The 106,272-nt window shown below is 58.3% G+C and carries 120 protein-coding genes, 9 pseudogenes and 1 riboswitch; of the genes and pseudogenes, 79 read left to right on the top strand and 50 right to left on the bottom strand.

Translation table 11 applies throughout. The annotated features are described in order from the left end of the window. On the top strand, positions 1–302 hold a 302-nt coding region (locus BM216_RS29670; RefSeq protein WP_143102904.1), incomplete at its 5' end, for a transposase. A 411-nt stretch (positions 303–713) separates the two neighbouring features. On the opposite strand, the gene BM216_RS29675 is transcribed toward BM216_RS29670, so the two are convergent. Continuing rightward, a complete protein-coding gene (locus BM216_RS29675) occupies positions 714–1,127 on the bottom strand; it encodes a response regulator (protein WP_093003416.1) in 414 nt (137 codons plus the stop codon). A 3-nt stretch (positions 1,128–1,130) separates the two neighbouring features. Further along, positions 1,131–2,246, bottom strand: a complete 1,116-nt coding sequence (locus BM216_RS29680; RefSeq protein ID WP_093003418.1) for a PAS domain-containing protein — start codon at positions 2,244–2,246, stop codon at positions 1,131–1,133. A 106-nt stretch (positions 2,247–2,352) separates the two neighbouring features. Between BM216_RS29680 and BM216_RS29685 the strand changes: the two genes are divergently transcribed. From BM216_RS29685 to BM216_RS29695, 4 genes are all read left to right on the top strand, one after another. Beyond that, positions 2,353–4,575: a histidine kinase dimerization/phosphoacceptor domain -containing protein gene (locus BM216_RS29685; RefSeq protein WP_244530395.1), complete on the top strand. Its 2,223-nt coding sequence runs from the start codon at positions 2,353–2,355 to the stop codon at positions 4,573–4,575. A 669-nt stretch (positions 4,576–5,244) separates the two neighbouring features. Then, positions 5,245–5,454 (top strand): hypothetical protein, encoded by a 210-nt coding sequence (locus tag BM216_RS34330; protein WP_177230975.1) that lies wholly within the window; start codon positions 5,245–5,247, stop codon positions 5,452–5,454. Positions 5,455–5,571: 117 nt separating this feature from the next. Then, positions 5,572–6,042, top strand: coding sequence for an Hsp20 family protein (locus tag BM216_RS29690; RefSeq protein ID WP_093003422.1), 471 nt, complete (start codon positions 5,572–5,574; stop codon positions 6,040–6,042). A gap of 98 nt (positions 6,043–6,140) precedes the next feature. After that, positions 6,141–6,437, top strand: a complete 297-nt coding sequence (locus BM216_RS29695; RefSeq protein WP_093003424.1) for a DUF982 domain-containing protein — start codon at positions 6,141–6,143, stop codon at positions 6,435–6,437. 24 nt (positions 6,438–6,461) lie between these two features. On the opposite strand, the gene BM216_RS29700 is transcribed toward BM216_RS29695, so the two are convergent. Beyond that, positions 6,462–6,680, bottom strand: a complete 219-nt coding sequence (locus tag BM216_RS29700) for a hypothetical protein (RefSeq protein WP_093003426.1) — start codon at positions 6,678–6,680, stop codon at positions 6,462–6,464. Between the two features lie 211 nt (positions 6,681–6,891). On the opposite strand from BM216_RS29700, the gene BM216_RS29705 reads away from it, so the two are divergent. Next, complete coding sequence (locus BM216_RS29705; protein WP_093003428.1) at positions 6,892–7,113, top strand: PAS domain-containing protein; 222 nt, start codon at positions 6,892–6,894, stop codon at positions 7,111–7,113. A gap of 215 nt (positions 7,114–7,328) precedes the next feature. Next, positions 7,329–8,165, top strand: coding sequence for a GGDEF domain-containing protein (locus tag BM216_RS29710; RefSeq protein ID WP_177230976.1), 837 nt, complete (start codon positions 7,329–7,331; stop codon positions 8,163–8,165). Between the two features lie 193 nt (positions 8,166–8,358). Here BM216_RS29710 and BM216_RS29715 read toward each other — a convergent pair whose 3' ends face one another. Then, positions 8,359–8,664, bottom strand: a complete 306-nt coding sequence (locus BM216_RS29715; RefSeq protein WP_244530396.1) for a hypothetical protein — start codon at positions 8,662–8,664, stop codon at positions 8,359–8,361. A 70-nt stretch (positions 8,665–8,734) separates the two neighbouring features. After that, positions 8,735–8,896: pseudogene (locus BM216_RS29720) on the bottom strand (30S ribosomal protein S21); the annotation flags it as partial. Between BM216_RS29720 and BM216_RS29725 the strand changes: the two are divergent. From BM216_RS29725 to BM216_RS29735, 3 genes are all read left to right on the top strand, one after another. Further along, positions 8,826–9,167: a type II toxin-antitoxin system RelB/DinJ family antitoxin gene (locus BM216_RS29725; protein WP_244530397.1), complete on the top strand. Its 342-nt coding sequence runs from the start codon at positions 8,826–8,828 to the stop codon at positions 9,165–9,167. The pseudogene BM216_RS29720 and the gene BM216_RS29725 overlap by 71 nt on opposite strands. Further along, positions 9,161–9,457, top strand: coding sequence for a type II toxin-antitoxin system RelE/ParE family toxin (locus tag BM216_RS29730; protein WP_093003432.1), 297 nt, complete (start codon positions 9,161–9,163; stop codon positions 9,455–9,457). The genes BM216_RS29725 and BM216_RS29730 overlap by 7 nt, the downstream gene beginning before the upstream one ends. 172 nt (positions 9,458–9,629) lie before the next feature. After that, positions 9,630–10,280, top strand: coding sequence for a DUF2461 family protein (locus tag BM216_RS29735; RefSeq protein ID WP_093003434.1), 651 nt, complete (start codon positions 9,630–9,632; stop codon positions 10,278–10,280). 219 nt (positions 10,281–10,499) lie between these two features. Here the strand turns inward: BM216_RS29735 and BM216_RS29740 are convergent, their stop codons facing one another. Further along, on the bottom strand, positions 10,500–10,757 hold the full coding sequence (locus BM216_RS29740; protein ID WP_093003435.1) for a DUF3253 domain-containing protein: 258 nt from the start codon (positions 10,755–10,757) through the stop codon (positions 10,500–10,502). Between the two features lie 264 nt (positions 10,758–11,021). Between BM216_RS29740 and BM216_RS29745 the strand changes: the two genes are divergently transcribed. From BM216_RS29745 to BM216_RS34340, 8 genes are all read left to right on the top strand, one after another. Beyond that, on the top strand, positions 11,022–11,471 hold the full coding sequence (locus BM216_RS29745) for a DUF2383 domain-containing protein (RefSeq protein ID WP_093003437.1): 450 nt from the start codon (positions 11,022–11,024) through the stop codon (positions 11,469–11,471). A gap of 222 nt (positions 11,472–11,693) precedes the next feature. After that, complete coding sequence (locus BM216_RS29750) at positions 11,694–12,152, top strand: alpha/beta hydrolase (protein ID WP_244530398.1); 459 nt, start codon at positions 11,694–11,696, stop codon at positions 12,150–12,152. A gap of 229 nt (positions 12,153–12,381) precedes the next feature. Next, positions 12,382–12,891 carry a hypothetical protein gene (locus BM216_RS29755; protein ID WP_143102905.1) on the top strand — a complete coding sequence of 170 codons (510 nt, stop codon included), beginning with the start codon at positions 12,382–12,384 and terminating at the stop codon, positions 12,889–12,891. 147 nt (positions 12,892–13,038) lie between these two features. Then, positions 13,039–13,251, top strand: coding sequence for a hypervirulence associated TUDOR domain-containing protein (locus BM216_RS29760; protein ID WP_093003441.1), 213 nt, complete (start codon positions 13,039–13,041; stop codon positions 13,249–13,251). Between the two features lie 30 nt (positions 13,252–13,281). After that, positions 13,282–13,680 (top strand): GFA family protein, encoded by a 399-nt coding sequence (locus BM216_RS29765; protein WP_093003443.1) that lies wholly within the window; start codon positions 13,282–13,284, stop codon positions 13,678–13,680. A 419-nt stretch (positions 13,681–14,099) separates the two neighbouring features. After that, a complete protein-coding gene (locus BM216_RS33780; protein WP_143102906.1) occupies positions 14,100–14,288 on the top strand; it encodes a hypothetical protein in 189 nt (62 codons plus the stop codon). Between the two features lie 767 nt (positions 14,289–15,055). Then, positions 15,056–15,901 (top strand): sensor histidine kinase, encoded by an 846-nt coding sequence (locus tag BM216_RS29775; protein ID WP_093003447.1) that lies wholly within the window; start codon positions 15,056–15,058, stop codon positions 15,899–15,901. A gap of 290 nt (positions 15,902–16,191) precedes the next feature. After that, positions 16,192–16,650, top strand: coding sequence for a hypothetical protein (locus BM216_RS34340; protein ID WP_177230977.1), 459 nt, complete (start codon positions 16,192–16,194; stop codon positions 16,648–16,650). A gap of 62 nt (positions 16,651–16,712) precedes the next feature. On the opposite strand, the pseudogene BM216_RS29785 reads toward BM216_RS34340, so the two are convergent. Next, positions 16,713–17,249 (bottom strand): annotated as a pseudogene (locus BM216_RS29785) (mechanosensitive ion channel domain-containing protein); the annotation flags it as partial. A gap of 1 nt (position 17,250) precedes the next feature. Between BM216_RS29785 and BM216_RS29790 the strand changes: the two are divergent. The 4 genes and pseudogenes from BM216_RS29790 to BM216_RS29795 all read left to right on the top strand — a co-directional run bounded on the left by BM216_RS29790 (position 17,251) and on the right by BM216_RS29795 (position 18,771). Next, positions 17,251–17,502: a YetF domain-containing protein gene (locus BM216_RS29790; RefSeq protein WP_244530407.1), complete on the top strand. Its 252-nt coding sequence runs from the start codon at positions 17,251–17,253 to the stop codon at positions 17,500–17,502. A gap of 132 nt (positions 17,503–17,634) precedes the next feature. Next, complete coding sequence (locus BM216_RS34510) at positions 17,635–17,808, top strand: hypothetical protein (protein WP_210217085.1); 174 nt, start codon at positions 17,635–17,637, stop codon at positions 17,806–17,808. A gap of 15 nt (positions 17,809–17,823) precedes the next feature. Then, a pseudogene (locus BM216_RS35135) lies at positions 17,824–18,009 on the top strand (Gfo/Idh/MocA family oxidoreductase); the annotation flags it as partial. After that, positions 18,010–18,771: a Gfo/Idh/MocA family protein gene (locus BM216_RS29795; protein ID WP_280141718.1), complete on the top strand. Its 762-nt coding sequence runs from the start codon at positions 18,010–18,012 to the stop codon at positions 18,769–18,771. 478 nt (positions 18,772–19,249) lie between these two features. Here the strand turns inward: BM216_RS29795 and BM216_RS29805 are convergent, their stop codons facing one another. From BM216_RS29805 to BM216_RS29815, 3 genes are all read right to left on the bottom strand, one after another. Then, positions 19,250–19,498, bottom strand: coding sequence for a SemiSWEET family sugar transporter (locus BM216_RS29805; protein WP_093003452.1), 249 nt, complete (start codon positions 19,496–19,498; stop codon positions 19,250–19,252). A 180-nt stretch (positions 19,499–19,678) separates the two neighbouring features. Beyond that, a complete protein-coding gene (locus BM216_RS29810) occupies positions 19,679–19,936 on the bottom strand; it encodes a hypothetical protein (RefSeq protein WP_093003454.1) in 258 nt (85 codons plus the stop codon). Between the two features lie 205 nt (positions 19,937–20,141). Continuing rightward, on the bottom strand, positions 20,142–20,960 hold the full coding sequence (locus BM216_RS29815; protein ID WP_093003609.1) for an alpha/beta fold hydrolase: 819 nt from the start codon (positions 20,958–20,960) through the stop codon (positions 20,142–20,144). 999 nt (positions 20,961–21,959) lie between these two features. Between BM216_RS29815 and BM216_RS29825 the strand changes: the two genes are divergently transcribed. Together BM216_RS29825 and BM216_RS29830 are read left to right on the top strand one after the other, a co-directional pair. Continuing rightward, the gene (locus BM216_RS29825) at positions 21,960–22,412 is read left to right on the top strand and encodes a hypothetical protein (RefSeq protein ID WP_177230979.1); all 453 of its coding nucleotides are present in this window, start codon (positions 21,960–21,962) and stop codon (positions 22,410–22,412) included. 11 nt (positions 22,413–22,423) lie between these two features. Further along, positions 22,424–23,308 carry an SDR family NAD(P)-dependent oxidoreductase gene (locus tag BM216_RS29830; RefSeq protein WP_244530408.1) on the top strand — a complete coding sequence of 295 codons (885 nt, stop codon included), beginning with the start codon at positions 22,424–22,426 and terminating at the stop codon, positions 23,306–23,308. A 36-nt stretch (positions 23,309–23,344) separates the two neighbouring features. Here BM216_RS29830 and BM216_RS29835 read toward each other — a convergent pair whose 3' ends face one another. Next, the gene (locus BM216_RS29835) at positions 23,345–23,545 is read right to left on the bottom strand and encodes a hypothetical protein (protein ID WP_093003456.1); all 201 of its coding nucleotides are present in this window, start codon (positions 23,543–23,545) and stop codon (positions 23,345–23,347) included. Between the two features lie 804 nt (positions 23,546–24,349). On the opposite strand from BM216_RS29835, the gene BM216_RS29850 reads away from it, so the two are divergent. From BM216_RS29850 to BM216_RS29880, 7 genes are all read left to right on the top strand, one after another. Next, positions 24,350–25,126 carry an SDR family oxidoreductase gene (locus BM216_RS29850; RefSeq protein ID WP_093003462.1) on the top strand — a complete coding sequence of 259 codons (777 nt, stop codon included), beginning with the start codon at positions 24,350–24,352 and terminating at the stop codon, positions 25,124–25,126. Further along, on the top strand, positions 25,126–26,943 hold the full coding sequence (gene treZ / locus BM216_RS29855) for a malto-oligosyltrehalose trehalohydrolase (protein ID WP_093003464.1): 1,818 nt from the start codon (positions 25,126–25,128) through the stop codon (positions 26,941–26,943). The genes BM216_RS29850 and treZ overlap by 1 nt, the downstream gene beginning before the upstream one ends. A gap of 12 nt (positions 26,944–26,955) precedes the next feature. Further along, the gene (malQ, locus tag BM216_RS29860) at positions 26,956–28,809 is read left to right on the top strand and encodes a 4-alpha-glucanotransferase (RefSeq protein ID WP_177230986.1); all 1,854 of its coding nucleotides are present in this window, start codon (positions 26,956–26,958) and stop codon (positions 28,807–28,809) included. Between the two features lie 548 nt (positions 28,810–29,357). Then, on the top strand, positions 29,358–29,981 hold the full coding sequence (locus BM216_RS29865) for a hypothetical protein (protein WP_093003468.1): 624 nt from the start codon (positions 29,358–29,360) through the stop codon (positions 29,979–29,981). Beyond that, positions 29,974–30,390, top strand: coding sequence for a phage holin family protein (locus BM216_RS29870; protein WP_093003470.1), 417 nt, complete (start codon positions 29,974–29,976; stop codon positions 30,388–30,390). The genes BM216_RS29865 and BM216_RS29870 overlap by 8 nt, the downstream gene beginning before the upstream one ends. Further along, positions 30,390–31,361, top strand: coding sequence for a DUF3618 domain-containing protein (locus tag BM216_RS29875; protein ID WP_093003472.1), 972 nt, complete (start codon positions 30,390–30,392; stop codon positions 31,359–31,361). The genes BM216_RS29870 and BM216_RS29875 overlap by 1 nt, the downstream gene beginning before the upstream one ends. A 731-nt stretch (positions 31,362–32,092) precedes the next feature. Then, positions 32,093–32,383, top strand: a complete 291-nt coding sequence (locus BM216_RS29880) for a TRCF domain-containing protein (protein WP_244530399.1) — start codon at positions 32,093–32,095, stop codon at positions 32,381–32,383. A 115-nt stretch (positions 32,384–32,498) separates the two neighbouring features. On the opposite strand, the gene BM216_RS33785 is transcribed toward BM216_RS29880, so the two are convergent. Both BM216_RS33785 and BM216_RS34345 read right to left on the bottom strand, forming a co-directional pair. After that, positions 32,499–32,690: a hypothetical protein gene (locus BM216_RS33785; RefSeq protein WP_143102907.1), complete on the bottom strand. Its 192-nt coding sequence runs from the start codon at positions 32,688–32,690 to the stop codon at positions 32,499–32,501. Between the two features lie 56 nt (positions 32,691–32,746). Continuing rightward, positions 32,747–32,917: a hypothetical protein gene (locus tag BM216_RS34345; RefSeq protein WP_177230980.1), complete on the bottom strand. Its 171-nt coding sequence runs from the start codon at positions 32,915–32,917 to the stop codon at positions 32,747–32,749. 182 nt (positions 32,918–33,099) lie between these two features. On the opposite strand from BM216_RS34345, the gene BM216_RS29885 reads away from it, so the two are divergent. The 4 genes from BM216_RS29885 (at position 33,100) to BM216_RS29895 (ending at position 35,588) form a co-directional block, all read left to right on the top strand. Beyond that, a complete protein-coding gene (locus tag BM216_RS29885; RefSeq protein WP_093003474.1) occupies positions 33,100–33,957 on the top strand; it encodes a manganese catalase family protein in 858 nt (285 codons plus the stop codon). 118 nt (positions 33,958–34,075) lie between these two features. Further along, complete coding sequence (locus tag BM216_RS29890) at positions 34,076–35,059, top strand: NAD(P)/FAD-dependent oxidoreductase (RefSeq protein WP_244530400.1); 984 nt, start codon at positions 34,076–34,078, stop codon at positions 35,057–35,059. 23 nt (positions 35,060–35,082) lie between these two features. Then, a complete protein-coding gene (locus tag BM216_RS34875; protein WP_244530401.1) occupies positions 35,083–35,388 on the top strand; it encodes a hypothetical protein in 306 nt (101 codons plus the stop codon). Next, a complete protein-coding gene (locus tag BM216_RS29895; RefSeq protein WP_093003476.1) occupies positions 35,385–35,588 on the top strand; it encodes a hypothetical protein in 204 nt (67 codons plus the stop codon). The genes BM216_RS34875 and BM216_RS29895 overlap by 4 nt, the downstream gene beginning before the upstream one ends. Before the next feature lie 280 nt (positions 35,589–35,868). On the opposite strand, the gene BM216_RS29900 is transcribed toward BM216_RS29895, so the two are convergent. Further along, positions 35,869–36,078: a hypothetical protein gene (locus tag BM216_RS29900; protein WP_093003478.1), complete on the bottom strand. Its 210-nt coding sequence runs from the start codon at positions 36,076–36,078 to the stop codon at positions 35,869–35,871. 174 nt (positions 36,079–36,252) lie between these two features. Between BM216_RS29900 and BM216_RS29905 the strand changes: the two genes are divergently transcribed. Both BM216_RS29905 and BM216_RS29910 read left to right on the top strand, forming a co-directional pair. Continuing rightward, positions 36,253–36,765: a ferritin-like domain-containing protein gene (locus tag BM216_RS29905; RefSeq protein WP_093003480.1), complete on the top strand. Its 513-nt coding sequence runs from the start codon at positions 36,253–36,255 to the stop codon at positions 36,763–36,765. A gap of 30 nt (positions 36,766–36,795) precedes the next feature. Then, positions 36,796–37,377 (top strand): cysteine hydrolase family protein, encoded by a 582-nt coding sequence (locus tag BM216_RS29910; protein WP_093003482.1) that lies wholly within the window; start codon positions 36,796–36,798, stop codon positions 37,375–37,377. A 30-nt stretch (positions 37,378–37,407) separates the two neighbouring features. On the opposite strand, the gene BM216_RS29915 is transcribed toward BM216_RS29910, so the two are convergent. Together BM216_RS29915 and BM216_RS29920 are read right to left on the bottom strand one after the other, a co-directional pair. Next, complete coding sequence (locus BM216_RS29915) at positions 37,408–37,587, bottom strand: DUF2934 domain-containing protein (RefSeq protein ID WP_093003484.1); 180 nt, start codon at positions 37,585–37,587, stop codon at positions 37,408–37,410. 64 nt (positions 37,588–37,651) lie between these two features. Continuing rightward, a pseudogene (locus tag BM216_RS29920) lies at positions 37,652–38,152 on the bottom strand (ferritin-like domain-containing protein). A gap of 70 nt (positions 38,153–38,222) precedes the next feature. On the opposite strand from BM216_RS29920, the gene BM216_RS29925 reads away from it, so the two are divergent. Beyond that, complete coding sequence (locus tag BM216_RS29925) at positions 38,223–38,660, top strand: hypothetical protein (protein WP_143102908.1); 438 nt, start codon at positions 38,223–38,225, stop codon at positions 38,658–38,660. A 43-nt stretch (positions 38,661–38,703) separates the two neighbouring features. Then, positions 38,704–39,054: a response regulator gene (locus BM216_RS29930; protein ID WP_244530409.1), complete on the top strand. Its 351-nt coding sequence runs from the start codon at positions 38,704–38,706 to the stop codon at positions 39,052–39,054. Between the two features lie 2 nt (positions 39,055–39,056). Here BM216_RS29930 and BM216_RS29935 read toward each other — a convergent pair whose 3' ends face one another. Continuing rightward, positions 39,057–39,557, bottom strand: a complete 501-nt coding sequence (locus BM216_RS29935; protein ID WP_093003490.1) for a sigma-70 family RNA polymerase sigma factor — start codon at positions 39,555–39,557, stop codon at positions 39,057–39,059. Between the two features lie 300 nt (positions 39,558–39,857). Between BM216_RS29935 and BM216_RS35235 the strand changes: the two are divergent. The 3 genes and pseudogenes from BM216_RS35235 to BM216_RS29945 form a co-directional block, all read left to right on the top strand. Next, positions 39,858–40,103: pseudogene (locus tag BM216_RS35235) on the top strand (PAS domain-containing protein); the annotation flags it as partial. 118 nt (positions 40,104–40,221) lie between these two features. Beyond that, complete coding sequence (locus BM216_RS35240) at positions 40,222–40,752, top strand: sensor histidine kinase (RefSeq protein WP_348272030.1); 531 nt, start codon at positions 40,222–40,224, stop codon at positions 40,750–40,752. Between the two features lie 20 nt (positions 40,753–40,772). Further along, entirely contained in the window at positions 40,773–41,144 is a 372-nt protein-coding gene (locus BM216_RS29945) for a response regulator (protein ID WP_093003492.1), read from the top strand. 394 nt (positions 41,145–41,538) lie between these two features. Here BM216_RS29945 and BM216_RS29950 read toward each other — a convergent pair whose 3' ends face one another. Genes BM216_RS29950 through BM216_RS29960 form a run of 3 tightly spaced genes read right to left on the bottom strand, consistent with a single transcriptional unit; the run spans position 41,539 to position 43,600 of the window. Continuing rightward, on the bottom strand, positions 41,539–41,868 hold the full coding sequence (locus BM216_RS29950) for a hypothetical protein (RefSeq protein WP_093003494.1): 330 nt from the start codon (positions 41,866–41,868) through the stop codon (positions 41,539–41,541). A gap of 1 nt (position 41,869) precedes the next feature. After that, positions 41,870–42,682, bottom strand: a complete 813-nt coding sequence (locus BM216_RS29955; RefSeq protein ID WP_093003496.1) for a non-homologous end joining protein Ku — start codon at positions 42,680–42,682, stop codon at positions 41,870–41,872. A 12-nt stretch (positions 42,683–42,694) separates the two neighbouring features. Beyond that, positions 42,695–43,600 carry a non-homologous end joining protein Ku gene (locus BM216_RS29960; RefSeq protein WP_093003498.1) on the bottom strand — a complete coding sequence of 302 codons (906 nt, stop codon included), beginning with the start codon at positions 43,598–43,600 and terminating at the stop codon, positions 42,695–42,697. Positions 43,601–43,803: 203 nt separating this feature from the next. Here BM216_RS29960 and BM216_RS29965 point away from each other — a divergent pair, with 203 nt between their 5' ends. After that, complete coding sequence (locus tag BM216_RS29965; RefSeq protein WP_093003500.1) at positions 43,804–43,989, top strand: hypothetical protein; 186 nt, start codon at positions 43,804–43,806, stop codon at positions 43,987–43,989. A gap of 62 nt (positions 43,990–44,051) precedes the next feature. Here the strand turns inward: BM216_RS29965 and BM216_RS29970 are convergent, their stop codons facing one another. The 7 genes from BM216_RS29970 to BM216_RS30000 all read right to left on the bottom strand — a co-directional run bounded on the left by BM216_RS29970 (position 44,052) and on the right by BM216_RS30000 (position 50,940). After that, positions 44,052–44,672 (bottom strand): 2-dehydro-3-deoxy-6-phosphogalactonate aldolase, encoded by a 621-nt coding sequence (locus BM216_RS29970; protein ID WP_244530403.1) that lies wholly within the window; start codon positions 44,670–44,672, stop codon positions 44,052–44,054. Between the two features lie 11 nt (positions 44,673–44,683). Beyond that, the gene (locus BM216_RS29975) at positions 44,684–45,619 is read right to left on the bottom strand and encodes a 2-dehydro-3-deoxygalactonokinase (RefSeq protein ID WP_093003504.1); all 936 of its coding nucleotides are present in this window, start codon (positions 45,617–45,619) and stop codon (positions 44,684–44,686) included. 24 nt (positions 45,620–45,643) lie between these two features. Next, positions 45,644–46,543, bottom strand: coding sequence for an SMP-30/gluconolactonase/LRE family protein (locus tag BM216_RS29980; RefSeq protein WP_177230981.1), 900 nt, complete (start codon positions 46,541–46,543; stop codon positions 45,644–45,646). Further along, positions 46,536–47,489, bottom strand: coding sequence for an L-arabinose ABC transporter permease AraH (gene araH / locus BM216_RS29985; protein WP_093003508.1), 954 nt, complete (start codon positions 47,487–47,489; stop codon positions 46,536–46,538). The genes BM216_RS29980 and araH overlap by 8 nt, the downstream gene beginning before the upstream one ends. A gap of 17 nt (positions 47,490–47,506) precedes the next feature. Continuing rightward, positions 47,507–49,012 (bottom strand): L-arabinose ABC transporter ATP-binding protein AraG, encoded by a 1,506-nt coding sequence (gene araG, locus BM216_RS29990; protein ID WP_093003615.1) that lies wholly within the window; start codon positions 49,010–49,012, stop codon positions 47,507–47,509. Between the two features lie 73 nt (positions 49,013–49,085). Beyond that, on the bottom strand, positions 49,086–50,066 hold the full coding sequence (locus tag BM216_RS29995) for an arabinose ABC transporter substrate-binding protein (protein WP_093003510.1): 981 nt from the start codon (positions 50,064–50,066) through the stop codon (positions 49,086–49,088). Positions 50,067–50,169: 103 nt separating this feature from the next. Continuing rightward, complete coding sequence (locus tag BM216_RS30000; RefSeq protein WP_093003512.1) at positions 50,170–50,940, bottom strand: FadR/GntR family transcriptional regulator; 771 nt, start codon at positions 50,938–50,940, stop codon at positions 50,170–50,172. Positions 50,941–51,188: 248 nt separating this feature from the next. On the opposite strand from BM216_RS30000, the gene BM216_RS30005 reads away from it, so the two are divergent. From BM216_RS30005 to BM216_RS30045, 9 genes and pseudogenes are all read left to right on the top strand, one after another. After that, positions 51,189–52,160, top strand: a complete 972-nt coding sequence (locus tag BM216_RS30005; RefSeq protein WP_093003514.1) for a substrate-binding domain-containing protein — start codon at positions 51,189–51,191, stop codon at positions 52,158–52,160. A 115-nt stretch (positions 52,161–52,275) separates the two neighbouring features. Then, a complete protein-coding gene (locus BM216_RS30010; protein WP_093003516.1) occupies positions 52,276–53,802 on the top strand; it encodes a sugar ABC transporter ATP-binding protein in 1,527 nt (508 codons plus the stop codon). A gap of 12 nt (positions 53,803–53,814) precedes the next feature. Then, positions 53,815–54,822, top strand: coding sequence for an ABC transporter permease (locus BM216_RS30015; RefSeq protein ID WP_093003518.1), 1,008 nt, complete (start codon positions 53,815–53,817; stop codon positions 54,820–54,822). Between the two features lie 5 nt (positions 54,823–54,827). Next, positions 54,828–55,718: an aldose 1-epimerase gene (locus BM216_RS30020; RefSeq protein WP_093003520.1), complete on the top strand. Its 891-nt coding sequence runs from the start codon at positions 54,828–54,830 to the stop codon at positions 55,716–55,718. A gap of 24 nt (positions 55,719–55,742) precedes the next feature. Further along, on the top strand, positions 55,743–57,371 hold the full coding sequence (locus tag BM216_RS30025; RefSeq protein WP_093003522.1) for a GMC family oxidoreductase: 1,629 nt from the start codon (positions 55,743–55,745) through the stop codon (positions 57,369–57,371). 12 nt (positions 57,372–57,383) lie between these two features. Next, complete coding sequence (gene dgoD, locus BM216_RS30030; protein WP_093003524.1) at positions 57,384–58,532, top strand: galactonate dehydratase; 1,149 nt, start codon at positions 57,384–57,386, stop codon at positions 58,530–58,532. A gap of 13 nt (positions 58,533–58,545) precedes the next feature. Beyond that, the gene (locus BM216_RS30035; RefSeq protein WP_093003526.1) at positions 58,546–59,325 is read left to right on the top strand and encodes an SDR family oxidoreductase; all 780 of its coding nucleotides are present in this window, start codon (positions 58,546–58,548) and stop codon (positions 59,323–59,325) included. A 353-nt stretch (positions 59,326–59,678) separates the two neighbouring features. Continuing rightward, positions 59,679–60,296, top strand: coding sequence for a hypothetical protein (locus BM216_RS30040; RefSeq protein WP_093003528.1), 618 nt, complete (start codon positions 59,679–59,681; stop codon positions 60,294–60,296). Positions 60,297–60,425: 129 nt separating this feature from the next. After that, positions 60,426–60,575, top strand: a pseudogene (locus tag BM216_RS30045) (hypothetical protein); the annotation flags it as partial. Between the two features lie 422 nt (positions 60,576–60,997). Here the strand turns inward: BM216_RS30045 and BM216_RS34880 are convergent. The 3 genes and pseudogenes from BM216_RS34880 to BM216_RS30065 form a co-directional block, all read right to left on the bottom strand. Continuing rightward, positions 60,998–61,271, bottom strand: a pseudogene (locus BM216_RS34880) (type II toxin-antitoxin system prevent-host-death family antitoxin). Positions 61,272–61,443: 172 nt separating this feature from the next. Next, entirely contained in the window at positions 61,444–62,220 is a 777-nt protein-coding gene (locus BM216_RS30060) for an MOSC domain-containing protein (protein WP_093003530.1), read from the bottom strand. A gap of 39 nt (positions 62,221–62,259) precedes the next feature. Continuing rightward, entirely contained in the window at positions 62,260–63,942 is a 1,683-nt protein-coding gene (locus BM216_RS30065; protein ID WP_093003532.1) for an FAD/NAD(P)-binding protein, read from the bottom strand. Between the two features lie 205 nt (positions 63,943–64,147). Between BM216_RS30065 and BM216_RS30070 the strand changes: the two genes are divergently transcribed. Further along, the gene (locus BM216_RS30070) at positions 64,148–64,543 is read left to right on the top strand and encodes an NUDIX hydrolase (protein WP_093003534.1); all 396 of its coding nucleotides are present in this window, start codon (positions 64,148–64,150) and stop codon (positions 64,541–64,543) included. A 469-nt stretch (positions 64,544–65,012) separates the two neighbouring features. Here BM216_RS30070 and BM216_RS34885 read toward each other — a convergent pair whose 3' ends face one another. Together BM216_RS34885 and BM216_RS30080 are read right to left on the bottom strand one after the other, a co-directional pair. Next, positions 65,013–65,174, bottom strand: coding sequence for a DUF982 domain-containing protein (locus BM216_RS34885; RefSeq protein ID WP_244530404.1), 162 nt, complete (start codon positions 65,172–65,174; stop codon positions 65,013–65,015). Between the two features lie 217 nt (positions 65,175–65,391). Continuing rightward, complete coding sequence (locus tag BM216_RS30080) at positions 65,392–65,658, bottom strand: hypothetical protein (RefSeq protein ID WP_093003536.1); 267 nt, start codon at positions 65,656–65,658, stop codon at positions 65,392–65,394. 112 nt (positions 65,659–65,770) lie between these two features. Between BM216_RS30080 and BM216_RS30085 the strand changes: the two genes are divergently transcribed. The 6 genes from BM216_RS30085 (at position 65,771) to BM216_RS30100 (ending at position 70,318) form a co-directional block, all read left to right on the top strand. Continuing rightward, entirely contained in the window at positions 65,771–66,082 is a 312-nt protein-coding gene (locus tag BM216_RS30085; protein ID WP_093003538.1) for a hypothetical protein, read from the top strand. Positions 66,083–66,143: 61 nt separating this feature from the next. Further along, positions 66,144–68,780 (top strand): DNA ligase D, encoded by a 2,637-nt coding sequence (ligD, locus tag BM216_RS30090; RefSeq protein ID WP_093003540.1) that lies wholly within the window; start codon positions 66,144–66,146, stop codon positions 68,778–68,780. A gap of 94 nt (positions 68,781–68,874) precedes the next feature. After that, on the top strand, positions 68,875–69,216 hold the full coding sequence (locus BM216_RS33790) for a hypothetical protein (protein ID WP_143102909.1): 342 nt from the start codon (positions 68,875–68,877) through the stop codon (positions 69,214–69,216). 94 nt (positions 69,217–69,310) lie between these two features. Beyond that, positions 69,311–69,481 (top strand): hypothetical protein, encoded by a 171-nt coding sequence (locus BM216_RS34350; protein ID WP_177230982.1) that lies wholly within the window; start codon positions 69,311–69,313, stop codon positions 69,479–69,481. Between the two features lie 377 nt (positions 69,482–69,858). Further along, a complete protein-coding gene (locus BM216_RS30095) occupies positions 69,859–70,116 on the top strand; it encodes a hypothetical protein (RefSeq protein WP_093003542.1) in 258 nt (85 codons plus the stop codon). 82 nt (positions 70,117–70,198) lie between these two features. Beyond that, positions 70,199–70,318, top strand: coding sequence for an entericidin domain-containing protein (locus BM216_RS30100; RefSeq protein ID WP_244530410.1), 120 nt, complete (start codon positions 70,199–70,201; stop codon positions 70,316–70,318). 682 nt (positions 70,319–71,000) lie between these two features. On the opposite strand, the gene BM216_RS30105 is transcribed toward BM216_RS30100, so the two are convergent. The 4 genes from BM216_RS30105 to BM216_RS30120 form a co-directional block, all read right to left on the bottom strand. Further along, positions 71,001–71,222 (bottom strand): hypothetical protein, encoded by a 222-nt coding sequence (locus BM216_RS30105; RefSeq protein ID WP_093003544.1) that lies wholly within the window; start codon positions 71,220–71,222, stop codon positions 71,001–71,003. 9 nt (positions 71,223–71,231) lie between these two features. Then, complete coding sequence (locus BM216_RS30110; protein WP_093003546.1) at positions 71,232–71,474, bottom strand: DUF982 domain-containing protein; 243 nt, start codon at positions 71,472–71,474, stop codon at positions 71,232–71,234. Between the two features lie 626 nt (positions 71,475–72,100). Continuing rightward, a complete protein-coding gene (locus tag BM216_RS30115) occupies positions 72,101–73,702 on the bottom strand; it encodes an alpha/beta fold hydrolase (RefSeq protein WP_210217087.1) in 1,602 nt (533 codons plus the stop codon). A gap of 342 nt (positions 73,703–74,044) precedes the next feature. After that, a complete protein-coding gene (locus BM216_RS30120; RefSeq protein ID WP_093003548.1) occupies positions 74,045–74,248 on the bottom strand; it encodes a cold-shock protein in 204 nt (67 codons plus the stop codon). 238 nt (positions 74,249–74,486) lie between these two features. Then, a riboswitch (TPP riboswitch) is annotated at positions 74,487–74,598 on the top strand. A gap of 94 nt (positions 74,599–74,692) precedes the next feature. On the opposite strand from BM216_RS30120, the gene thiC reads away from it, so the two are divergent. The 5 genes from thiC to BM216_RS30145 are packed head-to-tail and all read left to right on the top strand — an operon-like array spanning position 74,693 to position 79,092. Then, positions 74,693–76,516: a phosphomethylpyrimidine synthase ThiC gene (thiC, locus tag BM216_RS30125; protein WP_093003550.1), complete on the top strand. Its 1,824-nt coding sequence runs from the start codon at positions 74,693–74,695 to the stop codon at positions 76,514–76,516. Then, positions 76,516–77,493 carry a glycine oxidase ThiO gene (gene thiO, locus BM216_RS30130; RefSeq protein ID WP_093003552.1) on the top strand — a complete coding sequence of 326 codons (978 nt, stop codon included), beginning with the start codon at positions 76,516–76,518 and terminating at the stop codon, positions 77,491–77,493. Before thiC ends, thiO begins: the two co-directional genes overlap by 1 nt. Positions 77,494–77,497: 4 nt before the next feature. Further along, complete coding sequence (gene thiS / locus BM216_RS30135; protein ID WP_093003554.1) at positions 77,498–77,695, top strand: sulfur carrier protein ThiS; 198 nt, start codon at positions 77,498–77,500, stop codon at positions 77,693–77,695. Positions 77,696–77,698: 3 nt separating this feature from the next. Then, positions 77,699–78,472, top strand: a complete 774-nt coding sequence (locus tag BM216_RS30140) for a thiazole synthase (RefSeq protein ID WP_093003556.1) — start codon at positions 77,699–77,701, stop codon at positions 78,470–78,472. After that, positions 78,469–79,092 carry a thiamine phosphate synthase gene (locus BM216_RS30145; protein WP_093003558.1) on the top strand — a complete coding sequence of 208 codons (624 nt, stop codon included), beginning with the start codon at positions 78,469–78,471 and terminating at the stop codon, positions 79,090–79,092. Before BM216_RS30140 ends, BM216_RS30145 begins: the two co-directional genes overlap by 4 nt. Before the next feature lie 127 nt (positions 79,093–79,219). Here the strand turns inward: BM216_RS30145 and BM216_RS34355 are convergent, their stop codons facing one another. Further along, entirely contained in the window at positions 79,220–79,384 is a 165-nt protein-coding gene (locus tag BM216_RS34355) for a hypothetical protein (RefSeq protein ID WP_177230983.1), read from the bottom strand. Between the two features lie 478 nt (positions 79,385–79,862). On the opposite strand from BM216_RS34355, the gene BM216_RS30155 reads away from it, so the two are divergent. Both BM216_RS30155 and BM216_RS30165 read left to right on the top strand, forming a co-directional pair. Beyond that, positions 79,863–80,210 (top strand): hypothetical protein, encoded by a 348-nt coding sequence (locus BM216_RS30155; RefSeq protein WP_093003562.1) that lies wholly within the window; start codon positions 79,863–79,865, stop codon positions 80,208–80,210. A 739-nt stretch (positions 80,211–80,949) separates the two neighbouring features. Beyond that, a pseudogene (locus BM216_RS30165) lies at positions 80,950–81,449 on the top strand (cupin domain-containing protein). A gap of 177 nt (positions 81,450–81,626) precedes the next feature. Here BM216_RS30165 and BM216_RS30170 read toward each other — a convergent pair. The 4 genes from BM216_RS30170 to traA form a co-directional block, all read right to left on the bottom strand. Next, a complete protein-coding gene (locus tag BM216_RS30170) occupies positions 81,627–82,262 on the bottom strand; it encodes a lysozyme family protein (protein ID WP_093003566.1) in 636 nt (211 codons plus the stop codon). Positions 82,263–82,276: 14 nt separating this feature from the next. Next, positions 82,277–83,443, bottom strand: coding sequence for a conjugal transfer protein TraB (locus BM216_RS30175; protein WP_093003568.1), 1,167 nt, complete (start codon positions 83,441–83,443; stop codon positions 82,277–82,279). Then, positions 83,433–83,888, bottom strand: coding sequence for a conjugative transfer signal peptidase TraF (gene traF, locus BM216_RS30180; protein WP_244530405.1), 456 nt, complete (start codon positions 83,886–83,888; stop codon positions 83,433–83,435). The genes BM216_RS30175 and traF overlap by 11 nt, the downstream gene beginning before the upstream one ends. Before the next feature lie 104 nt (positions 83,889–83,992). Continuing rightward, positions 83,993–87,304 (bottom strand): Ti-type conjugative transfer relaxase TraA, encoded by a 3,312-nt coding sequence (gene traA, locus BM216_RS30185; RefSeq protein WP_093003571.1) that lies wholly within the window; start codon positions 87,302–87,304, stop codon positions 83,993–83,995. A gap of 250 nt (positions 87,305–87,554) precedes the next feature. On the opposite strand from traA, the gene BM216_RS30190 reads away from it, so the two are divergent. From BM216_RS30190 to traG, 3 genes are read left to right on the top strand one after another with little or no spacing between them, the layout of a single operon-like run. After that, positions 87,555–87,845 (top strand): TraC family protein, encoded by a 291-nt coding sequence (locus BM216_RS30190; protein ID WP_093003573.1) that lies wholly within the window; start codon positions 87,555–87,557, stop codon positions 87,843–87,845. Positions 87,846–87,849: 4 nt separating this feature from the next. Further along, positions 87,850–88,065: a conjugal transfer protein TraD gene (gene traD, locus BM216_RS30195; protein WP_093003575.1), complete on the top strand. Its 216-nt coding sequence runs from the start codon at positions 87,850–87,852 to the stop codon at positions 88,063–88,065. Next, positions 88,058–89,974, top strand: coding sequence for a Ti-type conjugative transfer system protein TraG (traG, locus tag BM216_RS30200; protein ID WP_093003577.1), 1,917 nt, complete (start codon positions 88,058–88,060; stop codon positions 89,972–89,974). The genes traD and traG overlap by 8 nt, the downstream gene beginning before the upstream one ends. Before the next feature lie 218 nt (positions 89,975–90,192). Here traG and BM216_RS30205 read toward each other — a convergent pair whose 3' ends face one another. Further along, positions 90,193–90,435, bottom strand: coding sequence for a hypothetical protein (locus BM216_RS30205; RefSeq protein ID WP_093003579.1), 243 nt, complete (start codon positions 90,433–90,435; stop codon positions 90,193–90,195). 163 nt (positions 90,436–90,598) lie between these two features. Here BM216_RS30205 and BM216_RS30210 point away from each other — a divergent pair, with 163 nt between their 5' ends. Further along, complete coding sequence (locus tag BM216_RS30210) at positions 90,599–90,859, top strand: WGR domain-containing protein (protein WP_093003581.1); 261 nt, start codon at positions 90,599–90,601, stop codon at positions 90,857–90,859. A 91-nt stretch (positions 90,860–90,950) separates the two neighbouring features. Here the strand turns inward: BM216_RS30210 and BM216_RS34360 are convergent, their stop codons facing one another. Continuing rightward, positions 90,951–91,121, bottom strand: coding sequence for a hypothetical protein (locus BM216_RS34360; protein WP_177230984.1), 171 nt, complete (start codon positions 91,119–91,121; stop codon positions 90,951–90,953). A gap of 951 nt (positions 91,122–92,072) precedes the next feature. On the opposite strand from BM216_RS34360, the gene BM216_RS30215 reads away from it, so the two are divergent. Continuing rightward, on the top strand, positions 92,073–92,489 hold the full coding sequence (locus tag BM216_RS30215; RefSeq protein WP_093003621.1) for a hypothetical protein: 417 nt from the start codon (positions 92,073–92,075) through the stop codon (positions 92,487–92,489). Positions 92,490–92,647: 158 nt separating this feature from the next. Next, positions 92,648–93,226 carry a hypothetical protein gene (locus BM216_RS30220; protein WP_093003583.1) on the top strand — a complete coding sequence of 193 codons (579 nt, stop codon included), beginning with the start codon at positions 92,648–92,650 and terminating at the stop codon, positions 93,224–93,226. Positions 93,227–93,292: 66 nt separating this feature from the next. On the opposite strand, the gene BM216_RS30225 is transcribed toward BM216_RS30220, so the two are convergent. Then, positions 93,293–93,601, bottom strand: coding sequence for a DUF736 domain-containing protein (locus tag BM216_RS30225; RefSeq protein WP_093003585.1), 309 nt, complete (start codon positions 93,599–93,601; stop codon positions 93,293–93,295). A gap of 470 nt (positions 93,602–94,071) precedes the next feature. Here BM216_RS30225 and BM216_RS34365 point away from each other — a divergent pair, with 470 nt between their 5' ends. Continuing rightward, entirely contained in the window at positions 94,072–94,227 is a 156-nt protein-coding gene (locus BM216_RS34365; protein WP_177230985.1) for a hypothetical protein, read from the top strand. A 10-nt stretch (positions 94,228–94,237) separates the two neighbouring features. Here BM216_RS34365 and BM216_RS30230 read toward each other — a convergent pair whose 3' ends face one another. From BM216_RS30230 to BM216_RS30245, 4 genes are all read right to left on the bottom strand, one after another. Next, positions 94,238–95,161, bottom strand: coding sequence for an ArdC family protein (locus tag BM216_RS30230; protein ID WP_093003587.1), 924 nt, complete (start codon positions 95,159–95,161; stop codon positions 94,238–94,240). Positions 95,162–95,472: 311 nt separating this feature from the next. After that, positions 95,473–96,060 (bottom strand): hypothetical protein, encoded by a 588-nt coding sequence (locus BM216_RS30240; protein ID WP_093003591.1) that lies wholly within the window; start codon positions 96,058–96,060, stop codon positions 95,473–95,475. A gap of 520 nt (positions 96,061–96,580) precedes the next feature. Then, entirely contained in the window at positions 96,581–96,706 is a 126-nt protein-coding gene (locus BM216_RS35140; protein ID WP_280141717.1) for a hypothetical protein, read from the bottom strand. A gap of 617 nt (positions 96,707–97,323) precedes the next feature. Then, positions 97,324–97,620, bottom strand: a complete 297-nt coding sequence (locus BM216_RS30245) for a hypothetical protein (RefSeq protein ID WP_093003593.1) — start codon at positions 97,618–97,620, stop codon at positions 97,324–97,326. A gap of 135 nt (positions 97,621–97,755) precedes the next feature. Between BM216_RS30245 and BM216_RS30250 the strand changes: the two genes are divergently transcribed. The 6 genes from BM216_RS30250 to panB all read left to right on the top strand — a co-directional run bounded on the left by BM216_RS30250 (position 97,756) and on the right by panB (position 103,843). Continuing rightward, positions 97,756–98,652 (top strand): NUDIX hydrolase, encoded by an 897-nt coding sequence (locus tag BM216_RS30250; protein ID WP_093003623.1) that lies wholly within the window; start codon positions 97,756–97,758, stop codon positions 98,650–98,652. 68 nt (positions 98,653–98,720) lie between these two features. Continuing rightward, positions 98,721–99,692 carry a quinolinate synthase NadA gene (gene nadA, locus BM216_RS30255; RefSeq protein ID WP_093003595.1) on the top strand — a complete coding sequence of 324 codons (972 nt, stop codon included), beginning with the start codon at positions 98,721–98,723 and terminating at the stop codon, positions 99,690–99,692. Then, on the top strand, positions 99,689–101,242 hold the full coding sequence (locus tag BM216_RS30260; protein WP_093003597.1) for an L-aspartate oxidase: 1,554 nt from the start codon (positions 99,689–99,691) through the stop codon (positions 101,240–101,242). The genes nadA and BM216_RS30260 overlap by 4 nt, the downstream gene beginning before the upstream one ends. Positions 101,243–101,257: 15 nt before the next feature. After that, positions 101,258–102,103 (top strand): carboxylating nicotinate-nucleotide diphosphorylase, encoded by an 846-nt coding sequence (nadC, locus tag BM216_RS30265; protein ID WP_093003599.1) that lies wholly within the window; start codon positions 101,258–101,260, stop codon positions 102,101–102,103. 61 nt (positions 102,104–102,164) lie between these two features. Further along, positions 102,165–103,025, top strand: coding sequence for a pantoate--beta-alanine ligase (gene panC / locus BM216_RS30270; protein WP_093003601.1), 861 nt, complete (start codon positions 102,165–102,167; stop codon positions 103,023–103,025). After that, entirely contained in the window at positions 103,022–103,843 is an 822-nt protein-coding gene (gene panB / locus BM216_RS30275) for a 3-methyl-2-oxobutanoate hydroxymethyltransferase (protein WP_093003603.1), read from the top strand. Before panC ends, panB begins: the two co-directional genes overlap by 4 nt. Before the next feature lie 536 nt (positions 103,844–104,379). Here panB and BM216_RS30280 read toward each other — a convergent pair. Together BM216_RS30280 and BM216_RS30285 are read right to left on the bottom strand one after the other, a co-directional pair. Then, on the bottom strand, positions 104,380–105,489 hold the full coding sequence (locus BM216_RS30280) for a DUF3991 and TOPRIM domain-containing protein (protein WP_244530406.1): 1,110 nt from the start codon (positions 105,487–105,489) through the stop codon (positions 104,380–104,382). A gap of 324 nt (positions 105,490–105,813) precedes the next feature. Next, a pseudogene (locus BM216_RS30285) lies at positions 105,814–106,272 on the bottom strand (ISNCY family transposase); the annotation flags it as partial.

Genomic DNA, 106,272 nt, shown 5'->3' on the forward strand with positions numbered 1-106,272 from the left:
CGCAACTTGCGCCGACACTGTCGCCTGGTGACGTCGTCATCCTCGACAATGTCGGCTTCCATAAAAGCGAAAGAGCCGAACAACTCGTCAAGCAGAAGGGAGCGTGGATTCTATTCCTGCCACCCTATTCGCCAGATTTGAACCCCATCGAGATGGCGTTCTCAAAGCTCAAGGCGTTGCTGCGAAAACGAGCCGCACGCAGCTTCGATGCGATAACCCAAGCGCTTGGTGATATCATCAGCCTCTTCTCAGTCGCTGAATGCCGAAATTTCTTCAAAGCAGCAGGTTATGAGGCGGAATAAATGCGACACGCTTTAGGATGAATCGGGGTAACCAAAGACGCTTGCTCTAAGACTTCAAATGCGGGCAGAGCACGTTCGGACAGCAAATTCGCGCTTGGACACGATTTCTGCCTTCCGTGCATTTCGATGGCCTCGCTTCAAAAGGGCTGCTTCTGCTGATGGCTGAGAGGTCATGGCAGACGACTTAGCGTATGTCCCAGCGCCGGCACACTTGCTCTTCTTTCGAATACCGGACGCAAATTCGCGGTATGACGTTGAAAGTGACGGCATCCCAAAGAAAAGATGACGTCAATGAGCTACGGGTGCTGGAAAACCTCGAATGCGTGAGGAGAAGTCTTTGTGTTAACGCAGACGGTTCGCGTCATGGTCAAAGCCTGAATCGCTACCCTGGAGGCCCATAAGCAATAGAATTCATGCCGCCTGAGCGGAGCTCGCGAGGACGAGGCTCGGGGGCACTTGTGCGCCACGCATCCCACCGACATAGGCTACCAGATAGGTGAGAGCATTCTGGAACCCGTTGACAGTGTAGGGCTTCTCGATGCCGCCGATCGCGCCCGCGTAGTCGTCGGGTATTCGCTTGAGGTTTCCCGACACGAACACATAGGGCACGCCTTGTGATGCCAGCTCCCTGCCGACATCAATGCCTGTCGGGCCATCCAGTAGCTGGATGTCGACGAACGCAAACTCTGGAGCCGCGGCTCCGATCAGTTCTTTCGCAGTTTTGCTCTCAGCGGCAAGGCCAACCACTTCGTGGCCAGCGGCCTCGAGTTCGCTTTCCATTTCCAGCGCCAACAGCGCCTCGTCTTCCACGATCATGATACGCATTCTTCAGTCCTTATGTTCGTCAACGAGAAGGGTGACGCGGACGTCCGTCCGATGGCCTTCGACGGTCTTCTCGATCTTGGCACCCAGCTGTCGTGCGGAAGTTTCAAGCATCATGGCGCTGAACGCTTGTTCTTCCCTATCTGCTTCTACTGGGGATACCGTATCGGAGACCCTGATCAGGAAGTGCCCGTTCAGCCGCCGGACCTCGAGATGTATTTCGCCGCCACCGTCACCCAGTCCGCGCCGCACGGCATCCCCGATCAGTTCGTTGACCACCAACGCGATGGGAGAGGCCTTAGCGGCGGGAACGACGACTTCGTGCAAATCCGTGGTTACGCGGATATCGCTCCGCCTTAGTGCGCTAACTAGGTCGTGGACCAGCTCCTGCGCGAAGTCGGCGACGTCGAAATGGCCAACGTCATCGTCGTTTAGTAGCTTGCGCTGCACGGTACTCAGCGCCTCAACGCGGTTGAGAACCGACCGGAGTGTCTTTCGGGCAGTGTCATCCTCCGACATGCGCGCTTGGAGCTTGACGATGGACGCGATGGTTAAGAGGTTGTTCTTGACCCGATGATCAACCTCGTGAACCAGGAGGGTTTTGGCCTTAAGTGCGTTCGTCAGGTCGGCGGTGCGATCAGCAACCTCTTCTTCTGCAATATGGCGGGCGCGCGCCAACTCCGCCTCCTTGCTCTTAATGTTTGTAAAGTCGAGCTGAGAGGCGAAAAAGTAAATGACCTCGCCCGCCTCGTTTCGGACCGGACTGACGAAGAGTGCGTTCCAGAACGGCGAGCCATCCTTGCGGTAGTTCAGGATGTCGATAGAAAGGTCTGCCTTTGCAGCAATGGCCTGCCTGATTTTCGCAATGGCTTCAGGGTCCGTGTCTGTGCCTTGCAGCAGGCGGCAGTTGCGGCCGATCAGCTCTTCTTCGCTATATCCCGAAAGCTGACAAAAGGCGTTGTTGCAGAAGATGATCGGATTGTCGTCTTGGCGGGGATCCGTGATCAGCATCGGCATACGGGTTGCCTTGAACGCTGCCGCGAACGGGTCTTCCGACATGTGTTCGGCGAGAAGTCGTTGGCCTGCCTCGCGTGCAAGACGGGTCTGTTGCGTATCGTTCATTCGGGTGTCCGATCGAATGCAGGGTCGACGGGTAACTAATGATGCCGCCGATAACGTCAATACAAGCGTTTCGGTAATAAGTGCTTCAGCCGCAACCCGTGGTTTTTTGATCGTCATTCCAGCTCGTGCTAATCAACGGAGGAAACGCCGGTGTCCTGCAGGCGTCGTCGGCATTGCCGGCTTTAAAGACGACGCGCAAAGGCCGGCTATGCTTCAACAAAACGTCACGGCCTGCGATGTCGAGCCGATCCATGTTCCAGGCTCGATCCAGCCGCACTGCATCATGCTGATCGCAGACGCCCACTCACTTGTTTGCGTAGGTGAGGCCGGAGACGTTGAGGGCATCCTTGGACGAGCCGCCGTCGGCCGCCAGCTCGGTGATATCCTCGGAGCATCCGCTTTTGGACGGATGTCAGCCATCACCACCGGGCATCTCGCCGTCCTTGGTCGGATCGTGGGAAGGGTTCACCCCCTGAATGCCGTCGCCTACCGCTCGGGTGAATTTGCCGTCGTCGAAATGGACCTGGCCGAGGAAATGGCCGTCGAGGCCGTTCCCTACTTGGTCGACCTCGACGCTGCCAGCGCCCGATTCGAACGCTCTGCCAGCGTTTCCGAACTTTGTCGCAGCGCCGCGACGGTGTTCCGCGAGCTGACGGGCTACGACCGGGTGATGGTCTACCAATTCCTCGACGACGACGCGGGTGTCGTGGTGGGCGAAAGCGTCGCACCCGGCAACTACAACTTCATGAATCATCACTTCCCGGCTTCTGACATCCCGAAGCAGGCAAGAGCGCTTTACCTTCGAAACAAGGTCAGGGTCATCCCGGACGTGGACTACGTGCCGCAGCCACTCACCTCGGATAGGGACCTGCGGGACATCGACCTCAGCGACTCCACGCTCCGCAGTGTCTCGCCGATCCATATCCAGTATCTGCAGAACATGGGCGTGAAGGCCTCGGCGTCCTTCTCCATTATCAAGGACAATGTCCTGTGGGGCCTGATCGCCTGTCATCACCATCAGCCGCGGACGATTCCGCTCACCGCTCGAATGGGTTGCCAGACGCTCGCGAACTCGCTGGCCCGCAAGATCAAGGCCAAGGAGGACGCCCAGCTTCACCGCGAACGCATTCGCCTGCGCTCTCTGGAGGACGGCATCCTCGCTCTCCTAGGACCGGAGAGTTCCTTGGACGAGCTGTTCGCCAAGTCTGGCGAAAGGATCGCCAGGATGCTGTATGCCGATGGGTTTGCGGCGGTGCAGGGAGACGAACTCTACGTCCATGGCAAGACGCCTGATCCGATCGACATCCGCAAACTCGCCGACCACCTCAAGGTCCCGGCATCCCAGCAGACCTATGCGACGGCAAGTCTCTCTTCCAAATGGGACGAGGCGTCGGCCTATATGGACGTGGCTAGCGGCGTGCTGGCGGTCACCATGTCGACCGAGGTGCCGACCATCCTGATGTGGTTCCGCGCAGAGCACGTCGAAGTTCTTAAATGGGCGGGCAACCCGCACAAGGACACGGCGCACGACCCCGCCGCGGTCCTGACACCACGCTCGTCGTTCGAGGCGTGGAGCGAAAGCGTCCGTGGGAAGGCTCGGCCCTGGACACATGCTGAGGTCGAGTCTGCTGGACGTGCCGTGCGTCTGATGCTCGAATACCGCAACAACCAGCGCCTTCGCGAGCTCAACCGCGAGTTGACCATTAGCCTACGTGAGAACCAGGGTCTTGTCTCCCAGAAGGACTACCTTCTGAAGGAGGTCAACCACCGTGTCCAGAACTCGCTCCAACTCGTCTCCGCGTTCCTGCGCCTGCAAGCCCGTCACGCGACAAACGACGAGGTAAAGCAGAACCTTGACGAAGCGCAAAAGCGGCTGAACGCCGTGGCGCTCGTCCATCGGCGTCTCTATCAGGACGAAAGCGTAGAGGTCATCGACCTCTCGCGCTACATCGAGAGCCTGATCGAGGAAATGACGACCACGATGGACGCTAACTGGCGTGACAATCTGACGCTCGATCTAGCGCCAATCCTGATCGCCACCGACAAGGCCGTCAATGTCGGTCTGATCCTTACCGAGCTGGTCATCAACGCTCAGAAATACGCCTACGATGGCGCACCGGGGCCGCTTGCCGTCAAGCTCGAGCAGCACCGCAACTCGTTGCGCTTGATCGTCTCCGATGTTGGCCGTGGCAAGTCCAAGTCGGCAAAGCCGACAAGTGGTTTCGGATCGCGCATTCTCGCGGCCATCATGGACCGTCTGAAGGGGAATATCGACGAGGAGGACGACGCGCCGGGACTGCGGGTCATCGTCACCGCACCCATCCAATGATAAGGTGATGCACCTTATCAAAATCGGTATCCTTTATGACCGCGGATGTACTGGGGCAGACGGATCCGAGTGTTACTAGGCCGGGCATTTGCGCGGCCCTCATATCGACCGGGCTACTGCGCGCTGCAGCCGAAGGGCTTGCGGTTGAGCCTGCGTTTGGCAACCTTCCCTTCACCTACGGGTGCACCCGATTACCCGACCTTTTATCGCATGTCGTGCGGTTTTCCCATCTGACTCAGAGTCTTTAAGCGTTTTGCTGCATGCTGGGAATCTCCTGTTAGAGGTTGAGCGCACACGGCGGTTCGATATGGTTCAAGAGCCTAACTGATCCGATCTTCCCATCAAGAGGCTTTAACGCAGACAGGTGACAGCGAGCCGCTTCTCTCTCGGTTTCCTAGCCTGCCGTCCGCTGAGAAGGACACTGCCATCAGTCCCAATGACCGACATCGTGCTAAATGAACGATTGGGCCGTGCGCCTTGTGGTAAGCCAAGTCCCCGATTCAGACGTAGTTTGAGACAAAGGTTTGAGGCATCCATCTTCATGTTCCTTTCGGCCAATGCTTCAGTTTGCTGCCGGAGTGCAGCACTCATTTTCCTTAATATGGGTCAAGGTGCCAAGCATTCGTCACATATGCCGCAGCCGTCTTCGTCCATGGTGAAGTTAGGACGATGGCGACAGCAGCAAAGGCAAATGGCCATGTCGTGTTGAGTGGCGTGCTGCGGAGGCAAAATCTCAATGTCAGCATCCGAAAACATCTCGGTTATTCCATCTTCCATCCCGATGCTCCCAAAGCGAAGATCGCGACTCGAAATAGGACCGGATTTTCAGCGAACAAGATGATTTCAGAGAGCTGGAAAAATTTTCGAGCGGGGTCTTGAACGACAAAATCCCAAAAACCAAATCGGTCAGCGCCGACGGCCCAATCAGGGGGGGCGGCTAACCGAGGAGGCGGATTTAAACGCTTCCTTCCATGTTGCTTTACGGAGGATATGGGTATGAGAACTGAATTTGATTTTGCCCCGCTCTATCGTTCGAGCATCGGCTTCGATCGCGTGTTCAAGCTGCTCAGCAATACGCAGCGTCTCAACGCAACCGAGACCTGGCCGGCCTATGACATCGTCAAGACTGGTGAAGACGACTACCGCATCACGATGGCGGTGGCAGGCTTTGGCGAAGGCGATCTCGATATCACTCAGGAGCGCAATGTTCTGGTGATCAAAGGCAGGAAAGCCGACGAGCTCCGAGGCGAGTATCTCCACCGCGGCATCGCCGGTCGTTCACTTGAGCGCAAGTTTGAGCTTGCCGATCATGTGAGGGTGGAAGGGGCCGATCTGAAAAATGGCCTGCTGACAATTGCCTTGAAGCGCGAGGTGCCCGAAGCCATGAAGCCGCGCAAGGTCGAAATCGGCGTCACTCCGGCCACCAGCGAGCCGCTCCGGCTCGAAGCTGACCGCAAGGTCGCCTGACCCGAACACCCAAGAAGAATTGGCGCTTGCTATCAGCCGGCCCGACCTAGGGCCGGCTTCAGTCATCAGTCGGTACCGAGCAAACAAAGGAGGTTGCCATGTTGCTCGCTCAATTTGACAAGCCCGTCTTTGCACAGCGCCGGTATTTTGTGCAGGAGATCACCGGACTGGATGACGTATTCGATTTTCTTGACGAGTGGCCTAAGGAGAGGCGCAATCTCGCTTACGAGACCCTTGTTCGATACTGTCGTGAAGCGGCAAACGGGCATTGGCCGATCGACGCAGTCAGAGAGAACTTTCGAATTTTTCTGAAGCAGAATGGCAAGCTTGCTGAGCTGGAAGACGTCCCGCCTCATCTACGGCGTGATACGAGCGCGAAGATCGGCGGAGCGTAACAGCCAGTTGCGACAGTTTCAAAGCTAGCGGCCGGCGTAGATCCGGTGCATTGTCTCTGCGGCTGCCTTTTCGACCGGGATTTCGAAGAAAATCTCCGGATTGCTCGCTAAAGCCTGAAACGTTCGCTCGATCAAGTCGTCTTTCTCTGGCCCCGCGAGATGGTAGCGTGCCGCGTAGCGGCCCAGCAGCTTTCTGAGTATCCGTATGTCGCTCGTGGAAAGACCCCGGCTCCTGCTATTCATGTCTTCCTCCCTGATCTTATCGGTCTCGAAGGTCGACCCTTATCGGAGCCTTCGATTATTCCGATAAGGCCCGAGATAATTTCGAAGGTGTCTGACATCAAGGAGCCGGCGCAGATGTAGCCTGCCGTTGGGCGACAATGCTGACCGCCACCTTGATTATCATCCTCTAAAACACACCTAACGCCGTGAAGCTCTTGTCTTTGGAGGAAAGATGGTAACGGAGCCGTATACGGCCGATGACCCCGAAACCCGCCTAGCGTTGTTCGACTTTGCCTTCGAGAATGCTCCGATTGGGATCGCTCTAGTCGATCTTGAGGGACGCATCATTCGTGGCAATGCTGCCTTTGCCAAGCTGCTGTCGCTTCCGCTCGAAAAGGTGCTGGAAACGCATTTCAGGGACTTTACCCTCCAGACGATATCGAGGCCGACCTGATCCTGTTCCAGCAAGTGCTGCAGGGAAGGCGGGACGGCTACACGATAGAGAAGCGCTACCTACGCCCTTTCGGAGAGATCGTTCACGTCCTGATCCAAGTCGCCGCGATGCGTGATGCTGCGGGCAAGGTTGTCCGCTTTATATCGCAGATCGAGGATATCACCCGCCACAAGGAGCATGAGCGTCAGCTTGCCGAGCGGGCGGCGCAGCTCGAGTTGGCGCTTGAAGCCGTCCGTGGCGGCTTCTGGCAGATGGACATCTTGACAGGCAAGTTCGAGACATCGGATCGACTGGCTCAGTTCATCGGTGGGCCAACGGCGGCGCGGCTCGATCTTGAGCGCTACGTCAACAGGGTCAACGTCAACGACAGCGCCCAGGCCGATCTTACACCGCTAATTGCTGGTGAGCTCGATCAGAATGTCGCCGAGTATCGCCTCAATACCGTGCATGGCGAACGCTGGATGCGTTGCGATCGGCGGCTTTTGCGCGACAGCGACGGCCGACCGGTCAAGATTGTCGGCATGGCAATCGACTTCACCGAAGAACGACGCCGGATCGAGATGCTGGAGGAGACAGCGCGCACCGACGCGTTAACTGGATTGCTGAACAGGCGTGGTCTGTCGATGGAATTTGCAGGATTACAGTCTGCTGACGGTTTTGCTGTCCTTGCACTCGACCTCGATGGCTTCAAGGAGGTCAATGATGCTCATGGCCATGCAATGGGAGATATCGTCCTGCAAACCACAGCCGCGCGCCTGACCTCAGCCGTCAGAGCAAGCGATCTTGTGGCACGCACGGGCGGGGATGAATTCGTTGTGGTTGTAGCGGGCGATCGGTCCACAGGCGAAGCGGCCGCTGAGCGGATACTTGCACGGATGAGGGAGCCTATCCCAATTCCCAATGAGATCGCCGACGTTCGCACGAGCATAGGCGGGATCTGGACAGGCGAGAAGCGTGATGTGTCCGAGCTCCTGAATGAGGCCGACGCGCTTCTTTACGATGCAAAGGCTGCCGGAAAAGACGCCGTCAGGTTCAGTCGGTATTCCGGATAGCAGCTGCGGAAGGAACGGATTCCAGAGCGCCAGCGATAGATTTTGATCGCGGGGTTCGACGTGCCACGAGATCGTTGTATCGAGACCTAAGGTCGGACATCTCGTACTCGCCACTGATCCACAGCTCTAGCCAAGCCAGGAACTCGGGGTCATTGTCGATACGCGTGCCCCGTGACATCGACTTGGTGCGGACCTATCGAAGATCATTCGCCGTCTGCCGCTGTCGATCGCCAATCTCAGTTCCTCGATAAGACCGGGAGACGCTAAAGGAAACCGCGATCCCCTCCGTATTGACGACATAGATGAACTCTTCCCAAGCCTCATGGGCGGATGCAAACGGTTCATTCCAGTCGGTGAGCTGGTCTTCTAGGCTTGTCACTTCCATCCGCCAATCATTCGCGCCTGAAGGGCGGAAGATTTCCACAATGACGGTGATGCCGTTTTCAGTGTAATGGCCGGCGAGTTCTGAGCCTTCGGAGTGCGGCTGATGCGAGTTCATTGACTACCACCGGACGTATATGGCGATGCTTCTGTTGGCCGGGTGACCGTCTTGCGAAATCACGCGACGACTACTTAGATCGTGACGGTTTCGACCTCTTCGCGGGGCCGATACCTAACTCCCTGTTCAGCTTTTTCTGAGCGAGTTTACGGGCACGGCGGATGCCTTCGGCCCATTCTCTCGCGCGCTTCTCCGAGGGCTTTTCGAAGTGCTCGCGCAACCGCATCTCCCTTGAAGTCCGGGATCGTGCTTCTGCCGTCCTTGAAAGCATGGGCCTTACGGTATCTGATGCGGTTCGTATCATGCTCATCCGGACTGCTAACGAGGGCGCTTTACCTCTTGAACTTCTATCCGGCAGTGAGGCGCATGACGCTTGGTTTCGGACCAAGATGCTCGAAGCGTTGAGCGATACTCGACCGGATCTATCGGACGACGAGGTCGAGGCACAATTTGCCAAATGTCGGGCGGCGGCCCGCCTTAAAGCTGGTGTGCCAGAATCGTAAAACTTACTTGGTCTGCTTTTGCGTTATCGGATCGTGACGCCATCTTCACATACATCGAGGCTGATAATCGCGCAGTTGCCGTCTTGATCGATGAACGGATAGCCGCTGCCGCCCGTCGCTTGCTCGATTTTCCTGCCAGTGGGCGCGTGCGTCGAATTGCCGGGACACGCGAACTCGTCATCAATGGCACGCTGTATATCGCCGCCTACGCTATAGCCGAGACGACAGTTCGAATTCTTCGCGTACTCCATGGCGCGCAAGAGTGGCCAGAAAATCTGGCGCTAAGCTGATCGACCACGTTCTTGTGGGGGCCGGCGGTTCGACCCTCATCAAGACCAGAGTAAAATCTCATCCAACCATCGCGGGGGAGCGTGACCACTCGCGTTGGACATATTTTCGTTCCCTTTATGTTTTCATTCCTTTCGAGTCCGAAACATCGGTTTGGAAGGTATTGAACTAAGAATGATTGACCAATCGACTATCAAATTTCTGGCGGAAGCTTCCCGCGATAACGGCGCCGAGTGGCTTAGCGACAACAAAGCCGCACTCAAGTGCGCGCGGCTCAACCTGATTGAGTTCACATCGCAGCTGATCGCAAGCGCCGGATTGGTCGACCCTCGTATCGCGGAAGCCAACTCCGACCCGCGAAAATGTCTGGCAAAAGCGCCGATCTCAAAGGGAGCGGGGTTGATCGCTGTACGTGTTTCCTTATCGAAGAACGCTGCCGCAACGTACTTCATGCAGATTTCACCCAGCTGTTCTTACAGTGGAGGCGGCGCGCTGTTGCCGCCACCACGCCTCGCTCGCATCTTGAAACAAACGATCGCAAGCCACACTGGCAAGTGGCGAGGTATCGTTGAAGGTCCGCTGTTTCAGAAGTATTTCCCGAACGGCCTGACCGGCGGACATGATGTCAGTGCCAAAGGGTATGTCAAAAACCATGATGCGCTCGACTTTTTCGATCTGAAGAACTTTGGCGCGTGTCGTTGCGTTTCAGACGAGCTGTTGGTGTCCACCACTCTGATTGAGGAAACGGTAAAATCCTTTGCAGCCGCCCGTGCCTTGGTCGATTACATCAATCGTGCCACGACGAGGCTTCCTGAGGCTGGATAATCTTAGGGTTCTTCCACGCATCCCCATCGATCCGAAGCTTAACCACGTGGAGTCGCTCGTTCGCGACTATCCTCGTGGTCGCGAGGAACCTGTGCGTTCCCTGGCAAGAGCTCGCTATAGAACGCCTCACCGTGGAGGAGTGCCTCGTCTTGACCATGGGATCAGGATCTCCTGGAAGGTCGGCGCGCAAGGGCCTGTCGGCTACGATCGGTCAAAGCCTCAGCCCTTTTGCTTACCATCGCTTATTCGGTAAGGGCCCGCTCGCTCGCTCATTACGACAGATTTCCATGTAAGGGTAATTTCGCCGCGCGCAATCAAGACATCTACCGCTTCATGGACGACCGGCATGAATTTGCGCCATTCGAGCGGGGCGTTGTGATCCTTCGCAAGGCTGCGCGCCACTTCGCTCGGACACGTTGTTCCACCAGGCCGGCTTGCGACGAACTTCAAAATCGTCGTTTCAATATTCTCGATCATAGCGCGGCTTCGTGCTCCCAAGCTTTGCAACACTCAACAGGTATAGGGCTTGCGGCTGAAAGACGCACCAATCTCTTGGCGCAGACTAAGTGGGGAAAGCCCGCTTAGGTCCGCGCAACACTATAAGGCGCATATTTCGTCATTTACCGAGGTCCAGTTGCGCTCGCCGATCCCGGCGTACGATATCGTACGATGTTGGATGTTCTGGAACGTCCGCTACCGACAAGCCTTTCTTCTGCACCAAAAAACCTAAGGGAGATAGCAATGGTGACGATGGTCGGCAACGAAAGTGATTTCGGTAAGCTCGTAAAGGATCTCATTTATCTCGAACATGATGCGATTGCAGCTTATCAGTCCACGATCGAACGACTTGATGACAAGGCGCTGAGCGCGAAGGTCGCTGAATTTCATCAGGATCATCTTCAGCACCTGTCGACACTCAACGAGATCGCGACGGAAGCTGGCGTTGTGGCTCCAACTGATGGCGACATGAAACAAATGCTGACGACTGGCAAGATCGCGCTCGCGGACATGTTCGGCGACAAGACCATCCTCAAGGCTATGAAGAGCAACGAGGAAGACACTGTCACCGCGTATGAGCGTGCCTCGCAGCACGCTGACGCTCGGCCGGAAACGAAGGCCTTTTTCATGAAGGCTCACCAGGATGAGGTCCGCCACAGAGCCTGGTTCGAAACGACCGCCGCACAGCTCTGATCTTGTAATCGAGAGCGGAAGCCATCGCCTAGGGCCCAAGCGCGTGGTTGATAACGCGACACGTTGGCGAATTTCACATAGCCTATGTCTGGGTCAAGAGGGCGCTCGCCTTAAAGGGTTGAGCGCTCTCTGTCTTTGATCTCACACTGAAAGTCTGCGAGCTTGGCACCGACGACCAGACTTATCATTCTCTTACATGGCATTGGTGCGTCAGGCGCGCAGATGATGCCAATCGCCTGGTCCTGGAAGACGAGCCTACCTGCTGCGCGGTTCGCCACGCCGGCCGCGTCGTTTCGCAAGGTGCCCGGACCTGGTCATCTCTGGTTTCAAGTCGACGGCAATCAACTCCGGCCTGATCGCCTTGCCGAAATACGCAATGCATTCGATCGCGCGTTCGATCAGATCTTCAGGCGCGAGCGGTTTGAAGAAGCACTCGATCGGGTCGCCTTTGTCGGTGTCTCACAGGGGGCGATTGTGGCTCCGGACGCGGTCGCGCCTAGCAGATGGATAGTCGGCGCGCTCATTGGCTATTCCGGCCTTCTCCTACTCATCCCGGTTTCTTCCGACGGCCGCGGCACACCGGTTCTTCTGGTTCACGGACAGAATGATCGAACCATACCGCCATTCGCATCGACCCTTGCCGCGTCCCAATCCAAGCGGCTGGTTTCAATTTTGATCTGAAGGTCGAGCCAAATGTTGGTCATACAATCTCGATGACGGGCGCAGGTCTTGGCCTGGACTTCCTTCGCACACACCTAGCCTGAAAATCAGAGACAGAGAATTTCGAATGCTAGAGTTAATGCAAGCAAACGCTCCGATCGTCTCCGCTGCGGCCAGCCTTGGAACCCTTTGTATATGGGCCGTTTACCTCCAGATCTTCGTTGGAGGGCATCGAAGGCAAGTCAAGCCGATGCTCGTGATCAACCACGGAGAGGGGCGGGCACTCAACGCTCATTGTCTCGTTACGAACATGAGCCGGGAACCCGTCCATATTCAAAGTGTCGTTGCCAAGGTAATGGCTGGAGGGACCACCTATACAGCCTACATCACTGACGCTGAAGATATACGACGATCTGGCGTCGACACTGGCTGGCAGCGCATGACGCGCCAGGGCCCTCTCCAGCCCGGCACGATGGCGGATATGGGCACCTTCGACTGCATTATTGAGTATGCCGAGGTGAACGCGATTGAAGCAGGTGAACATCTCGCGGAGAAGCTCGATAGCATTGCAGAAAGTATAGAGATTACGATCCTCGGTATCTACGGCTCCGAAGATCTGCTGATCGGCGCGACGCGCAAATTCGAGGTCACGAAGTCTGCCAGCGGATCGGGAATACGAGCTTCGGAAGCATTGACGCGTCAGATCACTCAAAGGCGGGAACGCAAGAGGTTGCTCAAGGAAATGAACGAGCAGCTGTAAGCCTCAATCCAAGCGATCGAAGATCGATGAACGGTGTGTCTGCCGTACACAACACCATCGTAGCTCTCTGCCGTCAGGGGGATCCATTGAGCGGAACCATAAACCACCTCACATGTTCTGCTGGCGTAGTAGTAAGGGAGAGAGCATGTGGCCAAGGAGTTGAAGAAGGGTGACACCGTCGCTTGGAAAACAAGCCAGGGTGAGACCACGGGAAAGGTCGTCCAAAAGCAAACAAGCCCGACAAAAATCAAAGGGCATGAGGTAAAGGCTTCCAAGGCAGACCCTCAGCTTATCGTCGAAAGTTCCAAGACTGGGGCCAAAGCCGCGCACAAGCCGAGCGCACTCAGAAAGAAGTCGTAATTGCCGGCTCTCATGCCATCGAGGTCCAATATGAAATTGCGAGTGGCGGGATGTAGGTGTGGAAAGCTGCTGGTAAAGTGTGGTGAAGAACCGCAGAAGGTCTCGGTTTGTCACTGCCTAGAATGCCAGCGTCGAACAGGTAGCGCCTTTGCAGTTCAGGCCCGCTACGCAAAGACCGATGTGACTATCGAAGGGCGTTCGCGGCTCTACGAAAGGACTGGTGATAGCGGCATGTGGGCTCGCTACCATTTTTGCCCGAATTGCGGCTCGACCGTCTTTTATGAGAATGAAGATACACCCGGGGTCTATGCGATCCCAGTAGGCGCATTTGCTGATCCTACATTTCCTGCACCCCAACGCTCGACTTATGAAGTTCGCAAGCATCCCTGGACTGGTGTCGCAGGGGAGGCGGTTGATCACGAGAAGTGACCTCACTCGGGGACGCTACCTCATGCTCTGGTAACTCTTCGATCGGTAGGGTTGCTTCGGGGCACAGTCCAATTTCCCCCGCAATCCTGTCGACCAATGGCCCAATTCATCTGGTTGCGCGGCGACAGGTTGAAGCGCGCCACGCTTGCGAGTTTTCCCGCTCATTTGCATGAGCACTGCGGCTACCTGCAATAAACTGGCAAGCTCGAAGAGACGGCGGAATCGAATAGGCGCCTCAAGGACACAATCAAAGGCGAGTGAGCAATCCGTAGAGCTCGCTCACGAGCGACGCCGTCCCAGACCTGACCGTCTTAATATCTGCTTCGCAGGAACGCACCGTCCGATTCATTACAGGAACCTAATGTCTCCGATCACGTTGCTGCCGCAATCACACCACCGTGAGCAACGAGGTAATAAACATGACCGAACCAGTCACCGTCGCACCACTTCATACACGCAACGCGGATCCGTATATCAACGCGGCCTATAACAAGGTTTCTTGGGGCGCGATCTTCGCCGGCGTAGCTATCACGCTCACCACACATATTTTACTGACCCTGCTGGGGTGTCGGCCTTGGTGCTGCCGCCATCGACCCGGCATCCAATGATATCCCCGCCGCAAGCACCATGTCGATCAGCTCCGCCATCTGGTTCGTTGTCACGGGCCTTATCGCATTCTTCGTTTTCGACCCAAATGAGACCTGCACAATGAGAGAGCCTGTCACATGGGATGAGGCTGAGCGGTCGGCCGCGCTTCAGTCGTACGAAGCGTTGGATACGCCCCGCGAAGCGGATTTCGATGATCTCGCCAGGGTCGGGTCGGAGACCTGAGGCGCTCCGATTGCTGTCGTCAACCTGATCGACACCACGCGCCAATTCTTTAAGGCTGAGGTGGGTTTGGGCGTGCGATCAACCCCGCTCGAGACTGCTACCTGCCGCCATGCGCTGCTCCTCGAAGACACTATGATTGTTCCGGACGCAACGAAAGACCCGCGCTTTGACTGAAATCCGCTGGTAACGGAGGCGCCGCACATTCGCGCTTATGCGGGTGCGCTCCTCAATACACCCGAAGTCCTCCCTATCGGGATCGTATGCGTTCTCGATTGAGACCCGCGACTTCACTGACGAACAGATTAAGATGCTGCAGTTTCTTGCCAAACAGACGATGGCGCAACTCGAATTGCGCAAGCGGATTGTCCTTCAGCGACGCCTTTTGCTGCGGCGCGCAAGGCCGAACAGGAGAAGGCGAATTATGAACGCGTGGTTCGCCAGGCATCGGACTTCATCGGCATCGCCGACGAGCGCGGTGAGGTATTCTTCCTGATCAGGCGGCACGCGAATTGGTAGGGCTGACATCCGACGGCGTCCTAAGGCCGTGATCGATTATATCGCAGAGGGCGACCGTCTTGTGTTTCAGACCGAGATCAAGCCGTTGATCAAGTCGGGCCAGACCTGTGAGCGCGAACTGCGTCTTCGCGCTTTTGCGACAAGGGATGAGGTACCTGCCCTGTTCACAATGTTTCCTGTGCGCGACGGCGAGGGCGACCTGATCGGTTACGGCGTAGTGACGAAGGACATCACGCTCCAAAAAGAAGAGGAAGAGCGCAATGCCCAGATCATGGCTAAAGCTGCTCACCGGATAAAGAACACACTTGCGATCGTGCAGGCGATCGTCGTCCAGACGTTGAAGAGCGCCAGGACGATGGAAGAAAGCCGTGATGCTATCACCAAGCGCGTGAGTGCGCTGGCGGCTGCTCAAGACATACTCACCGGCGCGCAAGGTTCGGCTGCCGACATCATGTCGGTCGTCGCGGGTGCACTTGCGCCTCATGATGGAGGCAATGGTCGCATGGGTTGGGACGGGCCAAATCACCGGCTCGATTCACCGCAAGCTGTCGGTTTATCTCTGGCACTGCACGAACTGGCGACCAATGCCGCCAAATACGGCGCGCTCTCGGGGGAGGCTGGCCGCGTCGACATCAAGTGGCACGTTGCCACGAATGGAGAGTTTCGATTGGAATGGACTGAGCGGGGTGGTCCGGCAGTGACGCCACCGTCGACTACAGGGTTCGGATCGGGTCTCATTCAGCGTATGATCGGTCCATATTTCCATGGCAAGACCACCCTGGAGTTTCTCCCGGAAGGCGTTCGCTTCCGTCTCGAAGGAACATTGCCGGTTTTGACCGCTACAACCATGCCAGCTGGCGGAGAGCTCCAATGACGGTTATTTAACGGTAGGGCTTCTCGAAAACACCGTCCGGGCGGGCAAACTGGCTTGGGGCGGCCGCGCCAGCCCCGATGCAATGACCGCGCCAATCAGCGGCCACTCATCTTGAATCTTGTGCGTGAGAGCCAGTCCATACAAGGAGCCGGGCATAAGGTGCCGCCATCTCCTGAGCCGAGCCCGCCACTCCTCCCAGTTTGACAATGGAAACGGTCGGTCGCCGCTTTTCTTCCGTCCTTGGAACTGACGTTTGGTCTGAAGTGTTGGGGAGAAAATTGGAGGACGTCATGCCACAAGAACCCAAGTCACCAGCGGTCATCGCTTTCGAAAACGAAAAAGCCAAAACCGTTTCTGAAGAACACAACGAATTTCAGGAAGGGTTGGAAGACACTTTCCCGGCTTCAGACTCTGTTTCGATGTCCACCACGGTGATAAGCCCGGGATCGCCAGCGGCGCACCCGAGTGCCGCGTCGACCGTTCCTGCGCCGTTGGTGGATCAGGCTTTACAAACCGTCCGCATTCGCGAGCGCCAGACCACCTTTGCCGAGGACGAGCTTGCCGCGTTGAAGGAAGAATTGCTCAGCCTTCAGGCTAGAGTTGAGACCGCTGGTATTGACCTGAAAGACAAAGCGGTAAACCAACTCCAGGACGGGGTGGAGAGAAGTCGGTCGATCATTCGGCAAAGACCCTGGCAAGCGATGGCCGCTGCGGGAATCGTCGGGTTCCTGTTCGGCATTTCTCGCTGAAGATCACACACTTTGAGCCTGCGGCGGGTACGCGTACCCGCCGCACTCGGTAAGCTGTCGGACTATTTTATTGTAATGCCGTTTGACGTCAGGCCGCCCTTCAAAGCATCGATCATGTCGTACCGGGTTTCGGTCCAATCGCTAGTTTTGGCCCAGTATTCGATCTTCAAAGTTGTTCCGTCCGCACTAAGGTCGTCTGAGTAAACGCGCGGTCCTGGCTGCTTGATGACGCGATCATCGGCTTTCACGACTTCCAAAAGAATAGCTTTGACCATCCGGACATCGGCGTCGTTGCCGACCGCAATCGAAAGTTCTTGCCGACGATCCGGCTCCCGACTGTGATTGACGATTGGCGTGTTCCACAACGTCGAATTCGGCGCCATGAGATAGAGGCCTTCGCTTGTCCGAAGCTCCGTTGCAAACAGGCCGACATCGACGATCTTTCCCTTCACGCTGGACGTCTCGATATATTCTCCAACCCGGAAGGGACGCAGAACGAGGAGCATGATCCCAGCTGCAATGTTCTGCAGGGTCCCCTGCAGTGCAAGGCCAATTGCCAGACCAGCGGCGATCACCAATGCCGTAGTACTTATGATCGTTCTGTTCGGGATCGACATCGGCCTTTCCTACTTCAAGCGATGGGCGCCGGGCGCCGCCAGGTATATGGACGGTGCTCCTACCGTTCTCATCTCTGATGGCGAGGTGGATTTCCGTGCTTTCCATCGTGCGCGCGTAAGCCTTGATGACGTGTTGACGGCGGCGCGCCAGAACCAGGGGCTTGAGCGTCTAGAACAGATTAAGTCAGCCGTGCTCGAAGCTGATGGGGCGGTCAGCATCATACCAGTCTCGTAGACAGATGTGGGGCGTAGGACGTTCTGGCTGACCACGTGAATGTCGGAACATCAGACAGGCTGTTGCATTCCTCATGTGCAATGCAGCATTCGACAGCAGTGCTCCCCCAGATAAGCAATATCCGAGAGCACAATGCAGACACCTGAAAAGAAGATCCGTTACGCCGTCGTCGCCGGAGGTCAAATCTCCCAGCAAGCCTTCATGCCGGGGATCAAACAGACCGACAACTCCGAGCTGGCCGCGTTGGTCACCGGCGATCCTATTAAAGCAGACAAGCTGGCCGGCCAATATGGGATCAAGTCCTGATCCTACGAGCAGTACGATGAGCTCTTGAAGTCCGGTGATATCGACGCCGTATACGTTGACACCCCGAATTTCCTGCATACGCCCTTCGCAGTCGCCGCTCTTGAAGCAAGCATCCATGTCCTCCTTGAAAAACCGATGGCGTTCAGTGTCGAGGAAGCAGAGCAGATCCTCGCCGCGCAGAAGAAGAGCGGCGCCAAACTGATGATTGCCTACCGGCTTCACCACGAGCCGGGCAATGTCGAGTTGTTCACACGCGCCCGAGCCGGCGATTTTGGAGATCTTCGATCGTTTACGTCGGTTTTCGCGCAGAATTTAGCTGAGGAGAATTCGCGTGGTCATAACGGCTATTGGTGTGGGCCAGTACCGGACATGGGCACGTATCCGCTGAATGCCGTCCGCAACCTCTTTGGCGCTGAGCCGATCGCGGTGCACGCGGTCGGGACCAAGACCAAGGACAGCGGCTTCAACTTCAATGACACGGTTGCCGTGACATTGCTGTTCCCAGACGAACGCACGGCCCAGTTTACGGTGAGCTACGCGACCGCATCGGCTGAGAACTTCTCCTTGGTCGGCACCAGGGCAACGATCGAAGCCTCTCCCTGCTTCATGTTCGGACCGTCGGTCGGCATCGCCTACAAGGAGATCATCGATGAGGGCGAAAAACAGCACGCGTTCGAGCCGGTCGAGCAGTTCGGAAATGAGACGCAGTACTTCTCTGACTGCATCCTCAACGACCGCGAACCCGAAGCCAGTGGCGAAGAGGGACTGATGGACATGCGGATGCTGGCCGCGGTCGAAACGTCCTTGCGAACGGGAGAGACGGTGAGCCTCCCGCCGGCATCCCGAAGCCGTCATGTGGATGCTGACCAGGCGCTGAAACTGAAGCCTGCCGAACAGCCAGCAGAAGACGAAATGATCAACATCATCCCGCAGGGCTACACTTTATGTTCTTCGAGGACCTAAGCTCGAAGAAATGGAGAGCGGATATGTCAACGCAAACGAAAAAGTCTGGGGTCTGGACGGCACGTTGATGTACCACGCCGACACGAGCCGCGGAACGATCTGGGAGTACAACTACGATCCCAGCGCTGGTACGATCTCGGGTAGGCGGATTTTCGTGACACAGCCCGGAGAAAGTCCGGACGGGCTCAGCATAGACCAAGACGGAAACATTATCGCGGCCATGTACGGTGGTGGATGTTTGAAGATTTTTCGCACCGAGGCGATGTCGTGGGCCAGATTAATCTGCCAGTTTCCAATCCGAATAGCAGCGTTCTGGCAGGGTCGGAGCTGTACATCACGACTGCATATGATGGGATGAGTGATCTAGAGCGGAGCAACAATCCATTGGCAGGCCAAGTTTTAGTTGCCGCGTATCGGCATCCTGAAATTGCTTGATCTCTTAGGACGTTTGGCGCGGACGGTCTTCGCTTCGGACGCGTCACTCGCGAGGTTTTCGAACGAGAATATAACCCGCCAGAAAAAAGCATGCCGAGTTCGTCAGAATGATCGGCCACTCACTGCGGAGCACGCCAAAAGCTGTCCACAGCGCAAATCCAGCGACAGTGACGGTATACATCCGTGCCGATATCGCCGCAGTGTCCCCAGATTTGACGACCTTTATGACCTGCGGGACGAAGCTCGTTACCGAGCAGATGGATGCCAGATATCCGATCAAGAGAGCGTCCATGGATAATCGCAATCTCCAAAATTCCCTTTGCTCATGCGGTGTCCAGCGCTTGTTTAAATCCATTTTTGATCGAGCCGGATTCCGAAACGTCATCCTCCATGCCCTCGCGACGGGTTTCCTCATCCATCAACTTACGTGCCACAGGTTACTGCTGGATGGTTCTACGGTTGTACGAACTGATTATTGTTCAAGCGTTGCGACAAAATAAGGGTTCTCGCCCATATGAATGATGTTCGGATCGTCGTTTCTGTCGAGCAGAACATATCGCTTACTGTCACCGTGCGGTAACGAAGAGCTGACAATCTCGTCATCGCTCAGCGATCTACACACCAACCGTTTTACGATCTCCTCGACGTGATGTTCCTCGAGGTGGCCGGGAAGCTCCCAGCGTGCGTCTTCAAGGTTGCCCTCGTGCTTAATCAAAACCCATTTCGCCATAGTTCCGCACCTCTTTTTGGCCGCACCCGAGGGTCGGCTGTTGACCGTATTAAGTTAGGTCGTCCTCTGGATCTCTAGTGCGAACCGGTGCTGATAGCTCTCGCTGAGTCGGGCCGGCGGGCCTCATTGCAAATCGAAATCTTCGTGGATGTCAGAAGATCCTGTAAACCGACCAAGCCAAAAAGGCTTGGTCGGCGTTCTCATATTAGCCGAGGAACTCGATGAGATCTTCGCTAAGGCGATCTGGCGCAGTCGCGAACAGACCATGAGGTTCGCCCTCATATTCGATCAACTTCGCGCCTGGAATTCCTTTGGCAGCCGCTCGGCCTGCTGGATCGATCGGAACTGTCTTGTCAGACGTGCCATGGATGATCAGTGTGGGGACGGTAAACGCCGCGAGATCTGGACGGAAGTCCGTTCTGCCGAAGGCGTCGATGCATTCGATCGTCGCCTTGGGGCTTGCCATCACGGCGAGCACGAACGACCAGTCGAGCACGCCCTGGCTGACCGGCTTGCTGACCAGTCCCACCCCGTAAAACGTCTTCGCAAAACTTTGGAGGAAGGCAAATCGATCCTCGCGGACCTGCTTCTTCATGTCGGCAAAGACGCTGTAGTCGACGCCGTCTGGATTGCTGTCATCTTTCAGGAGGTACGGCACAACCGACGAAACGAGAACAGCTTTCGATACACGCGAGGCGCCGTGACGCGAGAGATATCGAGCGATTTCGCCCCCACCCATCGAGAAACCAACCAGATGCGCTTGTTCGATATTGAGCGCTTCCAGCACGGAGGCGAGATCGTCAGCGAAAATGTCGTAGTTGTAGCCGTCGGCCGGATGACCCGACTGACCGAACCCTCGGCGATCGTAGGTGATGACCCTATAACCGGCTTCCAAGAGAGCCAGCGACTGGTACTCGAACATATCGCCCGTCAGTGGCCAGCCGTGAATAAGAACGACGGGTTGGCCATGGCCCAAATCCTTGACGTGCAGCTGCGTTCCGTCTTTCGCTTCAATGAATGCCACGACCATCTCCTTGCTTCGTAAAGCAAAGGAATTCCGTAGCGTCCCGTTGGTTCCTCATTTGAGGATTTGCGATACTCTGTCAGGAGGCCGAGCAGGCGTTTATAATTACAGCGCTACTTTGCTGACCTCGCTTAAACAGTCACACCCGGCGCGTAGTTGACCGAAAACGTGAGCTGCATTTCAGCGACCGCTTTGCGATCCGAATCCATTATCGAAATCGAGACATTCCAGGCGGTGGAAAAACTTTGCAGGCGAATTGAGAAAGAGCGTTTAGGCCAGTGTTGAGGGCTTTGTGCGTGTTTGTGCCGTTAATATCGATCTCGGCTTCGCTGCCATCCTTGATACGCAAATAGAAGTTTGCGATGCCATATCCTTGCGCTGTGGCGAATGGTGCCGCTTCATCAGTCTACTGCGGAGGATCCGTAATGCTCGACTGCGCATCGACATCACCTGACGGCTCCCGCATCCACCACTGGCCTAAGAATACGATGCCGCACAGCAGGGCGCTAAAAGCTAGAATGACGAACATCGCGTTCCGATGGCGCCGAGGCGGCACGATCGTAAGCGGTTTAGCCATGCTCGTCGAGCTTAAGAACAGATCGTAGAGGCAAAGTGTGTACAACCGTGCCGTCACCGGTCGTGACCTCGAACTTGTCGCCATCGACAATATCACCGCCGCGGACCTTATCCGCCAGCAGCTCTCTAGCCGCGGTCTGCGCTTCTTCTAGCATTACCTCGTCGGATTATAACTCAGAGCCTTCCGGATCTTTCTCCAGCACCCCATTGATTCGATAGTTGAAGAAATACCGTGGCCTCGAAAGTCCTCCCAGTGTCCAAGACAAATCGGGAGCAAGGATTGAGTTTCAGCCGACATCTGAAGTTAAGTTTTCGGGAAATCTGCCAACCTGCCAGGGCCGTCCAGGAACTCTTAGGGTGGAACACGGTTCGTCTGTTCACTGACTTTCGTGTGTGGGGGCACGCCCTAAAAGGAGTTTCATGATGTCTAACGCTATTACAACGGGATCGACACAAAGAGGAAACACTGGCGCGACCGAAAATCATTTCGGTCGGTCGGTAGAGATCCAGGCTCAGATCGCCGATGCGAAGAAAATCGCGACCGCGACAGAAGCCGGCGAAATCTTGAACGTTTATCGGTTGGAACCCGTTGCGCCGCCCTATGATGCGCGTTGGGATCAGGCTCCATTTATGGGAACTTTAATCGTCGCTGCGCGGACCGCGGGAGATGCTCGACTCGTAGCTGCTGGCGCCGAGCTGAATTTCCAGGAAATCGATTCTCTGCCGGCTGAAGATGTCTCGACCAGGAATGCGAGCGCATTTCGAGACGAGAAGGCTTATACTGTCATTGAAGCGGAATACGGTCGGGAAGGCTTGCAGCGAGGGTTCCTTGAGGGCGAGATTCCGGTCGATACCATTCGACCGACGCAAGTTTGAGCGTGCGTAACGTGAGCGATGGGAATACTCTGTCCTCTCTGCAACATCATCGACCAAGTCAGGGTTTCGCGGTAATAACCGGAGCATCCTCAGGCATTGGTCGAGAGCTTGCAAAGCGTGCCGCGTCTGCCGGATTCGATCTCGTGCTCGCAGCAGACGAGGATCGAATTCACGATGTCGCGGTGGAACTGCGACAGATCGGCTCTATCGTTGATGCCATGTGCGTGGACTTGTCCACTATTCAGGGTGTCGATGACTTTGTGCACTTCGTCGAGGATCTGGATCGCCCGGTGGATCTGCTGATGGCCAATGCTGGCATCGATCACGGTGGAGCTTTCGTTGAAACGGATTTATCGCAGACACTTGCAGTGGTCGATACAAACATTAGAGGATCTGTGTCTCTGATCCATCAGATCGCCCAACGGATGGGGGCAAGGGGCGCCGGAAAGATTCTTGTCACCGCCTCGATCGTTAGTGTGTTACCCGGACCCTTTCACGCGACCTACTGCGCTTCCAAAGCGTTCCTGTATTCGTTCTCACAGGCTCTTCGGTACGAGATGAAGGAAAAGGGCGTGTCCGTTACTTGCCTGATGCCCGGAGTTACCGAAACGGGGGTATATGAGCGGGCGGGGATGCAGGAGACGTGGGTCGGTCGCTCCCGCAAAGCAGACCCCGCACTCGTTGCCAGGGTAGCTTTCGAGGCGCTTATGATAGGAAAAGCCGTGGCGGTCCCGGGCCTCGTCAATAAAATCGTGACAGGTCTTGCCGCGCTCGCACCAGTCTCTCTGCTTACAACAGTCCACGCGGCCGCAACTCGACGGAGGGATCCCGCGAGACGCGGTGACACCCGGTCAATGACGGGCAAACGTGCTGGCCGCGACGGTCAAGCTCATTGACAGCTGGGCAGGGAACGCTAGCAGACCGAAGCGAATCTAGTCGCCTTTGGTCTTCATCGCGTCGGTAACCTTGCGCTTGACCGGATCGGCGTTGGTCTCGCCAACTGCATCTTCTTCCGTATCCGGATCGTCCTTCGCTGGTAGATAACCTCTCGGTCTGTTCTCCTGTGGACCTTCCCAACGTGGCGACTGGTCCGTGGTGCCCGGTGCGCCGTCTTTCGGTGGATCGATACCCATCGTTGATCTCCTCTTTCCGCAGCCAACATCGCAAACCCACGGGAGTTCCGCGCTTAACCCTATTTCGGCGACAATTTTCAATGCGATGCGAATGGCTCTCCTCGTCCGCCAGCGTACAGACGCGAAGCCATCCGGGCAGAATGGAACTTGCGCTGACTGCACCGGTTCGCGCGCCATCAACTACGGATCTGTCCTGCTAAGGCGTGGTCAGTCTGTCGACAGCGAAGAAGTACAGCGAATGGCAGACCGGAAATCTGAACCGAAGAGCAACTTTCCTACCCCGATGGTTAGCAAGCGCCAGGACCGATCCGGCGCCCTTAACCTCGATGAGGTGGATATGAGCAAGGATGGTGTCTAAGGCGACGTCGCAGTCTCGAAGGGCCATGCCAGCACCTTCGTCAGCAACCTTTCGAAGACGGCACTGGGGAGAATACCTGATGTCGGATTACGCATGGAAAGTCACAGCACCGCGTCGGCCGGACTTCGAAGCTATCGGGACGCTCGACGACCGGGAAGCTTATCTGGACGCATCAGGCTTACCGGGAACCTCGCCGTCAAGGCCGATCATTGAGCGAACCTTGCGTGTGCAACATGAGGGGCAGGGTTACTACAAGGAGCCGACACACGCAGATGATCGGTGGTCGCTGCTTTGGATAGAGCTCGCAGGGCGGGGCTAAAGGCAAAGCGAAACCGGTCCGTCCTTGTGGTGGAACAACTGTCCTGAAACGTACGAAGATCTGCGAGGCCGGAACTCCGCTTCGGTCCAAAGGTTACAGCGATCGCCTCATCAGTCGGGAGTTCGTAATGAAACCAGCAATTGCCCTCGTCACTGGAGCAGGATCGGGTATTGGAAAAGCGGCAGCGCTGGCTTTGGCAGCAGATGGTTTGAAGATCGGTGTTCTCGGAGATACGCTCGAAGATATTTCTTCCACCGTGAGCCAAATCCGTGAGGATGGGGGAGAAGCCGTCCCGCTGCTGGCAGATATAGCAGATGAGGTAACGATGGTTGCTGCCGTTCAACAGCTCGTGGCGCAGTATGGCCGGCTTGATGTCGTCGTCGCCAATGCCGGCATCAACGGCGTGTGGGCGCCGATCGACGATCTGACGCTTGCCGAGTGGAACGAGACGATCTCCGTCAATCTTACCGGCACCTTCCTGACGATCCGCACGACCGTGCCCGAGCTTAAGCGCTCGGGCGGCGGCTCGATAATCGTTGTGTCGTCTATAAACGGGACGAGGACGTTCACAACGCCTGGGGCGACGGCCTATACGGCCACGAAGGCAGGACAGGTCGCCATGGTGCAGCAGCTTGCCCTGGAACTTGCACGCCATCACATACGCATCAACGCTGTCTGCCCTGGCGAGATCGATACGAATATCGAGACCAACACCAAGCTTCGAAAAGAAGACGAAACGGCGATACCCGTGGTTTGGCCTGACGGGCAAGTTCCCATCACAGGTGGGCGTCCAGGTCGCAGCGAGGATGTGGCGGACGTCATCGCTTTCTTGGCATCTGACAGGTCCAGGCACATCACGGGCTCTCCGATCTGGGTCGACGGCGGTCAAGGACTGCTCCGGTGATGGCCCCTATCGTTCAAGACAAAGAGGGTGATGTTTTGGTCGACTATGCATTTGGTCCTCTCATCTCGGATGGTGGTGTTGAGTTCCGGCTCTGGGCTCCCTTGGTCAAAGCCGTTTCCGTCAACATCGAGGGATGCGACTCGCGGCAGATGGAACGCTCAGGCGATGGATGGCATCGCTGCTTTTTGGTCGGCGTCAGGGCCGGCAGCCATTATAAGTTCGGCTTGCCGGATGGATCCGTGGTGCCGGACCCGGCGTCACGCTATCAACCTCAAGACGTCCACAGTGCGAGTGAAGTCGTCGATCTCAAATCTTTCGAGTGGACGGCCAAAGACTGGTCGGGACGTCCTTGGGAAGAGAGCGTCATCTACGAACTGCATGTCGGCTCTTTCACTCCGGAAGGAACGTTTCGGGCCGCGATCGGAAGGCTAGCCCATCTTGCAGAAATCGGTGTTACCGCAATCCAGATCATGCCGGTCAGTGATTTCCCCGGTCGGTATAATTGGGGCTATGATGGCGTTCTGCCCTATGCACCCGACAGCAGCTACGGCCGGCCCGAAGATTTCATGGCGCTGGTCGATGCTGCCCACCGGCACGGGATCAGCGTCTTCCTGAATGTCGTCTATAACCACTTCGGACGTGATGGAAATTACCTGCCGAATTACGCACCGCTATTCACCGAGCACCACAAGACGCCACGGGGCAATGGCATCAATTATGATGGCGAGGGGTCGAAGGCGGTCAGAGAGTTCGTCATCCAGAACGCGATCTACTGGATCACGGAGTTCAGGCTGGACGGACTACGTCTCGACGCCGTGCATGTCATCAAGGACGACAGTGAGGAGCATCTTCTCCATGAACTGGCCCGCCGGGTGCGGGAAGCGGCGGGCACCCGGCATATTCACATCATCGTCGAGATCGAAGATAACGACAGCGATTTGCTGGCGCGCGATGAGGAAGGTCGGGCCAGGAGCTTCACGGCGCAGTGGAACGACGATGTCCACCGCGTACTGCATATTGCTGCGACCGGCGAGACGTTCGGTTATTATCAGGACTACGCTGAGGACGACGGCAAGATCGGTCGCGCGCTCGCGGAGGGTTTCGTTTTTCAGGGCGAACATATGCCTTATCGGGGCGAGAGCCGTGGCAAGCCTTCGTCCGACCTGCCTCCTACCGCGTCCATCTCCTTTATCCAGAACCATGACCAGATCGGCAACCGGGCGCTTGGCGATCGGATGATCACATTCCGTCCGCTGGAGCCTATCAAGGCGGTGACTGCCGTCTATTCGCTGTCGCCTCAGATCCCGATGCTCTTCATGGGGGAGGAATGGGGAGCGCGCGAGCCGTTTCCTTATTTCTGCGATTTTGACGACGAGTTGAACGAGAAGGTCAGACAAGGTCGGCGAGAGGAGTTGTCACGCCTTCCAGGGTTCGATGCCGAGGACGCTCTTGATCCGACCGCGCTGTCGATATTCGAGATGGCGAAACTCGGCTGGTCTCACCGTGACAGTGCTGACGCTGTAGAAATGCTCGCATTCTGCAAGTCGCTTCTGAACTTGCGGCACCAGCGCATCGTGCCGCTGCTGCAAGGTGTGGGTGCTGGAAACGCGTCATTCCGTCATGACGGAGGCCTGACCATCGTTGACTGGACGCTCGCAGCTGGCTCCAGACTTCAGATCGTCGCGAACCTAGCTGACCAACCTGCAAAAATTCCGGCGCCGCCGACCGGCGAGCAGATCTATCTACTCGGCTCGGTCAGCGAGAACATACTTGCGCCGTGGTCCGTCTATTCAAGCATCAATCCCGCTCGAGAATAATGTAGGGGAGACATTATGGGTTCGCATCTCGACCTACTGGCCAAGCAACATGGTATCAGCCTGACGCGGCCGTCCCCGGATAATGTGGAAGTCCCGGTCTCCGACGAAACGAAACGACAGGTCCTTGCCGCCTTGGGCGTAGAAGAAAAATCTGCCGTTACACCGCTGAAGCAGAAGCCATCGAAGGCCATCCCGAAATCGTATTTGCCGGAAGCGCTCGAACAGGGACGTGTCTGGGGTATCAGCCTGCAAATCTACGAGTTGCGCTCCGAACGCAATTGGGGCATCGGAGACTTCGAAGACCTGATAGGTATGATCAGGCTGGGCTCCTTGCTGGGTGCCGACTTTATCGGGCTCAACCCGCTGCATGCACCATTCATCGCCGACCCGGATCGCTGCAGCCCGTACGAGCCTTCGAACCGGCAAATGCTCAACCCGCTCTACATCGCGGTCGATAAGGTACCTAGCTTTAAGGGCAGTCCGCAACTGGAAAGGCGGCTGAGGTCACTACGGGAAACCGACCTGGTCGATTATATCGGCGTTGCCGAGATCAAACTAATGGCCCTGCGGGAAATCTGGCGTTCCAAGCAGGGCTCCGCGGTAGGCACGTTAGACGGCGAGAGTTTCGACGCCTTCGTTCAAGCGGGTGGAGACGTTTTACGGCTGCATGCGCTTTTCGAAAGCTTGTCCGCGTTTATGGCAGAACGCGGAATTGGTGCAGGCTGGAAGGGTTGGCCGGTAGCATATCAGAGGCCCGATGGCCCCGAAGTTACTGGATTTGCGGAGGCCCACGCCGACGACATCCAGTTTCACATGTGGCTGCAATGGTTGGCACACCGGCAGCTCGGCAAGGCAGCCCAGGCCGCACAGGACGCAGGCTTAAAGATCGGTCTCTATCTCGATCTTGCGGTCGGAGAAGCCATGGACGGGTCTGCCACCTGGAGTGAGCAAGATGCCTACATCTCGGATGCAACAGTCGGAAGCCCGCCGGACCCGTTCGCGACCGAGGGGCAGGACTGGCATCTGGCTGCTTTCCATCCGGATCAGATCGCGTCTGGGAAGCAATCTCCGTACCGGCGGATGGTGACCGCAGCGATGCGTTATGCCGGCGCCGTCAGAATTGATCATGCCGCGGCGCTGCGACGGCTGTTTCTGGTGCCGCTGGAAAGTGCGCCCGACGGTGGCGCCTATGTGAACTACCCGCAAGACAAGTTGCTGCAAATCCTGTCGGATGCATCGGCAGAATTCCGCTGCGTCGTTATCGGCGAAGATCTGGGCATGCTGCCTGAAGGATTGCAGGACAATCTGGCTGAAGCCCAGATCTTGTCCTATCGGATCCTCTCTTACGAGCGAGGCGAGGATGGCTTCAAGCCTGCAGATGCCTACCCACGTCTGTCGCTCGCCTGCATCTCAACGCACGATCACCAGACTCTGGCGGGATGGTGGCGAGGGGCCGACATCAAGGCGCGGGCTGACCACGGAATCGTTCCGTCCGATGTGAGTGCTGCTCATGTTAAAGAACGCAAGCACGAGCGCGAGGACCTGAAACTCGTCCTCGCCCAAGCGGATGTAGAAGCGCCGCATCGTTTGCCGTCTGCGGCCGCGAATGACGAGAAGCTGAAAGACTTGGTGGTCAGTGCGCATCGATTCATCGCCAAAACACCATCGGTGCTCGCCGCTGTCCGGCTGGCAGATATGACCAGCGAGAAGCATCCAACCAACATTCCCGGCACAAGCGATACCTACCCCAACTGGAAACCGAAGTTGTCTGTCTCTGTCGAAGAGTTGGCAACCGTATCGCTCGTCAAGAAGATCGCCGAAGTTATGCGAGAAGAGCGCAATGAGCGGTTGAGATCGCACGGATGACAATTTCTTCTTACTCGAAGTCTTCTCCAACTCGTGGCGATGATTTTTTGCCACCATTACCGATTGACCTCGTTAACCATCGCTCGACCACTAAGATCTGGTCGATTTCGGTCTCCCCGCCATCTTTCTAGACGCCCTGTGCAGGAGCGCTCGCGTGAAGCGTTTCGCCATCGCGTCTTCGTGAGCAGCCTTCGGACGGCCTGTCACCAATTTTCCAGCAAAACTACCTAGCCGGCCCCGATAGCTGGACGAGAAGCGAAATCCTGAGACGTTGCTGTGAAAATGACCGATAGAGATCGCCTTAGTTGTCACCGATGCCGCCAAAGTCTTTGTCTCTCGTTCACCGGAGACAGGGCGCTCGGCAACATGGCTGGCGGTTTGGACCTTTGTTCGTCGAATTCAGGTATGCGGGCTGACAAGCATCGGGCCACGCGCGCTGTCACAATGGTCAAAGTATGAATGTTGACATCCGACGGAACTAATCGAAAACGCCGCGGTTTGAGCGCTGGTCGGTCGCCGACCGAGTCTTGCTCGTAGGAGGAACAACCATGGACGATAACAGTAGAAGTGATACGGCCGGAGCTTCCGCTTCGGGGTCCAGCACTGCCGGTAGGCCTCGCCCGTCGGACTTCGACAGATCGCCGGACCCAGCTGCAACCACGACGGATATCAAGGAAAAACTGTCGGACGACTTAAGGTCGGCCTCCAGTTTTGCCCGCAACGAACTCTCGGGCGCATCGGAGAAGGTTCAGGCTACCGCCAACGACCAGAAAAACGTCATCGCGACCAAAATCAGTGGAATTGCTTCGGCAATCGAAAAGGTGGCTGACGAGCTCGAGCAGGGCGACAACCGGGAGGTCGGGAAAGTCGCACGCAGCCTCGGCTCCGGCATCAAGAAATTCACCGACGAAATCCAGGATCGTAGCCTGGGCGAGATCGCCGGAATGGCGGAAGATTACGGCCGCAAGCAGCCGCTTGCCTTTCTCGGGCTCGCCGCCATCGCAGGTCTCGCCGCAAGCCGGTTCCTAACGGCATCTGCCCACACGACAAGTTCAGACATCGCTGGTTCGACCAAGACGAACCGAGATGGAGAACCGCAACCGATCGGCCTTACTCCGACCAGCACTCCATCGCACGGTCAGCCAAACACGGAGGGCCGCGTCAATGGCTAAATCGGCAGACGACAGATCGCTCTCCGAACTCGTGACAGGGCTTGTCGGCGATATTTCGAGTTTATTCCGCAAGGAGATCAACCTCGCCAAGACCGAAGCTTCCGAAAAAATGGCTCATGCGCTGACCGGCATCGAAGCATTCGCCGCGGGCCTCGTCCTTGCCATCTGCGCAATCGGCGTCTTACTCGCCGCCCTGGTCAACGGACTGACGGCCTTCCTCGTTGCCCGAGGCATGATGGAGCCAAGCGCAAGTGCGTTGTCCTCGGTCGTTGTGGGTCTCATCGTTGCGCTGATTGCCTGGGGACTGGTTTCCCGCGGGCTCGCCGCACTCCGGGGCAACAACCTGAAGCTTGAACGCACCTCCGCCTCTCTTCAGCAGGATGCGAAAATCGTAAAGGACAGAACGTGATGGCCTACACATCCGAAAACCCAAGCTCCGCAGAGATCGAACGCGAGATCGCCGAGGACCGCCTCCGGATCGAAAACAAGCTCGACGCCATCCAGCAGCGAATGTCGCCCGGCCAGCTCGTCGATGAGGTTATCAGCTATGCCAAGTCGAGCGGTGGTGGCGAGTATGCGTCCAACCTGAGCACTGCGGTGAAAAACAATCCCGTCCCGATCGCACTCGTCGGCGTTGGCCTTGCTTGGCTGATGGCTGGACCGAAGACGAGTGTTGCATCCTATGCGAAGCCGGAGGATCACCATTACCCTTTGGCGACCATTCAAGGCGAGGTCCGGCGATCCGGTCCCGTCACCGTGGATGGCGAAAACCGCTACAGCCATTTCACCGACAGTGCCGGCAGCCGTTACAAGGCGTTGACGGATGCAACAGGCCGGCGTGCCGGACACTTCATGGATGAGAGCGGCAAAACCTTCCGCGGTTTTGCGGATGCGTCTGGCCGGCACTATCATGACCTGCGTGACGAAGCCGGCAAGCTGTTCGATGAAGCGTCAGGCTGGATCTCCAGCACATGGCAGGACCTCACGCGCTCTGCCGGTAGAACCGGAGACACGGTTTCGCAGGCTGGCCGCAGCGCGATCGACACGGGCGCCCAGTTGAACGATGCGATCCTCAAGCATTTCAGGGATCAGCCCTTGGTGGGTGGAGCGCTTGCCTTCGCCGTCGGCGCAGCGATCGGCGCCGCCCTTCCACATACGAAAGCCGAAGACGAGGCGCTCGGATCAGCATCCGATGAGGTGAAGTCCATGGTTTCGCATCAGGCCTCGGAGACCTTGGACAAGGCCGAACAGGTTGCAACGGATGTCCTCGACAAGGCGGTCTCGATTGCGACAGACGTCCACGACACCGCACGCGATCGAATTCAGGAGGAAGCGCAAGGCTTGAAGGGTGCGCAGCCGTCGCCCGTCGGCAACGGCTAGTCCGCAAATTCGAGGGGTGTGAGCCGCGGTTCCGCGCCCCTGTCTTCGACGTCGGGTCCGGCTTGGTCGTAGCGCTTGTCACCCTTGCCGTGCCAGCAATGGCACGTCGATCAAACGAGAGAAACAAGCGGCCGCATCTTTTGTTTGCGCAGAGTGGCAGTAAGCCGGACGCCATGAGGAAATTCCAGTTGCGCATCGCCGAGTACAAAGTCACAGACCTCTTGCAATCCTCACATACCGTTGAAAAAACGCCGGTAGTCAGAACGCCAGCTGCCTTTATCGCGACTCGTCTCGCAGCATGCTTCGAAATGCGGAAAACTCTCTCTGTTACGTCGCCCTCGGCGAAAGTTCGGCGGCACGCCTTGCCAGATCGACCCGATGCCTTTCCCAACCATGGACCTTGTCCTGTTGCCGCCATGGGATTGCCTTCCTTACGAACGAGTCCCGCCATCCAGGCACTGCATGGGAAGGGGGATGGATGCATTGAGGGTCTGGACCGAAGCCTCCGATCGCCCCCGGCTGCTGGTCTCGTCACTGGACGCCATGCTCAAGCGCATCCCTCTCCCGTCAATTATTGAAAGTGGTCGACGAATTGATGGTCGGCAAGCCTTCGACCGGCGCGCTTTCGAGACGTTCGTACGCTCGACGGGCTACTGCGCAAAGAAAAGACCGAAGAGGCCGTCCGTGCCGTCCTCAACCTCGGGGTCGCGGGTATCATACCGGACGATTACGTGTCCGATCCCGCTGTCCGGCTCAATCTACATGCGCGATTGTTGCGTGCGAATTCCCTGAGGGAGGTCGACGAACTCGATGAGGAGTTTGACGACCGCTTCGGCGAGCCGCCAGAGGAGCTCTTGATCCTGCTACGCCTGACATTGCAGATTGCGGCAGGCCGCCTTGGCCTTGTCAAGTTGGACGAAGGCCCTAAGGCACTGGCAGTAACGTTGACCACGAAAACGCCAGCGAAAGCGATAGGAGCTCTGTCGAAAAGGCCGACGCTGTTCAACAGGGGAACCGTGTGATATTTCCGCGACCGACGTCCGATGGCCTGGAGCGTTTTTCATTTTTTGAAACTCTGCTTCCTGGCCGCTGAATGGCAGTAGAACAGAGATGACTAGCTGATCGCGATCAAACCGGTCAAAGCGACGAGGGTCTGATCGCGTCCCTCGAGGCATGGCCAACCAAGACGCCGTGCTGGAGGTCGGTGCGGGCGTGCTCGATTTCGATGACCGTATAGGCTTTCTCACCGCCGAAAATGGTCACTGTGCTGGCAAGGCCGATCACTGGCCGCTTGGCGTGAGCGAATTCCACTCCGATGTGGCGGGGCACCGCCGCATTGCAATATCGTCCTGCAAGCAAGCGGGTCCTATGCCAGAGCGACGATCTCACCGCGAATGCTGCTCGCTTGTGCCTGTTTGGGGGTTGGAAAGCGTGCTTTTGTCAGGTTCACCTTCCGTAAGGACAAAGAAATAAACGGCGCCGATGATCATTGCGATGCCGAATATCGCGCCGACAAATCGCAGCATGCCGCGGCTCGCTCGTTGGTCCGTATTCATCGGTAATCTCCTATTTCCGGTTGTCGAACAGGCCAAGCGCGCAAAAGTTGCAGCGATAGGTCAGACTCGCAAACCAGCGGAAAAGTCGAGTTCCTTGTCAGAGAAGCGGAACTTCTCGTGTCGGGTGCTGTTCGCGGGCCGATATCTGTCGAGGTATCGTAAACCCACACGAGGAGAACACGATGTTCAGTTTCGACAAGCGCCTGCAGTATCCGGTAAAGGTCGGATCGCCCGACCCGATCTTCGCTCGGATGCTCCAGCAGGCCATCGGCGGCGTTGAGGGAGAGATCCGCGTCTGCATGCAATACTTCTTCCAGGCTTGGGGAGCACGTGGCCCGACCACGAAATATCGAGATATGCTGCTTCATACGGCTACCGAGGAGATCGGCCATATCGAGATGCTGGCAACGGCGGTTGCACTCAACCTCGACAAGGCTCCGGCGAGTCTGGCGGAAGCTGGTGCAGCGGACGGCATCGTCGGCGCTGTCATGGGAGGCGAAAACCCGCGTCATGTGATCGAGGGCATGCTCCATCGTCATATTCTCTCGACCGGAATGGCGGCATTTCCTGGGAATTCTGAAGGGGTGCCCTTCGACATGTCCCATATTTATGCAAGCGGCAATCTTGCCGCCGACATGTACTGCAACGTGGCGGCAGAAAGCACCGGGCGCGTTCTTGCCACCCGGCTCTACAATGCAGCCCACGATGACGGCATGAAGGACATGCTGCATTTCATGATCGCCCGGGACACAATGCATCAACAGCAGTGGCTGGCGGTCATTGAAGAGCTTGGTGGAAACGAGGGTGCTCTGCCTATCCCCAACAGCTTCCCGCAAGAAAAGGAAGACCAGACCCACAATTACGACTTCTTCGCAACCGCCTCGGACGGCTCGGTGCCTCCACCTGCACGGTGGAACGAAGGACCGTCGATCGACGGTAAGGGTCAGTTCACCATCTTCCAGAACGAGCCGCTCGGCGAGGAGCCTATCCTGGGCCCTGCGCGACCTGACAGCGGCGCGCAGAACGAACAGATTGGCTGATCATCGGCATCTGCGGTCGTGGATGAGGTTTCGTCCACGACCAAAAGTGAAGGTGGCTTGGAACTCTGTCGCATGCGTCCAGTTCGCGGGGCTCACTGACAACGAGAAAGGGCTGCGTATGGCAAACCGGATCGTGATCATCGGCGGAGGTTTTGGCGGGTTGGCCTGCGCAAAGGAGCTTGGTAATGCCGATTACCTGGTGACCGTGATCGACCGGCGCAATCACAATCTTTTCCAGCCACTGCTTTATCAGGTCGCGACCGCCGCACTCTCACCCGCCGATATTGCCGAGCCTATCCGTAAGACGTTGGGTCGCTATCGCAATATCAACATGCTGCTGGCTGAGGTCGTTGGAATAGATCCGTCCGCCAAACATGTGCTCCTCGATCATGGTGGGACAGTCGAATACGACCGGTTGGTCATCGCGACAGGATCGGATTACAACTATTTCGGCAGAGATGACTGGCGTCCCTTCGCGCCTGGAATGAAGACGCTTCACGAAGCGCGTCTTGTGCGACAGCGTCTTCTCCTTTCATTCGAGCAGGCTGAGCGAACGAACGATCGCGACGAGCAGCGAGACCTCCTGACGTTTGTTGTGATCGGCGGTGGGCCGACTGGTGTCGAGATGGCCGGGGCGATTTCAGAGCTCGGCCGCTTCATGATCGATCGTGACTTTCGAAATCTGCAAGCGGAGCAGTTTCGTGTCATCTTGCTCGAAGCCGGCCCAGGCCTCTTGGCCGCTTTCCCTGAGAAGTTATCCTCCTATGCTGCAGACTATCTCGAGCGGATCGGTGTGCAAGTCCGTGTCGGTGAACGTGTTCTCAACGTCACCAGCCAAGGAGTCCAGCTCCAGAGCGAGTTCAGCACGACCGGCTGCGTCGTGTGGGGAGCAGGCGTCAAACCGTCCCCGGCATCGAAGTGGCTTGGGCTGACGGAAGATAGGGCTGGACGCATTCCCGTTAACGCGAACCTCCGCGTTACTGGGCTTGATGAGATCTATGCTCTGGGGGATACAGCTCTAACGGTCGGAACGAACGGCAGACCACTCCCTGGTCTGGCCCAGGTCGCCAAGCAGCAAGGCATTTATCTTGGGCGGTACTAGCACGAGGTAAGACATCACCATTCGTGTTTAAAAACCGCGGAAACACAGCCGTCATCGGGCGCAATGCCGCTGTCTTCGATTTCGGATCATGGACGCTGAAAGGACGGTTGGCGTGGCTGTTGTGGGCCTTCGTCCACGTCTATCTGCTCGTCAATTTCGAAAAGCGAATTCTTGTCAGCATTCAATGGTTCAGCCGCTATCTTACACGACAACGCGGCGCTCGCATTATTGATGAGCATCAATCGGAACTGGACGCGAATGACGTGTTTCAGGAGAACCAGACTGTAGGTTCGCCCGCTAACTTGTTAAGAAAAGGAGACAGCCGATGAGTGCTCAATTTTGGCTGCTTATTGTCGGATGTGGCGCAGCATTTTTTGGTTTTGCGATTTCCGTCGCATCGAAAATCGCGACGTGGGTCGGAGCGGTCATTCTTGTGGTCGGCCTGATCGGATTGGGTACTTATTTTTTCAACGGCAGTGAGAAGGCTGTTGTCGACCCGCCGGATGTCGGCACCCCCAGCCAAAAGTAGTGCGAAGACAGAAAAGGAATATTCCGGGTTGCGGATCAGAACCGGCAAGCTTTTAAGGAAGAAGGGACTGGAGCAAAACCGACAATCGGAGGAAAAGCATGAAGAGCGAAAATAAGCCAGGCAACCGGATTGCCGCTGTCCGGGCTATTTTGGTCGTGGTCGTCGCCGGCCTGTCGGCTTACATGGTGTCCCTGTCGCCTGTCGGGGCGGCCCCAACCGCCAACCCTCTCCGCATGCGATTGATCAGTCGAATTGAGTACCTGCCGATCGCCGTGCCCCATCAGCCGCGAAATTCGCCCTCATTGCTATCCGCGGGTTTATAGTTGAGGTCGAAATCCTTTTGATGTTTCTTGCCCGGTGGATCGCGGTGGACCGTCGCATCCTCCGAGCCGGTAATAACGGTCGGCTTGGCGCTGGCAACTCCGGTTGCTTTGCGATCGGCTTGCAATGGGGCGTACTGACCCTTTGCTTCGTCTTCAAATTTACTCATGACATCCTCCAGAGGTATTTGCGATATGGCAGCTAACCGGCCACGAGGGTCATAGTTCCGGCACGGCTCACCCCGATGGCGAAGAACCTCGTACCGAGTCGCTCGCGAAGAAGACGTTCAGGGAACTTTCGATATCCGACCAAGTTCGCTGGTCTCCGACAGAGGAGAGACCGGATGTCTGACAGCAAAACACGCGAAATTTTTGTGACTGGCCTCAAGAACGCCCACGCAATGGAAAACCAAGCACTTTCCATCATGAAGCCACAGGTGAAGCGCATCGAGAATTATCCCGATATCGCTGCGAAACTTGAAGAGCATATCCGTGAGACAGAGGGCCAGATCGGACGCCTGGAGGAGATCCTGACATCGCTCGCCGAAAACAATTCATCGCTGAAGGATGCAGCCCTGTCCTTTACCGGATCGATGGCTGCCCTTGGCCACACAGTCGCCGCTGACGAGATCCTAAAGAACAGCATGGCCAACTTCGCGTTCGAAAACTTTGAGATCGCAGCCTATAAGTCGCTGATTACGATCGCAGAACTCGGTGGTTTCGAGGGCTTGGTTGCGCCCCTCCAGGTCAATCTTGATCAAGAAGTCGCCATGGCCGCTTGGCTCGAAGAAAGTCTCCGACCGACGACGATCAAGTTCGCCAGCCTCAAGGAGGCCGGGCAAGCGGCCAAAGTGTGAAGACGCGGCGAATAGAGGACCCACCCCACCATGCCACGGCAAACCTGGCGCCACCTATGCGTTGATATGCAGCGGATGTTTAATGAACAGACGCCGTGGCATGTGGAGTGGATGGGCAGGGTTCTTCCTGCCATTGAGGAAGTTGTCGGCCGATATGCTGACGAAACCATTTTCACACGGTTTATGCCGCCGATCGATGCCTCGGCCGCCGTGGGGGCCTGGCAATCCTATTACGCGCATTGGCAAAGCATGACCCTTCAAGCGCTGCCCAGCGAGATGGTGGACGTTATCCCTCCGCTTCAGCGGTTTCTTCCTCCGGCACGGGTGTTCGACAAGACGACATATAGTCCCTGGACAGGCGGGCAGCTGCATCGGGTGTTATTGCAAGAGCGGGTCTCGTCGATTGTCGTGTCGGGCGGGGAGACTGATGTCTGTGTGCTAGCCACCGTATTGGGCGCCATCGATCTTGGCTACCACGTCACCGTCCTCTCAGACGCTGTTTGCGGCGGCGCAGATGCGACACATGATGCAGCTTTGAAACTGTTGAGAGATCGGTTTGCTATTCAGCTTGAGGTCATGACGACCGAGGGTTTTTTGATCATCGCCCGCTAGTTCGCGGGCGACGCAAGTTGGCTTAGAGGATCAAGAGTCCTCGTCATCCCAGCCCGCCGGGGCGCTGCTGTTCTTCTCCTGTCCTTGGCCGGCATCCCATTCCGCACTGGCTTCGGCCCATTGCTCCGCGTCCTGGCCATCCGGCCGCCCAGACTGCTCCCAGAGCTCGTAAGCCCTCTTCGATATCCATTCTTCGCGATCAGTACCCATATAATCCTCCCAACGATGTTTCGATTGGTGCCGGCGGGAAGCCAGGCCCCGCCGGCATCAATGTTCAGGCGCTCTTCTTTGCGCCCTTCGGGTTTGCAGACGATTCGCCCAGCTGCGTGAGAAGCTCGTCGGTTTCGAGCTCTTCCTGAAGATTGGCATCAAGAAGCGGGATCGCTTCCTTTAGACCGAGCTGTCCGGCCCAGCTTTTGAGCGTGCCGTAGCGGGCGATCTCGTAATGCTCAACAGCCTGGGCTGACGAGATGAGGCCAGCGTCCAGAGCGACCGAGCCCTTGAACTCGTCGATGATTTCCTCGGCTTCGGCGATAATGCCCTGAATGGCCTCGCAGGTTTTGCCGCGGGCAGGCTTGCCGAGTAGCTCGAATACCTGCTGCAGGCGCTCGATCTAACCCTCGGTCTGTTCCTTGTGGTTGAGGAATGCCGCCTTGCCCTCTTCGGACTGCGATGCCCGCGCCATTTTCGGCAGGGCTTTCAGGATCTGCTTTTCGGCGTAGTAGATATCCTTGAGCGTATCGAGAAACAGGTCGTCCAAAGTCTTCTCAGCCATAGTAGCTCCTTCCAAGTTGAAATTGGCGCTCACGAACTGAGGACGAAAGCGAAAGTTCCACCGGATGAAAATGAAGTTTGCGATTATTTTCGCCATGGCACTGCGTGGCAGATCGGTGGGCGATGGCCGCTTAAAGGATCAATTTTTGCGGGACGGCAGCCGCCTCAAGAGCCTCGGCGTGTGCGCCAACAAAGCTGCGCCTGCAGCGCAAAGCGATCGGCAGCGCGATCACAATCAGCCCGACTACATAGTCGAGAACTTCGTGCAGTCGGGTCGGAAGAAACCGTGTTATGACCTTTCCGGAAAATCGGCTGACTGCGAACATCCGTCGGAGCCTGGAGTTCCTTCGGCCAGAATTAAAATTTTTCGGTCGGAACTCGATCACTTGGCGGCTGTTTGTGACAGTGGCAGTGACAGCCTGGTGCGTCTTAAGCCAATCATGGCGACCCGGCCGCCATTCTTGTGGCGGCGCGAATTCCCCGCTAGCTTGAAGCGATTGCGAGGTTAATTTGGACAGCTCATTTCACCTGAGCCTTTTCAAGGGCAAGCACATCCTGATCGTGGAGGACGAGTATTTCCTCGCTGATGAAACCCGCCGGAAGCTTGAACGGCTCGGAGCGACGGTCGTAGGACCCGCCGGCAGCGTCGAAGACGCTCTTCGATTGATCGCTTCGTCAAAAATCGACGGAGCAATCTTGGATGTGCATCTTGGAGATGAATTCGTTTTTCCAGTTGCGGAAGAGTTGGACGGAGCCGACATTCCCTTCGTCTTCGCAACGGGTTATAACCCGTCCGTCATTCCGGCTAGGTTCTCAGGATATGCATTGTGCGAAAAGCCGACCGAGCTTGGAAAAATTGCGGCGGCGCTCTTTGGGCCGGATGGTGGCGCTGCACTGAACTGAAGTCAGCCGCCGTCAAGTATCGTCCAAAGTTGCAATCTGGCGCGATTAACGCGGCTTTTCATCGTCCCGATCGCACAGCCGCACTTTTGAGCCGCATCCTCGTAGCTCATGCAGTCGATAAAGATCATCTTGATCGCGGTTCGATGGTGTTCCGGCAGATCGGCTATTGCGCGTTCGAGCTCATGCCCGCGAAGGTTCCATTCCTGTGGGGGTGGAACGCTCACCTGTAACGCTGTGTCATCGGCAAAGCCAACATCCTCGCGCTTGGTCAATCCAAACTTCGTGCAAAACGTATTTCGCATGATGGTGTAAAGCCAGGATCTCAGTCGCGTGCCGCGCTGAAACTTCCCGGCATTGGCGATCGCCTTGAGGTAGGTCTCCTGCACAAGGTCATCGACATCGGTGGGCGAAGCGTGAAACCGTCGCGCGAAGTTTCGAAGTGCCGGCAGATGCTCAAGGAGCTCGATTTCGGTGAAGCCGGTCTGATTGTTCCGTTGCTGCATGACATCCTCCCGTTAGACCGGAAACAATGTCGCATTAGTATCGTTCCCACCGAATCGACTTGCATACAGAACCGTACGCTTGCGTACCGTTCTGCCCACTTGCTTCAACCTCAGTATCCGATGAGGTCTCGGATTGACGTGTCGCCACGCCCTTGCCAGTGATCAATGTTGTTCTAACTCCGTCGTCAGGCCGCTGCGATCGCCGGGACGGCTCCGAAACAGGTGCCTCAGTGATGCTGGAAGACCTATATCGTTTGCTGCGGAGCGGACACGTGCAGGCGCAAGGCGTGGGTGGATACCATGACCCAGCCGGTTGTGGTTATCGACCAGAACCTGTGCGTGACCACCGCGAACAACGCTTTTATCAAGGCGTTCACGGTGCAACGGGACGATATTCTTCAGCAAAACTTCTTCGGGCTGGGAAACGGTCAGTGGGATATAGCCGACCTTCGTCAGCTGATCGCTACCGTCATCCCCAAGGCCGCGGCTGTCGTAGGCTTTGAAGTCACACACGATCTTCCGACAATCGGCGAGCGAACGTTTCTTATCGACGCTCGCCGGCTCAATCACCCGGACGGCAACAGTTCGAATATTCTCGTCATATTCGAACTGTTGCCGTCACGAGGTGGAGTCCGCCTTCATCCTCGAAGAGACGCGCCACCGCATGAAGAACCTGTTCGCTGTCGTGCGGGCCCTTGCGATGCAAACAACGACCGACCGGCCAGCGGCCGAATATCGAGATGTCTTGTTAGATCGGCTGGAAGCGACCCTACGCGCCGAAGAAATTGCCATCCATGAGGGGGCAGCCAATTTCGAGACGTTGCTGAAGCGGTCCGTGGGACAAGCAAATGCGGATCGTATTCAGTGTAAAGGATCGGAACTTAAGCTTCGGAGCAAGGTGGTCGCCCCAAGCAGTATGATCTTTCATGAACTGACGACAAATGCATTCAAATACGGTGCTTTTTCCGTTCCGGATGGGACAGCACACGTGTCGTGGACGCTCGAAGACGGTCCAAAAAACCGGAAGTATCTTGTTTGCACCTGGCAAGAGAGAGATGGCACGGCGGTCGCTCAGCCTTCTCGCACAGGGTATGGCACCGAACTAATGAGGGGGACAAGCTCTCATCTCGGGGGAAGCGTGGAACACATCTACAACCCAACTGGTTTGTCCGTCACGATCAAAATCCCGGTGTGACATGAGCGAACCTGAGCACGATGGGCAATGAGCGTAACACGGTAGTGCTTGTGGTCGAAGATGAGCTTTTTATCGCACTGGAACTCGAGGGCGGTCTAAAGGCTGACGGATTTAGGATTCTGGGGCCAGTCGCTTCCGTCGAGGGCGCATTTGCTCTTCTCGATGAGCAGCGTCCGGACATAGCGGTGTTGGATTTCAATCTCGGCGGGGAAAAAGCTACGCCGATTGCTTTACGCCTCGATGAGTTGGGGATCCCATTCGTGCTCGCCAGCGGAACCGACAAGTCGGAGCTTTCCCGCTACGCCATTTTTGCCGACGCTCAGAACGCGGGAAAGCCGACCGACATCGCGTATCTCTCACAATTGCTAACGACTACTCTTGCTGCAAAATAACGTATTCTCACCACAACGTCCTGTCCCCATTATATGATGCAAGATCTGTCCCACCAGTAGGCGACCCGGACGAACCGCGCAGTCGTTTGCGTGGATCGCGCAGGAGTAGAAGAGAAAAAGGTGAGCGGAGAAAACCGATCTAAAAAACGGACGATCCGTATTGGAGCGACCGCGGTCATCGTCGCTATCGCGGCCGGTGCGGAAATTTATCTCATGGGGCTGGCGACAGATCCCGGGACAACGTCATCCGTGTCGACGCCCGCCCACGGCGAGCCAGAGAACGTTGCGGCTCCGGCCAACCCGGCGCTTCGGTCGAACTCCCAAGGCGATCGCCCCAGCCTCTCGAACCACTCGCGCTACAGCGTGTTGGGAGCTCGAGGACACGGTTGATACTCTAACAAAGCTGCTCAGGGACGTGGGGGCGGTATTTACCACCCAAATTGGAAGAGCCTTTCGCGGCCAGCACGTCTCTTTCTCGCACCCAGACCTTACCGTCTACATCTTCGCCCCGTCTAATCTGTGCTGCCGCAACGTCGCGATAAAACCCGGCGTAGCGAACAAGCCGCCTTAACGATTTCTCAGGTGGAGAGGCAGTTGCCTTCATCGCTTCGCAGGTGACAATCACCAGCCAGACCGACGACCCATCGGTCACAGCGATCTGTCCGTTCTCGAAGTAAATAAATGGTGCGGGCTCACACAGCCGGATCTCTGCTTCCTCCTCCATATCAGCCCGCCTTCTTCTTTTTGAGATCCGCTTCGACGCTTTTCCGCAGGGCATCCATGATATTGACGACATTGGAAGCTTGGGCAGCCTCTGCGTTTTTGCCCTTCGCAGCCTTCCTGGGCTTCAGCTCTTTCTTTTTCTGGGCGATCAACTTCAGCAGGTTTTCCTGGATCGGATCGCTGACCATGTCCGGTGACCATCGGGCCATTTTCTGTTTGATCAGCTTCTGAACCAGCGGAATAACGTCGTCATCGACTTCAGGATCGATATCCTCGAAATAATTCTCCTCCGGTCGCACTTCGTCGCCAAACCGCAGTGACCATAGGACGATGCCTTCGTCGCGTGGCTCAAGCACCACCGCCCGTTCGCGGCGCCCGATCACAAGTTTCGAGACGCCGACCACCTTGTCAGCCTTCATCGCATCCCGGATCACAGCAAAGGCCTCATGCCCAACCGGATCATCCGGCATCAGATAATGGGGTTTTTCCAGGTAGATCCACTCTATACTGTCGGCCGGGGCAAACTTGTCGATGTCGATTGTCTTCACAGTATCGATCGCCACGGCATCGAGATCGTCGTCGGTCAGGATGACATAATCATTCTCGCCGCGGGCATACCCTTTGGCCTCATTGTCGTCCTTGACTGGCTTACCCGTCACCGAGTCGATGTACTGTGAGACAATGCGGTTGCCGGTTTCCTTATTCAACGTGTGAAACCGAACCTTTTCTGCTTCCGACGTCGCCGGCATCATCGAAACCGGGCAGGTGACGAGAGAGAGTTTCAGGTAGCCTTTCCAATAGGGGCGCAGTGCCATGATCTTGCTCCCTCACCCTGCCTTGCGCTGCGGGGCAGCCTTCGAAGAGGCGGTCTTCGATGCCGCGCCGCGCGCAGCGCGCTGACGGCCACCACCCTTGTTGGCATTGGCTGCAGTGCGTTTCGGTTTCTCTTCCTTGGATTTGCTGAGCCCAGCGCTTTCGCGCAGCGCCGCAAGCAGGTCGTTTGGCTTGGACACCTCGACCTTCTTGCGCTTAGGCAAAGGCTTGCCTTCGATTTTGGCTTTGACCAAGTCGGCAAGAGCCGCTTCATAACGATCGTCAAAGGTTGCCGGGTCGAAGTCGCCCTTTTTTGTCGAAATAATATGCTTAGCCAGATCCAGCATCTCGCCCTGGATCTTGATCTTGGGCATGTCCTCAAACGCCTTCTTCGAGGAGCGAACCTCGTAATCGTAGTTCAGCGTGGTGGCGATGAGGCCCTTGCCATGAGGGCGGATGAGGACGGTGCGCATTCGGCGGAACAGCACGGTTCTGGCGATCGCGGCGACCTTGGACTCGCGCATGCCGTCTCTCAGGGCGGCAAATGCATCTGTGCCCATCTTGTCCGGGGTGAGGTAGTACGGCTTGTCGAAGTAGACATCGTCGACATCGGAGCAGGGGATAAAGGCTTCGACCTCCAGTGTCTTGTTGCTCTCAGGGATGGTTGCTGCCACCTCATCAGGATCGATGATGATGTATTGGCCATTCTCTATCTCAAAACCCTTGGTCTGCGCTTCCTTCGGCACGGGCTCCTCCGTGTCACTGTCGATAAACACGCGGTTGACCCGGTTTCCCGTCGCCTTGTTGATGGTGTTGAACGTGATCCGGTCAGAAGTCGAGGCGGCCGTATAAAGCGCTACCCCAAATGACACCTCGCCGAACTTGATGAAGCCTTTCCATTGAGCACGCTGACCGGCCATATCGAACTCCTCGCACAGGACGCAACCTATGCGATTCAACTGTGTGGTCGGCGACTCAGTTCCGACCCGAAAGTTGAATCATTTTCAATGACTTGATTCAATTGTCCACTGCAACCATGAGATTCAAATCAAGCCTCTGAATTCGATGAGTCTTTTCGGACGCGCGCGAGTTATTCGCTCATTGCAACCGATGGAGAATTCAGATGTCAAAGAGAGAACTGATCAATATCGGTGCAGACAAGCGCTACGTCCGTCGCGATGAAAAGGGCCAGTTCAAAGAGGGCGTCGATATCGGCCGATCGCTCTCGGCCGACAAGCGGCAGAAAGCCAAAACGGTCGCGAAACCGGGTGAGGGCGACAAGGGCGACAATCGTCCTGCAAAGCATTGAGGGCATCACGATGAGCAGTGGCGTGGGCGACCTTCGCCTCGAGACCTGGGCGAGAGCTAATTTCAAACTGCCCGCATCGCCTCGATGAACTGCTTCGCTTTCGCCGCGACCGTGGCGACATCGCTGCCCGGCTTGTAGATGGATCCTCCGATGCCGAAGCCGGCGGCACCTGCCTCGGTGAAGGCCTTCATGTTCTCAGGCGTCACGCCGCCGACGGCCAGTACCGGAATTTCCCTCGGCAGCACAGCCTTCCACGCTTTGATGACGACCGGCGGGATGGCCTCAGCCGGAAACGCCTTGACGCCGGTCGCCCCGGCACCGATCGCGGCGAAGGCCTCGGTCGGGGTGGCGACGCCCGGCAGGCTGACCATGCCCTTGGCGACACTCGCCTCGATGACCGAAAGATTGGCGTTCGGCGAAACGATGACGTTCGCGCCGGTGGCGGCGACATCGGCCACCTGGGCCGGTGTCAGGACCGTGCCGGCGCCGATCAGTGCCCTGTCGCCAAAGCGTTTCTGCAGCGCCTCGATGCTTTTGAACGGATGCGGCGAGTTAAGCGGTACCTCGATGATGCGCCAGCCCGCCTCGATCAGCGCCTCGCCGATCGGTTCGGCTTCCGCCGGCGTGATGCCGCGCAGGATGGCAATCAGATTGCAGGCCTTGAGGGCGTCATGAAAATTCATCGGAAACATCCTTACTTCGTCAGTTGCAATTGGGCGGCAATCTGCTGCACGCCAAGCTTGGCGGCATCGGCCGGGCTCGGCTCGACGGTGAGGTCGAAGAGCGGCGCCACGCGGCTGTAGCGGCTGTTGAGGATGTTGTTGCCGACAATCCCGATCGCCTCGCCCGGTACGAGCCAACCGGCGGCACGCGCCTGGCGGAATTCCGAGCCGATGACGAGACCCGAAACGTAATCGCCGATATCCTCGGACTTCAGCACTCCAGCAAGCACGCCGGTACGCGCACTGAAAACGGAGGACAGGAAGGCATCGGCGGCCCGGGCGTCGCTTGCAGCGAATTCGGCACCGCGATCGAAGGCTGGCCAGACAGGTTCTGCCCCGGCCCCCGGTTCGGCCGCTTTGGCGATGAAGAAATGCTTGGTCAGCAGCGCGAAGATCTCGCCCGTCGCATAGGTTTGGAAACCGGCGATGCGGCCGGCTTCGACTCGTGCCCATTTGCTGTGGGTACCGGGCAGGACGACGGTGCGGTCCCTATCCAGTCCACAGCCGACAATCTGGGTCTCCTCGCCGCGCATGACATCCGCGAAGGGCTTTGCCGCCGGATCGCGCATGCCGGGCAGGAAGGTGACGGCGGCACCGTTCTCGAGCGTGATCCGCCTTGTGCCGGCGGCCAGTTCGGCAAGGCCTGCCGGAGCATCGACATAAGGCACTTCAACCCAGCCGTTGCGGCTGGTGATCATGCCGCTGGCAAGGACCGGGAGGGGGCCGTGGGCAGTAAACCAGTCGCCGACTGTTTCCATCAAGGCAGCCTCAAAGGCGCCGTCCTTGACGAACTGGATGACGCCGCTCGTCGTGTCACGGCTGTCGAGTGTCTCACCTGTTGCCGAAACAAGTGCCGCACGCAGCGAACTCGTCCCCCAGTCAAGGATGATCGATACAGGATGCGGCATTCAGAATGTCCTTATTCACTGAAGTTAACCGGCAAAACGAGGTTCGCGGACGCCGCGAACGTGCGCATCGATCGCAAACAGTCCGCCTGCCAGCGGCTGGACCTCTAGTTCCTTCGGGGTCGCTTTCCAGACCGCTGTCGTCACATAAAGCGTGGACAGATCCGGTCCGCCGAACATGCAGCTACTGGGCCGCGCCACGGGAAGATGGATCTCTCGATCGAGTGTGCCGTCCGGCGAGAACCGGGAGACCTTCCAGCCGTCCCACATCGCAATCCAGATATAGCCCTCTTCGTCGATCGTTCCGCCATCCGGACCGTAGCCAAGCCCGGTCGTGGCGGTGAACAGTCTTTGGTTCGATATCGCGCCGCGCTGGTGGTCATAGTCATAAGTATAGACCTGCTTCAGAAGCGTATCGGCGAACCAGAACCGATCGTTTTCCAGTGACCAGACGAAACAGTTCGAGATGCCAATCTCACCGCGGATCTTGGTAAGGGCAAGGTCGGGGTCCAGCCGATAGAGACCAGCGGTCCTGTTCTCCAGGCTGTCGTCCATCGCACCCACCCAGAAGCGCCCTTTGCGATCGACCTTTCCTTCGTTGAAACGATTGCCGGGCAGATGAGCCTCCGGCCGGGCAATCCACTCGATCGTTTCGCTATCGAGATCGTAGAAGGCAAGACCTGAAGCAAAGGCCACAACGAGGCCTCCGCGCTCGCGAAGCGCGAAACTGGCGATGCGCTCCGGCAGATGCCAGATCCGGACCTCTCCGGTGGCCGGGGTCAATCGCTGCAGCTTCTTGCCTTCGATATCGACCCAGTAGAGGTTCTGCTCGTCGAGATCCCAGACCGGTACCTCACCCAGGATATTGGCACACTCGACGACACATTTAACTTCCGGTGAGGGCACGCGGTCTCGGTGGTCAGCCACGGCCACGACCTGCAGCGGACGAGCGGAGGTTATCGAGCAGGACCGCAATCAGGAGGATGAGGCCGCGCACCACATATTGGTAGAAGGCCTGGATATTGAGGAGGTTCATGACGTTCTCGGCAATGCCCATGATCAGCACACCGACGATGACGCCGGTCATCGCCGCCCGACCGCCCGCCAGTGAAACCCCACCGAGGACGCAGGCCGAGATGACGGAAAGCTCAAGACCGGTCGCCGCGTTGGGCTGGCCGGACGTAATGCGCGAAGCGAGAAGGATTCCGGCAATGGCGCAGACCAAGCCCTGCAGCGCAAAAATCCAGATGCGCATGCGCACGACATTGACACCTGCCAGCCGTGAAGCTTCCGGGTTGCCGCCGATCGCCAGCGTGTTCTTGCCGAAGACCGTGCGGTTCAGCACGAAGCCGAAGATGATGAACAGGAGGATCATGATCCAGATAGGGGTCGGGATCGTGAAGATCCGAGAAAGCGCGAGTTGGTAGAAAGCAGGATCATTGATGCCGACGGCTCGGCCATCCGATGCGATCAGCGCGAGGCCACGTACGATCTGCATCGTAGCGAGCGTCGTGATCAGCGCATTGATCCGAAACCTGGCAATGACGACGCCGTTGACAAGGCCGACGACGCTGCCGGCAAGAAGCGCGGCCAGAAGCCCAAGCACGATAGACCCCGAGGCATTGGACACCATGACGGCGATCATGCCGGAAAACGCGACCGTCGAGCCGACCGAAAGGTCGAAGTCTCGGGAGGCAAGGCAGAACATCATCGTGCAGGAGACGATCCCGATCGTGACGACAGACTGCAGGAGGCCGAGCATGTTTCGTTCGGTCAGGAAATTCGGAACGAAGATCGATACGATTACGAAGGCGACGGCAAAGATCACCACCAGCCCCTGATCGCCGAGAAGCAGCTTTTTCAACGAGTTCATCGATTCCGTTCCTGAAATTAGATTGTGCCGGCGGCGTTCTTGTCGGGCAGGGCGGCGGTCAGAATCCTGCGCTCGTCGAACTCCGAGCGGGGGATGTCAGCTGCAACTCGTCCCTGGCACATGACAAGGATACGATCCGAAATTCCCATGACTTCCGGCAGCTCGCTCGAAATGACGATGATCGCCATGCCGCTCGCGGCCAGTTCATAGAGGATCTCGTAAATCTCCGATTTTGCGCCCACATCGATGCCGCGCGTAGGCTCGTCGATGACGAGAACCTTGACACCCTGTTCGGAAAGCCAACGGCCGAGGATAACCTTCTGCTGGTTGCCGCCCGAGAGATTGATGATGTCCTGCTTGCGCGAGGGAGTGCGGACCCTGAGCTTGGCAATGAACCGGTCGGCGACCGCAGCTTCCTTCTTCGGGCTCAGAATACCGAGGGGCGAGAAGTGTCTCCGCGAGGAAATGGCGATGTTCTCCTCGATCGAACGTCCCTGGATGATGCCGTCGAACTTTCGGTCCTCCGGACAAAGTACCATGCCAGCGTTGATCGAGGCCTTGGGATCGTTCGGAAGGATTGTCACGCCATCAATGCTGACAGACCCGTTGTGGCGATGATCCGCGCCGTAAAGCAGGCGGGCCATCTCGCTGCGACCGGCGCCGATCAGGCCGAAGAAGCCGAGAATTTCTCCCTGCCGGACGGAGAAGCCGACCGGTGTCGCCAGCTTGCGGCCGGAAAGGTCATTTACGTCCAGTCGCGGCGGCCCAAGCGGGCGCTCCCGCCAGCCCCAGATATTGCTGATCTCGCGGCCGACCATTTCGGCAATGATCTGATCACGCGTCGTCTCGGCGATCTTGGGATGATGTGCTGCCAGCTTGCCGTCGCGAAGCACGGTCAGGCTGTCGCACAGGCGAAAAATCTCGTCGAGCCGATGCGAGACGTAAAGGATGACGGTGCCCTTCGTTTTCAACCTCTCGATCAGCGAAAACAGGATTTCGCTTTCCCGCGAGGAGAGCGATGATGTCGGCTCATCAAGGGCAATGACGCGCGCCTCGAGCATCACCGCCTTGGCGATCTCCACCATCTGACGGGCGCCGATCGAAAGCGCCGAAACCTTCGCCGTCGGATCGACATCGATGCCGATCTCCTCAAGTCTGGCGCGAACCGTTTCCACCAGCGTACGGCTGTCGATGATACCGGCCTTTCCCGGGAAACGGCCGAGCCAGAGATTTTCCGCGACCGTCAGTTCCGGAACGAGCTGAAGCTCCTGATGGATAACGATGACACCGGCATGGAAGGCATCGCGCACGGAGCGATAGTTCTGTTCCTCGCTGTCGAGAAGGATGCTGCCGGTATCGGCAGACTGGTCGCCGGACAGAACGCGGATGAGCGTGGATTTGCCGGCGCCATTCTCGCCCATCAGGCCGTGCACCGCGCCTTTCTCAACCGAGAACGAGATGCCGGACAGCGCCTGCACGCCCGGATAGCCTTTGGAAATGTTATTGAATTCGAGAAAAGCCATCACCGCCTCATGATGCTGGAGAACCGTCCCGGCAATCTGGTCAAGGCCGGGACGGCGATCGCTTGTGAAGCAGCTATTCGATGCCCAGATCCTTGCGGACAGTTTCATAGTCGCCGCGCAATGCCAGGGAACCGGCGGTCAGCGTCAGCTTCGGCGGTTCCTTGTCGTTGGCAATCCACTCGTACATGTTGAGTGCAGTTTCATAGCCGTGGCGCTTGGGAGAGATAATGACCGTGCCGAAGAAGCCGGTCGCGGCAGGCTTCTTGAACTCGTTGATGGCCGATTCAGCGCCGCCGATGCCCACGCCGATCATATTGTCGGGGGTGACGCCAACCGATTCCGAAGCGCGTACGGCGCCGAGAACGGCCTCGTCATTCAGTCCGAATGCGATCCAGTGCTTGATGTCTGCATGCTTGTTGAGAACCGTCGTTGCAGCATTGAGCGCGGCTTCGGTATCTGTTTTCGCTTGCGGAGCGTCATAGATATTCTCGGCCGGGAAGCCGGCGGCCTTCAGCGCGGCGATTGCGCCGTCTACCCGGTCGACTGCGGTCGGAAGCTGATCGTAGGAAACCCGGATCGCACCGACTTCCTTCATGTCCCAGCCGCGCTTCTTGATCTCATCAGCGAGTGCCTGCCCGACGGTTTCACCGATCTTGGTTGCCGAGATGCCCATATGCACCACGTCTTCCAGCGGTTGGCCATCTGCGCCCACGAGCCGGTCGTCGACCGTCATCAGTTTCAGATCGTTCGCCGTTGCCTTGGCGACGATGCCGGGACCAAGCTTGACGTCCGGAACGCAGATAATGAAACCCTGCGCGCCTTGGGCGCCGAGATTGTCGATCGCCGATTGGACCTTCTCGCCGTCCTCAGCGCCGATCTTGACCAGGGTAAAGCCCTTTTCCTGAGCGGCCTGTTCGGCGAATTTCCATTCATCCTGGAACCAGGGCTCTTCCGCCTGCTTGACCACGAAGCCGATCTTGACATCCGCGGCCCACGTTGTGGTTGCCGCCATAGCGATGGCGCCAGCCATGAAAAATGCCTTCAATGAACGCATGAATTCTCTCCCTCTTCTCCGCGTGCCTCCTCGCGGTCGCATTGACTATCCAGTAAATATCATACCAGTCAACAGATATGTATGATATTTATTTGCTGGATTTTCACGTCTCGCTGATCTCGGAAAGCTTGCGTGCCCTTCGCAATGCATCCGTCATTTCACTTCGAGCCACTCCGATAAGCTGTTCCATGGCGTGGCGGGCCGCGTCGGGCCGGCGCATTCGAATGGCCTCGAGCACATCCTGGTGCGTGAGTATTGCCTGTTCATGCGACTGGCTGGCTCTGTTGGTGAGCCGGAAGCTTGCCAGGAGCGCGGCGCGGATAGCGCTGGCAAACTGACGATAGACCCAGTTGCCGCTCGCATTGATGATCGCCGTATGGAATTCGAGGTCGGCACGGCTCCAGTCCTCGGTGTCGCGGGAATTGGCCTCGACCATATCCTCGAATGCCTTGGATATCTGGTAGAGTTGGCGGGCGTTGGCATTGGCCGCCGCCTGGGCTGCGGCCGCCGGTTCCAGTAGCTGTCTGGCGTCAATCAGCGAAGAATAGAAGGCATCATCGCCACCGACGGCCAGCATGACATCGAGCACGATCGGATCGAGATAGTTCCAGTTTTCCCGAGGTAATACGGTTGTCCCCGCGCGTGTTCGCGACCGAACCATGCCAAGCGCCGAGAGGTATTGCATGGCTTCACGTAGGCTGGTGCGGCTGACGCCGAACTGCTCCGTCAGTTCCGCCTCGTTTGGCAATGTCGAATTCTCTGCGAATGTGCCCGACACAATCATTTCAACGAGACAGTGGAGAAGCGCCTCTCTGACACTCCTCTTGCCACGCTGGGCGATCGGGGTGCCGTGTTCCGTCAGTATCTGGGTCATGGATCCGCTTTTCACGCTGTTCCCCTTGTGCCTATTCGCCATCAGGCTCCGCTTCGACCGGTTAAGATTGTTTCGCCACCTAGTCGCGCGAAAGCCGACGTCAGCGTAATATGAATGATACGATGATCACGATCAAATCTAAAAATAAATCGTATTTATATTGACATTCATCATGCGGTTTTTATTTTGGGAATGCCGGGCGGTGGAGTGCGCGGCCAGTGAGAGAACCAATCTTGAGGGAGGAGCAGATGAAGCTCTTTGGACAGGCGGCATTCTTGGCGGCCGCGGTGCTGGCGGGGATCCCGACAGCCAATGCGCAGGATGACCTGAAAGTCGGTGCGATCTACATGGACGCCCAGGGCTTTTATGCCGGTGTGCGCAAGGGCATCCAGACCGGCGCGACCGAAGCGGGGCGGAAGCTCGATGTGGTCGAGACGAATGCGCAGGGTGATGTCAGCAAGGAGTCAACGTTCATCGATTCGCTGATTTCGGCTGGTGTACAGGCAATCATCGTCTCGCCGGTTTCCGCCGACGGCTCCTACCGTGCCATTCGCCGCGCGCATGATGCCGGCATTCCGGTCGTCTGCTACAATACATGCCTTAACGACGAGGACATGAAGGAATATATCTCGGCCTATGCGGTCGGCGACCCCTTCGAATTCGGTCATAAGCTCGGCGTTGCCGCAGCTGACTATTTCATCGCCCAGAAGAACGAAGCACCTAAGATCGCAGTGCTGAATTGCGAGTTTGTCGAAGTCTGCGTAACGCGACGCAAGGGCTTCGAGGAGGCGCTGATGGCCAAGGTTCCGGGCGCGAAAATCGTCGCCAACCAGGAAGGTGCGGTCCTCGACAAGGCTGTCTCCGTGGCCAGCACCATGCTGTCCTCCAACCCCGACATCGATGCGTTCTTCGGCGAAGCGGGCGGTGCGACGCTTGGTGCGGCGCGTGCCGTCAAGAGCCAGGGCAAGACCGGACAGGTCGTCGTCTTCGGCGGTGATATGACGACCGAAATTGCCCAGGAACTTTCCGACTTTTCCGTCATCAAGGCTGTCGTCGATATTTCCGGCCAGGGCCTCGGCAAACTCGCGCTCGAGCAGGCCATCAAGTCCATCGATGGGAATCCCCCGGAAGGCATCAAGGTCGCCTATGACATTGATGTCTATAAGTCGTCCGACGACGGCAGGGCTTGGCTTGAGGCGCACGCCGACGGCGTTCCCTGATCGGCCGCACCATTAAGCAGCCCCGCCGCATGAATTGGCGGGGACGCGGTTTCAAATGCGATCCGAAGTCAGCGGCGGCCGGGTACCGGCAGCATTGCCTCCAACGGAAAGACCTATGACTGCAGTTTCCATGATCAACACGGGCGAGGCGACCGCCGTCGCGTCCATCAACGGCTGTACACGCCGTTATCCGGGTGTCCTTGCTCTGGACAATGCGACATTCGAAGTTGCGCCCGGTGAGGTGAGGGCTCTGCTCGGCAAGAACGGTGCGGGGAAGTCCACGCTGATCCGCATGCTGACGGGGGCCGAAATCCCCGACAGCGGCACCGTGCTGATCGCTGGACTGGAGTTGACCCAGACAGGTTCCGGGCGGGCGCAAGAAGCCTTCGAGAAAGGCGTGCGCGTCGTCTATCAGGAACTCAGCCTAGTTCCCGGCATGACACTGGCGGAAAATCTCTTCCTCGGCCGCTGGCCGCGCACGAATGGCGTCATCCAGTATTCCGCCATGGAAGCGGAGTCGCGCGAAGCCATGAGCCGCCTTGGCCTCGATCTGCCGCCCGGCCGTCTGGTGACGGGTCTCAGCCCGGCGGAGCGCCAGCTTCTGGAAATCGCCCGCGCCATGCTCGGCACACCAAAGCTCGTCATTCTCGACGAGCCGACCAGTTCGCTCGCGGCGGCGGAGGCGGAAAAAGTCATGGCCGCGGTGACACGCGTCGCTGCACAAGGCATCGCGGTCATCTATGTCAGCCACCGGATGAACGAGATTCGCCAGATCGCCCATTCCGCCACCATTATGCGCGACGGCAGGATTATCGACACGGTCGATGTAAAAGGGGCCGACACGCGCGAGATCGTGCGGCTCATGCTGGGTTCCGAGGCGTCTCAGGCCGCCGTCCTGGAGAACCGAAGTCAGTCTGAGACCGTTCTCGAAGTCAGGGATCTCGCACTCGCTCCCAAGCTTTCGTCGATATCCTTCTCGCTCAAGAAGGGAGAGGTGCTGGGCATTGCCGGTCTCCTCGGCTCAGGCAGGACCGAATTGCTTCAGGCCATCATGGGCGTCCGCCACTTCGAAGCAGGTGACATTCTGGCCGGCGGCCAGTCGGTAAGATCGGCCGGTTACAGGGAGATGGTCAAACGCGGCTTCGGCTATACGCCGGAGAGCCGCAAGGAAGAGGGTACCGTGCCGCTTCTCGGGGTCGACGAAAATACGCTTTCCACCAATTTCGCAGGCGTCAGCAAGAGCGGTGTTCTTTCGTCGAGCCGCATGGCGGAGGCGACGCGCAGGATCATTGACCGGCTCCATATCAAGACCGCCCGCACCGACACGCCGATTGGCACACTATCTGGTGGCAATCAGCAAAAGGTCGTGATTGGGCGGTGGGTCTACGCCGGCAGCCGGATCCTGCTGCTCGACGAACCGACGCGCGGCGTTGATATCGAAGCCAAGGCACAGATCTATTCCATCATCCGGCAACTCGCCGCGGAAGGCCGCAGCGTCATCTTCGTGTCAAGCGAGATAGAGGAACTGCCGCTCGTCTGTGACCGCGTGCTCGTCCTGAGAGACGGAACGCTCCAGGAAGAATTCAAATCACCCGACATAGACCAGGACAGCCTGATGGCAGCCTGCATTACCGGACATTGAGGGAGACAGACGATGTCACTCGACCACGCCGCCAAGCCGGCGGCTTCCGAAAAGCCCAAGACGTCAAGCTTCACCTTCTCGCAGCATATGAACGAGCTCAGCCTGTTCTTCGCGATCGTGGTGCTCTACGTGATCTTCGCCTCCACGGCGCCCGGCTTCATCTCGTTCAACAATCAAGTCAACATCCTGCGCGATGCTGCGACGATCGGCATTGCAGCCTGGGCCGTGACGCTGATCATCATCGCTGGTGAGATCGATGTCAGTGTTGGCCCGATGGTGGCCTTCATCTCCGTCTCGCTTGCCTTCCTTCTGCAATGGGGCGTTCCCACACCACTGGCCTTTGCTCTGGCAATCGTCTTCGGTGCACTGCTCGGCGCTGTCCCCGGTGTCCTGCGCGCCTATTTCGACGTGCCCTCTTTTGTCGGCACGCTCGGCATGTGGAGCGCCTTGCGCGGCACGGCACTGTTCGTCACGGATGCGCTGCCGGTTTCGATTGGCCGCAACGATATGCTGGATGCGCTGGACCGCTCGGTTCTCGGCATTCCGCCGGCGGCGATCATCATGCTCGTGCTGTTCGCGGTCTTCGCCTTTGTCAGCCGCAAGACGGCTTTCGGCCGCTCGGTCTTTGCCATCGGCGGCAATGCCCATGCCGCCTTCCTCAGCGGTATCAGCGTATCGCGCATCCGCGTCGCATTGTTTGCCATCGGCGGCGCGATGGCCGCCATTTCCGGGATACTTCTGGTTTCGCGCCTCGGTTCGGGTAATGCCACGGCGGCAAACGGCCTTGAATTCGATGTCATCGCGGCCGTCGTGGTCGGAGGTACTGCCTTGTCCGGTGGACGAGGCTCTATGCTCGGCACGCTTCTCGGCGTCCTCGTCATCACCCTGATCGGCAACGGTCTCGTCCTGCTCGGCATCAACCCGTTTTTCCAGCAGGTTGTCCGCGGGCTGATCATCGTCATCGCCGTGCTTGCCAATATCCAGGCGATCAAGCGCAGCCTGTCGCGGAACAAGGAATAGCGGACATGGCGGCCATCAACCTGAAATCCGGCTCGCTTTCTCTAAGGGTCTCAACGCAGGGCGGCCTGATCCTCGGCTTCTGGCAGGACGGGGACCGAGGACGTATACCGCTGCTACGCGACGCGCCGGACGCTGCGGATGCCCTTTCGTCCTCCTGCTACCCGCTCGTCCCCTTTGGCAACCGCGTCAGGGACAACCGTTTCGAGTTTGAGGGCAAGGAATACAGCTTCGATCCGAATACGAGCTGGGATCCTCATTATCTTCACGGTGAAGGTTGGCAGTCCGAATGGAGCGTCGAGGAGCAGGCGGACGACCGCGTGGTCATGAGCTTTGATCACAGCGGCGGCAACTCGCCCTATGGCTATCGCGCCACGCAGACATTTTCGCTGGCTGGCGATGCTTTGCAGCTGACCCTTTCTGCCGAGAATGCGGGAGATAGGGCCATGCCCTTCGGCCTCGGCTGGCATCCCTACTTTCCGATGACGCCGAAGACGGCGCTGCTTGCACCGGCGAGAAAATTCTGGACCGAAGTCGAGGGCTGGCTACCGGGCGAGGCGACCGCGATCCCCGACGATCTCGATTTCAGCAAACCGTCTCAACTGCCGAATCGCTGGGTCAACAACGGCTATGAGGACTGGACGGGCGAGGCCGTCATCTCCTGGCCGGAACATGATACGCGACTTGTTCTGCAGGCAGATCCGCTTTTCCGCCACGCGTTCGTCTTCGTATCGGACACCGAATTCGATCCGCAGTTCCGCCGTGACTATTTCTGCTTCGAGCCGATGTCGCATCTGGCGAACGGCCACAACCTGCCGGATCTCGGCGGACTTAAGATTCTTCAGCCCGCAGAGAGCTTGTCGGGCAGTGTTCGGCTTCGGCCTGAAAAGTTGCAGTGATGAGCATGTCCTTTGGGAGCGCAGATGTCTAAGGAAGGTCGTTTCGACTACATCATCGTCGGTGGCGGCAGTTCTGCCTGTGTGGTTGTCGCACGGCTTGTCGCCGACGGCCGGGCACGCGTACTGCTTCTGGAGCGCGGCCCCGCCAAACCCAATCCGATCATGAACTTTCCCGCCGGCTACATGAAGTTCCTGGCCAAAGATACCTATCTGGCCATGCACAAGACGAAGCAGCAGCCGCAGCTCGACGGTCGCGGCCCGATCGTGCCGCAGGGCAGGGTTCTGGGTGGCGGAAGCACGGTCAACGCGATGGTCTATATGCGCGGGCAGGCTGCAGATTTCGACGTCTGGAACGAGCTTGTCACAGCCCCGGGCGCCAACAATGATGGTGCCTGGTCCTATCGTGATCTCCTCCCTTACTTCAAGGCGCAGGAGGATAACGATCACCTTGCGGGCGAGTATCACGGTGTCGGCGGCCCGCTGAAGATCTCGCATCTTGGCCATACGAGCCCGATGACCCGCACCTATGTGAAGACACTGCAGAGCATGGGCATTCCCTACAACCCGGATTTCAACGGGGCCGGGCAGTTCGGCGTGGGGTTCATGCAGCACACGATCGACTGGCAGACGCGCAAACGCTCCAGTGCTGTCGATGCTTTTCTGGCGCCGGTAATGAACAACCCGCTTCTGACGATCGAGACGGGCGCGACCGTGACGAACATCCGCATGGACGGTGATCGTGCGGTTGGTGTCGACTATGTTCAGAAGGGTATCTCCAAGTCTGCCGAAGCAGGCATGGAAGTCATTCTCGCGGCCGGTGCCTATCAGACGCCGAAGCTGATGATGATCTCCGGCATCGGCCCCGATGACGAGCTTGCAAGGCATGGCATCAGGACGGAGATCGCGCTGCCCGGTGTCGGCAAAAATCTTCAGGATCATTATGAATGCCCCGTCGTCGCAACGACGAAGGGCTCTTTCGGCTATTATAAGCAGGATCGCGGCTGGCCGATGATCAAGGCCGGTCTGCAATATCTGATGTTCAAGTCGGGCCCGGTCTCGACCACGGGCGTCGAGACCTGCGCCTTCTACGATCCCGACGGACACAACGAACGGCCTACCATCCAGATGTTCTGTGTGCCGACCGTTTATCTGGACCGCGACGTTATGGGCACAGAGCCGGGCGATGGCGTCACGATCAATTCGCTGCTGTTACGACCCAAGGCGAGGGGAACGGTGACACTGGCATCAAGCGATCCGTTCGCCGATCCAATCGTCGACACCCAGATTTTTGGCCACCCGGACGATTTAAAGCTCACCATGGCGAGCTTCCGTTTCGCTCGCGCCGTACTCGACGCATCGCCGATGCGCGATCTGATCGACAGGGAGATATTCCCTGGTGCCGACGTGGTAAGCGACGAGGCGATCGCCGCCCATTGCAAGCGGACCGTCAAGACCGGCTATCACCCGGTCGGGACCTGCAAAATGGGACATGACGGCGATCCCGAAGCGGTCCTCGATAGCGACCTGAAAGTTCGAGGAGCGCGGGGCCTCAGGGTCATTGACGCTTCCCTCATGCCGACCATCGTCAGCGGCAACACCAATGCAGCCGTTCTCGCCGCAGCCGGAAAAGCGGCAGACCTCATTCTCTCCTGATCGGACATACCCATGAAGATCACCAAGCTGATTACCTATATCGTGCCGCCGCGTTGGCTGTTTCTGAAGATTGAGACCGATGAAGGCATTTGTGGCTGGGGCGAACCGGTCGTCGAGGGCAGGGCCCTGACCGTGGAAGCGGCCGTGCAGGAAATGGCGGACTACCTGATCGGGAAGGATCCCTTCCTGATCGAGGATCATTGGACGGTCCTTTATCGCGGCGGCTTCTATCGCGGCGGCGCCATCCACATGTCGGCGCTTGCCGGCATCGACCAGGCGCTCTGGGACATCAAGGGCAAGGCGCTCGGTCAGCCCGTTCATTCGCTGCTGGGCGGACAATTGCGCGACCGGATCAAGGTGTATTCCTGGATCGGCGGCGATCGGCCTTCCGATGTCGCACAAAACGCCAAGGACGTGGTGGCACGCGGCTTCCAGGCGATCAAGCTAAACGGCTGCGACGAAATGCAGATCGTCGACACCAACGAGAAGGTGGAGAAAGCGGTCGAGACGATCGCCATCATCCGCGAGGCTGTCGGTCCGCATATCGGCATCGGTGTCGACTTTCACGGTCGAGTCCACAAGCCAATGGCAAAGGTGCTGGCGAAGGAGCTCGAGCCCTACAAGCTCATGTTCATCGAGGAGCCCGTTCTTTCGGAAAACAAGGAAGCCTTGAAGGAAATCGCCAATCACTCTTCGACCCCGATCGCGCTCGGAGAGCGGCTTTATTCCCGCTGGGACTTCAAGTCAGTTTTCGAAGGGGGCTATGTCGATATCATCCAGCCGGATCTGTCCCATGCCGGTGGCATCACCGAATGTCGCAAGATCGCAGCGATGGCGGAGGCTTATGACGTGGCGCTGGCGCCGCATTGCCCGCTTGGTCCGATCGCGCTTGCGGCTTGCCTTCAGCTGGATGCCGTCTCCTACAACGCCTTCATCCAGGAGCAGAGCCTCGGCATTCACTACAACAAGGCCAACGACATTCTCGATTATATCTCCAACAAGGACGTGTTCCAGTATGCGGACGGTTTTGTCAGCATTCCCCAGGGACCGGGCCTCGGCGTCGAGGTCGACGAGGCCTATGTGATCGAGCGGGCGAAAGAGGGGCATCGTTGGCGCAATCCGATCTGGCGTCATCCGGACGGCAGCTTCGCAGAATGGTAAGGATGGGCATACGATGACGGGACGGCTTTCAGGCAAGCGCATCTTCGTGACAGGCGCGGCACAGGGTATCGGCCTTGCGATGGCCAAGGCTTTTATGCGTCAGGATGCGGCGCTGTTTCTCGTCGATCGCGATGCCGCACTCCTGGAGCGCGAGGCCGTGGCGCTGCAGCAGGCAGGCGGATCGCTCGGCTGGCTCGCGGTCGATATTACCGATGCTGCGGGCGTTACTGCAGCCGTGCGTGATGCCGGCGAGAAAATCGGCCGGATCAACGCGCTCGTCAACAATGCCGGCGTAAACGTCTTTGCGGAGCCTTTGGAAACGACCGATGAAGAATGGAACCGCTGCTTCGATATCAACCTGAAGGGCGCATGGAACTGCTGCAAGGCTGCCCTTCCGGGTATGATTGATGCTGGCGGCGGCGTCATTCTCAACATTGCCTCCACTCATGCTTTCACCATTATTCCTCACACATTTCCCTATCCCCTGGCGAAACACGCACTGCTCGGGATGACCAAGTCGCTGGGGCTCGAATATGCCCACAAGAACGTCCGGGTGAATGCCCTGGCGCCGGGCTATGTCGCCACCCAGAAAGTCATCGACTACTGGAATAGCTTCCCCGATCCCCAGGCGGCAAAAACCGAGACCATGAAGCTCCACCCAGGCGGGCGGATCGCGTCTCCTGAGGAAATTGCGATGGCTGCCGTCTTCATGATTTCGGACGAATGCCCGTTCATGAACGCTGCATGTCTTACGGTGGATGGCGGGTTGAGCGTTCAGCAGCATCCGGCTTGAACTCGCTAAGAAGCAATGGATGGTGAGAATCGCACCCCTTGCATTCTGTCCTCAGGCTAGCTGCGAGAAAAATCTCGCTATCGAATGTCTGGGCTGGCGGTTCGTGTTGGTTCAAGAGCTTAACGAACTAACGTCACTCGTAGCGTATCACCTTTTGCCTGCGTCAGCATGAGTTGTACCGCAATTCAAAATGCATCTTGGCTCACGGGTCAGCGTAGCGATAGCCTTCTTCGTCTTGAGTCGTGCCGCTTGATCAGCGACATGGAGAAATCGCCTGAGATCGTGTAGGAATGAAATTCATCGCGTATCGACGGTGGTTGATTTCGCATTCCGCAAACTTTCTGAATTGACCTATGAAACAACCAAAGCGTAATTTTGTCATCGAGTACAAGTCTGGCCGACGCAGGTCGGCGGCTACGCAATCCAGCTCCATCTGGGGTAATCTTGATCTCAAGTCCGTTGCTGAAGCGGTTGAGGCGGATCTGCCAAAACCAGCTAGTGGAATTGACGGTCCTGCCGAAGTCGCCACTTCGAAGCACTCGGCACAAGATATTGTCACTAAGCGCAATGCACCGACAAATCATATTTGCTCGCAACATGGTGAAGATGTCGGCGCCGGTGTCGATCCAGGAGCGCTTGTCGACCATGCTCTTGGGAGTGGGACAGAAGCGATAGATGCGAACGACGTCGGAAGTTTGGCCAAGGATAATGCAACGGGCGAGACAGCCAGATCGGAGCCGAGTGGCGCCGAGCAAAAACGCCGCCGCGTGCGGAAATCGGGTGCTCGCGTGACTCGTATGCCGGTCCAGCCAATTTTGGCGAAGCCGAAATTAGTGTCACGGTCTGAAGCCGATAAGGAATTAGCAGATCTTTTCCAGCTTGAGGAAGAGAACCGCCAGTTGAGACGCTTACTGATCGTGAAATTACATGAGGAGAATGGTTGGCTGCGCGAACGACTTCAACGCGGTTGATCCGCAGCAGTGCCGGATCCTGTTACTCCGCGTCGAACCTGGGGAGCATCTTTCGCAGCCGCACGTTCTGCGCGGAAAGCTTTTCGGCACGCTGGCGCCGCAACGCCTGGACCTCCGCGTCGACACAACCAAGCTGATGGAAGGTCTGTCGTCATCGCCGCAGGCGAGCGATACGGAATGGGATCATCGCGAGATTGCGCTGCGAAGGGCGTTGCGTTGTTGAGAGTTCGCGCAGTGTTGGCGTCCAGCTTTGAACGCGTTCATTTTCGGCTCAAGTGGCCACATTTGGAGTCAGCTGGCCGAATCAACCCACCGGATTGATTTGCGCGGCAAGGCTTCGGCAAGCAGGGTGGAAGCTTCGCCGAACGACGCTGCGATCTTCATCATGAACGCTTACACCACGACCGCTCAGCGACATCGTAATGGTACTTGTCGATCATTACCGAGCAGCGCTTCAAGTCGCTTAAGCCCGCCGGCGCGCTTCCGTATCGGCAACTTCAATGGCGACACGATCGGAAAGCGGTGGCTTCGTCGTGGCAGCGAGAAGAGCAAGTGTGTGAGGCCGTCCTCGGCGCTATGGACCGCGACGACGCAAGTCGGGCGCGATTTACGCCCTTCTGTCTCTCCGTGGTCTTTCTGCCAAATCCAGAGATACGGATAAGGCGAGGATCTGGCCTTGCAGAAACTCACGGCTCATCGCTTTAGCCCTCGCCACGCGCCGGACGATCGATTTCCGCCGCAAACAGATCTACATGATCCGCGACGTTTCCGACGCACGATATACTTTCCGGCTATCGCCGCCGGTGCGCAGGCGCTCGTAGTGACCCAGCTCATAAGGACAAAGCGCGGCTTTCTATGCTTCGTCACGACGACCGGCTCCGGGCAGGCTGCATCGGTGACGTGACCGTCCTGTTTATTCAGCTCCCCGTCGTGAACAGGCGCATGAGAAGAACTCCGATGGAATTCTCCAGAAATTCCGTATTTTCCATATTTGCAAGATAAAAGATTGAGTTGGGCGTCGGGCAAAGCAGACTGCGATGCGGGTTTTGACGGCTTTGTAGCGAGATTGTCGGCGACCACTCTCGCGGAAAGACGGGACCGTGCCGCAATCCGGTCGCTGTTCGCAGTGGGTCTCAGGGTTTCAGCTCTAGTCACCTAAACTGCTAGCGCGGGTCATGGAGCGGGACGGCGCTGCGTCCGGTGAGACGGTGGCGCCGGCATGAACCCGACCCGGCTTGACGACCTCACAGTAAACGCCCAAGGATCGGCTGGCGTGCCGGATAATCGTCCTTAGAATTTCTGCTTCTTCGTCCAAACCTGGCTGGGCGACCAGCGTCATGCCGCAGCGCTTAGCCGGCTCGCTAACCTTGCACACCAACTCCCCGAATTTAATCGTTTCGCCGATCCAGCGCATCTCCGCAAAACCGGCCTCCATTTTCCCTTCGACAACGATGTTGGGGCGAAACCGTCGCCGGTCGATCTTCGCGGAGGAAACCAACCTTTCCAACTCTTTCAATGACGCTGTGGTCATGAGGTGAATGGGAGCCAGGCAGTAGCGATTGCTCACGCGTGGAAGCGATGCGGTCCGTGCATCGGTTTCCGCGTAACGCCCCACAGCGACATCGAACCCGAAATGTTTACTCAACATGGGAGGCAGCTGCGGATCCGTGAGATAGAGCCACAGACCATCGGGGAAACCGATCTTGACGCCGTCGGCATCAATGACGCTTTTCAGGAAAAGTGCTGGACGCCATCGCGGCTCTTTCTCCGGGGCGGCCACTGATCCGGACACAATATCGAACAGAGCGTACTGACGGTCACCCTGAATGCCGTCGGAGCCAACAACAGCTTCGTTGCACAATTCGCCGCCCAGTGAACTGACGGGGTAACGCCAAATTTCCTTGATTGTACCGATCGTGTCCATGGTTCGCCAATGCAAAGAAGAAGGCCTTGTTCCGCCCTATCAGGCGGACATCAACACGGGCGATCTTGCCCTTATAATATCCTCCAGGATGGCTTTCGCTGCGGTTTCACCGAGTTCCGCGGCGCTGGTAATGCCCTGGACAAACGGATGCTTGTGCAGCAGGAAAGGGATCGCAACGCAATAGAGCTGGTTGGTCAAAGGCGCAGTTTTAAGAGGCCGGTAACTTTCATCGACGTCAATTCCTCCCGTTCGCCGGATCTTCCCGCTGGCGTCGTCGCAGATAAGGCTAATCGGCTCGAATGTAGAAGCCTTTTCGACGCCGTGTTGCTGCAGCAGTGTGGGGAAGGGTAGGTCCTGCGCCGAAAGAGCGCTTTGACCCGTGGCGTCGATGAAGCTGTCGAAAACTTCCCGTCTTGTCCCCATTTCAATCCGTGCGCCCCGGACAAGGCCTTCCGTCTCGATCTCATAGCGTTCATCCAGTCGGATGATTTCCAGCCGTCCGGAATTTCGCAGCGCCAACAACCGTTTTATCGACAGGTGCGGGACGGTCGCATATTCATCGACGAAAATGCTCTTGAACGAGCGATTGAACCGCTGCAGGTCATCGGTGTCGAGATGCGGGATTGCCCGTGCAATGATCTCGTGGGTAATGAGGATCGCATATCGCCAGGGGATGGTGAACTGCCGTTCGATATTGCGCTCGGCTTCCGCCAGATTGGCTGCGGCCCAGACGAATGGATCGACACTCGAACGGCGGCCGTAATAGGCGTCCGCAAAGGTGTCTACCGTCAGAAGGCTCAAGCCAATCTCAGCAGCATAGTGTGGATCTGCGGTGGCGATTTCCTCTCGGAAGAGATCAAAGATCCTGTCGAGAAGAAGCGATGGGCCGCATGCTATCGCTTCGTCGACGGCCTGCTCAGTGCAAACGGAAGGTGTCAAATAGGGAAGCGGACAATAGAAATCCGCTTCGGGCAATAACCCCTTGCGCGACATCATGGCAGCCGAAAAATCTTCGCAGCCAGCGGCTGCCTGGAATTGCAAATCTCCTGCCCCATCACGAACAAAGGATCCGCGCGATGACGCAACCGTCAAAAGCGCGTCGATCCCGCTTAGGGACGTGCCGAGTATCCCGACCCGGCCACGACCAGCCGATCTGAGCGCTGCCGCGGGCCAGGGGGACGAAAAGTAGCCAGGTTTGACCTCGGTTTGTGCCGGCCAGATGTGCCCCGTCGCCATGACGACATGATCGAAGATCGCGTCGAATTCCCCGTCAGGGCCACAGACCCGGACGCGGATGTCGTTCATAGCGAGTGCAATATCGGTGACCCGATGACCACTGCGCACCTCGATTGTGTGGCCATTGTTGCGGCCGTCCGCCAGGATCGCTGCAAACTGGTCCTGAAAATAGTCGCCCAGGACCAATCGAGGATAGAACTCCCTTTCGTTGATCTTCGACCGCACGATGGAAAACAGGTCGAGATATTCATCGCTCTGACTGCTTAGCCAGTCGATGAGTGTTTCACTCAGCATCGGGATTTCGATGCTCGGAATATTGGAGAGCATGACCGGATCGTTCGCGCCGGGGAGATAAGGTGTGCCTTTTCCGGCATTTTGCTCGGCTTCGTAAACGCTGACGGTCAGCGGGCTGGCGGATGTGATCAGGTTTTTGAGAGTAAAAATGCCGGTGGGACCCGAACCGATAATGCAAATCCTGCTGCTCATACACCATTACTCCAGCCCGCCCGTCGCGGCATTCTAGTTTAACGATGGCCGGCGAGTGCTGTTCCGGAGAGGACGCGGTCTGTACGTTTCCAGACAGAGGGTGGATGATGGTGCTGACCGTTTGTCCGGGCAGCCGGGAACCGGACGAACGAGGACGTGTTGTCCCTGGCTTGAATGTCAAACGCTGCTGATTTCAGGGAAAGCGATGTCACGCCTCGTATGCGCAATCTTCATAGACGGTGATAAAGCTCTGCTCGTGAGGCGTGCCCAACACCGAAAATGGTCGCCAGGCAAATGGGATCTGGTCGGTGGCCATGCGGAGAAAGGCGAGGGGCTTGATATCGCCCTGGTCCGCGAGTGCAAGGAGGAAGTCGGATTGACACCTCTTGCTTTCAACCAAGTCGCCACCTTGTATGAGGCTGACGACAAGAAGCAGGGCTCACCATTTCACATTTACGTCGTCAGGCAATGGACCGGCGGTTCGGCCGAGTTGCTCGGCCATGAACATTCGGAACTGGGCTGGTTCATAGTCGACATGATCAACGTCCTCGAGCTGGCAATGCAAGGATATCGTGAGGTGCTGATCAAAAGTCTGCGCTAGGCTCCCTCAGAGAATTGCGCGCAAGATCTGACAGTCTACTTACCCGAGACCGCCGCAATGATGATGGCGCAATCGTTGCAGCCGTGGCGATTGTTCACGGGCGGATCTGGAAAATGCGCAACGTACGACGCAACAGGAGTTGTCCTCGTGGATCCGTACGCCTGATGTCAGGCTTGCAGAGCGCGTCGTGCTTGTCCCGCGAGAGTTAATTGAATGAGATGGAGCGTGTGGATCACTCGTTCAAACCCCATTGGGCATTCACATCGTTTGCTTGGACCGCAGGCGCCAGGCAGCGGGACACCTACGCTGAGCTGAATAGGGCTTATCCAGGACCTGCAAGCTGCCAATCAGCGCGATCCCAATCCCGCGGATGCGTCGTCCGAGATGTTGACGGACCGGTGAATGGCTGGCCTGGCGCGAAGCGTTGACAAGGACATGAGGCACATCCGGCCCTATGCTCAATCGCCTGTCAATGTCGGCGGAGATCGAACTGCGTGCGGGCTTCGGCTGCTGCAGCTTCGAAAGCTATTCGTGCCTCGTCGACAGTTTTATGGCCAGCGATTGCTTTACGACATGCGCTGCGGGCGCGAACGAAATCGAGGTCCTGTGCAGCAGGCCAGTCCTCGGTCATATGCGCGAGCGCCTCGAACGGGCCACCGACTAGTAAGAACCGGACGGCGACTCGATCTCAACAGGTTCTTTCCATCGAGCATTTGGACTAGACATGTGTTCACTCCCTACATACTTGCCACGTACGCTGAGCCTGACGCCAAATTCCCTACCTGGCTCAAATACTAGGCATGCGGTATGTAAAGAGGCAAGAGATAAGCGGCATCGCATCGACGCGATCAGTGATGGCTGCCACTTGACGGCTCATCCACGTCGAAATTGCCGTTGCTCAGCATGTCGTAGCTGTTGGCACTCGCTCCCCCTCCGCGGGTGCCAAATGCTGTCAACTCGACCATGATTTGCCTGGCGTGCTCGACGACTTCGTCTTCGCTTCTGACTATCTCCTCAGTGACTTTCACCGAAACAGATTCCCCGCCATCTCCAACAAAGTCGACTGTCCAATGACCTGCGCCTTCGTGGACAACGCGCGTGTGTACAGGGTTCATCGGTTCCTCCTGTCTGAGCCCGCAACTCAGATGCAGTCGTTTCTGTTCCCGGGGAAAGGGAACCGAGCGCCATTTTGGAGTGTTTCGCGATATCAAAACGACGGAGAGCGAGATGTCCGATACGAGCACGCAGACCATCACCGCGGCCTTTGCTACGAGAGAAGCCGCCGACCTTGCTGTCGAGCACCTCGTCCAGAAGCTGGCGATAGAGCGGACGGACATATTCGTTCAGTCAGCAGGACCGGGCAACGCGAGTGGCGTGATGCCGAGCGGAGGAGACGCGCCGACGTCGGCCGGAGACAGTCGGACCGACGGACAACTCTCCTCGGAAATCGAGGTCTCGGTCGATGTAGATGTCGATCAAGCAGATCGCGTGCGCTCCGAGTTGGAAGCGCTGGGCGCTACCGATCTGGCGACCTCGTAAGAAGACGTCGGTTGCCAATCTGCACAGTCGTGAGACGCTTCGATCTAGACCGAGGATCGCCATGGCCGACAACCTGAGCAAATACCGCGCAAAGCGCGATTTTAAAAAGACCAACGAACCAAGCGGCGACCTGGAGGTGAAGTCTTCGAACAGGCGTCGCTTCGTCATCCAGAAGCATGATGCCACACGTCTCCATTACGACCTCAGGCTCGAACTCGACGGTGTGTTCAAGTCATGGGCTGTAACCAAAGGTCCCTCGCTTGATCCTCACGACAAGCGATTGGCTGTCGAAGTCGAAGACCATCCGCTGGACTACGGCGACTTCGAAGGCACGATCCCCAAAGGCGAGTATGGCGGCGGCACAGTGATGCTGTGGGATCGCGGGTATTGGGAACCGGAAGGCGGAAAATCCCCTGAGGATGCGCTGAAGAAAGGCGACTTCAAGTTCAAACTTGATGGCGACCGACTGCACGGCAGCTTCGTTCTTGTCCGCATGCGCACCCGCGAGGGCGAAAAGCGCACCAACTGGCTCCTGATAAAGCACCATGATGATCAGTCGGTGGACAACAACGGTAATGCAGTATTGGTGGAAAACGACACCTCGGTCGCGTCCGGTAGGACAATGGATGCGATAGCATCCGGCAAAGGCCGGAAACCGAAGCCCTTCATGACGAAGGGGAGCGAAATCACGGCGGATGCAGTCTGGGATAGTAGCGAAGGTCTCGCTGCGGACGAACGGAAAGCCGTGACGAAACCCAGGAAGCCAAAAGCTCCGGCTTCCAGGTTTCCATCGTTCATTCCTCCCCAGCTCTGCGACACCGTCGAGCGAGCGCCATCAAGCGAAGGCTGGCTCCACGAGATCAAGTTCGACGGGTATCGCATTCAGATGGCGGTGGCTGACGGCGAGGTCACTCTAAAGACCCGCAAAGGACTGGACTGGACCACCAAGTTTCCATCAATCGCGTCTTCGGCTTCAGTCCTTCCCGATGCGATCATCGACGGCGAAATCTGTGCTCTGGATGAAAACGGTGCGCCAGATTTCGCCGCTCTCCAGGCTGCGATCTCGGAGGGCAAGACCGACGATCTGGTCTTCTTTGGATTCGACCTTCTTTATGACGGAACCGAAGACCTAAGGGACTTGGCGCTTAGGAGTCGAAAGGACAGGCTGTCCGCGCTGCTTTCAGACGCAGGAGATGACCCGCGCTTACGATTTGTCGAGCATTTTGAGACAGGGGGCGACGCCGTGTTGAAGTCGGCCTGTCGTCTGTCTCTTGAAGGCATCGTCTCGAAGAAGGGCGATGCGCCTTACGTCTCCGGTCGAACGGCGACTTGGGTGAAGTCGAAATGTTGCGCGGGTCACGAGGTCGTCGTGGGAGCCTATGCGAAGACAAACGGCAAGTTTCGTTCACTTCTGGTCGGCGTATACCGTGGTGAGCATTTCGTGTATGTCGGAAGGGTTGGTACGGGCTACAGTGCGAGAGTCGTCGAGACGTTGTTGCCGCGCCTGAAAGAGGTGGAAACGTTTAAATCGCCATTCACCGGAATAGGTGCGCCAAAAAAGTCTCCAGACATCGTTTGGCTAAAGCCGGATCTGGTCGCCGAGATCGAATTCGCCGGATGGACGGGCGACGGCCAGGTTAGGCAAGCTTCGTTCAAAGGCTTGCGCGAAGACAAGCCAGCCAAGGAGGTGGAGGCTGAGAAACCCGCCAAGCCCCTAAAGACCGAAGTCCCGGATCCAGAGACAGACCGCGCCGCTCCTCAACACTACCGCAAGGGCGCGAAGGTGGATGTCATGGGCGTACTCGTGTCCAGTCCCGGTAAATCTCTTTGGCCTGATGATGGAGCAGGGGAGCCTGTCACCAAGCTGGACCTGGCCCGTTATTACGAGGCCGTGGGACCCTGGCTCATCGACCACGTCAGAGGTCGCCCTTGCTCAATCATACGGACGCCCGCCGGCATCGAAGGCGAGCAGTTCTTTCAGCGGCACGCGATGAAAGGCACATCTAACCTGGTCGAGCAGGTGAAGGTCTCCGGAGACAAGCAACCGTATCTTCAGATCGACCGCGTGGAGGGCTTAGCCGCCGTTGCCCAGCTGGGTGGAGTGGAGCTTCACCCGTGGAACTGCGAGCCAAACCAGCCAGAAGTGCCGGGCCGACTGGTGTTTGACCTTGATCCCGGTCCCGATGTCGATTTTTCATCCGTGGTCGATGCCGCCCGCGAGATCCGAGATCGTCTGGAGGAACTCGGTCTTATCAGCTTTTGCAAGACGACGGGAGGCAAAGGGCTCCATGTGGTGACGCCCTTGGCAGTCGCGAAAGGGCGAAAACTGAGCTGGGCCGAGGCAAAAGGGTTCGCGCATGATGTCTGCGAGGAAATGGCCCGAGCTCATCCGGAGCTGTACCTGATCAAGATGTCCAAGGCCCAGCGCGATGGCAGGATATTCCTCGACTACCTCAGGAATGATCGCACATCGACAGCGGTTGCACCGCTTTCGCCCCGTGCACGTCCCGGAGCCACAGTATCGATGCCGCTGAATTGGACGCAGGTGAAAATGGGATTGGACCCAAAGCGCTTCACGATCCGGTCGGTGCCGAAGCTCATAAAGGACAGCACAGCGTGGCAAGACTACTGCGACGGCCAGCGCTCCCTTGAGCAGGCCATTAAGCGTTTTGCGAAATCAAGAAGCCGCGCGGCCTAGTGCCTCTGTCACTGTCACCGCAGCATCGGCTCAACCAGGGCATGGAATTCTCATGAGGCGGATCGGTTCAGCTGACGTTTCTGGGAGGAAAAATATGACCGATCGAAAAGTTGTCGAGACGAGCACAGAGGCCCGCCAAGGTCGACCAGGCAAGCCGGTGCTGATCGTGCTTGTAGCAGCTCTCGCTCTGGCGCTTGTCGCATGGCTAGGCGCTGAGATGTGGGCAGAGGCGACAGAGGCTGCCACGGGCGATACTACGACGCCGCCAGCGCAGAGCAACGCGCCTTCTTCACCGGCGCCGCCGAGCACCGGTCCGGCGATCCCCCGCCGACGGATCGCCCCCCTCATCCTGATGGCGGTTCTGGTGGTAAATCGGAGACAAACCAACCCGCAGGGAGCACGACCCGTCCATAACCCGGGAGCACGAAGCGGGTGATCCGGCTCTCCTTGCCCTGTGAAATTTTTGACTTTGCCCTTCCGGAACTTATCTCCCTTCCGCTTTGTTCAACTCAAAGACAGGGAGAAACCCAATGGTAAGAGCGCAGGACGAAAACTTCCTTCAAAACAAGACCGAGGGGTCGACCAAGCGTGCCAAGAAAGCCAGGATGGGCAAGGGATTTGTCATCCTCCTCGCTTGCTTCGCAGCTATCCTCTTTGCCGTATATATCTCGATTGCAGTCTACGGCCTGAGCTTCGCATGATTTTGGAAAGCGATCCCGCGCTTGGCATTCCCTATGTGGAGCGTGAGCGTGCCACCGACACGACCGTAAAAGCTCTGTGAGTTGCGCCGTCCCGCGGCAATCCCTGCGGTTGTTCGAGATTTGACGGTTTTGCGAGCCTTAATCACGGTAAGCTTTTAGTACGTTCTACCGGATGACGTCGTAAAGCAGCATACAAGAAGAAGCCGGTATCGAGCACGTTCAAATGTCCGCATGATGTAAAGCTTGGCCAGAAGTATCGCTGCGCGCGAAACTCAGGCATCGCGGGTCTGACGTAGACTTGAGAAGCGCTTTTTAGATTTGCCTGCAACCAAAAACGAGTTCGTTCATTTTGCTGACGCCTGACTGGAGGATCTCAGATGTTGGTGATAGACGATTGGCTGTATGACCGCCTTGAGGAGCGTCGTTCCAATCTTGCGTCATCAGATGATCCTCACGACTTAGCAATGCTGGCGGGTGTTTTGCGCGCCGAGGCCATTGCTTACGGCTTTCCGGTCGAAGCTCTCGAAGATGCATACGATGCAGACATTCCGACGTTCCTGATGATGAATTTGCAGCCCTGCGTCGCCGCGGTCAACTCAGCGTTGAAGAATTCGGCTACCAGCGTTGCTACTTAACTCCCTGACGATTTCGCAGGCGTTCCCAACTAATAAGGGTAGCATGACAAGACTATTTGCAACCTTTACCGTGTTTACCGTTATGACATTCGCCCTTGCTTCGTGCGGAAACACGATCCGCGGTGCGGGCAAGGATTTGGCCGGAACGGTGGATGCCACTCAAAATGCGGGCAAGCGTGTAGACAACGCTGCTAAATACTGATGGGCTATCCGCGTCTCCGTTGCGTAGTCCGTTTCAGAGCTCTGGTGTGCAGCAGTGCACCGTGTGATCCTTTCACCCCGGGCCTGCTGCGTGGGTAAGCTTCTGCTGAGGCGTAATAAGCCCTCATAATGGCAGCTCAGCGTCATGATCCTATTAGCTTATCTCTGAGAGCTTGTGCTAGCGAATCGAGCGGAATTTCGACGCCGAATAGCCGCCTCAGAAACGCAATCTCGAACAGTGGTTTGAGAGTTCGGCTCGTCACGGACAGCATCCCGGCTGAGGTTTTCTCTGGCAATTGTTGGGGGCTTTGGGAACAGCGCCTATGAGACTGGGCAAGACGCTCGGCGCAATCTCTAGATCACAGTCTCAAAGATGGCAGACGTTTTCACCAAGCTCTGCCTATTATCCAAGTCTATGATGCCGGTTCTGTCTATCGAGATGGCTTCACGGGCCGACACAGTCGATCAGCTGGCGCCTTCTACGGGATGCTGCTGGTGAAAGAGTAATCTACCTCATGCAATCGCTCGCGGGAAACCGAAAATCCGAGCGCCAACAAGGCCAAGGCGGGAAGGACGAAGAGGGCGACGCCGATAAAACGCATCATCAAAACTCCAGCGATGTCCCCTCCTGAATCCTGCTGAAGTTGGATTAAATTTTAGTAAAATATGGCTCGTGTTGATATTCAAAACGTTGACGGCTGACCTTCGCGATACCTGCGACGCGCATTCTGCTTCTTTGCGTTTTCGGCCTCCCGCTTCAGCCAGTCCTGAGTGGCTGTCGCGGGATCGCTATCGATACTTGGCCGGCGTCGCAGCTTCCCACGTCGGAGAATGAAAAAAGCGAAAATGCCCAGTGCTGCGATCAAAAATACAGCGAGGGCGAGCATCGGGAATGGATCGGGCATTTTTAAACCTCATCCAGCTAGTTTGTAGTCAGTGTCCGGCGTACGCTCTCCAGTGGCTAGGAAGATCTCAAAAAGCTCACGGGCCTCGTCGGGAGAGGATCGCCGGTCGAGCGCGCGGAGTACACATGCGTCGGCAGCAGCGAAGTTCATGCCCTTCATCCCCGGCCATTCACTTAGGAAACGTCGTGCCTCAAGCGGCCCAAATATGAGTTTCTCGCCGGCCGCAACGGGCTTATCCCAAATGATCTGCATGTTCGTCTCCTGATGCTTAGGACTTTAGTCCTGTGCGTAGAACATTTCCCGTCGTCATAGGTTCCGTTCAATCGGCGACCTGTCTGCCAGAATCCCAGCGAACTGCATGACTGAGTGGCGTAGGGTGACTCTCGCCGCATCCACATCCTAACGCCGCCAAGCCAAGGCTATCCCCTAAGCTTGGAGTTCCTTGACGGTTTTTTAGAGCGGCGGGATAGGGCAGCTTAGGTTCGTCAAGAGTGTTGGTATGGAATCTGCGGTCCCGGCAATCGCTTGGGGGCCTCTAATCGGCGGCGCCGTCGGAGCTTCCGCCACAACTTTGATCCTCCTCCTTTTCGGCTCGGGATTAGGCCGGACTATCGTCTCTCCGTGGACGAACCACAGTGCGTCCGCAGCCACTGTGGGACGGTCAAGAGGCTCAATTTTGTGGAGATAGGCGGCAGGGCGACGCGGCTAATTGGCAGCAATTGCCTGTTGGCGGCTCCGAGGCCTGGTAAGATCGCCAAGGGCGATCCGTCATCGCTCCCCCATTTCTAGCAGGAGGGCATGGGCTTCGTCAGACTCCCGGCGGCCAGCTATTCGCTCTGCCAAACCCTGTCTCATTTCGGCAAAAATGCTCGCAGCGATCAATCTTTGACGTCGGGTTTGCTCGACAGTTCCCAATCATGGGGAACCGATGTGACGAGAGCCTTCAGGTCGGCCGGGGCTACAGAGCCCGGCATCGCCTTTTTGTCGAGAGCGGCAGCGGTGGCAAAAGAGACCATGCGGCTTCCGGCATAAGCCATGTTCTTAGGGTTCTGCGTCTGCAGGCCATGCGGACCCAGAAAAACGGAAATATCCTTCAATCCTTTTGCCTTTTGATAGGTCGCAAAAGATCCTTCCAGCCCTTCAACATAGTCCCAGGTCCCCTTGACGATCTGCAGAGCCGGCCACTTCTCGACATTCGCAAAGATGGACGAGTCCGGGTAATAGGTTGTACTGAACTCGGTCCGCAACGCGCCTTCCACGGCATCGTGGCCAGCAAGACGATAGCCGAGAGCCCCGGAGTTCGGACCGTAGAGAATGGCCCCCTTGATGTTCTTCAGAGCTCGTGCAGGTTTGCAATGTTTTTCCGCAGTATCGAAATTGCAATCCTCGACGAAATTCTTCTGCATGAACCATTGGGTCGCGTAGGAGCCGCGCGAATATCCGCCGATAAGGACCGGGATATCTTCGATCGCCATGCCGTCGAGGATGGCGCGGCTGGCGGCCTCGCCTTCTGACGGCACTCCGTCGGGTCCGAGCACCCTCAAGCCGTTGCCCGTTTCAAGCTGCGCCAGCTCGCGGAACATGTCGTTTGCCTGTTCGGCTGTGTTAAACCCGTTTCGCCCTCCGGAAATGCCATTGCCGCGGCGATCGGTGACCAGCACGTCAAAACCTGCCGTGTGGAAGTCGTGGAGAAACCCGCGCCAGTGTCGCATGCCGGGCTCTTCCGAAAACCTGTCGCTCTTTGCGGCCAAATATGTCCCGCTGGCAGCGTCCCTCGTGAACGGCGGATTTCTCGGATCGTCGATGGCCGTCAGCTCGCTGCCACCACCATTATTCATTATGACCAATGCCCGCATTTTCTGGCCGTCGGCATCAGCGATTCCCGTACCCTTTATGAACCAACCGCGTAGCTTGATGTCGCCCTGAAGATCGAGATGCCTCATCTCAAAGCTGTCACGCGGGACGGTAAATTCGACGACATAGGTTTGGGCATCGCTTTCAGCAATCGGCTCTTTGTATTCCGATATGCCGAAATAGGAGGGACGGCGGATCGCTTCGAGATCTACCGTCCCGTCGAAGTCTATCACGCCGGTCTTGTCCACCGTTCCGGTATCGCGCGGCTCGAACTTGACAAAGCCCTTGGCAGCCGTCAGCGTCTTGTCGCGACAGATAGGATCCTGCTTGCAGGCCTCCCATTTCTGCCGGATCCTGCCGTCAGAGAACTCGCCGATGTAGAAGTCGTCGAGCGACACCCCACGCGGGGCAAGCTGGTTGGTGAGCGTGAAGGGCAGGCATACGTCGACGCCGTTCCAGGAGGAAAGGTACCCCGGCAGTTCGCCGTTCTTGTCGACATTGATCTTCTGGCGGCAATCCGGAACAGGTGTCCCGGGATTAACGATCGCCCTGGGCGCATCCTGCGCGTACCCGGCGCTCGCCGCAGAAACCAGCGATATTGTAACGACGGCCTGCCACGACTTCATTCCTATTCCTCCCAAGGTTCCCTTATGCCAAATATCAGGAGGCTTAAATATGCGGGTCGGATCCGAAGGCCAGGGTATCATGCCTCGAAATGGTGACGAGTATCCATTGCGCAGGCCTCCGAAGCGGCGAAAACGGACCTCGGGTAAAGCTACACTCAATGGTTCATATCCATCATAACCGGACGCCGGCGCCCTAGCTCTGCTTGAGGATGGAGTTGAAGCGGGCAGGCGGCCACTACAGAAGAATTGTGCCGAGGGATCGGCTGGATCGTCTTTGGAGCGGACACTTACGCGGTAAGCTGGAATGTCGGCCTCTTAAAGACGAGGCCGACAGAAAGGCGCTCAGAGAACGCTGACGTTTTCAGCCTTTGACTTGCCGGTTTTACGGTCCTGCCCGACGTCATAACTGACCTTCTGTCCGTCCTGAAGCGAACCACCGAAACTCACGGCCGAGATATGAACGAACACGTCCTGCCCACCGTCGTCGGGGGTGATGAAGCCAAAGCCCTTGTCTTGGGCGAAGAATTTTACTGTACCAGTTGCCATTATTTCCTCGATGACCGGTTATCGTCAGGCCACGCATACCGAACATAAGAAGGTGCTGCAAGGCATCGCCGGCGCCAGTAGAAACCTACAGCTACACCGCAGCGCGTTCATGCCCCGCCAGGCGGCGGCCTACCTGCAACCTGGTCACCGGGCGCCGGCGGCTTTCCAAGCTCCGGCTTTCTTCTCGCTTGCGCCGCCCGACCGGCTTGACCCGGCACATCGGCTGTCATAGCCTCCTCTCATTCACCAGGGGTGTCCCGGCAAGGGGCTGAGATTCTGCTATCGCGCGCAGTGACCCGTTGAACCTGATCCAGTTCATACTGGCGTAGGGACGGTGCAAAACGCTGCGATATCCACGGACCCGCAACCCGGGTCTGTGATCGCCGTTCTTCCATCTTTCCGGCTCTAGGACTGGGTCTCCAACCGAAAATTTGGAGCCTCACGATGAATATTGCCGCCAAACCACACAACCCCACTGTTACCTTCGGTCCCTTTCCGGCCTCCGCCAAAATCCACGTCTCGGGACAGCAATATCTCGATCTGCGCGTGCCGATGCGAGAGATTGCTTTGCATCCGACGGCGGGCGAACCGCCAGTCACCGTCTATGACAGCTCCGGTCCATACACCGATCCCGGCCACGCCGTCGTCATAGACGCTGGCCTGCCGCGCCTGCGCGAAGGTTGGATCGCAGACAGAGGTGATGTCGCCCGCTACGAAGGACGCCACGTCAAGCCGGAGGATAATGGCTTCGCTATCGGCGAGTCGCTGACGCCGGAATTTCCGGTGCGCCACGTGCCGGCGAAGGCTACGTCCGGCCAAGCCGTCACGCAGTTGGCCTATGCACGCGCCGGCATCATCACGGCGGAAATGGAGTTCATCGCCATTCGCGAGAACATCGGCCGGCAATCCGCCAACGAGGCTCTGGCGAGAGATGGCGAAAGTTTTGGCGCGCACATCCCGGACTACATCACGCCTGAATTCGTCCGGCGCGAAGTGGCCGAGGGCCGCGCCGTCATCCCCGCCAATATCAACCATCCAGAAAGCGAGCCCATGATCATAGGTCGCAATTTTCTGGTCAAGATCAACGCCAACATCGGTAATTCGGCCGTCACCTCTTCCATGGCGGAAGAGGTTGAAAAAATGGTCTGGGCGATCCGTTGGGGCGCGGATACGGTGATGGACCTGTCGACCGGCCGCAACATCCACAACATTCGCGACTGGATCATCCGCAACGCTCCTGTCCCGATCGGTACCGTGCCGCTTTATCAGGCGCTGGAAAAGGTGAACGGCGTTGCCGAGGACCTTTCATGGGAAGTCTATCGCGATACGCTGATCGAACAGGCCGAACAGGGCGTCGACTATTTTACCATCCATGCCGGCGTACGGCTTGCCCATATCCATCTCACTGTCGAACGCGTCACCGGCATCGTTTCGCGCGGCGGGTCGATCATGGCAAAGTGGTGTCTGCATCACCATCGCGAGAGCTTCCTATACGAGCATTTCGACGAGATCTGCGATATCGCGCGTGCCTATGACGTGACCTTTTCACTGGGTGATGGCCTGCGTCCCGGCTCGATCGCTGATGCCAATGATGCGGCTCAGTTCGCCGAGTTAGAGACGTTGGGCGAGCTGACGAAGATTGCCTGGGATAAAGACTGCCAGGTGATGATCGAGGGTCCTGGTCATGTACCCATGCACAAGATCAAGGACAATATGGATAAGCAGCTCGCCACGTGCGGCGAGGCGCCCTTCTACACGCTTGGTCCGCTCACCACCGATATTGCCCCTGGTTATGACCACATCACGTCAGCCATCGGAGCGGCAATGATCGGCTGGTTCGGAACTGCCATGCTCTGCTATGTCACGCCGAAGGAGCACCTCGGCCTTCCCGACCGCGACGACGTGAAGACTGGGGTCATCACCTACAAGATCGCCGCCCATGCCGCCGATCTTGCCAAGGGACATCCCGGCGCGCGGTTGCGGGACGATGCCCTGTCACGTGCTCGTTTCGAATTCCGTTGGGAGGACCAGTTCAACCTTTCGCTCGATCCGGATACGGCGCGGAACTTCCACGATGAAACGCTGCCCAAGGATGCGCACAAGGTCGCGCACTTCTGCTCCATGTGCGGACCGAAATTCTGCTCGATGCGGATCTCGCACGACATTCGCGCCGAAGCGCAAAGAGAAGGGCTTGAGGCGATGGCCGCGAAATACCGCGACGGCGGCGATCTCTACATGCCGCTGGCCAACCGAACGGGAGAGGCCTGATGTCGTGCTTCATCGTTAAAGGGGCAGGTGTCGCCGGCCTTGCCGTCGCTCATGAATTGCTGAGACGCGGCGCGAATGTCGATATCGTCGACCTTAAGGAAACAATAGGGCAGGGCTCCTCGTTTTTTGCCGGTGGCATGCTCGCTCCCTATTGCGAGACGGAGGCGGCGGAAGAAATGGTCTTGAAGCGAGGGCTTCATGCCGCGGACTGGTGGGACCAGGCAGTTCCGGGCGCCGTCACCCGAAACGGTACACTCGTGGTGGCGCAGCCGCGCGAACTGTCGGACCTTCTGCACTTCGCGTCGCGCACAACAGGTCACGTCTGGGTCGATAGGGACGGCATCGCCGCGCTCGAACCGTCATTGGCCGGCCGTTTCGACAAGGCGCTGTTTTTTGCCGCGGAAGCCCATCTAGATCCGCGCCGTGCGCTTGTTCGGCTTGCGGAAAACATCAGGCAGCTTGGCGGGCAATTCCATTTCGGTTCACGACCCCCGTCGACGAAGAATTGCAGCGTCATCCTCGACTGCACCGGTCCGGCCGCAATCGCGCATATGCGCGGTCTGCGCGGCGTTCGGGGCGAAATGCTCCACCTCGAAACCGGGGAAGTTTCTCTGTCGAGACCTGTCAGAATGCTGCATCCACGCCATCCGATCTACGTCGTGCCGCGCGACAACCATCGCTTCATGGTCGGAGCGACGATGATTGAGATGGATGACGACGGGCCGATTTCAGCACGTTCTCTGATGGAATTGCTCAATGCCGCTTACGCATTGCATCCGGCATTCGGCGAGGCACGGGTGGTGGAAACAGGCGTCGGCATCCGCCCGGCCTTTACCGACAATGCTCCACGTGTTGTCGAGACCACGGAGGGCCTCGCGATCGCCGGCATGTATCGTCACGGTTTTCTTCTCGCCCCCGCCATGGCGGTGAGTGCGGCCACCCGACTCTCGAAAGGTCTGAGGTTCACCAAGGAATGATCGAATGAACCTTATCGTCAACGGAAAATCTCACTCTCTGGAGACCATAACGCTCGCGGATTTGCTTCAAGCACTAGAATACGAAGGCAATTGGCTGGCGACGGCCGTCAACGGTGATCTCGTGACCCGCGAGGATCGCGCGAAGCTGCATCTGGCGGAAGGCGACAGGATCGAAATTCTGTCACCGATGCAGGGAGGTTGAAACATGCTGAACCTTTATGACTGCACACTGTCGTCGCGCCTTCTGCTCGGCACGGCACGTTATCCGTCACCGGCTGTTTTATCGGAAGCCGTAATCCGGTCGGGTGCTGGCGTCGTCACTGTATCGCTTCGCCGCGAGACCGCCGGCGGCAAGACCGGTGGAGCATTTTTCGAACTGATCCGTGGACTGGGCGTGCGCATCTTACCTAATACCGCAGGATGCCACAGCGCATCGGAAGCGGTGCTGACCGCCAGGATGGCGAGAGAGGTTTTCGGCACCAGTTGGATCAAGCTGGAGGTCATCGGTCACCATGACAGTCTCCAGCCGGATGTTTTCGAACTGGTGGAAGCCGCGCGAATCCTGACCGAGGAAGGTTTTTCCGTCTTCCCCTATACAACGGACGATCTGGTTGTTGGCGAAAAGCTTCTCGCCGCCGGTTGCCGTGTGCTGATGCCCTGGTGTGCACCGATCGGCTCGGCCGCTGGACCGCGAAATCGCCCAGCACTCACCGCTATGCGGGCAGCCTTCCCCGGTATTCCGCTGATCGTCGATGCCGGGCTCGGCCGGCCGTCACATGCGGCCGTCGTAATGGAACTGGGATATGATGCTGTGCTGCTCAATACTGCCGTCGCGATGGCCGGCGATCCCGCGGCAATGGCAGAAGCCTTCGCCAAGGCGACAGAAGCGGGCCGGCTCGCGTATATTGCAGGAATGCTGCAGCCGCGCGACATGGCCGTGCCCTCGACGCCGGTCATCGGCAAGGCGGTGTTTTCGTGAGGCTAGACCCATTCTATCTGATCATTGACAGCGCCGATTGGATCGAGCGGCTTGTGCCGCTTGGGGTCAGGCTTGTCCAACTGCGTATCAAGGATAAGCGTGAAACTCTGCTCAGGCAGGAGATCCGCCGCTCGAAATCAGTGTGCCTCGCGCACGGCTGCCGGTTGATCCTCAACGACTACTGGCGGCTCGCGATCGACGAGGGGTGCGACTTCATTCATCTCGGTCAGGACGATCTTGCGATGGCCGATCTCAACGCGATCCGCCGGGCAGGGATGAAACTCGGTGTCTCGACCCATGACGTTTCCGAACTGAAGATCGCTCTTGCAGCGGAACCGGATTATATCGCGCTCGGTCCCGTCTGGCCGACTATCTTGAAGGAGATGAAATGGCAACCCCAAGGAATCGACCGCATAGCAGACTGGAAACGCAGGATCGGCGCTCTTCCGTTGGTCGCGATAGGCGGCATCAGTGCGGAGAAAGCCCCCCTGGTTTTGGCGCAGGGTGCCGACAGCGCGGCCGTGGTCACCGACATCACGCTCCATCAGACCCCTGAGGCGCGAACCCGGCAGTGGCTGGCGGCGACTGCACGATGGAGAACCCCTCCGGCAACGCCATGATAGTGTCGTTTCCCATCTCGACCGGACCCATTACCGAGGGTGCGGCCATGCGAATAACGCAGGCGCGCGCATGCAAATGCCGAACGGTCGGGGAGCCGATCCCTCCGCCATCCTGCAACGGAGCGATCTAGAAACCGGTCATTATTGGCAGCCAGGTCGACAATGCGCCGATGAAGGTGATGAGTGCCAGGATGACCAGATAGGCGGTCATGAAGGGCGTCATCTCGCTTACCCTGATCTTGACCACGGCTGACATGACGTAAAGCAATTGGCCGATCGGCGGAGTGATCAATCCGAATGTCAGATTGAGATCCTGCCCACTCCGAAAAATGGTCCAGGAGGACCGCAGCAAATTGGACTCGGTCAGCAGCCACAAGGTTGGCGGTGAACAGAGCAACAAAGCGGTCAACCAGGCTATCGTAAATCTCATCAGATGCGCACGCCGTGCTCTCAAGGTATTCCACTCGTAGGACATTCAGCCGGCCTCCTCGCCTTGTTCCAAGCAACCATTCGTGGATAAAGGAGTCGAGTGTCAGAGAGCAGCACCTGCCTGCGATCAGTCAATAGCAGTGGTGATAAGCAGCGGAAGCGATCCATTTTGCTTCAAATGCATCAGAGGCGAGGAGAGAGGCCGACGCTACCGAGCGGCCCTGATCTCAACGAAATGCTTTTTCCGGGCTGATTGGCAGCTTCTAACGTCTGCGTAACCTATAGAATGCCTTGACGTCCGGGGCAGTCGGTGAGAGAGCGATTGGAAAAAGCGGGAACCAATGCAATTTTATCTTGTCACCCACACCTCTCTCCTCGAAGCAGAGAATGAGGTTCACGCCGCCGAGAAGGCGATCGCCGATCTCCGTTCAGGTCAGGCCACAACCGTCGCTGTCAAATCGGATGAAACAAGCGTAAGGCATGTGAGAGTATCGCCGGCAACCGTAATGACCCCGTCACAACCGCGTTTGAAAGCGGACGGAAACGAGAGCGAAGCCCGCGACATGCCGGAGGCGGCCAAGATCGTCGATACCGACGGACTGAACCGCTGGATCGGATCATTCGCGCTGCTCTGCTCCGTCTCGATCGGCGCGATAGCGCTGCTTATTCTCGCCCTGGCGATGGACTGAACGTCGATCGCCAACGCGAATGGTTGAACCCGATGATACCGATCGTCCACGGCCTGAGGTCTGCGGCCAGCCTGTGATAGAGTCTGTCCGTCGCAAAACGGAGACATTGTTCTGGATCGTTATGTGCGGTTTCCATCTCTGCATGTCCTGCCCGCCAGCCAGGAGATGAGCGCCGATCTCAGTTTTGCGTGGACATGCTCCAGATGCGGACTTGCGATCGTGAACGCGGCGCCCGCGCCAAGATGGCGTAGTGCCGTCACCTCAGCGGTAAGAGGGGCGGTCTCGGCTGCCAGCTCTTGAAGGGTATCGACGGCGCCATGTATTCGCCTGGAAGCCGATGAAACATCGACAGGCGTGCCTCCAGGAGATTGCGATCCGTAGGAAAGTAAGCCCGGCGCATCTGGCTGAAGGGCTCAAGGTCATCCTTGGATATCCGAGCGGTCAGGATAAACGGTTGACGCGCCTTCATCCGAGTTCTTGTCTGTCGGCCATCGCCACACCATTCGCCGGATTAGCCGGGTACCGGTCCCGACCGATTGGCGACGTGTCCTCCTTACAGGCAAATGTAGGGCGATAACCCTACACTCCACTCACAACTGCGGGACTTCGGCTGCGAGGATGTGAGCAGCGCAGTGTTTTGATCAATCCTCTCGACCTGGCCCCCTGCGACTTGAGCCCCCAAAAAGCTTCGTGCAGTCTCGACAGAGACTACCGAACCAAAATCATGACGGAGACACTCATGTCCGAACACAATGACCGCCACGAACACGCCTCCGACCGCTGGAGGCACGATGGGATCCGCGTCATCAAGGGCGATCAGCTTGATACGAACACGCCACAGACACCCGGCATGTTCCGGCAGGCAGCGATCAATCATGCGCGGTCGGTGCGCAGAAGATCTGGGCTGGCACTGTCGCGATAGAGCCCAATGCCAAGACGTGCGTGCATCATCATGGCGCTTTGGAAAGCGTAATCTTCGTGATCCGCGGCAAGGCGAGGATGCGGTGGGGCGACCAGCTCGAATACGTTGCTGAAGCCGGTCCCGGCGATTTCATTTTCGTGCCCCCCTATGTGCCACATCAGGAGATAAACGCAGATCCTGACAATGTCCTCGAATGCGTTCTTGTCCGTTCGGACAATGAGGCTGTGGTGGTCAACATTCCCGACGTCGATCCTGTGGAACAGCCCGAAGAGGTCTACTGGGTAGACCCGATCCATCATAAGCCGACTAGTCGATAGATTAGGGCACGAAGCCGCTCGCGCCGGAGATACGTGCGTCACCCGCCTCGCGTTTGCTGCTCGTCGCGAAAGCTGCTAGAGCCTACGTTGACCACTCCGCTCGATCCGGGAATAGTCCCTTATTGTCGGAGGGTGATACGCCCAGTTTCGCTAAAATAGCGACTGGTCTCTGCCGCCTTACAATCCGCTCGATTCTCGGGCGCCGATCCGCGTCAGATCGATCCTCATTCCGGCTGTGCCCAGGTCAGCCGCACTTTGATCAAAGCTTTGTATCTGCGAACCTGCGACCGGGTCCTCCGGTTCGACCCCACTGGTTTTGGGCGCATCTTCGTCCAAACGGAAAAATGTGGGCCCACCTGGATCGACAGCACCAAAGATGTCTAAGCCCTCGAACCGACCGGTCATCCAGGCGAAGATCGAATCCTCCAGCATCGGCTGGAGTACCTCCCTGTTCGTCGGATATCCGTACCATCTGGTGACAATTCGCGCCACTTTAGCGAACATCGCCGTGCCGTTTCGCAGGTTTTCGCAGGGATCGACGATGGCGATGCTAGACCGACCGACATCCGCACTTGTGACCTCCGCAGGAAGCTGGGTTAGTCCGACGCGCACCACAGCGTGTCCGACATGTTCTCGGATGATTGCGGCCGCCTCGTGCGGCGTGTTCGGCTTCGGAAAAAGGACCAGCCGGCCGCCGATCGTCACCGTGACGGCGAGGGGATCTGCGGAGCCGACAGCCGTAAGGAACTGCTCCACGATGGCGGGTTGCAAGGATGGGTCGGAACATTCCTTGATCAGGGCAGTGTCCAGCATGACTGGCTCCTCGGTTACATGTTGAAGGACAGGACGAGAGGTTTTTCGAAAAGCAGAGACCAGGCAATGGCACTGGAACGCTGAATGGAAACGATCGAAGTCCCTTCTGTCCACCAGCCATTGCCTACCGCGACGATAGCAGCCGGGTCTTGCAGCATGGACTGAAGGACCGGCCAGACGATCAACTGCTCGTAGCAGATAAGCGGCGCAACTCTCGTGCCAGCGATCTCAAACGAGGGGTTGGCGAAGATTTGCGCGCGCGCGCCGCCGCTTCCATCTCCCAGTTCCAGCCAGGGTTGCCACATCGAACCCGGCACAGGCATCCGCTCGCGATAGACGATGCGACCGCCGGCCTGCGAGATCGCCACCAGAACATTGTCATAACCCCTTTCATTGACAACCGTTGCCCCGGCCAGGATCATCAACCCGGAATCCCGCAACGCGCTCGTCCAGAGCCGCTCTACCATCGGGGTCCAGAAACCGATCGCGCTTTCCGGTAGCACAACGACATCGTCCGCCGTTTGGCCCGCCGCTAACGCAGTCGTTACGAGATCGCGCTGTCGGCCCAAATCTGAGCGCCTGCCCAGCGACGAGCCAACCGTGAGGTCGACACCCCTCCAGCCTGTAGGAAAGTCTGGCGTCCTCCAATGTGCGACTGACCAAAGCCAGAAGCCGGTCATGGCGACAGCGGCTAGTGGCCGCAGATTGGTCGTCATGATCGCGAGGCCGGTTGCCATTGTCATCAAACCCATCCATCCCCAGCCAGGGAAGACTATACCGGACGCGACCAGAGGATGAGCCCAACCGAGTATTCCGAAGGGGGGGATCGCCATAAGGACCAAAGCGCCGAGATAGCGAGCCGCTCGTCGCCAGCCAGCCCGCGTCGTCCACGCCCACGCATGGACGACGACAAAACCGGTTGAAGCCATCAGCCATAGCAGGAGACCGGGCCAAAGATTCGCGCGATAGAAGGTCGCGACACCCTGCGGAAGTCCACGAGAGGCCGCCAGAAAATAACCCGCTGCCACTGCTGCCGCGAGGCGCCTGTTGCGAGCCAGCGACCAGATCATCGGAAAGCTTGCCGACAAGGGTAGGGCCAATGGCTCGCCGCACCAGCAGACCCGACCGACGACGACAGCGGCGCAGACCAAAGAGACATCGAAAAGATTTTCACGGCGCATAGGTCAGGACCTCCGACGCCAGCCCGAGAATGCCGGAGGTCTGTATTGGCCCGAAGTATCGCGAATCGAACGAACCGGGGAAGCTCGAGTAGAGGAACACCCGGCCCGCCGGTACAATGCCACCGTCGAAGGCCTTCAGGAACCGGCCCTGACCGTCTTGCGCGACCAGTGAGGACTGCGGCAGGTTGAGCCCGTCGATGCGAACGCATTGACCGATCTCGATCGTCTGGCCCGAGACTGCAACAATCATCTTGATCAGCGGTGCATAACCGCCGGGGCAGAGACCCACATGAAGGTATTTTCGTCTGCGCGCCTCTGCCATGTCTGTCGTCTGCGGCGGGCAGACAAAGACCAGATCGCCGACGCGTGCTGATCTTTCAAGCGGCCGGATCTGCCATATCCCGAGCGGCTCGCTTGCGGTGAGATTGAGCCGGTAGCCCAGCATACCGCCTATAACTGATACGGCCGGAAGGCTTGCGAGGAACAGAATGGAAAGCCAGGTCCGTTTACTCGTCCGCGATGAACACGCTGGTCGGCGGGTGAGACGTGTCATTTGAGTGAAAGGTCCTTGGTAATCGTCTCGTGCATCAAATGCGATTGGGTGAAAGCCTTGATCGAGCGCTCGTGGGCTGCCAACTGCTGCACGGCACGCATCAAGCCCCAGGCAGATTGGACCTGCGACGCTTGAGAGGGGTTCATGCAGGCTGTGATTGCCTGATAGGTTCTTCCAGTGATGTTCTTCGCCGTAGTCGAGAGGAAGGCTCGTTCGCCGAACCGGTCGGAGACAGCTTTCGCAAAACCTTCCAACTCCGCCTTTATCGTTTTGTCAGAAAGCACATTTTCAAGCTGGGCGCGGAGATCGTTCCGGTCGATGGCATCGCGGACGCTTTCGAGGGCCGATTTCGCAGCTGGCGAGAGTGACGGGATATCTATCGACGCGGCCATGCGCATCGCACGCTCCGCGGCCCGGTGCTTGCCCTCCGCTTCGGCGCGCATGTCGATGAAGCGGTCGAGATTGCGACACAAAGCAGACACGGTGAGCAGGGCGGTGCCATGCTCCTGTTTTTCAGCTTTGCTCGCAAACAAACCTGTCCTGCCCTTGAGCGCACCAAACTTCTTCGGTTCGTTGGCGACCGCAAACAGGGTCGATGCGGCGACAGCCTTGTTCGCCAGCATGGCGTCAAGGTTGATCGCCCTGAACGCAGTTTCCGGCTGGGCAAAGACTAAATGGAGTCGGGTGGAGACCTCTTCCCATTGTTTCTTCAACGCGGTGTCGATCGACAGCTTTTCTTCAACCGATTGCTCCACGGAATTTGGAAACGTTGTGATCCCGGATATCATCGGCGTTTCCTCTGCGATCATGCGTGGGGAAAGGATCTTACCTGTCAACGCCGCGACACCGAGCCGCGCTCCGATAGCGCCAAGTGGCATGCCGAGTCTTTGGAGGGTCTGTTTCTGCCGGATCGTCCAGTCGACATGGTCACGGACAATGGTGCGAGCGACGTTGACGAGATGCAGCCCCCGCGCTTCGGCAAAGTGAAGAGCCTGGCGGTAAAGCTGGCGGTCAGCGTAGTCGAGAGTCGTCTGCTTGGTATTTCTCCGTGACAACAATTCGACCAGGCCGCCGGCCTTGGCGAACGATTGCCGGCCGTAGTAGATACCGAGATCCTCTCGATGGCGTGTCATGGCGACATAGGTGAGGTGGCAGTCAAGGGAGAGCGAGGCGAGTACCTTTACCTGATCGACGGTTGCACCCTGGCTCTTGTGAATAGTCGTCGCATAGCCGTGATCAATATTGGTGTAAAACCACTGTTCGACCGGGACACGACGACGATTGGCACCGTCCCCCAACTCTGTGACGATGCGGCCCGGTGCGGCCTCAACAATCCTCGCTAACATTCCATTCTTGACCCCGAGCGATCCTTCATTTTTCAGGAAAACAACCTGCTCGCCAACAGCAAACATTCGAGGCCCATCAGCGGTCATGAACGCGGCCCCAACGTCGATGATGCCGCGTTCGATCAGCATTTGACGCGCCAGTTCATTCAGCATCCGCACGTCGCGTCGCAAATGGGCCAGGATCAACGACGACTTGGATCGGTCATAGTCTCGGTACCAGTCTGCGATGAGGTTTGACACCGCATCGGCTTTCAGTTCCGCGCCAATCATGCACCCGTGTGCGCCATATGCCTCGATGGCTTTGGCAACACGGCCTCGGGCAAGATCGAGTGAAGCCTCGCGCATCCATAGCTCGCGCTGGCGGTATATCTTCTCAAGTTCCGCGTAACCGATACGTTCGGCGATCGCCCGGAAAGCAGCGCCCGCCTCGATCGGCTGGAGCTGCTCGGGATCACCCACAAGAATAAGCTTGGCGCCCGCTTTCGTTACGGTCTCGACCAGATGGGCAATCTGGCGCGACGACACCATACCGGCCTCATCGAGGACAAAGACCATCTTGTCGTTCAGTTGGTTCCGACCTTGGTTCCATCGCAATTCCCAGGACGAAAGCGTTCTGGAGACGATGCCTGCCTCCTTTTCCAGTCCCTCTGCGGCCTTGCCGGCAAGCGCTCCACCGACGACCTCATATCCGGCAAGCTCCCACACTTCCCGGGCTGCTTTCATCATCGTCGTCTTGCCTGCACCCGCGCGTCCGATGATGGCTGCCATCCGCTGAGGGCCGGCCACATGCTCGATTGCCGTCTTCTGCTCGGCAGAGAGGCGATCGTGCCGTGCGACGACGGCATTGAGTAGTGCATCGCGCACGCGGTGCGATAATTGCCCGGAAAGCCAGACTGCACGGTTGACCATCGTTGCTTCGAGACGGATCAGTTCCCTGGTCGTATATTTTGCCGGTGCGCGCTGGCCGGTAGAAAAATCGATGTGTTCGCGATCGAGCCGCAAAATTTGTGGGCTCTGCAGCGTACGGATCATGAGAGAATGAAAAAGCTTCGAATCGTCGATGTATCGATGGAGTAGTCGCGCAATATCCCGGTCGTCGAAAACGCTTTTCTCCCGGCTGATCAGACTGAGCACGATCTCGGGATTTCGGTGTATCCTTCTTGCATTTTCCGCCCGTCGCTGCTCCTGCCGCTCACGCCGCTCGAGCGAAACCCCTTTCGCTGTCTTGCTCGCCTTTTGTTCGATGGCCACCGTCCCGACGCCGAGATGAATGGTCGGCGCCAGTCCGATCTCCTGCTTCTCGAAAGATCGGCCATCAACACGGATATCGAGACCTGCGAGGGCAAGATGCATGTTCTGAAAGGCAAACCAGCCATCGCGAAACGTGGCGAAATCATCGGGGCCACCAGCCCAGAGTTCATAGACGATCTTTCCCGCGTCATTGCGGATAGCTTTCCCGTCAGCTCCCACAACGGCGACCCTTTTTGTACCGAAGCCATCCTCGGCGAGCGGCCGCAAAGTCATCATCAAATGCACATGCGGATTGCCGGGCGCATCGTGATAGACCCAGTCGGCAATCATGCCCCTGGCCGTGACATGACGGTCGACAAACGCACGCATAAGCGCAATGTTCTGCTCCGCCGAAAGCTCGCGCGGCAAAGCTATCGTCACATCCTTGGCAAGCTGGGCGTCTTCGCGCTTCTCAAAATTTTCTATCCCGTTCCAGAACGCCTCGGATGCGCTGGCAACTGACCGCTGGCCGACAAGCTCGCGCAGCCAACGCGGCGCGTCGACAGGTATAGCGAACTCCTCGTGGAGCAGACCCTGCTTGCGCGAGTAGTCGATGATCCGTGCTTCTCGCTCGAACTCCATCTTCGCGCAATGCCGGTAGGCAGCCGACAAGACGGCGCTCCGGCCGGAACCGCGTGTGACGATGCTGACTGAAAAATGCGGGACGGTCATGGCACGATGCTCCTGACTGCAAACGAAATCGACGTGTTCGGTGGGCGCGACCCTGTCAGGGCCATCCGATGGATACGTCGCGGCAGCGACGTATAATTGCGCCATTCGACCCCGTTCTCGGAACGGAATGGATCATGGTCAGAAGCGCTCTAGTTCGCCAACTCGCATTTCTGTCAGTAGATCGGCTCTTCCATCTGCTCGACTGTAACGTTGCTCGATCTCCACAAAAGCACGAAAGGCTCGATCAAAAATGAAACGATCTCCTGCTAAGATCCGGGAAGAAATCGTACGGCTCCAAGATCAGTTGAAGCAGGCCGAGAGTCGCGATGCCGAGCGCATCGGCCGGATCGCGCTCAAGGCCGGGCTCGGCGATTGGGATGTGTCGGAAGACGATCTGCAGACCGCATTCGAGGAAATGGCCAGGACTTTTCGAGCAGATGGAGCTGTTCCATCACGCAGGGAAAGGGGCAATGGTGGAAGCCCGCTGTCGGATCCGTCACTCGCGCCTCACGCGGCTAAAGGCAACCTTGGCGAGGCTTGAGCGGATGCAGAAGTCCACCTCATCGCAGATCCGCAAGAAGGATACGCGCGACAAGATTGAGCTCGGCGGCTTGATCGTGAAGGCCGGGCTGAGATGGGAAGAAAGAGCCCTTCTCCTCGGCGCGTTGATCGACTTCCGACAGCGCGTAAAACAGGACGGCAAGGAACGTCAGCGGCTGACCATCATCGGGACAGAGGCATTTGGCCGTGGCGATGATTAGATTGGTGCTTCTCATTGCCCCCTGTATCGCGATGATCGCTATCGTGATCGGCTCTACAGGGATCGAACATTTGATGTCGGCTTTCGGTGGGACCGAAGCTGCGAAGTTGGCACTTGGACGCGTGGGCGTCGCCGCGCCCTATATCGTAGCCGCGAGCGCAGGGGTAACATTTCTGTTCGCCGTCGCTGGAACGCTCAGCATTCGTGTCGCCGGATGGGGTGTCGTGGTTGGATCCGTATCGACCTGCGCAATTGCCACTGCGCGCGAGATGACACGCCTTATCGGTTTGGCCGGGCGATCGCCAGATGGTCAGACGCTTTTATCCTATCTCGATACGGCAACGCTCGCCGGTGCGGGTGCAGCATTGTTGGCAGGATGCTTCGCGCTACGTGTCTTACTCCTCGGCAATGCTGCCTTTAGCCGTCCCAGACCGAAGCAAGTCGTCGGCAAGCGTGCACTTCATGGGGAAGCTCACTGGATGACGATGCGGGAAGCAGAAAAGCTGTTCCCACAAGCTGGCGGAATTGTGGTTGGCGAGCGTTACCGCGTCGATCGAGATAGTGTCGCGGCGCTATCGTTTCGTCCGGGTAACGCCGCCACATGGGGCGCAGGTGGCAGATCTAAGCTCCTTTGCTTCGATGGTGGGTTTGGCTCGTCGCATGGGATCGTTTTCGCGGGTTCGGGCGGGTTCAAAACGACCTCAGTGACAATCCCAACCGCGCTTAAATGGGGAGGAACTCTGATCGTGCTAGATCCTTCGAATGAAGTCGCGCCAATGGTCGTCGATCATCGGCGCCGGGCCGGGCGCGATGTTCATGTGCTCGATCCGAAAGAGCCCGAGACTGGGATTAATGTGCTGGATTGGATCGGCCAGTTCGGTGGCACCAGGGAGGAAGATATCGCTGCGGTCGCATCTTGGATCATGAGTGATAGCGGCCAAGGCGGCGGCACGCATGGTGAGTTTTTCAGAGCTTCTGCTCAGCAGCTTCTCACAGCAATCATCGCGGATGTCTGCCTTTCAGGGAGCACGGAGCAGACCGAACACACGCTGCGGCGGGTTCGCGCCAACCTTTCAGAACCCGAGCCGACACTGCGGAAGCGGTTGCAGGAGATCTACGAGAATTCGCAATCCTCGTTCGTCAGGGAGAATGTCGCCGCCTTCGTCAATATGACCCACGAGACTTTCAGCGGCGTCTATGCCAATGCGATCAAGGAGACCCATTGGCTGTCCTACCCCAACTATGCAGCCCTGGTGTCTGGATCAACTTTTTCCAGCGGTTCGATAGGTGCCGGCAAGACCGACGTCTTCATCAACATCGACCTCAAGACGCTTGAGGCGCACGCTGGTCTGGCGCGCGTGATCATCGGTTCTTTTCTCAACGCGATCTACAATCGCAACGGCACGATTGAAGGACGCGCGCTCTTCCTCCTCGATGAGGTGGCCAGGCTCGGCTATATGCGCGTCCTCGAAACCGCCCGGGATGCCGGACGCAAATACGGCATCACGCTCACCTTGATCTATCAATCAATCGGTCAGTTGCGCGAGACCTATGGAGGTCGTGACGCGGCCAGCAAGTGGTTCGAGAGTTGCAGCTGGATCTCGTTCGCCGCAATCAACGATCCGGAAACTGCCGAATATATCAGCCGAAGATGCGGCCTGATCACGGTCGAGATCGACCAGGTCAGCCAGAACATTCAATCGAAGGGATCGTCACGGACCCGATCTAAACAACTCGCGTCTCGCCCCCTTATCCAGCCGCACGAAGTCTTGCGCATGCGCGTCGACGAGCAGATCGTTTTTACGGCTGGAAATCCGCCATTGCGTTGCGGGCGAGCGATCTGGTTTCGTCGAGGGGAGATGAACGGGTGCGTTCGGATCAAACCGTCACGTACACCACCGCGGGGGTAAGTGCTTGAACGCTGCATCAGTCGCACTGCTCGGAACAATCGGCTGGGGCCGGATCCGAGAAAGACGATGAAGAGTATCGGAGAAATCAGCATAGCGGCCGCCTCGGCGGGATTTCGGGAATTCTCGACACGCTTCTGGCCGGATCCACGGCAGCCGCAGGAGCCTTAGCATAGCGCCGCGAAGCGGAAGGCGGGATCGACTGCCGCCGGTCAGGGCGTTCAGATTTCTACCGGCCCCGTCTCGCTCTCATCGGCTTCGCTCAACAGGCCATCATAGACCTCCATCAAAGCATCGGTGATCGCCTGGCCGAGCGCGTTGCCGGCGGCACGAAGCTCATCCTCGCTACCGTCCTTGGCTGCGCGAGCAAGCTCTAAACCCTCACCGCTAACACTTTGCTTGGCGATTTCGATTGCCCATTGACCAAAGTCTCCGCGATTTTCAATCCGGATCGTGTCGTCCATTACTATCTCCTTCTGATCGCGCCTTCTTCTACCGACCCAGCTAACAAAACAAGGGGCGCGGTCTTCATGGGCACGTTTTGACATCACTGAGATGAATCGATCCCACGTCATCGATTCATATCTTTCGTTGGACGGTCGACCGCTGTGATGGAACACTTTCGTCATGATCAGCCAGCCTTATCAGACCTATATCGAACGATCGGACCGAGCGCGTAACATGGCGCGCTTCTACGCGATGACGATCGATCAGACCCTGTTCGGGAAAGCTTGCCTGACTCGGCGTTGGGGCAGGATCGGAACGTCGGGCCGATCAGTGAGCCACCATTTTGAGCGTGAGCAGGAAGCAGTTGTCCTTTTCCTCGATCTGCTAAGGCGAAAGCGCAACAGAGGTTATGTTGCTGTGAGAGCGAGATCGGACGCCTGACGTTTGGAGCCGGGTGGCGTTGCTGAGGGCGACAGAGGGAGACTGCCGCAGTCGTCGCCCATCCCGGTCACGACGCGGAAGGCGCTCCCCCTCAGAAAGGCGCCTCGACCTCTGAACTGCCGCTCTGTTCGGCGATGGCGACGGCAAGTTCTGCCTGGATAAGTTCGAGCTCGGCTTCGATCTGACGGCGCTCCGCGGCGTTGATTGCATTACGAAGTTCGGCGCGAAGTTCTTCGATCTGCTGCTCGATAGAATGGGTCATCGTCTCATCTCCTTGAGTTCGTGAAAGACGAAGATCGGCGCCAGCGAGGTGATGGCGGGGTCAGGGATCGCGTTTGCGACCGGCAGAGCCGGGGAGTGGGGGAGCCGATTTCCGAAAGCGGCAGGCCGACGGCCGCTGGAGGGAATTGGGGGAACCGCTCATCCTTGAGGCCGCTATCGCCGACAGGCACAATTGGTCATCTGAGCAGCTACCCACACGGGTGGATGTGGCACCAAAAAAGCCGAAACCGGCTCGATGCTCGTTTCGGCTTTCTAAAAGGTTCAGTTGGCAGTCCTGACCCGCGATCTCCGCCTGCCGGTCCCCACGCAGATGTGGTCCAATCCCAAGGCTGCCCTTCCAAAGAGGAAGTCCCAGCTTTCTTCAGGCTCTGTTTGCTGAATGCCGATCAGATGCATTGAATGTAGTCCTGGCCTTCGACCTCACGCCGCGCTGCGGAGGTGGGGTCTGGGAAGGGCGGATCCGTCGAGGTCGAGAGAGACATAGTCGAGGCCCTGAATCGGCATTTCCTGGCAGGCGCCGTCGAATTCGGCCGGATCCGATTAGACGTCGCATCCCTTTCGCTGTCTCGAGCTTCTCCATTGCGGCTTCGATGACAGTCGCTTGGACTGGAAACGATCCGGCATAGCGGTCAGGACCGAATGCAATAGAGGACGGAAGCTCTTTCGATTCATCAGCCGCGAAGAGAGCAGGCTTGCAGCGGTGGCGCAAGAAATCTCAGGATGCCCGTCGCTGAGGACGATCGGGGTGAAGGCGGCCTCAGGTCTGGCTTGCCTCATCGAACCTGCCGATGGCGCGGATCGGTGCCGCACTCGCAAAAAAAGCACCTATGGCAGCATTTAGCGCGTTTTGGCCGGGAAAATGGCTGTTCTTAGTGATTGACTTCCCGTAATGGCGAAACGCATGCTCTCGCGCCTGACAAAGGAGAAACTGATGGCCGACGAAATCACGCCTGAGACCCCTAGCCGTACAACGACCGAAACGCCGGCCGCCGCCCCTGCTGCCAAGAAGACACGAGCACCGCGCCGTCCGAAGGCTGCAGCGGAAACCGCTGCTAGCGAAGTACCGGCTGTGGCAACCGAGACGCCGGTAAAGAAGACGCGCGCCAAGCGTGGTTCCAAGCAGGCCGCCGCAAAGGCTGAGAAGAGTGCTGTTGGGTCGAAGAAGACTGCCACCCGCGTGCCGCGCGTCAAGGCTGCCGCAACTACACCAGTGGCAGCCGTTGAGTTTTCGGATGACATCGCCGACCTGATCAAGCTCGAGGAAGAGAACACGCAGCTCCGCAAGGAGCTGTCCGCGAAGCTGCGCTCGGAAAACGCCGATCTGCGCAAGCGTCTCGGCAAGGCCTGAGAGCAATTCCGGAATGCCGTTGCCATCGGCCACGGTGACACCATTTCATGATGCGAAATCGCCGGGCTCGTGATCGGGCCCGGCTAATGCAATTTGCTGCCGTGTCAAGCTGCAGCCATGTTTGAGGTTCGGATGCGATGAGAACACCATGGAGATTTGTGGCTGACCTGGTGTCGCGTAAGCCGAAAGCAGACCATTCAGGAGCGCCCGGTTCGGCCCCGAAAGAGATCAACGCGCTGGACTATAATCCCGGCGACGAGCCGGATCGAGAGATAGATTCCACGCCTGCCCAGAAGTCAGGCGGGGTCGGGCCAGCGCAGGAGCCGGAAACTCAAGCCACGGCACCGGCCTTAGTCCCTGAACCGGCGACAGAAGATACGAACGTTTCGCCGCCTGAGATCGATACCGCGACCGTCATCGAAGAGGCCACCTCTCCCTCTCCAGCGATTGCATCCGTAGAGACCGCACCCGCGGCCACCGCGGACAACGCCATTGACGTTGCGGTCAAGAAAACGGTGCAAGCGCGGAACAAGCCGTCCGCTCCAGCACCTCAGGCGTCTTCCGATGTGCCGGCCGTCGTGGAAGCACCGGCGGCCCCCGTCGGCCCGAAGACATTCGTCGAGGAGATGGCCGCGCTTGACCTGGAAGTCGCAGCCCTGCGACGCGAGCTTGCAAAGAAACTGCGCGCACAGAATGCGCAATTGCGCAGAATGATTGCCCGTTTCGACGGGCGCTGACCGCAGGTTGGCTCAGCCTCTCGATGAGAGTTAAGGGCTTCGCCTTTCGGCGAAGCCCCGTGAGCTTCAGTCGCGATTGGAGCGGGACCAGATGAGCTGGAGATCCTGCTGGCCTTCGACCTCGGCAAGCGTCGCGTAGATCGGGGCCGGGAAGCTCGGATCGTCGAGCTTGAGGGACAGGTAGTCGCGACCCTCGCCGGAGGTTTTCTGCCAGGCGGCGCCGAGCTCGACCGGGCCTGCGTAAACGCGGAACTGCGGGCCTTTCTCGGAAGGGTTGTCGACGCGGCTGATACGAGCCTTGACGTTGAGGGCGAGTGTCCGGATGGAGCCGGTGAAGCCGTTCTTTTCGGATGTGAAGGTGCCGATGGTAGCCATTGCTGCATTCCTTTTGCTGTTTCGGGCCGCTCCATTGCGGCCTCGATGGCAGTCTCCAAGACCGGAGACGATCGGCCCGCACCCGCCAGGGCCGCAATGCAATGGAGGACGGCATGTCATGAGATTTTTTAGCGGGCGAGGAGGGCGGCCTTGCCGCCTGGGGTCAACAAATCTCAGGACTTCCGTTGCGGGAGCACGATCGAGGCGAAGCCGGGTTCCGGTCAGACATGCCCCATCGAGCCCGCACAGGGAGCTCCGGGGAAACCTGCCAAAGGGATGTAGCAACGGCGTTGCTCGTGGCATTCGATCACCAAAAAACACTTCACCAACCCGCCACTTCGCGAGCGTCACCGTCTGTATTGGATCGCATCGGCTCCCTGCTATCTTCCATCGAAGAGCCCGTTGCCACCTGAACGCTCGCGATATCGCGTCGTGACGGCAATTGACCGCCGAAAGGCTTCACGAACCTGATGCGCCGGCCGACAAGACCGTTTATCGCCGAACGCAAGCCTGCTGCCCCGAAGATGTCGGTCTGGACAAGGCTGAATGCCGATATCGCCCATGGTCTCGAGGAAGAACAGGAGGGTGATCGACCGGAGATCACGAAAGCCTCCGGCCGCCGCTGATGCTGCCCGGTTAGGCCGCCGCAAGCGGCTCATCGCCTGGCTGCAGGGAGTGCAGGAAACTCGCTGCCCGTTGCGCATGCGCCGCCGCCTGGAAGATTGCCCGCTTGTCGTCAGCCAGCACGTTGAGCCAGCATTGGAGGTAGGAGGCATGATCCGGCCGCGGTTCCAGTTCCGGTGCGATCCCGAGGTCGGCACACAGGAAGCAACTGCCGAGTTCGGCGATCAGTTCCTCGCGGGCACGTTCGCTTTTATCCTTGGCATAGCGGGAAAGATCACGCCCGAGCCGGCCTTCCGGAGCCGTCCAATGGGTCATCTCGTGGCTCAATGTCGCATAGTAGCTTGCTGCATCCTTGAATGTTTCGAAGGCCGGCATCTGAACATGATCCGTGACCGGACCATAGAATGCCTGATTACCGCCGTGGCGGATGACCGCACCGGTATTGCGGAAGAACCGGTCTGCCCCTGCAATCCGTTCGACCGGATCCGCAGCGCGCACGGGCCGGTGGTAACAGTGATCGGGCAATCCGTCGATCTGGTCGACGTTGAAGACGCAATAGGCCTTGAGGAAGGGGATCTCGCGATCGACCTCGGCGCCATTCGCATCGGCCTCCGATTTCGTGAAGCGGCTGGCGAAGACGACGGTTGTCCCCGTTTCGCCTTTGCGCACGCCGGCGCCAAGTTCGAGGGCCTGCCTAAAGGTCATCCACGTCGACGCAGCAAAGCCGCGCGACATCTGCTCCGACCAGAGAAGGAGCACGTTCACACCCGAATAGGGCTGTCCAGTGTGGCGCAGCGGCCGGGTGATCCGGCCTTCGGTATTGGATGCGTTCCAGGGTTTCATCCAGGGACGCACGCCGAGGGCGAGATCTTCGACAATCCTGTCGGTAATCCGGGAATAGAGGTCGGCACGGTTGCTTTCGTGTTTCATGCTCAAGCCATTTCTCCATCTTTTAGGGATCCGCGCCGATCGCGGTCCCGTCGCGGAGGAAAGGGGCAGGAGCGCAGGAGCCGGGGCCGGGCACCGGAACGGCCGGAACAGCGTGGAGGACGGCGAAGCCGTTGCGCGGCGCCGGCGGCTCCTGCAGGACCGACGCCTGAAGACGGGCCGTGACGATCCGGCCGAATGCCTTGCCGTTTTGCCCGCAGCCGGCGTGATCCGGCACGCGGATAAGCCGGGGCCGAGAGAACGGGCCCGTGTTGACTGATAGAAGGCGGGGGGCTCACTCGCCACCCGCCGCGGCCGTGTCATTCGAAAGCCGACATCTGTGCCGCCGCCGCTTTGCGATCCACGGACTGACCGAGATTTTCGACCGGGCGTTCGAAGGGCCTCCAGTTTTCTCCGATGACCCCGTTGTAGGCCGCGACGGCGCCTTCCGCCGCCATCCGCAGTGCGTGGGCCTGGACGCCCATGTTCGCGGCGAATTCCCGCTTGCGGTGCGCAGAACTGTCGTAGCCCACGGGACCATCGAGGTCTTCGTCACGGGCGTCGTTTGCCGCCTTGGCGGTCGCATCGCGCGCCTGCGTGACGGCCTTGCTGTAAAACTGGCCGGCGCCATGCGCGGATCCGACATAGGCGCCGACGATCCGCTGCAGGTGGATCTGCATTGCCCGTTCGCCCAGGCCTTCACTCAGGGCTTCGGCCGTTTCGCGGATGAGGCGCTCGTGAAGATCCCGGATCCCGTCGCTGTCGATGACCGCTGTCGCGAAGCTTTCGGCGATCTTGAGCGCTTGGGCTGTGTCCGGGCAGGTCAGCCGGACCATTTCGACGGTCGTGCCCTTGCGGAGCTGGCTGGCACGGGCGGATTGGCGCGGGTTGGGTGCGATCTTTGCCATGTCTGTTCCTTTCGGCCCGAAACGGGTCCGGCACCTTGCCGGCTTGCCCTTCGGTGCGGTCGCCCCGAACCGGGTAAGGACAGGCGCTTCAAGGTCCGGGCACGTCAAGACAAGCGGAGCCGATCTGCGGGCTGGCAGGGTTTCTGCCCTGCGAAAGCCAAGCAGATCTGCTCTGCGCCGCACGACGGGTCTCGGCCGCACCGCGGCGCGAAACGCGGCCTTGAAGCAGAGGTCCGCCGGTTCAGACCGCAGCACAACCGAAGGACAAACCGGCCCGGGGCTATCCTAAAGAGACAAAAGGATGCCGCAAGAAATGCCGCTCCCGCCGCTTTCCCCTGACACGCCAAAGCCAGGTTCTCGCAAGGGTGCGACCAACGATGACGGCGAGTATCCCTAACCGGGGTCAGCGTTCGATAACTCCGGCTATTTCAAGGATTCTGCGGTCATCAACGGGCGTCTGCCATCTTGCGATGTTCAGCAGAAAAACGCTGTCGGTCGGCCGTCCGGCGGCGGGTCTGGGCTATTCTGCTGCGATGCCGTAGATTGCCTCGTGATCCTCAAGGGTACCGGCTTCCTCATCGATGGCGCTCGTCTTTAGGCTGTCGAAATCGGGGAGTTCTTCGGCCGATCCGTGATCGGTTACCACTTCAGCCCCGCCGTTCGCGATTGCACCGTGTCCGAGATGGCGCAGGAAATCGGCAACGTCCTTTCATTCGGGAGAAAACAGCGCGGACGCATGGACGAGGTTTGCATCCGTCTCGAAATGACCGACAAGCGCTGACTGTGTTTCCCGCACACGCGTTTGTGGTGCGATACCGGCATCGCGCGACGCAGCTTCGAGCACCTGACGGACAGGCAAAGCAGGAACTCGTCCGTACCCATGTTGGCAGGTATGCGTCCGCGCCGATCGCGTTACCGGCGATGAGAGCGACCACGTCGCTGTTCGATATTCCGCGGCGGCATGAATTGACATCGATCAGAGCCTCCCGCGCGGTAATGCGCACCGTGTCCATGTCGAAGCAAAGCCCGCCTTCCTCACTAAGAAGGCGAGCCGCATGCCGGGCGAAGCGTGCGCCCGCCGGGATGCCGGCCTTGGCGCCGCAATCCATCCGAACGTTGTCGCCAGCAAGCGAGAGAACGAGAAGCGCGATCAGCATGTCGTCCTCGATCGGCGCGCGGGCGAGTGCTTCGTGCAGGGCGTCGGTGCGAAAATCGCCGATCATGTCCAGGCCCCTCTGTGTCACGTCCGGTCGAGTATGTGCCTCAGGCGCTTCCTCGTTGGTCGAGGCGATTCCCAGGCGCCATTGTCTGCCCATTCACCGGTTTTGCCTTCGGCATCTGGTAATCAACCGTCTGCACCTTGCCGTCGCGGTCGTGATAGAGGCCGGCGAGGTCTGCCTTGCCAGGCTTTCCATAGACCCGCTCCGCTTCTTCCGGCAGTTCCGGCTGACCCCAGTTGTTGATCTTGACGATGGCATCCTTCCTGCGCAGGTTGTTGGACATCCACTCCTGCTGCGCGCCGAGGAAGGCCTCGGCCTGCGACCGCCTTTGCTTTTCCATCTCTTATTCCGTCCATCGTCGCGGCCGACGCGCCGCTGCGATGCTGCACCATCGCCGCCGACCTTGCATCACACGAGATTCATGTGAGAGAAGGGCTCTGCGCCGACGCAATCAGGACCGTGCCCATTGGCCGACATGCATGCCCATACCGAACTGATCGCCGTTCTGACCGCGGTGACGGATGGTGATCCCCGAGTGATGACGGTGCGTTCGGGCGACGCGCTGCCCTCGGGGCCGTTCGAATTCGGGCATCGCAGCCTGCAATCGGGCCTCAGAGAATGGGTCGGCGGCCAGACGGGTCATCCGGTCGGCTATCTTGAGCAGCTCTACACCTTTGCCGACCGCGACCGCTCCACGGTGGACGATGACGCGGGCCGGATCATCTCGATCAGCTATCTCGGTCTTGTCCGGGAACAGGCCGCACCCGGCGCGGGCCGGCCGAGTTGGCATGGCTGGTACGAGTATTTCCCCTGGGAGGACCATCGTGGCGGAAGGCCAGACCAGCTGCGCTCGATCGGCGAGCGTCTTGACGAGTGGATCGCCACTGATCCGGCACGGCGCGACCACCGGCAACGGCGGGCTGATTTCGCCTTTGGGTTCAACGGTGCCTCATGGAACGAGGATCTGGCGCTGCAGAGATACGAGCTGATGTTCGAGGCTGGGATCGTTTCCGAAAGCGGTGCCAGCACCGACGCTGCAACGGGGCGGCCGATGTTTGCCGATCACCGACGTATCCTGGCGACGGGCATCGCCCGGTTGCGTGCCAAGATCAAGTATCGCCCGGTCGTGTTCGAACTGATGGCTGAGTCCTTTACGCTTCTGCAGTTGCAGCGTGCCGTCGAGGCATTGGCCGGTTTGAAGCTGCACAAGCCGAACTTCCGCCGCCTGATAGACCTGGCCGATCTGATCGAGGAGACCGGCGGGATGACCAGCGAAACCGGCGGCAGGCCAGCCAAGCTCTATCGTTACCGGCATGCGATATTAGAGGAGCGCGCGCTCTCAGGCTCGCGGCTCCCACTCTCACGGAATTGACATAAACTCAAATCGAGAATATCTCTGCATATCCAATATACTCAAACCGAGTATGACAGGAGTTGTGGATGAATTCGCTCATTTCCATGTCGCCGCTCTATGAGCGCGTTCGCCGAGTCATGCCTGAAGCCGAGTGGTTGTCCCACGAGGAGGATGTCGAGGCGATCCTCGATCTGAAGCGGCGCCGCAATGCGGTCATCCTCGCCCACAACTACCAGACACCGGAGATCTTCCACGGCGTTGCCGACATCGTTGGGGACAGTCTGGCGCTTGCGCGCAAGGCCATCGACGTCGAGGCCGATGTTATCGTGATGGCCGGCGTGCATTTCATGGCCGAAACCGCCAAGCTTCTGAACCCGAAAAAGACGGTACTAATCCCGGATATGGCGGCCGGCTGCTCGCTGGCGGAATCCATCACGCCGAAAGACGTGGCGCTGCTGCGCAGGGCGCATCCCGGCGTTCCCGTCATCACCTATGTCAACACGTCGGCAGCAGTGAAGGCCGCGTCGGATATCTGTTGTACGTCCGGCAATGCGAGGAAGGTGGTCGAGTCACTCGGCGTGCCGAAAGTTTTGATGATCCCGGACGAGTATCTGGCACAGAACATTGCTCGTGAGACGGATGTCGAGATCATCGCCTGGCGTGGCCATTGCGAAGTGCACGAACTTTTCGATGCGCAGGACGTGCGTGATCTGCGCGAGGCTCATCCCGGCGTTATTGTCCTTGCGCATCCCGAATGTCCGCCGGAAGTGGTGGCGGAAGCGGATTTCGCCGGGTCGACGGCCGTCATGTCGGATTATGTCGGCGAAAGGAAACCGGCCCGGGTACTCCTTCTGACGGAATGCTCGATGAGCGACAACGTCGCTGTCGATCACCCCGGTGTCGAGTTCATTCGTCCCTGCAATCTGTGCCCCCATATGAAGCGCATCACGCTTTCCAACATCCGTCAGGCGTTGGAAGAAAATCGTTATGAAGTGACGATCGACCCGGCCGTGGAGCAACGTGCCCGGCTTGCCGTGGAAAGGATGCTGGAGGTATGAGCGAGAAGCTTCATCGGTTCTCGGATCATGTTGCAGTTGTCGGCAGCGGGCTTGCCGGGCTGGTCACGACGCTGACGCTGGCACCGCAGCCGGTCATCCTTCTGACAAGGGCGGCGTTCGGTGCGGAAACCTCGAGCGCATGGGCGCAGGGCGGCATCGCCGCAAGCCTCGGCTTAGACGACAGTGTCGACCTGCATCTGGCCGATACATTGGCAGCCGGTGACGGTTTATGCGACACAGTCGCCGCATCCTCAATCCTGAAGGACGCGCCGGCGGCGATTGCGGCACTCGAACGTTTCGGCGTGCATTTCGACCGGGAACCTGATGGCACCTACATGTTGGGACTGGAGGCGGCGCACTGCCGCCGCCGCATCGCCCATGTCGCAGGCGACGGGTCGGGAGCGGCAATCGTTCGTGCGCTGGTGGAGCAGATCCGACGGACGCCATCGACTACGGTGATGGAGAATGTCGAGGTGCGCCGGCTGCTCAAGTCGGGCGATGCAGTCTCAGGCCTGCTATGCGCGACACCGTCAGGCCCTCTCGTCGTTGCCACAAAGCGGGTCGTGCTCGCCACAGGCGGCCTGGGCGGCCTTTATGACACGACGACGACGCCGAGCGGGAATTACGGTCAGGGTATCATGCTGGCCGCACGGGCCGGCGCCGAGCTAGTCGATATGGAATTTGTCCAGTTCCACCCGACCGCACTTGATGCTGCGAACCGGGTTGCAGGGCTACCGCTTCCTCTCATCAGCGAAGCGGTGCGCGGCGAAGGCGCGATACTTGTCAACGACCGAGAGGAACGTTTCCTGGCCGATCAGCCAGGCGCTGAACTCGCGCCGCGCGATATCGTCGCCAGAGCCATCAGCGCCGAGATTGCCAACGGCCGCCGGGTGTTCCTCGATGCAAGGGCCGCGCTCGGCCCGAGGTTTGCTAGCCGCTTTCCTTCGATCACCGATCTGTGCCGCGAAGCGGGTGTAGATCCGACCCGCGGGCGCATCCCCGTTCGTCCGGCGGTTCACTACCACATGGGTGGGGTCGCCACCAATCTGCGCGGGCAAAGTACCATCGAGGGGCTCTGGGTTGTCGGCGAGGCGGCATCGACCGGTCTGCACGGTGCCAACCGTCTCGCCAGCAACTCGCTTCTCGAAGCCGCGGTCATGGGCATTAGGGCGGCGCGCGACATTCTGGCAACGAACACCGCAACCTGCAGAAAGATTGAAGCGACCGATATTCCGGTGCCGGCAGATCTCTCGGCCGTGCGCCAGATCATCTCGCCAAGCCTTGGCGTGTTGCGCACTGCGCCTGCGGTCAACCATGCCGTGACCAGCCTGTTGTCCATGGTGGAAAAGGATGGGCCGGCGGCCGATCCCGCTCTGGTGGCGCTCTCCATCGCCGTTTTTGCGTCATTGCGGGAGGAGTCACGCGGCGCCCATGCCCGCACCGATTATCCGATGCGGCTTATGGAGGCCCGGCGGCGACGTATGACGCTTGCCTCCATTCTCGACGCGGCGCGCTCGATCGGGCCGCAAATCTTTGCCGACAGCGCTTGAAGTGTGACAGACACGATGATTGCTTCTCTTCCCCGGATCGTTATCGAGCCCGCTGTGCGCAACGCGCTGCTGGAAGACCTCGGCCTTGCCGGCGACATCACCTCGACGGCCGTCATTCCGGCCGAACATCGCTCCCGTCTGGCACTCGTCGGTCGGAAGCATGGCGTCATCGCCGGTCTCGATGCCGCCGAACTTGCCTTCCAGCTCACGGACCCCGCGGTCTCGCTGGTTCGCCATATCCCGGACGGTTCGACTGTCGCGCCCGGCGAGACCATCGCAACGATTGAAGGACCGTCGCGTGCACTGCTGACCGGCGAGCGCACTGCGCTCAATTTCCTCGGACACCTCTCCGGCATCGCCACCGTAACGGCCGGTATCGTCACGGCTATTGCCGGCTCGAAGGCTTCGGTCGTCTGCACCCGGAAAACTACGCCGGGGCTGCGGGCGCTGGAAAAATACGCCGTGCGCGCCGGTGGCGGCATGAACCATCGCTTTGCATTGCATGATGCGGTTCTGATCAAGGACAACCATGTCGCAATCGCCGGCGGGGTAGCCGAAGCCATTCGCCGCGCAAGGGCTGGCGTCGGCCACATGGTCAAGATCGAGGTGGAAGTCGATACGCTCGATCAATTGCGCGAAGCCCTGAAGATCGGGATCGATGCCGTTCTGCTCGACAATATGACGCCGATCGCGCTGCGCCAGGCGGTCGATCTCGTTGCCGGACGGGCCATCACAGAGGCATCCGGCAATATCAATCCAACGACAGCCGCCGAGATCGCGGCCTCGGGCGTCGACCTGCTTTCGATCGGCTGGATCACCCACAGTGCACAGGTGCTCGATATCGGACTGGATCACCTCTGACCGCCCTGGCTGAGGTATTTTTTGACGAAAACCCTCTGAGACGGATGACTGGGGAAGACGAATGCAGAAATTGACGACAATCGGAGCCCTTCGTGCGTCACTTGCAGAGCCCAGACGACAGGGCGTGCGCATCGGCTTCGTGCCGACCATGGGTTATCTTCATGCCGGGCATATGAAACTCGTCTCCGAGGCGCGTGCCGAATGTGACCTGGTGGTCGCATCCATTTTCGTGAACCCGCTCCAGTTCGGCCCTGCCGAGGATCTGGCACGGTATCCACGCGACCTGGAGCGCGATACCGTGATGCTGCAGTCGGCAGGCGTCGATATTCTGTTCGCGCCCAGCGTTGACGACATGTATCCGCAGCCGATGAAAACGGTCGTCGATGTTCCCGAACTCGGGCGCAAACTCGAGGGCCAGGTCCGCCCGGGACATTTCGCCGGTGTGGCGACGGTCGTCTGCAAACTCTTCAACATCGTCCAGCCAGGCACTGCGTATTTTGGCGACAAGGACTATCAGCAGGTCGTCGTGATTAAAAAGATGGTCGAGGATCTTGCGCTTCCGGTGCGTGTCGTCCCGGTGCCGACTGTTCGCGATACGGATGGTCTCGCGCTCTCCTCCCGCAATATCTATCTCAGCAGCGAAGAGCGGCGCGCTGCGGTAATCGTTCCCCAGGCCCTTGCCGAGGCGGAACGGCTGATTGCCGGAGGGATGATGGATCCGCGCCGGCTGGAGCAGGAACTTCTCGATTTTATCGGACGGGAAACACTGGCGAAACCGGAGGTCGTCGCGGTGCGGGACGCCGTGACATTGGAGACGATTGAAGCGATCGATCGCCCGCTCGTAATTGCCTTGTTCGTTCGGATCGGCACAACGAAGCTTCTGGACAATAGAGTGATCGCGCCGCAAGGCGGTGTCCGATGAGTGCCACGGGGTCACCGAAGCGCCTGACGCCGAGACGCATCCAGGCCATGAAGGGTGGCACGCCGATCGTCTGCCTTACCGCCTATACAACGCCGATGGCACGCCTCCTCGACAGGCATTGCGATCTGCTTCTGGTGGGGGATTCGCTCGGCATGGTGCTCTACGGCATGGAAAGCACGATCGGCGTCACGCTGGACATGATGATTGCCCACGGCCAGGCCGTGATGCGCGGTGCTAGACGATCCTGCGTCGTCGTCGACATGCCGTTCGGCACCTATCAGGAAACCAGGGAACTTGCCTATCGCAATGCGGTGCGGATCCTGCAGGAAACCGGCTGCGACGCGGTGAAACTGGAGGGCGGAGAGGAAATGGCAGAGACGATCGCATTTCTGGTAGCGCGTGGCATTCCGGTAATGGGGCATATCGGTCTGATGCCGCAACAGGTCAACACGTCCGGAGGCTATCGCTCCGTCGGGCACTCCGCCGAGGAAGCGGAGACGATAAGACGCGACGCAAAGGCAGTCAGTGATGCCGGCGTCTTTTCGATCGTGGTCGAGGGAACGGTCGAAGCGCTGGCGCAGAACGTGACCGCCTCGCTTGCCGTGCCGACGATCGGGATAGGCGCCTCGGTTCACTGCGACGGCCAGATTCTTGTGTGCGACGACCTCCTTGGGCTGCTTTCCGAATTCACGCCTCGCTTCGTCAAACGTTATGACGAGCTTGGTGCACGTATCGATGCTGCAGTTGAGATCTATGCAGATGAAGTCCGTTCCCGCAGTTTTCCGTCCGAGGACCACGTTTTCAAGCCGCGCGGCTGAACCGGTCAGGGCAGGCGGGGATATCGGAAAGAAAAAAGGGCCGTCGGTGAAGACCGCGGCCCGTAAGTGTGAAGGTCAAAAACCTCCAGAGGGGAACAGCTGCTGCCGCGGATCTGGGAAGAACCGCGTCGTGCACCAGCTATCGCCGTTATGGTCATTTTTTTGAGCGGAGGGCATCCAAATTATGTGCAGGTCAGCTATGCGGCCAGGGCGTATGAAGAAGAATGTCGGTCGTGTCGGCCACGTGGTCCACTTCAGAGCGAAGGCCACAGTCGCGAATTGTTTTTCTCCAGCCGGTATTCTAACATAGTGTCATGAGCGGGATGTAGAACACGTGTGACTGCAGGAGGACCCATGCCCCGCCCGACTGATGCCGAATTCCGGCGCCTAAGAAACATTGAGATCGTGATCGGTGTCTTGAGGACACTCGGTGCAATCTTTCCGATATGGATAGTCAGAGACATTCTTATCGCGTTCTCTCCTTCTTTCAGGACTTCTCTCGGCTGCGAGCATGCAGCACGCGTCATGTTCTCGAACTATTCGCTTCCCTTTTTCTCCCGATGCTCCAGCGCCTCGTTCCAATCCTCGGTAGGGGGGCGATGCCTGAGCCATCCGCAACCGACGTCTTCCGCCAAGGCTCGAAGCCTGTCCGCATAGATGTCACCCTGGCGATTGCCGTCCGTTGCGGCAACGATGCACGCGCCCGCTCGTGTCGCGAGCCGGCGCAGTGCCGCCGCCGTCGCGGGTGCCCAACCACCACCTGTGCTCAGATAGAGGCTGCCGTCACGCATGCCCTCCATGGCTGCCAAGCTCATCGCATCGATCGCCGCCTCCGTGACGCAAAGACGCGTGCCGTGTTCTTCCCCGAACCGGAACAGGATCTTGCGACCACCCTTCGCAAAACCGCGCCATTCAGGGCCTCGGCCTTCCCAGCCACTCACGCCGCCGAGATCATCGCTATGGGCTGCCCACATGCTACCATAGGGGCCTTCACGCAGAAGATCCCGGGCGACGGCAGCGCCGATGATAAAGGCCGGAATGCGCCTCCGCTCGGCAAGATATTTCCATGTCGCGGAGCCGGGCCATGGCGGCCGCCGTCGGGCCCATTTTTCGGCAATCAGGGCATGATCGAGTGGGTCGGGCTGTTGCTTGTAACAAGCAGGGCCGGACATAGGTAAATCCGAAAGTGCTGCGGCTTTCTCGCAGGCTTCGAGAAAATCGCATCGCTCCAGATGGATCAGTAGACTGAATACATCCCCTTTCTCCTCACCGAGAGGGTTGAACCATCCTCTCCCCTTATACGTGACGATGATGATTTCACCGTCACGACGATACTTCACAGCGCACGCTGTGCTCTCTTTGGCGTCAATCGCAAAGCCTGCGATTTCCAAGACTGCCTGACAGCTCACTCTCTCTCGAAGTTTCTCTATCTCGCTTCGTCCCATCTTTCCTCTCCTCTTCGCATCACACGGCTTCCTATCTTTCTTTTCCCGCTCTTTACGGGACAAGATCAGCGAGGCCGCGCAGAGCAAGGACCGCAAGGGCGCGCCAGACAATTGCAGTTTCTGACATTCGAGTATCAGGCGCGGCGAAGCCTCCCTTGAGGTCGCCAGCTCGCCAGCGGCACCCGGTATGGCCAGGTCCATGGAGAAGCGGGGCTGTCAGCCAGCCCGGGATGACTTTCCGGACGAACCGGAGATTGACGAAAGCGACGAACTCGTCGGAGGGAAGAGCGCCTCACTCGCTGTCGTCCTCGAGCACTGTGATCGGGACCGCCCCGACTAACTCGAAATTTGTGGCGGTGGAGTTGGAATGTCCGCTGTGATGCAAAGTAGAAATGTCCGCGGGGTCGGCGCACGGCACATCGATCAGCCCCGATCTGACCGGCTGATTCCGGTTGCAAGATCAGATCGGGGCGGGTGGTAAACACACCTCTTCGGCTTTAGCTTTGAGGCTATTCGAACGAGCATTCATTCTGCGGCTTGCTGCCGCAACAGTGCCTTCTCATGTCGCGCGATGACCGCCGGATCGTTCATGTAATCTGTCCGGGGACCGGGTTTCCGGCCACGCGGTTTATAGCCAATCTTCTCGCTGTTGGTCTTTACGTCCGGCTTCGGCTGCTGATCCTGGCGTTCCTTGATATAGGCCAGAACGTCACCCAGTCGCTTGTTCTCGGTGATCGCCGCATCCGTCAATCACTGGTCCCTGTCGAATACCGTGTAGGGCAGGGAATAACCTTTCCAACGCACGTCCAGGCGACCGTCCGCATAGGCATAGGTCTCGACATAGCGACCGACTAGCCCCCGCGTCACCTCGGTTTCCTGCAGCATGATCCGCTTGCGCTCGAACGAAAACGCCAGCTGCGCCCCGACATAACGTTGCTCGCGCTTGCACAGGATCTCCACCAATCGGTCCGGCGCCAGATTGAT

This window comes from Rhizobium sp. NFR07 (genome assembly GCF_900111905.1).
Lineage (GTDB): Bacteria > Pseudomonadota > Alphaproteobacteria > Rhizobiales > Rhizobiaceae > Neorhizobium.

Excerpts from the sequence above, each read along its gene's own strand:
- BM216_RS30245 (WP_093003593.1), bottom strand. The coding sequence starts at position 97,620 with ATGGAAAAGCAAAGGCGGTCGCAGGCCGAGGCCTTCCTCGGCGCGCAG.
- BM216_RS29895 (WP_093003476.1), top strand. The coding sequence starts at position 35,385 with ATGAGTGCTCAATTTTGGCTGCTTATTGTCGGATGTGGCGCAGCATTT.
- BM216_RS30040 (WP_093003528.1), top strand. The coding sequence starts at position 59,679 with ATGAAACAACCAAAGCGTAATTTTGTCATCGAGTACAAGTCTGGCCGA.
- BM216_RS29885 (WP_093003474.1), top strand. The coding sequence starts at position 33,100 with ATGTTCAGTTTCGACAAGCGCCTGCAGTATCCGGTAAAGGTCGGATCG.
- BM216_RS30070 (WP_093003534.1), top strand. The coding sequence starts at position 64,148 with ATGTCACGCCTCGTATGCGCAATCTTCATAGACGGTGATAAAGCTCTG.
- BM216_RS30155 (WP_093003562.1), top strand. The coding sequence starts at position 79,863 with ATGCAATTTTATCTTGTCACCCACACCTCTCTCCTCGAAGCAGAGAAT.
- BM216_RS30280 (WP_244530406.1), bottom strand. The coding sequence starts at position 105,489 with ATGGACCTGGCCATACCGGGTGCCGCTGGCGAGCTGGCGACCTCAAGG.
- BM216_RS30085 (WP_093003538.1), top strand. The coding sequence starts at position 65,771 with ATGTCCGATACGAGCACGCAGACCATCACCGCGGCCTTTGCTACGAGA.
- BM216_RS30005 (WP_093003514.1), top strand. The coding sequence starts at position 51,189 with ATGAAGCTCTTTGGACAGGCGGCATTCTTGGCGGCCGCGGTGCTGGCG.
- BM216_RS30225 (WP_093003585.1), bottom strand. The coding sequence starts at position 93,601 with ATGGCTACCATCGGCACCTTCACATCCGAAAAGAACGGCTTCACCGGC.
- BM216_RS29825 (WP_177230979.1), top strand. The coding sequence starts at position 21,960 with ATGTCTAACGCTATTACAACGGGATCGACACAAAGAGGAAACACTGGC.
- BM216_RS29690 (WP_093003422.1), top strand. The coding sequence starts at position 5,572 with ATGAGAACTGAATTTGATTTTGCCCCGCTCTATCGTTCGAGCATCGGC.
- panB (WP_093003603.1), top strand. The coding sequence starts at position 103,022 with ATGAGTGCCACGGGGTCACCGAAGCGCCTGACGCCGAGACGCATCCAG.
- BM216_RS30210 (WP_093003581.1), top strand. The coding sequence starts at position 90,599 with ATGATCAGCCAGCCTTATCAGACCTATATCGAACGATCGGACCGAGCG.
- thiC (WP_093003550.1), top strand. The coding sequence starts at position 74,693 with ATGAATATTGCCGCCAAACCACACAACCCCACTGTTACCTTCGGTCCC.
- BM216_RS30015 (WP_093003518.1), top strand. The coding sequence starts at position 53,815 with ATGTCACTCGACCACGCCGCCAAGCCGGCGGCTTCCGAAAAGCCCAAG.
- BM216_RS29795 (WP_280141718.1), top strand. The coding sequence starts at position 18,010 with ATGATTGCCTACCGGCTTCACCACGAGCCGGGCAATGTCGAGTTGTTC.
- BM216_RS29890 (WP_244530400.1), top strand. The coding sequence starts at position 34,076 with ATGGCAAACCGGATCGTGATCATCGGCGGAGGTTTTGGCGGGTTGGCC.
- araH (WP_093003508.1), bottom strand. The coding sequence starts at position 47,489 with ATGAACTCGTTGAAAAAGCTGCTTCTCGGCGATCAGGGGCTGGTGGTG.
- BM216_RS29835 (WP_093003456.1), bottom strand. The coding sequence starts at position 23,545 with ATGGGTATCGATCCACCGAAAGACGGCGCACCGGGCACCACGGACCAG.
- BM216_RS29810 (WP_093003454.1), bottom strand. The coding sequence starts at position 19,936 with ATGGCGAAATGGGTTTTGATTAAGCACGAGGGCAACCTTGAAGACGCA.
- BM216_RS29805 (WP_093003452.1), bottom strand. The coding sequence starts at position 19,498 with ATGGACGCTCTCTTGATCGGATATCTGGCATCCATCTGCTCGGTAACG.
- BM216_RS30170 (WP_093003566.1), bottom strand. The coding sequence starts at position 82,262 with ATGCTGGACACTGCCCTGATCAAGGAATGTTCCGACCCATCCTTGCAA.
- BM216_RS29755 (WP_143102905.1), top strand. The coding sequence starts at position 12,382 with ATGCTCGTGATCAACCACGGAGAGGGGCGGGCACTCAACGCTCATTGT.
- BM216_RS29965 (WP_093003500.1), top strand. The coding sequence starts at position 43,804 with ATGTCAAAGAGAGAACTGATCAATATCGGTGCAGACAAGCGCTACGTC.
- BM216_RS29765 (WP_093003443.1), top strand. The coding sequence starts at position 13,282 with ATGAAATTGCGAGTGGCGGGATGTAGGTGTGGAAAGCTGCTGGTAAAG.
- BM216_RS29695 (WP_093003424.1), top strand. The coding sequence starts at position 6,141 with ATGTTGCTCGCTCAATTTGACAAGCCCGTCTTTGCACAGCGCCGGTAT.
- ligD (WP_093003540.1), top strand. The coding sequence starts at position 66,144 with ATGGCCGACAACCTGAGCAAATACCGCGCAAAGCGCGATTTTAAAAAG.
- BM216_RS30250 (WP_093003623.1), top strand. The coding sequence starts at position 97,756 with ATGCATGCCCATACCGAACTGATCGCCGTTCTGACCGCGGTGACGGAT.
- BM216_RS30080 (WP_093003536.1), bottom strand. The coding sequence starts at position 65,658 with ATGAACCCTGTACACACGCGCGTTGTCCACGAAGGCGCAGGTCATTGG.
- traG (WP_093003577.1), top strand. The coding sequence starts at position 88,058 with ATGATTAGATTGGTGCTTCTCATTGCCCCCTGTATCGCGATGATCGCT.
- BM216_RS29975 (WP_093003504.1), bottom strand. The coding sequence starts at position 45,619 with ATGCCGCATCCTGTATCGATCATCCTTGACTGGGGGACGAGTTCGCTG.
- BM216_RS33780 (WP_143102906.1), top strand. The coding sequence starts at position 14,100 with ATGACCGAACCAGTCACCGTCGCACCACTTCATACACGCAACGCGGAT.
- BM216_RS30205 (WP_093003579.1), bottom strand. The coding sequence starts at position 90,435 with ATGGACGACACGATCCGGATTGAAAATCGCGGAGACTTTGGTCAATGG.
- BM216_RS29900 (WP_093003478.1), bottom strand. The coding sequence starts at position 36,078 with ATGAGTAAATTTGAAGACGAAGCAAAGGGTCAGTACGCCCCATTGCAA.
- BM216_RS34510 (WP_210217085.1), top strand. The coding sequence starts at position 17,635 with ATGCAGACACCTGAAAAGAAGATCCGTTACGCCGTCGTCGCCGGAGGT.
- BM216_RS29705 (WP_093003428.1), top strand. The coding sequence starts at position 6,892 with ATGGTAACGGAGCCGTATACGGCCGATGACCCCGAAACCCGCCTAGCG.
- BM216_RS29950 (WP_093003494.1), bottom strand. The coding sequence starts at position 41,868 with ATGGAGGAGGAAGCAGAGATCCGGCTGTGTGAGCCCGCACCATTTATT.
- BM216_RS30105 (WP_093003544.1), bottom strand. The coding sequence starts at position 71,222 with ATGCCCGATCCATTCCCGATGCTCGCCCTCGCTGTATTTTTGATCGCA.
- dgoD (WP_093003524.1), top strand. The coding sequence starts at position 57,384 with ATGAAGATCACCAAGCTGATTACCTATATCGTGCCGCCGCGTTGGCTG.
- BM216_RS29995 (WP_093003510.1), bottom strand. The coding sequence starts at position 50,066 with ATGCGTTCATTGAAGGCATTTTTCATGGCTGGCGCCATCGCTATGGCG.
- BM216_RS34360 (WP_177230984.1), bottom strand. The coding sequence starts at position 91,121 with ATGACCCATTCTATCGAGCAGCAGATCGAAGAACTTCGCGCCGAACTT.
- BM216_RS29865 (WP_093003468.1), top strand. The coding sequence starts at position 29,358 with ATGGACGATAACAGTAGAAGTGATACGGCCGGAGCTTCCGCTTCGGGG.
- BM216_RS30115 (WP_210217087.1), bottom strand. The coding sequence starts at position 73,702 with ATGAAGTCGTGGCAGGCCGTCGTTACAATATCGCTGGTTTCTGCGGCG.
- traF (WP_244530405.1), bottom strand. The coding sequence starts at position 83,888 with ATGCTGGGCTACCGGCTCAATCTCACCGCAAGCGAGCCGCTCGGGATA.
- BM216_RS29970 (WP_244530403.1), bottom strand. The coding sequence starts at position 44,672 with ATGAATTTTCATGACGCCCTCAAGGCCTGCAATCTGATTGCCATCCTG.
- treZ (WP_093003464.1), top strand. The coding sequence starts at position 25,126 with ATGGCCCCTATCGTTCAAGACAAAGAGGGTGATGTTTTGGTCGACTAT.
- BM216_RS29750 (WP_244530398.1), top strand. The coding sequence starts at position 11,694 with ATGATGCCAATCGCCTGGTCCTGGAAGACGAGCCTACCTGCTGCGCGG.
- BM216_RS30010 (WP_093003516.1), top strand. The coding sequence starts at position 52,276 with ATGACTGCAGTTTCCATGATCAACACGGGCGAGGCGACCGCCGTCGCG.
- BM216_RS30025 (WP_093003522.1), top strand. The coding sequence starts at position 55,743 with ATGTCTAAGGAAGGTCGTTTCGACTACATCATCGTCGGTGGCGGCAGT.
- BM216_RS29960 (WP_093003498.1), bottom strand. The coding sequence starts at position 43,600 with ATGGCCGGTCAGCGTGCTCAATGGAAAGGCTTCATCAAGTTCGGCGAG.
- BM216_RS29870 (WP_093003470.1), top strand. The coding sequence starts at position 29,974 with ATGGCTAAATCGGCAGACGACAGATCGCTCTCCGAACTCGTGACAGGG.
- BM216_RS29745 (WP_093003437.1), top strand. The coding sequence starts at position 11,022 with ATGGTGACGATGGTCGGCAACGAAAGTGATTTCGGTAAGCTCGTAAAG.
- nadC (WP_093003599.1), top strand. The coding sequence starts at position 101,258 with ATGATTGCTTCTCTTCCCCGGATCGTTATCGAGCCCGCTGTGCGCAAC.
- BM216_RS29910 (WP_093003482.1), top strand. The coding sequence starts at position 36,796 with ATGCCACGGCAAACCTGGCGCCACCTATGCGTTGATATGCAGCGGATG.
- BM216_RS30190 (WP_093003573.1), top strand. The coding sequence starts at position 87,555 with ATGAAACGATCTCCTGCTAAGATCCGGGAAGAAATCGTACGGCTCCAA.
- thiS (WP_093003554.1), top strand. The coding sequence starts at position 77,498 with ATGAACCTTATCGTCAACGGAAAATCTCACTCTCTGGAGACCATAACG.
- BM216_RS34330 (WP_177230975.1), top strand. The coding sequence starts at position 5,245 with ATGGCGACAGCAGCAAAGGCAAATGGCCATGTCGTGTTGAGTGGCGTG.
- BM216_RS34350 (WP_177230982.1), top strand. The coding sequence starts at position 69,311 with ATGGTAAGAGCGCAGGACGAAAACTTCCTTCAAAACAAGACCGAGGGG.
- traA (WP_093003571.1), bottom strand. The coding sequence starts at position 87,304 with ATGACCGTCCCGCATTTTTCAGTCAGCATCGTCACACGCGGTTCCGGC.
- BM216_RS30215 (WP_093003621.1), top strand. The coding sequence starts at position 92,073 with ATGGCCGACGAAATCACGCCTGAGACCCCTAGCCGTACAACGACCGAA.
- traD (WP_093003575.1), top strand. The coding sequence starts at position 87,850 with ATGCAGAAGTCCACCTCATCGCAGATCCGCAAGAAGGATACGCGCGAC.
- BM216_RS35240 (WP_348272030.1), top strand. The coding sequence starts at position 40,222 with ATGAAGAACCTGTTCGCTGTCGTGCGGGCCCTTGCGATGCAAACAACG.
- BM216_RS29925 (WP_143102908.1), top strand. The coding sequence starts at position 38,223 with ATGAAGTTTGCGATTATTTTCGCCATGGCACTGCGTGGCAGATCGGTG.
- BM216_RS29715 (WP_244530396.1), bottom strand. The coding sequence starts at position 8,664 with ATGAACTCGCATCAGCCGCACTCCGAAGGCTCAGAACTCGCCGGCCAT.
- BM216_RS30240 (WP_093003591.1), bottom strand. The coding sequence starts at position 96,060 with ATGGCAAAGATCGCACCCAACCCGCGCCAATCCGCCCGTGCCAGCCAG.
- BM216_RS34365 (WP_177230985.1), top strand. The coding sequence starts at position 94,072 with ATGCGCCGGCCGACAAGACCGTTTATCGCCGAACGCAAGCCTGCTGCC.
- BM216_RS30110 (WP_093003546.1), bottom strand. The coding sequence starts at position 71,474 with ATGCAGATCATTTGGGATAAGCCCGTTGCGGCCGGCGAGAAACTCATA.
- BM216_RS30035 (WP_093003526.1), top strand. The coding sequence starts at position 58,546 with ATGACGGGACGGCTTTCAGGCAAGCGCATCTTCGTGACAGGCGCGGCA.
- BM216_RS30095 (WP_093003542.1), top strand. The coding sequence starts at position 69,859 with ATGTTGGTGATAGACGATTGGCTGTATGACCGCCTTGAGGAGCGTCGT.
- BM216_RS29680 (WP_093003418.1), bottom strand. The coding sequence starts at position 2,246 with ATGAACGATACGCAACAGACCCGTCTTGCACGCGAGGCAGGCCAACGA.
- BM216_RS29700 (WP_093003426.1), bottom strand. The coding sequence starts at position 6,680 with ATGAATAGCAGGAGCCGGGGTCTTTCCACGAGCGACATACGGATACTC.
- BM216_RS29725 (WP_244530397.1), top strand. The coding sequence starts at position 8,826 with ATGCCTTCGGCCCATTCTCTCGCGCGCTTCTCCGAGGGCTTTTCGAAG.
- BM216_RS29875 (WP_093003472.1), top strand. The coding sequence starts at position 30,390 with ATGGCCTACACATCCGAAAACCCAAGCTCCGCAGAGATCGAACGCGAG.
- BM216_RS30065 (WP_093003532.1), bottom strand. The coding sequence starts at position 63,942 with ATGAGCAGCAGGATTTGCATTATCGGTTCGGGTCCCACCGGCATTTTT.
- BM216_RS29955 (WP_093003496.1), bottom strand. The coding sequence starts at position 42,682 with ATGGCACTGCGCCCCTATTGGAAAGGCTACCTGAAACTCTCTCTCGTC.
- BM216_RS29905 (WP_093003480.1), top strand. The coding sequence starts at position 36,253 with ATGTCTGACAGCAAAACACGCGAAATTTTTGTGACTGGCCTCAAGAAC.
- BM216_RS30120 (WP_093003548.1), bottom strand. The coding sequence starts at position 74,248 with ATGGCAACTGGTACAGTAAAATTCTTCGCCCAAGACAAGGGCTTTGGC.
- BM216_RS29740 (WP_093003435.1), bottom strand. The coding sequence starts at position 10,757 with ATGATCGAGAATATTGAAACGACGATTTTGAAGTTCGTCGCAAGCCGG.
- BM216_RS30260 (WP_093003597.1), top strand. The coding sequence starts at position 99,689 with ATGAGCGAGAAGCTTCATCGGTTCTCGGATCATGTTGCAGTTGTCGGC.
- BM216_RS29945 (WP_093003492.1), top strand. The coding sequence starts at position 40,773 with ATGGGCAATGAGCGTAACACGGTAGTGCTTGTGGTCGAAGATGAGCTT.
- BM216_RS29675 (WP_093003416.1), bottom strand. The coding sequence starts at position 1,127 with ATGCGTATCATGATCGTGGAAGACGAGGCGCTGTTGGCGCTGGAAATG.
- BM216_RS30060 (WP_093003530.1), bottom strand. The coding sequence starts at position 62,220 with ATGGACACGATCGGTACAATCAAGGAAATTTGGCGTTACCCCGTCAGT.
- BM216_RS29735 (WP_093003434.1), top strand. The coding sequence starts at position 9,630 with ATGATTGACCAATCGACTATCAAATTTCTGGCGGAAGCTTCCCGCGAT.
- BM216_RS30100 (WP_244530410.1), top strand. The coding sequence starts at position 70,199 with ATGACATTCGCCCTTGCTTCGTGCGGAAACACGATCCGCGGTGCGGGC.
- BM216_RS34340 (WP_177230977.1), top strand. The coding sequence starts at position 16,192 with ATGCCACAAGAACCCAAGTCACCAGCGGTCATCGCTTTCGAAAACGAA.
- araG (WP_093003615.1), bottom strand. The coding sequence starts at position 49,012 with ATGGCTTTTCTCGAATTCAATAACATTTCCAAAGGCTATCCGGGCGTG.
- thiO (WP_093003552.1), top strand. The coding sequence starts at position 76,516 with ATGTCGTGCTTCATCGTTAAAGGGGCAGGTGTCGCCGGCCTTGCCGTC.
- BM216_RS30020 (WP_093003520.1), top strand. The coding sequence starts at position 54,828 with ATGGCGGCCATCAACCTGAAATCCGGCTCGCTTTCTCTAAGGGTCTCA.
- BM216_RS30140 (WP_093003556.1), top strand. The coding sequence starts at position 77,699 with ATGCTGAACCTTTATGACTGCACACTGTCGTCGCGCCTTCTGCTCGGC.
- BM216_RS33790 (WP_143102909.1), top strand. The coding sequence starts at position 68,875 with ATGACCGATCGAAAAGTTGTCGAGACGAGCACAGAGGCCCGCCAAGGT.
- BM216_RS30175 (WP_093003568.1), bottom strand. The coding sequence starts at position 83,443 with ATGCGCCGTGAAAATCTTTTCGATGTCTCTTTGGTCTGCGCCGCTGTC.
- BM216_RS29935 (WP_093003490.1), bottom strand. The coding sequence starts at position 39,557 with ATGCAGCAACGGAACAATCAGACCGGCTTCACCGAAATCGAGCTCCTT.
- BM216_RS29850 (WP_093003462.1), top strand. The coding sequence starts at position 24,350 with ATGAAACCAGCAATTGCCCTCGTCACTGGAGCAGGATCGGGTATTGGA.
- BM216_RS30000 (WP_093003512.1), bottom strand. The coding sequence starts at position 50,940 with ATGACCCAGATACTGACGGAACACGGCACCCCGATCGCCCAGCGTGGC.
- BM216_RS29915 (WP_093003484.1), bottom strand. The coding sequence starts at position 37,587 with ATGGGTACTGATCGCGAAGAATGGATATCGAAGAGGGCTTACGAGCTC.
- BM216_RS34345 (WP_177230980.1), bottom strand. The coding sequence starts at position 32,917 with ATGAATACGGACCAACGAGCGAGCCGCGGCATGCTGCGATTTGTCGGC.
- nadA (WP_093003595.1), top strand. The coding sequence starts at position 98,721 with ATGAATTCGCTCATTTCCATGTCGCCGCTCTATGAGCGCGTTCGCCGA.
- BM216_RS34885 (WP_244530404.1), bottom strand. The coding sequence starts at position 65,174 with ATGACCGAGGACTGGCCTGCTGCACAGGACCTCGATTTCGTTCGCGCC.
- panC (WP_093003601.1), top strand. The coding sequence starts at position 102,165 with ATGCAGAAATTGACGACAATCGGAGCCCTTCGTGCGTCACTTGCAGAG.